Source organism: Mesorhizobium sp. Arg314 (assembly GCF_053714275.1).
Window position 1 is genome coordinate 79,901 of record NZ_JBSKBP010000011.1, and the last position, 109,308, is coordinate 189,208.

The following is a 109,308-nucleotide window of genomic DNA, read 5'->3' on the forward strand; positions in this document are numbered from 1 at the left end:
ACCCCCCCCATGCGCATCACACAGGCTCCCTCGGGGGCCTTTTTTATTGCCTGAAATCCAACTAAACGACCAGCAATCGCCAGACGGCGGACAGTACGGGACCAGACCGATGAACAATGGACAGAACGAGCGGCGCGAGATGACGGGCGCTGAAATGGTGGTGCAGGCGCTGAAGGACAATGGCGTCAAGCATATCTTCGGTTATCCGGGCGGCGCGGTTCTCCCGATTTACGATGAAATTTTTCAACAGGACGAGGTTGAGCACATTCTGGTCCGGCACGAGCAGGGCGCCGGCCACGCGGCCGAAGGCTATGCGCGCTCGACCGGCAAGGCCGGCGTGCTTCTGGTGACGTCCGGCCCCGGCGCCACCAATGCGGTGACGCCGCTGCAGGACGCGCTGATGGATTCGATCCCGCTGGTGTGCCTCACCGGCCAGGTGCCGACCTCGCTGATCGGCTCCGACGCCTTCCAGGAATGCGACACTGTCGGCATCACGCGGCCCTGCACCAAGCACAACTGGCTGGTGAAGGACGTCAACGAGCTCGCGGCCACCATCCATGAAGCCTTCCATGTCGCGACGACCGGCCGGCCCGGTCCGGTCGTGGTCGATATTCCGAAGGACGTTCAGTTCGCCAAGGGCATCTATGTGCCGCCGCAGACGGCGCCGCGCACCAGCTACCAGCCCAAGGTCCAGGGCGATTTGGAGAAGGTCAAGGCCGCGGTCGAATTGATGGCCGCAGCCAGGAAGCCGATCATCTACTCGGGCGGCGGCGTCATCAATTCGGGTCCGGAAGCCAGCCACCTGCTGCGCGAGCTGGTCGACCTCACCGGCTTCCCGATCACCTCGACATTGATGGGGCTTGGCGCCTATCCGGCATCGGGCAAGAACTGGCTCGGCATGCTCGGCATGCACGGCACCTACGAAGCCAACATGGCCATGCATGATTGCGATGTGATGATCTGCATCGGCGCGCGCTTCGACGACCGCATCACCGGGAGACTCACCGCGTTCTCGCCGAACTCGAAGAAGATCCACATCGACATCGACCCGTCGTCGATCAACAAGAACGTCCACACCGATGTGCCGATCATCGGCGATGTCGGCCGGGTGCTGGAGGATCTGGTGCGACTATGGCGGGCGACCGCCAAGACCGACAAGAAGGCGCTCTATCCGTGGTGGGAGCAGATCGCGAAATGGCGCGCCAGGGACTCGCTCGCCTACAAGATGAACAGCGACGTCATCATGCCGCAATATGCGATCCAGCGGCTCTACGCGCTGACCAAGGACATGGACACCTACATCACCACCGAGGTCGGCCAGCACCAGATGTGGGCGGCGCAGCACTATCATTTCGACAAGCCGAACCGCTGGATGACGTCGGGCGGATTGGGAACGATGGGCTACGGCTTGCCGGCGGCCCTCGGGGTGCAGATCGCGCATCCGGACGCACTGGTCATCGACATCGCCGGCGACGCGTCCGTGCAGATGACGATGCAGGAAATGAGCTCGGCGGTGCAGTATGAGGCGCCGATCAAGATCTTCATCTTGAACAACCAGTATATGGGCATGGTGCGGCAGTGGCAGCAGCTGCTGCACGGCAACCGGCTGTCGCATTCCTATACCGAAGCAATGCCCGACTTCGTCAAGCTGGCGGAAGCCTATGGCGGTCACGGCATCCGCTGCGACAAGCCGGACCAGCTCGACGACGCGATCCGCGAAATGATCTCGGTCAAGAAGCCGGTGCTGTTCGATTGCCGCGTGGCGACTTTGGCCAACTGCTTCCCGATGATCCCGTCCGGCAAGGCGCATAATGAAATGCTGTTGCCGGACGAGGCGACCGACGAGGCAGTGGCCAACGCCATCGACGCCAAGGGCAGGGAACTGGTGTAGGCAGCCACAAAGGCGGGGCTTGTCGCAAGAAGCCGTGCGCAAACAGAGAATTAGCTCAAGAATTTGAAATCGAGATTCACGTCATGAACGCACAGCACCTTCAACCGACCGGCTCCGCCTATTTCATCGCCAAGGAAACCGAGAAGCCGGAAACGCACACGCTTTCGGTGCTGGTCGACAACGAACCGGGCGTGCTTGCCCGCGTCATCGGACTGTTCTCCGGGCGCGGCTACAACATCGAAAGCCTGACCGTTTCCGAGACCGAGCATGAGAAGCACCTATCGCGCATCACCATCGTGACGCGCGGCACGCCGCATGTGATGGAGCAGATCAAGAATCAGCTCGAGCGCATCGTGCCGGTGCACCGGGTGGTCGACCTGACCGTGCGCTCGCATGAGCTTGGGCAGGAGCGGCCGCTGGAGCGCGAGCTGGCGCTGGTCAAGGTCGCCGGCACCGGCGATGCGCGTGTCGAGGCGCTTCGGCTCGCGGACGCGTTCCGCGCCTCGGTCATCGACGCCAACACCGAGCATTTCATCTTCGAGATCACCGGCAAGGGCTCCAAGCTCGACCAGTTCATCGCCATCATGAAGCCGCTCGGCCTGGTGGAGATCTGCCGCACCGGTGTCGCGGCGATGAATCGCGGCCCGCAGGGAATGTGATCGGGGGCGATCAGCCCGTTTTCAGCTTTTGGCCCGGCTGTTGCCCGCCTCTGTCTTTTGCGTGTTCGCTAAAAGGACAGCAAGTCTGACATATCTGGGAGGATATCATGTCGGCTGACGCGTTCCTTGCCCTTTTGGTCTACGCCCTCGTGACATCGATCACGCCGGGGCCGAACAATTTCATGCTGTTGGCGTCCGGCGTCAATTTCGGCATCGTCAGAACGATCCCGCACATGCTGGGCATCAGCATCGGCTTCTTCGTGCTGCTTTTGGCTGTGGGCTTCGGCCTTGGCGCTGTGCTCACGGCAGTGCCTTCACTGCATACAGCGTTGAAGGTCGCGGGTGCGGCCTATCTGCTCTACCTCGCCTGGAAGATCGCAATGTCGCGGTCGCTGAGCGGCAAGGGCGAGGCGGAGGCGAAGCCGATGCGCTTCATCGATGCGGCGGCCTTCCAGTGGGTCAACCCCAAGGCATGGGTGATGGCAATCACCGCCATGGCCGTCTACACCAACTCCGACCACCCGTTCATCTCGGTGATGCTGATCTCCGCCGCCTTCGCCATCGTCAACCTGCCCAGCGTGTCCGTCTGGGCCGGCTTCGGCACGGTGCTGCGCGGTTTCCTGTCGGAGCCGGTGCGGCTGAAATGGTTCAACATCGCCATGGGTGTGCTGCTCGCGGCAACGCTGTGGCCGATGCTCCGCTAGATGTGCTGAGATTCAGGTGAGGCCTGACCTGAATCTCAACACATCCGGGCAGCTTTTCGGATCGGCTGGAGAGCCGTGCGCGGCCACGTTAGCCGGCTGCCCAACTATTGTGCACTGCACATTAAATCTTCGTAATGCCGCGTTCTGGCCCTTTTCCGCCAAAGGCTTGTCCTATCTACTCCACGAAAATCGCGGCACGAGGCTGTGAATCGAGCTAGAATGGACCACCGGGATCGGCGTGTCGGGTAAAGGGCTATTGTCGATGCGCGGGAAAATTGCCTTTGCGATTGTAGCGCTTGCCTGCCTGGCGGGCGCCGGGCTTTATTTTTCGCCCACGACGTTAGCCAAGGTCCAGCAGTTGATTTCGGGCAAGCAGGCTGACGCGGCAGCCTCGGACAAGACAGCGAGCGGCGACAAGGCGGCGAGCGCCTCGGACAATGCGAAAGGCGGCGGTCCGCGTTCCGCCTCGATCGTTTCCGTCGCCGCGACAACCGCCGATTTCCCGATCCGCCGCTATGCCATCGGCTTCGTTTCCTCCCCGTCAGTGGTGAGCATCAATGCCCGGATTTCCAGCCAGATCGTTTCCATCGACGTCAAGGACGGTCAGATGGTGAAGGCAGGCGATGTCCTGCTTTCGCTCGATGATCGCGCGCTGAAGGCGCAACTGGCCAAGGATCGGGCGACGCTCGTCAAGGACCAGGCGATGCTGGTGAGCGCCCAGGCCGATTTGCAGCGCGCCAAGGATCTTGTCGCCAAGCAGGCCGGCACGCAGCAGACCTACGACCAGGCGCTGGCGGCGCAGAAAGCCGCGGCCGCGACCATCGACGCCGACAAGGCGACCATCGATGCCGATACCGTGCAATTGAGCTACGCGACCATCTCGGCGCCGATCGCGGGCCGGTTGGGCGCCGTCAACGTCTCGGTCGGCGACCTCGTCACCAGCAGCAACGGCAACTCAAGCAACACGACGCCGCTGGTCACCATCACGCAGATGGATCCGCTGCAGGTGAATTTCACGCTGCCGGAAAGCAACCTTGCCTTGTTGCACAAGGCGCTCGCCGACCCACAGCAAGGCGGCGTGACGCTGATCAAGGGCAGCGATCCCACGCCGATCGGCAAGGGCACGCTCGATTTCGTCGATTCAAGCGTCGATACGGCCTCCGGGACCATCGCCACGCGGGCGAGCATACCGAACCCGGATCTTTCGCTGTGGCCCGGACAGTATGTGAATGTCGTGCTCGAGGCCGGCACGATGCCGCAGATGACCTCGGTTCCGACGGTCGCGGTGCAGCCCAGCCAGAAGGGCCCGTTCGTCTATGTCGTCAAGCCGGACAACACCGTGGAGATGCGTCCGGTGCAGGTGGCGCTGACGGAGGGCCAAAACAGCGCCATCAGCGGCGGTCTGAAGAGCGGCGAGAAGGTGGTCGTCGAAGGCCAGACACGATTGAAGAACGGCGCGGCGGTGCATGAAGGCAAGGCAGCCGGATCCGGTGACCGGGCATCACCCAAGGTTGCGGCAGCCGACAAGGCCGGCGGGGCGAGCCGATGATCTCCGAATTCTGCATCCGCAAGCCAGTCGCCACCCTCCTGATGTCGTTCGCCCTCGTACTGGGCGGAATCTTTGCCTACAACTTCCTGCCGGTGGCGGCCCTGCCCAGCGCCGAATTTCCGGTGGTCAACGTCTCCGCGTCGTTGCCCGGTGCGTCGCCGGAGACGATGGCGACATCGGTGGCGACGCCGCTTATCAAGCAGTTCGCGACGATCGCCGGCATCGATTCGATCTCGACCACCAACTCGCTCGGCCAGACCTCGATCGCAATCCAGTTCGTGCTCAACCGCGATATCGACGCGGCGGCCGCCGACGTGCAGGCGGCGATCGCGCGCACGCAGAAATCGCTGCCGCCGCAGATGACGGCGCCGCCAAGCTATCGCAAGGTCAACCCGGCCGACGCGCCGATCCTTTTGATGTCGCTGGTCAGCGACACGGTTCCGCTGACCGATCTCGACGCTTTCGCTGAAAACGTGATCTCGCCGTCGCTCTCGACCATCGACGGCGTGGCGCAGGTCTCGATCTTCGGCCAGCAGAAATACGCGGTGCGCATCCAGATCGATCCGACAGCGCTTGCCGCGCGCGGCATCTCGATCGACCAGCTGCAGGCGGCCGTCGCTTCCGCCAACAGCAACACCCCGCTCGGCGTGCTGCAGAACAACAAGCAGCAACTGACCATCACCGCCAACACGCAGCTTACCGACGCCGCCGGATTCTCAAACCTCATCATCGCCACCAAGAACGGCCATCCGGTGCGGCTGGGGGAGGTGACCCGCGTGGTCGATTCCGTGCAGACCACGACAACGGCGAGCTGGTATGACGGGACGCGCGCGATCATCATGGCCGTGCAGCGCCAGCCCGACGCCAATACGGTCGACGTCGTCGACAAGGTCAAGGCAATGCTGCCGTCCTTCCAGGACCAGATGCCGGCGGCGGCCTCGATCAAGCTGCTCAACGACCGCTCGACCTCGATCCGCCAGGCCGTCGACGACGTTCAGTTCACGCTGCTGTTGACCATCGCGCTGGTGGTGATGGTGATCTTCGTGTTCCTGCGCAGGGTAACGGCGACGATCATCCCGGCGGTGGCGGTGCCGATCTCGCTGATCGCCACCCTCGGCGCGATGTTCCTGTTCGGCTTTTCCATCGATAACATCTCGCTGATGGGATTGACGCTCGCGGTCGGCCTCGTCGTCGACGATGCCATCGTCATGCTCGAAAACATCTTCCGCCACATGGAGGAGGATGGGCTGTCGGCCTTCGACGCCTCGCTGAAGGGCGCGCGCGAGATCGGCTTCACCATCATCTCGATCTCGATCTCGCTGGTGGCGGTGTTCATCCCCGTGCTTCTGATGGGGGGCGTCATCGGCCGCATCTTCAACGAATTCGCCGTCGTGGTCACCGTCGCCATCCTGGCCTCCATGTTCGTGTCGCTGACGCTGACGCCGATGCTCTGTTCGCGGCTGCTGTCGGTCACCAAGGCGGATCGCGAGGCGCATGGCGCTGGCTACAGGCACGACATCGTCACCCGTAGCTATGACTGGCTGCTGCGCTTCTGCCTGCGCCACACCTTCCTGATCTTCCTGGTCTTCGTCGCGACCGCCGCGGCGTCGGTGTGGGTGATACAGGTCTCGCCGAAGGGCTTCTTCCCGCAGGAAGATATCGGCCAGATATCGGTGACGACGATCGCGCGCCAGGACATCTCGTTCGACGCCATGGCCAAGCTGCAAGGGCAGGTGGCAAATGTGTTCTCGAAGTCGCCCTATGTCGACCATGTGGCCTGGTCGGCAGGCAGCGGCGGCAACGCGCTGAACCAGGGGCAACTCTTCGTTCAGCTCAAGGGCAAGGATCAGCGTCCCAACATCGAGAAGGTGCTGTCGGATCTGAGGCGCCAGCTGGCCGGCGTGGCGGGCATCGAGACCTATATGCAGCCGGTGCAGAACCTGCGGCTGGGTTCGCGGTCGTCGGCCAGCGCCTACCAGCTCGTGGTTCAGGGGCTCGACACCGGCCAGACCGATATCTGGGCGCAGAAGCTCAATGACGCGATGGCGGCGGACCATACCAACTTCACGGATGTCACCAGCGATCTGCAGAACAATTCCCTGCAGGCGTCGCTTGTGATCGACCGCGACAAGGCCGCCCATCTGGGCATCGACACCGACACGCTGCGTTCGGCCCTCTATGGCGGCTTCGGCACCGACCAGGTCTCGACGATCTTCGGTTCGGCCGACAGCTATGCGGTCATCACCGAACTCGATCCCAAGATCGAATGGTCGCCCGAGCGGATGCTCGCCATTCAGGTGCGGACGGCAAGCGGCAGCCTGGTGCCGCTCGGCGCCTTCGCCCGGGTCGATCGTACGGCCGGCGCCTTGACGGTCAACCAGCTTGGACAGCTGCCAGCGGTGACGATTTCCTACAATCTGCCGCAGGGCGTATCGCTCGGCGACACAGTGACCCGCATCGACCGGCTCAAAGAACAGATCGGCATGCCGACGGCGATCTCGACCAGCTTCGCCGGCACCGCCAAGACTTTCCAGGATTCGCTGGCCAACCAGGGCCTGCTGATCGGCGGCGCCATCCTGACGATCTATATCGTGCTCGGCATGCTCTATGAGAGCTTCATCCATCCGCTCACCATCCTAACCGGCCTGCCGTCGGCGGTGCTGGGCGCCGTGGTGGCGCTGCGTTTCGCGGGCATGGACCTTTCGGTGATCGCGGTGATCGGCATCCTGATGCTGATCGGCATCGTCAAGAAGAACGGCATCATGATGGTCGACGTCGCGCTGGAACTCAGGCGACAGGGCATGTCGGCGAAGGAGTCCATTCACAAAGCCTGCCTGATGCGTTTCCGGCCGATCATGATGACGACGCTTGCCGCGTTGATGGGCACGTTCCCGATCGCGCTGGGCACCGGCGCCAGCGCCGAATTGCGCCAGCCGCTCGGCGTCGCCGTGGTCGGCGGCCTGCTCGCCTCGCAGGCGCTGACGCTGTTCGTGACGCCGGTGATCTACGTCTATTTCGAAAACTTCTCCGGCTGGCTGCTCAGCTTCTCGTCGAAGAAGAGCCAGCCGACGCTGCATGTGGTGGACAGCAGCGAGCAACCCTCGCTGTTCGACGGCGAGGCCGAGCCGAAGAAAATGGCGGCCGAATAGGCGGCCGCGTCTGGCCCAAACCGTGGCGCTTGCGGCCAACCGCACGCGATCCTAGTCTGTGGCCATGTCCCACGACCATGACCACGACAACGAGCTCGACCCGTTCGCGGCGCGAGTGCGCGCGCTGGAGACGATCCTGACCCAAAAGGGCCTGATCGATCCTGCGGCCATCGACGTCATCGTCGACACCTATGAGACGAAGATCGGTCCGCGCAACGGCGCCAGGGTGGTGGCGAAGGCCTGGAACGATCCCGCTTATGCCGACTGGCTGAAGCGCGACGCGACGGCGGCGATCGAATCGCTCTCCTATTCCGGCCGCCAGGGCGAGCACATGCAGGCCGTGTTCAACACCAGGGAGACGCATAACCTTGTCGTCTGCACGCTCTGCTCCTGCTATCCGTGGTCGGTGCTCGGCCTGCCGCCGGTCTGGTACAAGGCGCCACCTTACAGGTCACGGGCGGTGATCGATCCGCGCGGCGTGCTGGAGGAGTTCGGGCTGACGCTGCCCGAGGACAAGAAAATCCGCGTCTGGGATTCCACCGCCGAGCTTCGCTACCTGGTGGTGCCGATGCGGCCGGAAGGCACCGAGGGCTGGAGCGAGGAACGGCTGGCTGAGTTGGTCAGCCGTGATGCGATGATCGGCACCGCATTGGCCAAAGAGCCGGAAGGGGAGCCGGCATGAACGGGCCGCAGGATCTCGGCGGGCAGATGGGTTTCGGGCCGGTCACGCCTGAGAAGGACGAACCTTATTTCCATGCCGCCTGGGAAAGGCGGGCGCTCGGCGTCACGCTGACGGCCGGCGCCATGGGCGCCTGGAACATCGACGAAAGCCGGCATGCGCGGGAATCGCTGCATCCGGCCGACTATTATTCATCGAGCTACTACCAGATCTGGATCAAGGCGCTGGAAACGCTGCTGAAGCGCCACGGTTTCGTCACCGAGCGCGACCTTGCCGCCGGCAAGGCGGTCGATGCGGCCGCGACGCCGAAAAGAGTGCTGAAGGCAGCGGACGTGCCGGCCGTGCTCGCCAAGGGCGGCCCGTGCGATCGGCCGGTCGCTACGCCGGCACGCTTCCGGGCGGGCGATCGCGTGCGCACGAAGAATTTCAACCCGACCGGACATACGCGGCTGCCGCGCTACGCGCGCGGCAAGACCGGGACGATCGAGGCGGTGCGGGACGGCTTCGTCTTCCCCGACAGCAACGCGCATGGCCGTGGCGAGAACCCGCAATGGGTCTACACGGTCTTGTTCGATGGGGCGGAAATCTGGGGCGAGGGCGCCGATCCGACGCTCAACGTCTCGATCGATGCCTGGGAGAGCTATCTTGAGCCGGCATGAAGGTGCGTTGCCGGCGGGTTTGGACGAGCCGGTCTTCGCCGAGCCGTGGCAGGCCGAAGCCTTCGCCCTGACGGTCGCGCTGCACGGCAAGGGCCTGTTTTCGTGGAGCGAATGGGCGGAGGCCTTGTCCCCCGAGGTGAAGCAGCCGGGCGCCGCGAGCGACGGGCGCGACTATTACGAACATTGGCTGGCGGCGCTGGAAAAATTGCTGTCGCGAAAAGGCGTTGCCGGCAAGGGCGAGGTGGATGAGCTTGCCGCCGCCTGGGAACGCGCCGCGCATGCCACGCCGCATGGCAAACCGATCCTGCTGGAGAACGACCCAGCCGCGGGCAGATAGATAACCACCAGGGTTTGTTCTCTTTACGTTCTCGTTTGTGGCTGATAGGCTGAGCTGTCGAAGGCGCTTCATGCGCGGCCGATGCCGTTGAGATGATGGCGGCCGTCTTGTCTTTCCCTTGCGAATCCGGTCTCTCGCGCTGATGGAATTCTCTCCCCAACAGGACGAGGCTCTGAAAGCGGTCGGGCGCTGGCTCAAGGAGGGCCGGCCGCAGGTCTTTCGCCTGTTCGGCTATGCCGGCACCGGCAAGACGACGCTGGCGCGCTATTTCGCCGAGCATGTCGACGGCCAGGTGCAGTTCGCCGCCTTCACCGGCAAGGCGGCGCAGGTGCTGCGCTCGAAGGGCGCGACCAACGCCCGCACCATCCATTCGCTGATCTACCGGCCGAAGGGCGAGGAATCGGTTGCCGACGAGGTGACCGGCAAAACCTCGATGTCGCCGACCTTTTCGCTCAACCGGCAGAGCCCGATCTCGCGGGCCAAGCTCGTCGTCATCGACGAATGCTCGATGGTCGACGAACAGCTCGGCCGCGACCTGCAGAGCTTCGGTACGCCGATCCTGGTGCTTGGCGATCCGGCGCAGCTGCCGCCGATCTCGGGCGGCGGCTTCTTCACCGAGCACGAACCGGACGTGCTGTTGACCGAGATCCATCGGCAGGCACGCGACAATCCCATCATCCGGCTGGCGCTCGACGTGCGCGAAGGCCGCGAATTCATGCATGGCGATTACGGCACGGCGCAGGTGATCGGCAGGGAAGGCGTCAACCAGGATCTGGTGCTCAAGGCCGACCAGGTGCTGGTCGGCACCAACCGCACGCGCCGGCGCTACAATCAAAGGCTGCGCGAGCTGAAGGGATTCAATGCCGACGTTCCGCAGGCGGGCGACAAGCTGGTCTGCCTGCGCAACGATCCGGCCAAGGGGCTGCTCAACGGCTCGCTGTGGAAGGTGATGACTTCGTCGCGCGAGACGGTGAAGCCCGGCATCAACCTGCTGGTTTCGCCGGAAGAGGACGATCCAGACCGCGGCGTCGCCAAGATCAAGCTGCTCAAGGCGGCTTTCGAGGATCCGGATGCCGAGGTCCCCTGGCAGCAGAAGAAGCGTTTCGACGATTTCGACTATGGTTATGCGCTGACCGTGCACAAGGCGCAGGGCTCGCAGTGGAACGACGTCGTGCTTTTCGACGAGAGCTGGGCGTTCAAGGAGACCCGGCAGCGCTGGCTCTATACCGCCATCACCCGCGCCGCCGAGCGGCTGACCATTGTGCGTTGACGGTTGCGGGCATCAGGCCGGCCTTGCGCCAAGCCATTGCCAGGCTGCATCTTCGTCGTCGGCGTCAAAGCGTTTGAATTCGAAAGGCAGGGCCTTCGGGAAGACGCCGGTGACGAGAGAAGCCCAATTCGGCTTGCCGATGACCGCGCAGCGCACGACGTGTTCCATCGCGTCGGCCATGCCCTGCTTGAGCGTATCTTGCGAAATGTTTGCCCAATCCACGCTCTCATGGTCGGTCAACCGCACCAGTACGTCGATCCTCGGATGGAGCGCATAGGCGGCCTCCAGCAGGCCGAACAGATTTTCCGCGTCGGCCGGTGAGACATCACCGACGACATCGATGGCGAAAAGCGCGTCGCGGTTGGTTTCGATGCGACGGATCGCCGGCACGGCTTCGAGGAAATTCACTGGCAAATCCTTGTGTTAGAGCAATTCCAGGAAAAGTGCGAAGCGGTTTTCCGTACGGAATTGCGTTAAAACAGAGAGCCTTGGCCACGATCCATCCTTTGGAACACTCGAAACCCTCTATCTGTTCCCTTTAAAGGCGGTATAGATGCCCGCCGACCCACTGGACCCTCCGTTCATGCCTGCGAAGCTTTCGGTCAATCTCAATGCCGTCGCGATGCTGCGCAACCGTCGCGACCTGCCATGGCCGAGCGTCACCGGGCTTGGCCGCATCGCGCTTGCCGCCGGCGCGCACGGGCTGACGGTGCATCCGAGGCCCGACGAGCGGCATACCAGGCACTCCGACCTGCCCGAGATCAGGGCGCTGATCGACGATGAGTTTCCCAAGGCGGAATTCAACATCGAGGGCTATCCGACCGAGGATTTCCTGGCGCTTGTCGAGAAGAGCCAGCCCGAGCAGGTGACGCTGGTGCCGGACGACCCGGCGCAGGCAACCTCGGACCATGGCTGGAACTTCGTCGCCCAGGCGGCGTTCCTGACACCGATCGTCAAGCGGTTGAAGAAGGATGGGTTCCGCGTGTCGCTGTTTTCCGACGCGGACCCTGCGGGTGTGAATGCGGCTCGCGATACCGGCGCCGACCGCATAGAGCTCTATACCGGCCCCTATGGCGGCTTCCATCTCGATTCCGAAAAGGCGGCGAAAGAACTGGAAAGATTGGGAAAAACCGCGGACGCCGCATTCGAGGCCGGGCTTGGTGTCAATGCCGGCCACGACCTGACCGTGAAGAACCTGCCGGCGCTGGCCAAACGCATTCCGGCATTGGCCGAAGTATCGATCGGACATGGGTTGACAGCGGATGCGCTGGAGTATGGCATGGCCGGCACGGTGAAGCGCTTTCTGAAAGCCTGCGGCTGGTAGCTCCGTGAGCTGCGCCTGTCAGGCATGGGAGCCATCACGTTGGGGCACTTGATATTGCATCGCAGCAAGCGTAGAGCACCGCGCGTTTATCGGAGTGTCGTTTATGGCCCTTACCAATAGTGGTAGTGAGGCAGATCCCGTCGACCAATCGAGCCATTCTGAAGTCGCGCAGCACAGCACCAAGGTGCTGATGCTTGGTGCGCTCGGTGTGGTCTACGGCGATATCGGGACCAGCCCGATCTATGCGTTGCGCGAGGCATTGCATGCCTCGTCCGGCGGCGACGTGGCCACACGTGGCGATATCCTCGGCGTGCTGTCGCTGATCATCTGGTCGCTGACTATAACCGTCACGATAAAGTACATCATGTTCGTGCTGCGCGCCGACAACCGCGGCGAGGGCGGCGTGCTGTCGCTGATGGCGCTGGCGCGCGGCAGCTTTCCGACGCGCTCGGCGATCATTCTCGGCATCGGCATCATAGGCGCCTCGCTGTTCTTCGGCGATGCGGTGATCACGCCGGCAATTTCGGTGCTTTCGGCGGTCGAAGGCATGAACGTCGTCACGCCCACCTTCCAGCCCTATGTAGTGCCGCTGACATTGGTCATTCTGGCGATACTGTTTGCGGTGCAGCGCTTCGGCACGGGCGGCGTCGGATTGGTGTTCGGCCCAGTGACCGCCGTGTGGTTCCTGGCCATCGGCCTGTCCGGCCTCAACCACATCATCGACGATCCGGAAATTCTTTGGGCAATCAGCCCGCACTATATCATCGCCTTCCTGATCAATTCGCCTGACGTCTCTTTTGTGACCATAGGCGCTGTCTTCCTGGCCGTCACCGGCGCCGAGGCGCTCTACGCCGATCTCGGCCATTTCGGCCGCAAGCCCATTGTGCTCGCCTGGCTGGCGATTGTGTTTCCCTGCTTGCTGCTCAATTACGCCGGGCAGGGCGCCTTCATACTGGCAAACAAGGGGGTGGTCGGCCATCCGTTCTTCGAGATGAACCAGGGCTGGGCGCTGATACCGATGGTCGTGCTGGCGACGGCGGCGACCGTCATCGCCAGTCAGGCGGTGATCTCCGGCGCCTTTTCGCTGACCCGACAGGCCGTGCAGCTCAACATGCTGCCGCGCCTGGAAATCCTGCACACGTCGGAAAGGCAGTCCGGCCAGATTTTCATGCCGCGCGTCAATCTGCTGCTGGCGCTGGTGGTGATGCTCCTGGTGGTCGGCTTCGGCGAATCCAGCAAACTGGCTTCGGCGTACGGCATTTCCGTCACCGGCAACATGCTGGTGACGACCACGCTGCTGTTCGTCGTGATGACACGGATTTGGAAATGGCAGCTCGGCGCTGCCCTGGGGTTGACGGCATTGTTCGCGCTCATCGACGTCGGCTTCTTCGCCTCCAACATCGTCAAGGTGTTCGAAGGCGGCTGGGCTTCGCTTGCGGTGGCCTTCGCCATCATCATGGCCATGTGGACCTGGGTGCGCGGCTGCCGCTACCTTTTCGACAAGACCCGCCGCAACGAGATCCCGCTCGACTTCCTCGCGGCGAACCTGCTGAAGAAGAAGCCGCAGCTCGTATCCGGCACGGCCGTGTTCCTGACCAGCGATCCGCTGAGCGCGCCGACGGCGCTGATGCACAGCCTGAAGCACTACAAGGTGCTGCACGAAAAGAACGTCATCCTGTCGGTGGTGACGGCGCCGCAGCCGGTGGTGCCGGACAGCGAGCGCGTCAGGATGGAGACGGTCAACGAGCTGTTCATGCGCGTGACGCTGACCTTCGGCTATATGGAGCAGCCCAACATTCCGCGCGCTTTGGCGATCTGCCGCAAGCAGGGCTGGAAGTTCGACATCATGACGACGTCCTTCTTCCTGTCGCGGCGCTCGCTGAAGGCCTCGCCCAATTCCGGCATGCCAATCTGGCAAGACAGGTTGTTCATCGGCCTTGCGAAAACGGCGGCGGATGCGACAGAGTACTTCCAGATCCCCACGGGGCGCGTCGTGGAGATCGGCACGCAGGTCGCCATTTGAGGGGCTGCAGCGCGTAAGGGTCGGGAGGCGGGCATGAGCGGCGAGTTGGTGCTTGTGACCGGCGGGTCCGGCTTCCTTGGCGCTCATTGCATCCTCGCGCTTTTGAACGCAGGCTACCGCGTGCGCACGACCGTCCGCTCGGCCAAGCGCGAAGCCGATGTTCTTGCCATGTTGAAGGTCGGCGGTGCCGAGCCCGGCGATGCGCTTTCCTTCGCCTATGCCGATCTCATGAGCGACAAAGGCTGGGCGGAAGCAGTCGGCGGGTGCCGATACGTTCTCCACGTCGCTTCGCCTTTTCCACCCGGCGTGCCGAAGCATGAGGACGACCTGATCGTCCCGGCCAGGGAAGGGGCGTTGCGCGTGCTGCGGGCCGCGCGCGATGCCGGCGTCGAACGTGTCGTCCTCACCTCGTCCTTTGCCGCCGTTGGCTACGGCCAGGCGCCGGTTGCCGGCGGTCCCTTCACGGAAGAGAACTGGACCAATCTATCGCAGAAGGTGGGCGCCTATGTGAAATCGAAGACGCTTGCCGAGCGGGCGGCTTGGGATTTCAATGCCGCCCAAGGCGGCGCGTTGGAACTGGCGGTCGTCAATCCGGTCGGCATCTTCGGACCGGTCCTGGGACCAGATCATTCGACGTCGACGGATTTCATCAGGCGTCTGATGGATGGCGAGATGCCGGGCCTGCCGCGCATGGTGTTCGGCGTGGTCGATGTGCGCGACGTGGCGGACCTGCACTTGCGCGCCATGACCAATCCCGCCGCCAGGGGCGAGCGGTTCCTAGCCATCAGCGGTGATTTCATGACGATGCTGGAGATCGCGCGGACGCTGAAAGCGCGGCTGGGCAGTGCGGCGTCGCGCATTACGACGAGAGTTCTGCCGGACTGGCTGGTCCGGATCGTCGGGCTGTTCGACGGGCAGGCCGCCCAGATCGTGACGGAACTGGGCAAGCCGAGGAACGCAACGAGCGCCAAGGCCATGCGCGTGCTCGGCTGGACGCCGCGATCGCGCGAGGAGGCGCTGGTTGCGACGGGCGAAAGCCTGATCCGGCTTGGATTGCTCAAGAAGCCGAAATAGCGCGCCCGGGGACAGGCCCCCGGGGCGCCACGGCATTTAGCCGAGCAGGGCGGCCTTGTTTGCTTCGAGGAACTGCCTCAGCGTCCGCGACTTGCGGCCGGAGAGCTTTTCGACCGTGTCGGTCACCTCGCCGATGCGGCCGGCGCGGGTGTTGGCGTCGAAGGAGACGATGATGCGGGCGAAATCCTCCGGGACGCCGTTCGCCTTGATGCCTTCGGTCAAGCCTTCGTCCGGAACCTGGACGACCTCGATCGGCTTGCCGGTCACGTCGCTGACGATCGCTGCGACCTCGCTTGTGGTGTAGGCCTGGGGGCCGGTCAGCGTGTAGATGTGGCTTTCCTTCGAGCGCGAAGCGAGGCTTGCGGCAATGGCGGCGGCCATGTCGTCACGCGCGCCATGGGCGACGCGGCCGTCGCCTGCGGACGTGTACCACTTGCCTGACGAAATCGCGTGCGGCAGCGCCATGAACAGGTTCTCCTGATACCAGCCGTTGCGAAAGATGGTGTAGGCAATCCCGCTCGCCTTGATCGCCTGCTCGGTGCCGTAGTGGTCGCCGGCAAACAGCACCGGCGAGCCGGGCTCCGGATTGGGCATCGAGGTGTAGAGCAGGTGCGAAACCCCTGCCGCCTTGGCCGCGGCCACCGCAGTCTCATGCTGCTTCAGGCGCCGGCCCGTCTTGAGGTCGAGGTCGCCGGTCGAGATGATCAGCACCCGGTCGGCGCCTTCGAATGCCTTCTCCAGCGAGGCTCTGTCGTTGAAATCGGCGGCCCTGACGTCGACGCCGCGCGCCGCGAGATCCGCAAGGTTTTCGGGATTGCGGGTGGCGGCGATGATGCTGGCCGGCGCAATTTTTTGCGCATCCAGCAAGTGGTTGATGACGGCGCGGCCAAGCTGGCCTGAGGCACCGGTGACGAGGAGGGTTTCGGTCATGGGAGGTTCCTGAATTGCGCCGATCGGCGGGTGCTGTTGGTGGTCTCGAAAAGAGACCAGCACTAAATTAGGAATTGACCCCCGGCCGTAAAGAAGGCAGTTTTTCGGGAGGTAGGCACAGGCAGGGAACCATGATGGACGGCAAGATCGTCAATGTGAAATCGAAGATCGAGATCTACAAAGCCATGACGGACGGCGCCAATTTCGCCGATTGCCCGGTTCGCGATGTCATCCATGGCATCAACGGCAAATGGAGCCCGCTGCTGGTCATGGCGCTTGCGGAGAAGCCCTACCGCTTTGGCGAGTTGCGGCGGCTGGTTCCCGACATCTCGCAGCGCATGCTGACCCAGACGCTGCATGAGCTGCAACGCGACGGCTATGTGCATCGCGAAGTGTTCCCGACCAAGCCGCCGAGTGTCGAATACAGCCTGACCGATCTCGGACGATCGATGTTCGTTCCGCTCTATCATCTCGTCCAATGGGCCGAGCTCAATCATGACGCGGTGCGCGACGCGCGGGCCGCGTTCGACGCCCGGATTTGAGCCTGGTCTCTTGCCGGCGGTAAGCGTTAACAGGCTGCTGAAAAACGTTTTTGGTCCGGCCGACTCGTGGCTTTGATTCTGTTTTGTTCGCTTTTCGATTCTCGTTTGGACTCCAATTCCGACTTCCTTGGCAGTCGGTGCACGACTTTTTCAGCAACCTGTTAAAGCGCCAAGTTGATTGGGCGCCACGTTGATTTGGCGCCGTCAATCAGGGATGGTGCTCGCCGGTCGGGTCTGGGCGGCAATGAGCAAGAATCTCGATATCGCGATTGCCGGCGCCGGTCCGGCCGGGCTGGCGGCAGCGCTCTATCTCAAGCGGGCAGGGCACCGCGTCACCATTTTCGAGCGCTTCGATGAGCCGAAGCCTGTCGGCTCCGGCCTCATCCTGCAGCCGACCGGACTGGCCGTGCTGGCCGATCTCGGCCTGCTCGACGACATTCTGGCGCTAGGCAGCCGCATCGAGCGGCTGCACGGCACCGATGCCAAGAGCGGACGCACCGTGCTCGAAGTCCGCTACGATGCGAGCCGTGGCCGCCGCTTCGGCCTCGCGGTACACCGGGCGGCGTTGTTCGGGGTGCTCTACCGCGCTGCCTCGCGCCAAGCGATCGCCATCGAAACCAATGTCGAGGTCGAGGCGCTGGAAACGGCTGAGCGGGCGACGCTCGTTTGCGGCAACGGCAGGCGCCTGGGACCATTCGACCTCATTGTCGATGCCAGCGGCGCGCGCTCAAAGCTGCGGCAATATCTCGGCGATCCCGCCATGCCGCGGCCGCTCGCCTATGGGGCATTCTGGGCGTCGCTCGGCTGGCGGGACGGCTTCGACAAAAGCGCGCTGCTGCAGCGCTACGACAAGGCAAGCATCATGATCGGCGTGCTGCCGATCGGCAGGCCGGAGCCTGGCGCGCAAGACATGGCGGCCTTCTTCTGGAGCCTCAAGCCGGCCGATGCCGAACAGATAAAGGCCAAGGGGCTCGATGCATGGAAGGCGAGGGTGGTTTCGGTGTGGCCGCAATGCGAGGCTTTCACCGGCCAGATCGACAGTTTCGAGCAGCTCTCTCTCGCCCGCTATGGCCACCACACGATGACGCTGCCGGCCGGCCGGCGGCTTGCCGTCATTGGCGACGCAGCGCATTCGACCAGTCCGCAACTCGGGCAAGGCGCGAACATGGCGCTGCTTGATGCGGCCGCGCTCAGCCATGCGCTGGCGCGGACGAACAGCATCGATGAAGCGCTGCAGACCTATGCGGGCGCACGCCGTTGGCATGTGCGCGTCTTCCAGGCACTGTCGCTGTCGCTGACGCCGTTCTACCAGTCGGACTCCACCACCTTGCCCTTCATCCGCGACCGATTGGTGGCAATCGCGGCGAGGATCCCGCCGGGGCCGCAATTCCTCGCCGCCATGGTCGCAGGAACGGTAATCGACCCGTTCAGGCGGATCGGGGTTGCGGAGTTGCAGTGGCCTGCAGCCGGATGATCCCGGACAGATAAGATTGCTTTGCCCGAAGAAAGGCATGCAGCCGCTGCGGATAGTCCGGGCCGACGGCTTCCTTGACCGATCGCCGTTCGCTCAAAGCCTCGTGCCAGGCCTGGACGAGCGGCTTGCCGTCGAGAATGCCGAAATCGCAGATGCGGTCGAAGGTGTCGAAATAGCGGAAGACCGGCCCGTAAACGGCGTCGACGAGCGAGAAGCGCTCGCCGGCGAACCACGGACCATTTTGCCTTGCCGGCAGTTCCGCCTCCACACGCGCAAACATCCCCGACAAGCCTCTGCTTTCATGGAGGAAAGCGGCTTCATCGGCAGCGGAATAGAGGCGGCCGATGGCATTGAGGACAGCCGAGCCGAATTCGATCCAGGCGCGATGCCTGGCCCGCGTCAGCGGATCGGCCGGATGCAAGGGGTTGGCCTCTGTCTCCTCGAGGAATTCGAGGATGACGGCGGATTCGAAAATGACTTCTTCCGCATTGCGGTGCCGGACGCGGAGCAACGGCACCTTGCCGAGCGGCGATATGGCCTTGAACCAGTCCGGCTTGTTGGAGAGGTCGACATCGACCCGTTCGAACGGCACGCCTTTCTCCGCAAGCGAGATCGCCGCGCGCTGGACGTAGGGGCACACGTGGTGGCTGACGAGGGTGAGCCTGGCAGGCATCTCATTCTCCCCAGACATAGTTGAGCGCGTCGTTCTCGACCCGGGTCGACAGGAACATCAGGCGCAAGCCCTTCGGCGCCGGGCCTTCGAGGTGCTCGCCGCTTTCCATGTCGAACTTCGCGCCGTGCCACTGGCAGACGAAAGCGCCGTCCTTGCAGTCCAGCGGTCCGCCGAAATGCAGGCAGACATTGGCCGCGGCGCGGATGCGCTCGCCACTGCGCCAGACATGCACCTCACGCCCGAAGAAGGGCGCGATCAGGCTGCCGGTTTGCGGGATATCGGCGATCTTGCAGATTTCATGTTTCATCGGGTTGCTCCACATCGATGCATCTGCATCTATATGGATGCAAATGCATCGATCGTCAAGCTTGATGCAATTGCATCTACCGCTTAAGCTGTCCCGATGACGAAAACATCGCCATCACCCGAAGCCGTCACCGCCTGGGCCCGCCTCATGCGCGTCTCGCGCCAACTGGTCGAAAGGACCGAGGGTGCGCTGAAAGCCGGTGGGCTGCCGCCGCTCGCATGGTACGACGTGCTGCACGAGCTTGCGGAGGCGGGCGAGGGAGGACTGCGGCCGTTCGAACTGGTCGATCGCGTTCTCTTGGCACAGTATGGCGTCTCAAGGCTGCTGGCGCGGCTCGAAGCGGATGGCCTGGTGGAAAAGCTGCCGGTCTCGGATGACGGCCGGGGTCAGACGGTGCGCATCACGTCAAGCGGTCGGGACATGCGCCGCCGTATCTGGGCTGTCTATGGCGCCTCGATCGCGGATCTGATGGGCGACAGGCTCTCAGCCGAAGAGCTCAAGGCGCTGGCGACACTACTCGGGCGGCTGCGGCATCCGCCAATCGGAAACTAGCCTCGCAGGCCTGCGCCAGCCCTGTCGGCTCGATTTTTCGATGCCGCCCCTTGCGCTGAAAACGGGAATGCGTCATAAGCCGAACCGTAACGTACGGTACGCATTTATTGAAGCGTATGCGGAATTGGGAACAGTCGTGTTGCAGCCGGCAGAGATCGACACTAGCGAAGCGCTCACCGAGCGGCAGCAGGCCGTTCTGGACGCGGCGCTCCGCCTGTTGGTCGAGGAGGGCGACAACCTGACCATGACGGCGGTGGCGCGGCGGGCAAGCTGTTCCAAGGAAACGCTCTACAAATGGTTCGGCGACCGCGACGGGCTGCTGACGGCGACGGTGCAATGGCAGGCCTCCAAGGTGCGCGTGGCGTCGGTCGATCGCAAAGGGCTCGACCTTGCTTCGCTGACAGCGAGCCTCGAACGCTTCGCATCCGACTGGCTCAAGGTGATTTCCAGCGACACCTCGATCGCGCTCAACCGCGTCGCGGTCAGTCATGCCGGTTCGGGCAAGGACGATCTTGGCGCCGTCGTGCTGCAGAACGGCCGCTTTGCCTTGGCGAAGCGCCTGAAGCCGGTGCTCGAAGCCGGACGGAAGGCCGGGCTGGTCGACTTCGAGGACGCCGAGACGGCGTTCCGGACCTTTTTCGGCCTGGTCGGCCGCGACGTGCAGATACGTCTGCTGCTCGGCGACCGGGTGGAATTGACTGGGGCGACGATCGGCGGCGATGCCCGCCGCGCGACGCAACAGTTTCTCGCTCTTTTCGGAGCAAAAACCGGGCCGCGAGGCCCTTAGAGCCGGATGGTTTCAGGTCAAGTGGATCTGAAATCTGAATCCGGTTCTAAATCAAAGAGATAGAGCATGATGCCGTCCGAAAACCGCTTAACACTTTTCGGCATCTGCTCTAGCTTCAAACGGGAAGGAACACCAAATGCGTGTCTATTACGATCGTGATGCCGATCTCAATCTGATCAAGGGCAAGAAGGTTGCCATTATCGGCTATGGCAGCCAGGGCCGCGCGCATGCGCTCAACCTCAAGGATTCCGGCGTCAAGGAAATCGCCATCGGTCTCAAGCCCGGTTCCGCCACCGCCAAGAAGGTCGAGGCCGACGGGCTCAAGGTGATGAGCGTGGCGGATGCCGCCAAATGGGCCGACCTGATGATGATGGCCACGCCCGACGAATTGCAGGCCGACATCTACAGATCAGAGATCGCGCCGAACATCCGTGACGGTGCCGCGATCGCTTTTGCGCATGGCCTCAACGTGCATTTCGGCTTGATCGAGCCGAAGGCTTCGGTCGACGTCGTCATGATCGCGCCGAAGGGTCCGGGCCACACGGTGCGCGGCGAATATCAGAAGGGCGGCGGCGTGCCGTGCCTGGTCGCCGTCAACCAGGACGCTTCGGGCAATGCGCTCGACCTCGCTCTGTCCTATGCCTGCGGCGTCGGCGGCGGCCGTTCGGGCATCATCGAGACCAACTTTCGCGAGGAATGCGAGACCGACCTTTTCGGCGAGCAGGTCGTTCTGTGCGGCGGCCTGGTCGAGCTGATCCGCGCCGGCTTCGAGACGCTGGTGGAAGCCGGCTACGCGCCGGAAATGGCCTATTTCGAGTGCCTGCACGAGGTGAAGCTGATCGTCGACCTGATCTATGAGGGCGGTATCGCCAACATGAACTACTCGATCTCGAACACCGCCGAATGGGGCGAATACGTCTCGGGTCCGCGCATCATCACCGCCGAGACCAAGGCCGAGATGAAGCGCATCCTGAAGGACATCCAGACCGGCAAGTTCACCTCGGAATGGATGCAGGAATATCGCGCCGGCCTGTCGCGCTTCAAGGGCATCCGCCGCAACAACGACAGCCACCAGATCGAGGAAGTGGGTGCCAAGCTGCGCGCCATGATGCCGTGGATCGCCAAGAACAAGCTGGTCGACAAGGCGAAGAACTAAGGCGATCCACGTTTTTCTTGCCTTGCGCGTCCTCGGGCTTCGCCCTGCGGTCGCGCGGGTGACCGCCAAGAACAAGCTTGTCGACAAGGCGAAGAACTAAGGCGATCCACGTTTTCTTGCCTTGCGCGTCCTCGGGCTTTGCCCTGCGGTCGCGCGGGTGACCGCCAAGAACAAGCTTGTCGACAAGGCGAAGAATTAGTTCTCGATTTCATCGTTGCATCCGACGGGGCCGGCGGAGCGATCCGCCGGCCTTATTTTGCCAGGCAGTCCGATCGGGTGCGGGTTTAGCCGTAGTGCCAGTGCGGCTTGGGCTCGGTGCCGGTGAACTCGACGCCGATGCGATCCTCGCGGCGCCAGCGCACCACTGCCCTGTAGCCTATGCCGTCGATCGGCACATAGAGCAGGAATTCGTCCGGCACGCGTGCGTCGATCGGCACTTTCAATTCGGCGCCCTTCGAATGCATGTTGCGCACCGTGCATCTCACCTCGGAATTGTTGATGCCGGTCAGGATTGCCGCGCCCTTCAGCACGCGCTGCCGATGCTGGATTCTGAGTTCGTTTTCGGCCATTGCAGGGTACGTCCTGGCGAATTTTTCGCAGCGAATCGGCATGTGGAGCCCCGGCATGGATGAATAGGCGCCGTTGATAAATTTAGGGTTATAGCGGTCGCGGGCACAGGGTTGCGGCAAAACAAAACGGCGCTGCGATGGGCGCCGTTTCGTTATTCCTGCCGGCCGGCTCAGATATAGGGCGAAATGCACTGCCTGCGCGGGCCGTAATTGGGCTGGAAGGTGTTGTCCCAAGCCCGATACGACCGATAGCGGTCGTAGCACCACCGAACATGCGACCTGGACAGCCGCTCGGTCCGGTAAATACGCCGCGGCTGGTAGTAGCGCGGATACGGATCGTAATAATAAGGATCGTAGTAGTTGTTGTAGGCCAGGCTGCCCAAGCCCAGCCCGAGCCCCAGCCCAAGAATGGCCGCGTCGCCACCATCGAAATCGCGATCATGGCGATGGTGCCGCCAGCGCCAATTGCCATCGCCGCCATTCCAATTACGGGAGAAATTGCGCTCGCGGAAATTGTCGTTGCGCCATCTTAAATCGCCGCCGCGCCAATCGCCGCCGCGCCGCCAGCGCCAGTCATACATAGTCTGCCGGTCGTTGCCGCCGGCCCAGCTGTCGCGGACGGGAATGATATTGGGCACTGCCGTAGCGGTCGCCGCCGAGAGGTCGGGCTGCAGGATCGGGCCGGCAATCGAAGGCACCGTCAGCCCAGCGACGAGACCCAAGGCCACAAGGCCGGATCCGAGGGAAGACAAGAGCGGTTTCATTTCACACTCCACGGAGTAAGGCCCCACGCCCAGAACACTCGGGAATGGGCCTATTGATGGGACTTTCCATCTGAACGGAAGATGAACAGAAAGGTTCCGTCAACCATGACGAGCATGCGCGGGCTCTTGTTTTCACTCTCGCTTGCGGGCAAAGGTCACCGCCATGTCGCTGCGTCTCGCCACCTTCAATGTCGAGAACCTGATGAACAGGTTCGATTTCTCGGGCTATCGCAACCAGCTCAATGAAGACCGCACGCTGGCGCTGTTCGACATCCAGAGCGAGGCCGAGTACCGGATTCTCGAGCAGGCCCGCACGATCGCCCAGTCCGACGACACCCGCCAGTTGACGGCACTCGCCATCGCAGCCACCCGCGCGGACATCATCTGCATGCAGGAGGTCGACAATATCGAGGCACTGAAGGCGTTCGAATATGGCTATCTGTTCAAGATGGTCGGGCAGGGCTACCGGCAGAAATACACCACCGCCGGCAACGATGCGCGCGGCATCGACGTCGCCCTGATGATGCGCAACGAGACCGCGCAAGGGCAGCCGATCGAGTTCGTGCGCATGACCAGCCATGCCTATGTCACCTTCGAACAATTCGGCCTGTTCACGCCGGAACTCGCCGCGCTCGGGTATCTCGCGAGTGAACGTATTTTTCGCCGCGACTGCCTGGAGATCGACGTGAAGGTCGGCAACGCGCCGCTCACGCTCTATCTCGTGCATTTCAAATCGATGGGTCCGCCGCGCAACGGCCTGGACGGCCGCGCGGCGACGATGGCGCTGCGCATTGCCGAGGCGCAGGCGGTGCGCCGCATCATCGAGGAAAGGTTCGGCAAGGACCATGCCGCCGACAAGCGCTGGGCGATCTGCGGCGACATGAACGATTACCGGCAGCGCGTGAAGATCGATGGCGAGGCCATCGATGGCTACCGGTTCGAGATCGTCGACGAAGCCCGGTCCTCGATCAATGCCCTGACCGCCGGCGGCTTTTGCGAGAACGTCGTAGAGCGGCGCCCGGAGATGGACCGCTGGACCTTCTACCACACGCGCGGCCCGGAGGAGCGGCATCTCTGCCAGCTCGACTATATCCTCCTGTCGAAGGCGCTGGCCGCGAAGAACGCCACCGCCGTTCCAGAGATCATTCGCAACGGCCAACCCTGGCGCACCATCTTTCCGCCGGGACAGGAGGTCGAGCGGTTTCCGCGCGCCGGCTGGGACAGGCCGAAAGCGTCGGACCATTGCCCGGTGGCGATCACACTGGACATGGCGTGACCCGCTTGAGTTTCGATCTGCCACGCAACGTCATCCTGGCGGTCGACGCGATCGACGTGCGGCTCGATCCCGGCCCGCATCCATTCGCGTTGAGCAACGCAGAAGCGATCGCCGAGAACTGGCGACAGGAAACAGCGGCCAATCCGGCGTTGTTCGACGGCACCGTGGTGCTGCTTTCCGAGCTTGCTTACCGGGACAACCGCCTCGTCGGCCGCTGCCACGCGGTGAAGTTTTCGACCTTCATGCTGTGGCGCAAGCGGCGCGAGAATTCCGGCGCCGAGCACGCCTACGCGCATGCCATGCTGGTCGCCGGGGACAACGCGCTGGTGGCGATCCGCATGGGCCCGCACACGGTCAATGCCGGCCGCGTTTATTTCGCCGCCGGCTCGTTCGAACCGATCGACTTCCGTGACGGCCTGGTCGATGCCGACTTCAACATGATCCGCGAGGTCAGCGAGGAGACCGGGCTCGACCTGTCGACGGCCGAACGCGGGCGCCGCTGGTATGCGCTATCGAGGGAAACCGGCACGGTGATCTTCCGCCGCTACCGGGTTGCCGAGCCGGCCGACGAGTTGGCGCGCCGCATCAGTGCCTTCGTCGCCACCGAGGCGGAGCCGGAGATCGAGGGGCCGGTCATCATCCGCCATGCCACCGATCTGCCCGACGGCTTGATGCCGCACATGAAGTCGCTGATCGAGTGGCATTTCGCGGGCACAGACAAGGTTTCGTGACCTGCGGCATCGATGCCGCCGTGGGCGCCCTATGGAAAAAGCGGTGGCAGCGCGTCGTCATGCGGCGCGGTTTCCCGGGGGGCGCCGTCATCCTTGTAGTAGTAGCTGTAACCGTTGATGGCCGGCGCGCCGCCGAGATGCGCATAGAGGATTCTCGAGCCTTCGGGGAAGAAGCCTTTCCTGGTCAAGTCGATCAGGCCCTGCATCGACTTTCCCTCGTAGACCGGATCGGTGATCATCGCCTCGGTACGGGCCGCCAGCCGGATCGCCTCATTCGTGGCGTCCGACGGAACGCCATAGGCCGGATAGGCATAGTCGGGATTGATCACGATTTCGTCCTCCCGCACGCCGCGGCCCAGCCCGACGAGAGCGGCGGTGTCGTCGACGATGCGGCGGACCTGCGCGCGGGTCCGGTCGAGTGTGCCGGAGGCATCGATGCCGATCACCCGGTCGGCGCGGTTTTGCGCGGCGAAGCCGACGATCATGCCGGCCTGCGTCGACCCGGTCACGACACAGACGATGATATAGTCGAAGGCAAAGCCGAGCTCGCTCTCCTGCCTTGCGACCTCCTCGGCAAAGCCAACATAGCCCAGACCGCCGAATTTGTGGACCGAGGCGCCGGCAGGAATAGGGTAGGGCCTGCCGCCGGCATCCTTCACCGACTGGATCGCATCCTGCCAGCTTTTGCGAATGCCGATGTCGAAGCCGTCGTCGACGAGCCGGCTGTCTGCGCCCATCAGGCGCGTCAGCAGGATGTTGCCGACCCGGTCGTAGACCGCATCAAAGTGCGGCACCCATTTCTCCTGGATGACCACGCATTTCATGCCGATCTTGGCCGCCGTCGCGGCGACCATGCGCGTGTGGTTCGACTGCACGCCGCCGATCGACACCAGCGTGTCGGCGCCGGACGCAATCGCATCGGGCACGATATATTCGAGCTTGCGCAATTTGTTGCCGCCCATTGCCAGCCCGGAATTGCAATCGTCACGCTTTGCGTAGACCTGCAGTTTTCCGCCGAGCGCCGCGCTGAGGCGCGGCAGATGCTCGATCGGCGTCGGGCCAAAGGTCAGCGGATACCGTTCAAACTTGTCGAGAAGTGACATCGACCTGCCTCTGCCGTGTTCGTTTTTCGATACGCAGAGAATAGACGAATTGGGGCGAAAGGTGCTCTCGAAGGGGCCTCGGGTTTTCTTGCATCCTTGCAAAGGAATGGACTACATTTAGCTTGATCGTTCAGCAAAGTCGGCACAAATGGAAGAGTCTTCCAACCAGACGTTCGACCGGATCGACATCAAGATCCTGCGGGCTCTTCAGGCCGAGGGGCGGCTGACCAATGCCGAGCTGGCAGCCCGCGTGAATGTCAGCGCCGCCACATGCCATCGGCGCACGCAACGCCTGTTCGAAGAGGGCTACATCACCGGGGTCAGGGCGGAGATCGCGCCAGCCGCGGTCGGGCTCGGCGCGCTGGTCATGGTCGGCGTCGTGCTCGACCGCTCGACACCTGAAAGCTTCGCCGCTTTCGAGGAGGCCGCCCTCAAGCTCAAGGAGGTCCTGGATTGCAATCTCGTGGCCGGCGACTTCGACTATCTGTTGAAGATACGCGTGCGCGACATGGCGGATTTCAACAAGCTGCACGGCCAGAAGCTGATCGCGCTGCCCGGCGTCCGGCAAACCAGGACTTTCTTTGTGATGAAGGAGGTCAAAGAGAACGCGCGGCTGCCGTTTTGACAGTCCCGCAAATCCGAAGGCGCGGCAAAGGCCGTGTACGCTCTACTCGTGCCGCAGCGCGTCGATCGGGTCGAGGCGTGCGCCGCGCAGCGCCGGGAAGAAGCCGAACACCATGCCGATCAGCGCCGAAAAGCCGACGGCAAGCAGCACGACGGCGGGACTTGGCGCGAAGGGTATCGTCAGCGCCATCGAGGCGAGGCCGGCCAGCGAAAGCCCGATCAAGATGCCGATGATGCCGCCAAGCAGCGACAGCACCGTCGCCTCGACCAGGAACTGGATGAGGATGTGTTTTTCATGCGCGCCGATGGCCAGCCTGATGCCGATCTCGCGCGTGCGCTCGGTGACCGAGACCAGCATGATGTTCATGATGCCGATGCCGCCGACCAGGAGGCTGACGCCGGCGACGGCGCCCAGCATGCCGGTCATGGTGGTGGTGGCGCTCGTCATCGCATCGGCGATCTGGGTCATGTCGCGGATGGCGAAATCGGCATCGCGGTCCGGCGTGATGCGGCGCGTGTCGCGCAAGATGTCCTCGACGCGCGGCTGCAGCTCGGTGGTCGGCGTGCGGTCGTCGGCGGCGATGTAGATGTTGTCGATGTCGCGGTTGCCGGCGATCCGCCGTTGATAGGCATGCAGCGGCATCAGCACGACATTGTCCTGGTCCTGGCCGAAGCCGGTATAGCCCTTGGGCTCGAGCAGGCCGATGATCTTGCAGGAGGTGCGGTTGACGCGGATGATCTCGCCCTCCGGATCGCCGGCGCCGAAGAATTGCTGGCGCACCGTTTCGCCGATCAGGCACACACCGGTGCCGGCGCGCGTTTCGGAATCGCTGAACGACCGTCCCGACACCAGTTTCCAGTCGCGGGCGTCGAGATAGGCGCTGTCGGTTCCGGTCACGCCCGAGGTCAGGCTTTCGGTGCCGAAGATGACGCGGACCTGTTTTTGCGAAGCGGGCGAAATCGCGCGCGCGCCGCTCAGATGCGCAACGAGCGCGGTGACATCTTTTTCGGCCAGCGGCCTCACCGCCTGGTCGAGGCCTCCCGGTCCGCCTGGCCCCGCCGGGCGGCCGGCGCGAACGACGAGCAGGTTGCTGCCGAGCTTGGAAATATCGGCCTTGACCTTCTCCGTGGTGCCGGAGCCGATGGTGAGCATGGCGATAACGGCCGCGACGCCGATGACGATGCCAAGCAGCGTCAGGAACGAACGCAATACGTTGCGGCGGATCGAGCGCAGCGAGAGGCGGACGGTCTCCCAGATCATGCCGCTTCCTCCGCTTTGAAGGTATCGGAAGCGACATGGCCGTCGAGGAAGCGGACGGTGCGGCCGGCATAGTCCGCGACGTCGGCCTCATGCGTGACCATGACGATGGAGAGCCCGAGATCGGCGTTGAGCCTGGTCAGCAACTCCATGATCTCGTGCGTGCGCGCCGTGTCGAGATTGCCGGTGGGTTCGTCGGCGACGAGCAGCATCGGCCTGGTGACGATGGCGCGGGCGATCGCCACGCGCTGCTGCTGGCCGCCCGAAAGCTCGGCAGGCGTGTGGTGCTCGCGCCCGACAAGGCCGACCTGGGCCAGCGCCTGCATGGCGAGATCGCGGCGCTCGCGCGCGGCAACGCCGCGATAGATCAGCGGCAGCTCGACATTTTCCGCCGCGGTCGTGCGCGGCAGAAGATTGTAGCCCTGGAAGACGAAGCCGACATAGAGGTTGCGCAAAAGCGCGCGGCGGTTGCGGTCGAGCCGGCCCGCGTCGAGACCCATGAAGCTGTAGGTTCCGGCCGTCGGGGTATCGAGGCAGCCGATGATGTTCATCGCGGTCGACTTGCCCGAGCCGGAGGGGCCCATGATGGCGACGAATTCACTTCTGCGGATGGCGAGATCGACGCCGGCCAGCGCATGCACGCGGGCTTCGCCTTCGCCGTAGCTTTTCCAGACCTTGTCGAATGTGATGAGCAGGGGAGCCGACACCGGTCAGCTCCGCTGCTGGGCGCCGGTGATGACTTGCGCGCCCTCGTCGAGGCCGGACGTGATCTCGGTCAACTCGCCGTCGGTCGAACCGATCTTGACGTTGACCGGATGCGGTTGGCCGTTCTCCAGCACATAAAGCGTGCGCGAGCCGTCGGTCGTCGCCTTCGTCACCTCGCGCTGCCGGTTGGGGCGGCCCATGCGGCCGGTGAAGAGGTCGCTCAGGCTCCAGCCGCGGTCCGCCCGTTGTGTCGGGCGATAGCGGAAGGCAGTGGAGGGAACGGTAAGCACGCCCTTGGCCTGCCGGGTGACGACTGAAACCGTTGCCGTCATTCCGGGCCTCAAGAGAAGCTCGCCATTGTCGACTTCGAGACGCGCATTGTAGGTCACGACGCCGTCTGTGGTGACCGAGGCATAAGAGATGTCGCGGATTTCGGCGTCGAAGGGGCGGTCCGGGAAAGCGTCGACGGTGAAGCGGGCATGCTGGCCGGGCTTCACCGCGCCGATATCGGCCTCGTCGACCGCGGCCTGCAATTCCATGTTCCGAAGGTCGGCGGCGATGATGAAGAGCACGGGCGCCTGTAGCGAGGACGCGACCGTCTGGCCGGGATCGACCGAGCGCGTCAGCACGATGCCGTCGATCGGCGCATAGATGGTGCTTTTCGCGAGATCGGTCTGCTGCGCCTTGAGATCGGCCTGGGCGATGGCCAGATTGGCCTCGGCGCTGTCGAGTGCCGCCTTCGAACGATCGCGTGTCGCGGTCGCCGCTTCGAGCGACTGGTCCGTCGCCATGCCGCGCTTGGTGAGCGCGTTGGCGCGCACCACCGCGTTCTCGTTTTCCTGCAAGGTCACCTTGGCGTTCTCGACGGCCGCCGCGGCCGCCTTGGCGGAGGCAGTGGCGCGTTCGATCTGGACCTCCAGCTTGGCGGTGTCGAGCGTCGCCAGCACGTCGCCCTTCTTGACCTGCTGGTTTTCACTGGCCGCGACCGAGCGGACGATGCCGGAAAGCTCGCTGGAGATGTCGACCTGGGTCAGCGGGTGCAGCGTGCCCGTTGCCGACACTTCGACGGTGAGGTCGGCCGTCGCGGCCGGGACGGTGGAATATTCAATCCTGGGCGGCGCGGCGGCATACCATTGATAGGAGGCAATGGCGGCCGCGACGATCGCTATCGCCAGCAGCGCGTAGGTCCAGAATCGGCGACGCTTGCGGCTTACGCCCTTGCGGTCGAGCCCGAGCGCGGCCTCTATGGAAGTATCCGATTCCGCGTTTGGCGGATTGACAAGCTGGTCCACGCCGGACCCCTATGCTGAAATCGATGTCCCTATCCCTGCACAAATCAGGCCTTAAGGTTCGAATTTCAAATTAAATTTCCCTCATGTTGGGATTCAGGCAGAAATTCGAGGCGAGGCGAAAGGTCTTCTCCATGGCGCGCAATTACTTGCTTTACGATGTGTTTACCACCGAAAGGCTGGCCGGAAATCCGCTTGCGGTGGTGCTCGACTGCGATGGGCTCGACACTGCCGGGATGCAGGCGATCGCGCGCGAGTTCAATCTTTCCGAGACGGTGTTCGTGCTGCCTGCCGACAATCCAAAGCACCGCAACCGTATCCGCATCTTCACGCCCGACTATGAAATGCCTTTCGCGGGGCATCCGACGGTGGGCTCGGCGATCGCGCTGGCCGAGCTCGCCGGCGAGGCGACCGGCATCTTCGTGCTGGAGGAGAATATCGGACCGGTGCGTTGCGCGGTGAGCAAGCATGACGGCTCGACCTTCGCCGAGTTCGATCTGGCGAAATTGCCGGAACAGCTGGAGCTCAAGGCCGACCCGGAAGCGATCGGCGCGGCGCTCGGCCTTGCCCCGCACGAGATCGGCTTCGAGAATCACCGTGTCGCCTTCTGGTCGGCCGGCGTGCCCTACGTCACCATTCCGGTTGCGGACCTTGAAGCGGCGGCCAAGATCAGGCTCGATAACCAGGCGTGGTCGGAATTGGCTCCCCGCAAGAGCGAATGGGCCATGGCCAGCCCGTATGTCTATTGCCGCGAGCGGGTCAACCACGACAGCGCCTTTCATGTGCGCATGATCGTGCCCGGCAATCCGTCCTACGAAGATCCCGCAACCGGTTCGGCCGCTGCGGCCTTCGCCGGCGCCATCATGCATTTCGACGCCCCGACCGACGGCACCGCGCAGCTCTGGCTCGAGCAAGGGCTGGAAATGGGCCGGCCGTCGCGCATCCGGCTCGAGCTCAACGTCGATGGCGGAAAACTGGCCTCCGCGCGCATCGGCGGCCACGCCATCAAGGTGGCTGAAGGCAGGTTGTTTGTCTGACGCCTGCGGGCTTTTTTGAGCGAGCATGATCCTTTCCGAAAACCGGAATCCACTTTTCGGGATCATGCCATGTCGATTTGTCGGGAAATGATCCGGCAGGGCTAGACATCACCGAAAGCGGCGGCTATATGCGCCGCCGACGCTGGGTTTTCCCGGCGGTGTGGGTGTGTAGCTCAGTTGGTAGAGCAGCTGACTCTTAATCAGCGGGTCCACAGTTCGATCCTGTGCACACCCACCATCTAGTCTCTTGTTTTTCCCAGTGTTTTTAGCCTACCGAAAAGACTCCTTCTTTTCCGGCCTTTAGTGGGTTGCTGCTCGGAAATACGGACGCTGAGACGGCCAACGCTGAGATAAGTGCGGCAATGTTTGCCTTTGGTCTCTGTCGACGCGTTTTTGGGTCCCGCACATTTCCTGGTAGATGGGAGACGATGGCGCGCTGATGGAAAGTGCCGGTCCGAATTTCGATGGTACGTCAGAAGCCAAGCAGAGTGCGTTGGTCGGTCCACGAATTCGGAAGCTCTGACAGCCGGGACAAACGCTTGCGTGTCAACTCGGTAGGCTGGCGGCCTTCGATGATTGCTTGGCAGATATCAGGAGCGGGGAAGGCAAATCGGAGGACGCGGCTCAGGTCGGAGACGTCCATCCGCTCGCGCTCTGCCAAATCTGCGATGGTCAGATCCGAGCCATCTGTTAGAGCTTCTAAAAGTTGGTGAGCCTGCCGCAGCAAATCCAAGAGCCCTGGATCGGTGGTGGATGCTTCGGCGGCACCTTTGCCATTTACGACCGGCCTGGTTTCGATGCCTCGGCGGCGTAGATCGATCGGAATGGCGATTGTGTGGTATGCGGACACTGTGTCGGTTTCATCGACCTTTAGGCCAAGCGTCTTGAGCAGTCCGACGATGCTGAGTTCGACCGTGACACAGTCGGCATTCAGGACGACCTTCTGGATCAAAGTGGTCACAAGCTCTTTTCGTCGATCGACAGATGCAGCTTGCAACTCGTCTGCTGTTGCCTGAGCCGCCTACGGCATGGCCGCCGATCTGTTCCAATATCGCCGTCAGGCGGGGCCGTTTCTACTTGAGATCCTCCGGGCGGCGCCCGGAGCCGTGCAGGTCAGTGATCTCGGCCGCTATTCCAGTCCAGGATCGGATGCAGCATCGCTGCGAAACAGCATTTTCGGGCTATTGGTTTCAGACCCATCGCCACGCCGTCCGCCTGGAAGATCCCACCGTCGCGGGCCGGGCACTCGCGATTAGCCGCCCAAGGATGTCGACCCCTCACGGAAGGAATGACTTGTTGGCAGAGCGCTCTCGGTTACAGCCCTTCGCACGATTGCATGGGCTTTTGTGCCGATGGATCTTGTGTTTCGAAGTGGGTTAGCTCGTTGTTGCCGCACCGTTCGCAATTTTGGAAGCCAACCGGGTCGACCTGACGTCCTCGAACATTGGCGGTCGATCACCAATCTGATGCTCGGTCGCCAAACCATCCACTGTGCGCTGTCGCTGGAAGCCAAGACCAACGCACTTACAGCGTGGAAAGCAATGGAACGAACAAACCCGATGCGCGACGTTGCTGAGCAATCCTGCCTATTCGACAGGGCGGGTTATGCTATCATGGCGGGCACCTGTGCCCGCCATGACTTTTGGCTGGAATGACAGGCAGCCTCTACTTCATTCCACCAAGCGCATTTACGTCCGCGCAGAATTCGGCATAGGGCTTGCTCATTGCTGCGTCCTGGCATTCCCTCATCATCATCTCGCGCTTGGCCTTTGGGACGGCCATAAACGTTGCCTTAAACTCAGGGATCGGCTTCAACGTTGTCATGCTTGCATCAGTATAGAATGGCCGGATGTTATCGACGACATCGAGTGCGCCGGCAAGTGCCACGCCCCCAAATGCGGAAAGAGCAATTGCTCCACCGAGGCAGATAGATTTGATGTTCATGACGAAGTCCTCTTCTTGATTGAGCAACCGTCCGCTTGACGACTGCAGTGATGGTTTCTTTTGTGAGCAGGTCGGATGTTCTCCGGGACAAGGTGTTATCAGGCGTAAAATGGGTTGGAGTATATTGCACGATGGTATCGTCGATACTTTGGTATCGAACATAGCAAAAACAAAAAAAGAATCTCAATGTAACGTCCTATTTATTCTTGACGGAAAATCGGCCCAAGGTTGGCAAGAAACTTCTGAGGTCGGGCGCGAAGCTGAGGGAGAGTTTCGGGACAAGCTTCTGCCGCGCCGGTTGGTAAGCGTCCCAGCAGGACGAGTTCGTCAGAGAAGGGATGGTGACGAACTGCCGTGTCCCGGAATTTCGTCGCGGTCGCGCCCGAAAGGACGGCCTGCAGGCGACGTTCTTGTCGGCATGAGCGCGAGCACGAAGCCTTTCGTGCCACCATAGACGCCGTTCAGCATTTGCGATGCGATGGTGGCAGCCGAGGATTAATGTCGATGCAGCGCCTTGCCCACCAATGCGGCCGTCCGTAGCGTCGATCTAGCAGACGAGCTGCTGGCCACCGTCGATGTCGTATGTAGCGCCTGTCAGCGCCGTGTTGCTCATGATGTGAACGGCCAGAGCGGCGACGTCGGCCGGGCCGACGACACGCCGGATGGGCAGCGTCGCCCGCAGCTCGTCGCGTCGCTTGTCGAGATCATCGCCGAGGATTGACGCCGAAAGCTGCGTATCGACGAAGCCTGCGGCGATTAGATTGACGCGGATAGGTGCAAGATCGAGGGCAAGGTTGGCAATGAGGGCAGGGAACGCGACCGTGGCGGTGGAGGCGATTGCGAGGCCGGCCCGCGGTCGGCGAGCGCCTGTTCCACCCATGAACACCAACGAGCCCGCCGGCCTGACTTTGCCGGCGGCGCCGCGTGCGACCTCGATCGCGAGCAACAGGTGCTCTGTGAGGCTGCGGCGTGCCTCCTCTGACGGCATCTTGAGGGGAGGCCCGTAGTGAGGAACGCCGGCGGTGACCATCACATGGTCGATCGGGACTGTCAGACCCTCGAAGAATGATTGGAGGGAGGTCGGGTCATTGGCATCGAAGGCTGCGGTGAGCTGTGGTTTGAGCTCGCGCGCTGCTTGTTTGAGGCGTTCCGGATTCCGTCCAACGAGAATAATGCCAGCACCCTCGGCGCGGGCTCGCCTGGCGGTTTCAAGGCCGATGCCCGCGCTGCCGCCAATGACGACGACGGTCTGCCCGAGCAGTGCCGGCTCGCGCAGGGTGAATTCAGCAGTGATTGCGGTGGCCATGGTTCTCCAATGGATGACGCGAGCAACCGGCCGCTGCTTCGAGACGGTCGCGGCCTTACTCGCAAATGCGCGTATAGTTGGTTCGACAATTTCAGGGGGCGGGCGTCGCCGTTCCGACCGCTCGCCTCATATCGACTGCCGCAGTGACTTGAATGCGGCCCTGAGTTCGCTGGAGAAGAGCGCCGGCTGCTCCCAGGCGGCGAAATGGCCGCCCTTGTCGACCTTATGGAAGTAAATCAGGTTGCGATATGCGCGGCGCGCCCATGTCTCCGGGGCTTGATAGCTTTCGCCCGGAAAGACGGTGATCGCGACCGGGAGTGATATCTCCGACGTTTTCTGCGCGGCGGCAAGGGCAGGGCTGCCCGGGCCTGCTTCCCAGTACAGCCGACCCGACGACGTCGCGGTGTTCGTGAGCCAATACAGCGTGATGTCGTCGAGTACCTCGTCCGGGGATTTTTCGGGATCAGTACTGTTATAGGTCCATTTCGTAAAGCCTGGGTGGCCGAGCATCCAGGCCGCGAGGCCGGCAGGAGACTCCGTTATCGCATAGCCAATGGTCTGTGGCCGTGCGCCCATCATCAGGGCATAGGAACGGTTGCCCATCTTGGCGGATGCGCCGAGCGCGTCGAAGGCCGCGCGTTCTTCCCCGGACAGTCCCGCTGGCGGCGGCCCGCCGGCGGCGAGCACCGCGGCCACGTCGGGTGGCACGATCGCCGGCAAATTGATATGGATGCCCAACAGGCCAGCCGGCGCCTGGCGCGCCATGGCGCCGGAGACAGGCGAGCCCCAGTCACCGCCTTGCGCCACGTAGCGGGCGTAGCCAAGGCGCTTCATCAGCTCGGTCCAGGCCCGTGCGATGCGGTCGGGTCCCCAACCTGTGTCGGTGGGCCTGCCGGAAAAGCCGTAGCCTGGCATCGAGGGAACGATCACATCGAACGCGTCCTCTGGGCGGCCGCCGTGCGCGACCGGATCCGTGAGCGGGCCGATGACCTTGAGCTGCTCGAGCACCGATCCTGGCCAGCCGTGGGTGATGACGACAGGCAGAGCATTGGCGAACTTCGAGCGCACGTGAATGAAATGAATGTCGACGCCATCGATCTTCGTGACGAACTGCGGCAAGGCATTCAGCTTGGCTTCCGCCTCCCGCCAGTCATAATCGGTGCCCCAATATTCGACGAGCGGCTTTAGCTTCGCGAGCCTGATGCCCTGCGACTGGTCATTGACCGTCTCGCGGTCGGGCCAGCGCGTCGCCGCGATGCGCTGGCGAAGGTCGGTGATCTCTTCCTGGGGGATATTGGCGGTGAAAGGCCTGATCGAAACGTCAGCGGCTACCACGGGTGTTCCATGAGACAAGCTGATGGCCCCGGCGGTGGCGAGCTGTGCGGGAGATGTCGAAGGCATGGATATTCTCCTTTTGTTGCGATTAATGATCGGCCAAGTCGCCTAGGAAGCTGGCAAGGTCCAGTTCCGCGTCTCGAGTCTGAAAACCGCGCTTCATCGCGCCCTCGATCCGGCTTTGAAATTCCGGGCCATGCATGCCCTCGACAAAAAGATTTGAGTCGCGTTTGAAGTCCTCGGCAGGTGCGAGCGCGATCGCGTTGACCCGCTCCTTGACCGCGATATGGCCTGCGGTCGGGAACTTGGCGATCCGATGAGCCAGCGATCTGACGAAATTGCCGATCGCTTCGGCAGGGAGCGCTCGATTGATCCACCCATACCGTTCGGCCAGTTCCGCGTCGTAGTCTTGCGCGCTCAACATGACCTCAAGCGCCCGTGCGCGGCCCATCAGGCGGACCAGATGTTGCACGCCACCGGCACCTGGGTTCACCCCGAAAGCCGGTTCGAACTGACCGAAGATCGCTGACTCGCGCGCCGCAAAGCGCATGTCGCATGCCAGCACGAACTCGCTGCCCACGCCCCGCACGCGACCTTCAATCTGCGCGATGCTGACGATGCGGCTTGCGCTCAAGTGGCGGAACAGGAGGCCGACCGATGGTTCGGCGCCCAGCTTCGTCATCGCCCCACCGAGCTCCGTCATCCGTGTTACGTCGACGTGGGAAATGAAATAGTCAGGATTGGCGCTCCTGAACACGATCACCTTCAAGGCGCTGTCGGCCTCAGCATGATGAACGAGGGTGACCAGATCGCGGACCAGTTCGGGCCCAAGAAGATTGATCGGCGGCGCGGCAATTTCGGCGAACAGAACAGCGCCTTCCTGATGCACGGTCAACGTTTCGAAGATCATCTTCGGATTCCTGGTTTTGTGGCCGGCTTCGCGTCTACCGGCGGAGAGTGGCGCAGGCGCCACTGTCTTGACTGCGGTGGACCGGGCCTATGCCCGGTCCACCTGGGAGGAGAGCGGAACGGCAAGCCGCTCCGCTCGCGTCAGCTTCAGATTTCTTGGCGCAACGACCGAAACGCCGCCCGAAGTTCTCCGGAGAAGAGCAATGGCTGCTCCCAAGCTGCGAAGTGACCGCCTTTGTCGACTTCGTTGTAGTAGATCAGCTTGGGATACGCCCGCTCTGTCCAACTCCGCGGAGCCTGATATTGCTCACCTGGAAAGACGGTTACCGCCACCGGGATTGTGACGCCCTTGGCATTGAAGAAGCCACCCTTGTATTCCCAATAGAGGCGAGACGCAGAGACCCCCGTATTCGTCAGCCAGTAAAGCGTAATGTTGTCGAGGATTTCGTCCCGCGTCAGTTCGCCCGTGGCGCTCGTGGTCCGGTTCAACGCCGAGGCGACCGCCGCCGCGGGCTGGCCACCACCGTCGCCGTGGTCAAGAAGCCAGGCTGCCAGGCCAACGGGCGAATCCGCGATGCTGTACAATGTTTGCGGGCGCGAACCCATAAACCTCGCATAGTCGACCTGCTTGAATGTCGTGATCAGCTGCTGGTAGGCGCGTCTTTCCTCGACTGAGAGACCGGATGGCGGGGGGCTGCCGAGCTGGAGTGCCTTGTCGACGTCGGCCGGGACGGTGCCAGGCATGTTGGTATGAATGCCGAGCAACCCTTCAGGCGCCTGCAGACCCATCTGATCAACCACGAACGCGCCCCAGTCGCCGCCTTGAGCGACGTAGCGGGTGTAGCCGAGACGTTTCATCAGTACCGCCCAGGCCCGACCCATACGCTCAGGACCCCAGCCGGTGCTCGTCGGCTTGCCTGAGAAACCGTAGCCCGGCATCGAGGGGATCACCACATCGAAAGCATCCGATGCGCTCGCTCCGTATGCCGTTGGATTGGTGAGCGGATCGATGATCTTCAATTGCTCGATGATCGAGCCGGGCCATCCATGCGTGACGATTAGCGGCAAGGCATTTGCATGTTTCGAACGGACATGAATGAAATGAATGTCGAGCCCGTCGATTTCGGTGATGAACTGTGGCAGCGCCTGCAGCCTCTTCTCCACCTTGTGCCAATCGTAATCTGTCGCCCAATAGGCCGCGAGTTTCTGAATTGTCGCGAGCTGTACGCCTTGGGATGTATCGGGCACGGTTTCCCGATCGGGCCAGCGCGTAGCGGCGATGCGCCGGCGAAGCTCGGTGATCTCCCTCTTGGCGAAGCTGACCGTGAACGGGCGGATCGCATCGACGCTTGTCGCCGCGTGCAGTGTGCGGGGGAGCATGCTGAGGGCGCCGGCGGCAGCCGTCGCCGCAAGCAGTTCGCGACGTGTGGGCGGCGGTAGTGATATTGCTGACATAGTATCCTCCTTCGTCTACCCGATCTGTTCGGATGCCAGATGAAGATCGACTTCTATATGCGGAAAATCTATTGCACGTAGGTATTGGCAATACTTTTGTATTGGTCCGCACTCCAGTAAATTCGTTTCAGCGCATGCGCAGGTTTCGCCGCGCAATTCGGCTTTCTGGAACGGGGCGAGCATTCCCCGAACGGAGACCGCAATTTAGCCCGCAAGCGCGCCGGCTCACAAAGATTTCATCCCGCGAGCCGGGCAGCCGGACGTCGAACCCTTCTGGCTAACACTGGCCAAGGGCCACGGCGCCGTCCATCCGGCACTCCGGCGAGCTCCTCCGTGTGTAACGGCTCGGATAGCTTCAATTTGCCTGTTCGGACGCTGAGGCGGCCTGAGTTCACTGTGTGCTCGGGTATCGAGGGTCGGTTGCACCGGCATGTCCGGGCGACTACGGAAAGCGGGTTCACCGGTAGAGCTTCACAGAAACGCGCTTCGCCACGTTCCTTGAAAAGCTCTCCGGAACGCGTCAATCCCCATGTCCGCCGAGGCGTCGAACCGGCCAACCGCCGGTTACTGCCGGCTGAAATTGGACGCCGCCTCGGCGGGAAGAACTTTCGCGATGTCGACGACCAATTGACGCTGGCTCATGGTCGCGTCTTGCCCGTGCGATACGTGTCCTTAGCCCCGCGGCAAAGCCGAAATGAGTTCGCTGGTTTTCAGGATCGAATGCGCATAGGTCGGACCGTTCAGCTCGTGTGCCGCATGCATCATGTCCTTGGTGAGCGCGGCGGTCGCGTCCCGCACCAGGGTGACGTGATAACCAAGTTCCATCGCGTAGCGCGAAGTGGATTCGACGCAGGTATTGGCAAGGAGCCCCACGACGATGACATGGGTAATGCCGTGCTGCCGCAGCTGCTGGTCGAGATCGGTGTTGGCAAAGCCGCTTTGCGCCCAGTGTTCCTTGATGACGATGTCGCCGGGCTTTGGAGCAAAGTCGGGATGCCAGTCACCACCCCATTCGCCGCGAGCAAACGAATGCATTGTCATGATGCTGATCTGCGTCGGATTAGGGTGACACCAGTCCTCATAATCGCCGGGTTCCCAGCGGCGGTGCGGGACTATGAACACTCTTATTCCCGCGCTTCGCACAGCCCGGTCGATGGTCTTGAGGTTGTCGATCAGCCCCACCTCTTCCGCGATCGGCTTGACGCGCGTCCAGGTCTTGCCGCCCTCGGAAAGGAAGTCGTTGTAGGGATCGATGAACAGGAGCGCGGTCGACTCCTTGTTGTAATTTGGCTGCGACATTCTTCACCTCCATCAGTGTTCGTTCGGGCTGTTTTACGGGTTAGTTCCTAAGGGCCGCCCGCTCGATGCTGGCGGCAAAGAGCGGTGTTTCTCCCTTGTTGTGAGCGATCGACATGGGCTGGCGTTGCGAGCGAAACACGTCAATGGGGATTCCTTGCCGCTCCAGGAAGGTCGCGAAATCCCTTGTCGCGGTTGAGCGGACGTGATTCGTGAATTCGCACTTGCTCGAGTCGACGGCCTTGACACTCATCTCCCACAGAATGTGGATCGTGGTCCGGCCCGCGGGGGTGAAGAGGTCCGAAACCGATTCAAGGATGAGATGGTCTTTGCGACCGAGCGTCTCGACGTAGTGCTGCACCATCAGGCTGCCGCCGATGACCTCGACATTGATCGACATGCGCCTGCCGTCCGCCGCCGTGGTGAAACCCGCTGCGACATGGGCTGGAGAGCAACCTTGATACTCGTGCTCGGCGAGCGTGAAGCACCATTGTGGAATATCAATCTTGTCGATCGGCGCATTGATGGTCGCCGTCACGCTCGAATCCACGATTTCTTGATCGCCCATAGCGCATCTCCTTTTCTGCTACAGCATAGACTTCGATTGCTCGCGGCAACAAATCTATTGGACGATGGTACCGGCAATACTTTGGGATTGGTCCGAGACGAGATGCCTTTCGTTCCCACAAACCAACACCAATGCACAATAGACGCTTGCGCGGGAGCACGTGACCTTCGCGCCTGCGCGGACATCGCGAAAGGATGGCAATGAAGATCTCGCCCATGTACTGGACGCGATACCGGGCATGGTGTGGGCTGTGCTGCCCGATGGGCAAGTAGACTTTGTCAATAAGCACTGGACCGACTACACGGGCCTCAGCCTGTAGGAAGCCCAATTCTGGGCGCGACGGGCCACCGCCATTCCTGCATTGGCGTGGTCGGCTCGTCCTGATGGCGCTGCGGAATTCTTCAACCAGCACTATTTGGATTGCATGGGTCTCTCGCAGAACAGGCGAACGGTTGAAAGTCGCGCGCCTTGAAACCGAGATGATCCCCTTGCTCGTCGATCCATACCAAGGTGTCGAGGACACCATGGTGCAATAGATTCACGACCCGATTGGTAGGTACGACATCTCGAAACGACCGCGATCACTGACATGAGGTCATCAGATGTCCAGGCTTAAAACCGCTATCATCATCGGTTCCACGCGCGATTCGCGCTTCGGGCCAAAGCCCGCCCAGTGGATTTTTGAACTCGCCAGGAAACGGGTACAGCTCGAGGTCGAATTGGTGGATCTGAAAGAGTTCCACCTGCCGTTCTTCAACGAAAAGGCAACCAACTTCTTGTTGCCGAGCGAGGAGCCAAGGGCCATTGCCTGGCAAAGGAAAATCAGCCAGTTCGACGCCTACATTGTGGTTACTCCAGAATACAATCGATCGATGCCCGCCTCGCTCAAGAATGCGTTCGATCAGGCGTACAACGAGTGGAACAGGAAGCCGATAGGGTTCATGGGCTACGGTTCCGTTGGTGGCGCGCGTGCAATTGAGCACGCCCGCGCCACCACAACCGAATTGCAGATGGTCAACTTGCGCTCGGCCGTGCATGTCGGAGGATCGGAGTTCTACAAGGTTCATCCCGACATTGGTAACCAACCGCTGTCGACCATCGAGGACGCCATATTGCCGTCCGCCAAGGACATGCTTGACCAACTGATTTGGTGGGGTGAAGCCACCAAGGGCAAACGAGCACAGACCGAGACGGCCTGAAGACAGATGCAGTCCGCAACACGGAAGGCAAGAGAGTTTTTAACGGACAGGCTCGATCCCGTGTGTCAGGCCCCCTTCAATGAGACATCGGGGGGATGACTTTCCGTGCGGCAGCCACTTGGTACAATCGGACCGGTTGGGCGTGTCACATTGTATACGCATCACGATTACCCTATCGTGGTACAAGCACAGCCGTGAGAGTTGCGCAGCGAGCTACTGGAGCCCATCTTGCCGGTCGAAGGCGTCTCTCATGACCTGATTGTGTCTTTCGGGTCGTTTCGTTTAAACCCCACCGAGAGATTGCTCATGAAGGGCGAGGAGCCCGTCGCAATCGGTGGGCGGGCGCTGGATATCCTCATCGTCCTCGTGGAACATGCCGGCGAGGTCCTGAGTAGGCGAGAGCTGATTGAACGGGTTTGGCCCGACGTGATCGTGGAAGAAGCCAGTCTCCGAGTACACCTCTTCAATCTTCGCAAGGCCTTGGGTGACCGACTTGATGGCGCTCGATATATCGCCAACGTCCCTGGTCGCGGTTACAGCTTCGTGCATCCGGTGCAACGTTCAACTCGTGCGCAGCCCGTTTCACCCACCTGCGTGGCGAATAGGCCGCGGAAGTTGCCTGCGCAACTGGACAGGATGATCGGCCGCGACGCAACGATCGACGCGCTATGCTCGCTGCTCACGAACCGCCGATTTGTCAGCGTTGTCGGCCCGGGCGGCATGGGTAAGACGACCGTCGCAGTGGCAGCAGCTCACACTCTGCGTGACAAGTTCTCCGATAAGATTTATTTCCTGGATCTTGGCGCCCTAGGAGACTCATCGCTTGTCACCGGCGCGGTGGCCGCAACGCTTGGGTTGATCGGACAGACTGCACAAGATCCCGTGCCTGGATTGGTCGCTTTCCTTGTCGATAAGCCGGTCCTTCTGGTTCTCGACAGCTGCGAGCACGTGATCGAGGCGGTCGCGGCGCTGACCGAGCGGCTCTTCGCTGAAACTCCGCTCGTTCATCTACTGACTACCAGTCGCGAGGCACTCCGAGTCGAAGGCGAGAACATCCACCTTCTGACGCCGCTTGAAGGTCCAACCGACGAAGCTGGATTGACAGCCGCTCAAGCGCTTGCCTCGCCCGCCGTGCAGCTTTTCATGGAGCGCGCCGCGGCCGCTGGACATGGGGCCGCTCTAAGCGATGCAGATGCGCCGGTCATGGCAGCGATATGCCGTCGTCTAGATGGGATCGCGCTCGCGATCGAACTCGCGGCGGGCCGCGTCGGCTCCTATGGAATCCGTGGAACCGCAGACCTGCTCGACAATCGCTTCAAGCTTCTTTGGCACGGCCGACGGAGCGCGATTCCGCGGCATCAAACGCTTCAGGCAATGCTCGACTGGAGCTACAATCTGCTCTCCCCATATGAACAGGCGATCCTGCGTCGGCTGTCTGTATTCGTGGGGGCTTTTACGCTCGAAGACGCATTGGCCGTCGTGGCGGAAGCCGAAGCTGATGCGCCGAAGCTGGCCGACGCGCTTGCAAGTTTGGTCGACAAGTCGCTTATCAGGATGTCCGAACTCGGGGGATCCACCTACCACCGACTTCTCGACACCACGCGGGCGTATGCGGCAACCAAGCTGGCGGAGGCCGGAGAGAAGGAAACGCTCTCTAGGAGACACGCGCTCCATTATGCCAATCGGTTCAAATCCGACGCGATGAGAGCGACCGTCTTCGGAAGCCGCGACGTATCGGCATACGAGCCACACATGGGCAATATCAGGGCAGCGCTTGATTGGAGTTTTTCTGAAGCTGGGGAGGCACAGATTGGTGTCGAACTTGCGGCTGCAACCGCGCCGCTGTTCCTGGGGTTCTCGCTCCTAGGTGAATGTGAGCAGTGGTGCGACCGGGGCTTAACCGCATTACCGGAGGCAGATCGCGGAACGACGCGCGAGTTGGGGCTTCAAGCGGCATTGGCGATCTCATCGATGTTCACACGCGGCAACAGTGACGGTGTAAGACGGGCGATCGAGCGAGGCATCGGTCTGGCGGAAGCGCTGCGAGACGAACAATACAAGTTGCACCTGCTGGCCGGGCTCAACATCTTTCTCACACGGGTCGGCGATTTTCGCGCGGCGCTCGCCTGTGCCGAGCGGAGCATGCTTGTTGCGACCGAGCTTGCGGAGCAGCCCGCGATAATCATTGCTGAGTGGATGCTCGGCGTATCGCATCACCTTGTCGGAAATCAGGCCGCGGCACAGCGTCACTGCGAGCGTGGGCTGGAACTGGAGGCAGCCTTGGGCGGTGTCCAGGTCGACTTCTTTGGCTTTGATCACAGGGTACGTGCGCTTATTGCGCTCGCGCGGGCTTCGTGGTTGCGGGGCATGCCCGAGAAAGCGCTCAGAAGGGCGGATCAGGCCGTCGAAGAGGCAACCAAGCGTGAGCATCCGGTCGCAGTTTGCATGTCGCTGGTCTACACGGTCCCGGTCTACCTGTGGAGCGGCAATCTCGAGCGTGCCGCTGAATGTATCGAACGTGTTCTGGCTCACGCGGCCAAATATTCCTTGGCGCCCTATCATGCCATCGGCCTCGCCCTGAAAGGCGAACTCATGATTTTGAGAGGGGAGCCGGTGGACGGCGTTCACCTCCTGCGTGAGGCGCTTGGGACGCTTAGTGCCGAGCGCTTCAATATACTTTCGACGGTTTTCTCTCGAGCTCTGGCAGAGGGCATGATGCGGTGCGGTCGGCTCGATGAAGCCACTGCAATGATTGACCGAGCCCTTGCCCTGGCAGAGCAAGCGGGCGAGACCTATGATCGACCGGATTTGTTGCGCGTATGGGCTGAGATTCGCTTGGCGCATTCCCACCCTGACGAAAGAGCAGCAGAGGACTCCCTACTTCAAGCGCTCTATTCGGCTAACAAGCAGTCCGCAACGGCGTGGGAATTGAGGGCAGCCATTCCGTTGGCCCGGCTTTGGAGGAAGCAAGGTCAGGCAGATCGAGCTCAGGATCTACTTGGCCGGATCCTTCAGCGGTTCACCGAGGGATTCCAGACAGCGGATGTGAGGACAGCGAGCGATCTCCTCGCCGAATTGACCGCCCCCTCCGCAAATACGCCGTTGCGCTAACTTCTGCGCTGGAAACATTGGCCTGCGCGATTGCCGGTGAGGTCCGCCGCACAATCCGCAGGCAACAAACATTAACAACCCATAACGAGCAATTTCCCCTGTTCTGAGCGACATTCCTCAAGCCAGCGGATGCCGATGTAAAGGCGCCGCAAATTTGGATGGGTCAGGGGATTCCTGACTCCGGAGGAGTAGCAGGGTCGCCAACAGACCTTCCGCCGTGTTTGGCGTGGGCTGAGCGTCACGCAACACTGCGCCAGTCTTGGGAGAAGCTCGCGATGTTTAGGAATCTAGGTGGGCCTTGCAACGCCACTACCCCGCCCGTGTCGCGAGAAACGCCTGTCGTTTTCGTAGTGGACGACGACATTTCCGTTCGTGAATCACTGGATTTGCTGATCCGCTCGGTTGGTTGGCTGCCGGAGACATTTGTATCCGCCCAGGCATTCCTTTCCCACCCTCGAGCGCTCGTTCCTCATTGCCTTATCCTGGACCTCAATCTTCCTGAACTCAACGGGCTCGATCTACAGAGATTAATTTCTGTCGAGCGAGCCGAAATGCCAATCATCTTCATCTCGGGCCATGGCGATGTGCCGACGGCTGTGAAAGCGATGAAGGCGGGGGCTGTGGAATTCCTGACAAAGCCGTTCAGCGACGACGCGCTGTTGCGCACTATAGATCAAGCACTCGAGCAGAGCAGGAACATGCTTGCGCTCTATTCGGAGGTTAAGATCGTGCGCGATTGCTATGCGTCGCTCAGCCACCGAGAGCAAGAGGTCATGGCGCTGGTGGTATCCGGTCTATTGAACAAGCAAGTTGGTTTCGAGCTTGGCATCAGCGAGATAACAGTGAAGGCGCACAGAGGCCAGGTGATGCGTAAAATGAAGGCCCGCTCGCTCCCTGACCTCGTGGGCATGGCCGCCAGGCTCGGCATCGCGGATTGACCCCTAAGCGCCGTGCCCAGGCACCGGAAAGACCCACATCGCCACGGACCTCGGCGTGCAGGCAAATCGCAAATCGGCTCGCCCACCATGTCCAGGCAGTCAGGCGAAGAGCCTGCTCAGAAAGAGGGGATCTGCGACGAAGAAAAGCCCATTGTGAAGATCAAATTCCTTGGCAAGAATATCCGACGCTTCCGGTCGCGAGTAGTGACTTCAAGAAAATCCTAGGGTCAATCGCACGAGCTAGCTATGGGGGCACGCGCATTCTCGCGCGCACGCCAATATCGCGAAAAGGACGGCAATGGAGTTCGATCTCAACCGCGTCTTGGACGTACTGCCGGTCATGGTATGGACTGCGCTGCCCGACGGGCACGTGGACTTTGTCAATCGGCGTTGGTCTGAACATACCGGCCTCAGCCTGGACGAAGCCTCGGGCTGTGAGTGGCAGGCCGTGGTCGAGCCGAGCGACTTACCCCAACTGCTGGAACGGTGGCGATCGATTCTGGCGTCTGGCCAGCCTGGCGAGATGGAGGCGCGAGTGCGACGCTTCGATGGGCAGTATCGTTGGTTCCTCGTTAAGTGCAGCCCGATGCGCGACGCTGCTGGAGGGACCATTAAATGGTGCGGGGTGTGCACCGATGTTGAAGATTTTCGGCGAGCCGAGAGGACCCGTCGACGGCGCGAATTTGATTTTCAGTCGGTCGTCGACAACATTCCGGTCCCGGTTGCAGTGACGACCCCGTCAGGTGAAGTCGAAGGCCTCAATCAGCGGATCCTCGATTATTTCGGCAAGACGTTCGAGGAGCTGAAAGGCTGGAAAGCCTCCGACGTCGTCCATCCGGATGACCTCGATCACACGATCGCCGCACAAATGGACGCGCACCAGAGAGGCGAAACATACAACGTCGAGAGCCGCCACCTTCGCGCCGACGGCGTCTACCGCTGGCACAACGTGCTTGGGCTGCCTTTGCGAGATCCACAAGGCAACATCCTCCGCTGGTTTCATTTGCTGACCGATATCGAGGATCGCAAGCGTGCCGACGAAGCGTTGAACGCAAGCGAAGCCTATTCGCGCCAGATGGTCGACAGCATGCCTGGGATGGTCGCGGTCTTTACGCCTGACGGCCAGGTCGAACGCGTCAACCGCCAAATCCTTGAGTATTTTGGTACGCCAGAAGAGGAGCATAAGTGCTGGGCTGCCAACGACTCTGTTCTGCCTGAGGATCTTCCACGCGCAATCGAGGTCTTCAGCAAATCGCTCGCGACCGGGGAGGCCTTTGAGGTCGAAGTCCGTGCTCGCCGTTTCGATGGCAGCTACAGGTGGCTTCAGTCGCGCGGATTGCCTCTTCGCGATGCGGATGGGCGCATCGTTCGATGGTACAACCTGCTAACCGACATCGATGAGAGAAAGCGCGCCGAAAAGGCGCTAGCCGCGAGCGAGCGCAATCTCAGGGTTATGATTGACACAGTCCCTGCGTATTCATGGTCCGCCGATACCGAAAGTAGGACTGAGTTCGTCAGCCGGCACTATCTCGACTATATCGGTCTCCCTGCAGACAGAGCTCAGGATTGGCGCTGGGCAGAATCTGTACATCCCGACGACCTTACCGGATTGACGGCCTGGTGGCAGAATATTCTCGCCTCCGGAAAATCTGGAGAGGCCGAAGCGCGAGTGCGCAGGTTTGATGGCGCGTATCGGTGGTTTCTGATCCGCGTTAAACCGCTAAGCGATGAGCGGGGAAATATCGTCAAATGGTATGGAGTTGACACGGATATCGATGATCGCAAACGGGCGGATGAGGCGCTACGAGCGAGTGAGCGACAATCGCGCCTGATCGTGAACACCATTCCAGGTATGGTCGCGGTCTTCACAGCCAGTGGCGAAGCTGAATACCTCAACGAGCAATTTCTGGAATATCTCGGCCGGACCTTTGAGGAATTTGCGAACTGGCCGACCAACGGCATGGTTCATCCCGACGATCTTCCACGCCACGTTGAGGCGCTGACGCTATCGCTCAAGTCCGGCAGCCTGATTGATTTCGAAACGCGGCTTAGGCGCTTCGATGGTGTGTATCGCTGGTTTCAACTTCGCGGGCATCCGGCGCGGGACACCGACGGACGCATTGTTCGCTGGTACTGCCTGATGACCGACGTCGACGACCGGAAACGTGCCAAGGAAGCGCAGGTCGAAAGCGAACGCAACCTAAAGGTCATCGTCGACACGATCCCTGCACTTGCATGGTCGGCCCGTATCGATGGTACCGCCGAATTCTTCAACCAGCACTATCTCGACTATATCGGCCTCTCTGCCGAGCAGGCGCATGGTTGGGGCTGGACAACTATGGTCCATCCCGAAGATCTGAATGGGCTGGCTGCCACATGGCAAACCATATTGGCTTCGGAAAGGAAGGGAGAGGCCGAAGCGCGGCTGCGTCGGCACGACGGAGAATACCGATGGTTCTTGTTCCGGGCCAACCCGTTGCGCGATCAATCGGGCAATATCGTCAAGTGGTATGGAGTTAACACCGACATCGAGGATCGCAAGCGGGCGGAGGAAGCTTTGCGCGAGAGCGAGCGCTATTCGCGCCTGATCGTGGACAGCATTCCCGCCACGATCTCGGCCCACACGCCCGAGGGCGAGATCGAATTCGTCAACCACCAACTCGTCGAGTACTTCGGTAAGACGTTGGAGGAGATAAAGCACTGGAAGACCGACGAGGTGACTCATCCCGAAGATATTGAACGCACCGTCGAGCTCTTCTCCCGGTCGATTGCCACAGGTGCTCCGTTCGACTTCGAAGTCCGCGCTCGACGCTTCGATGGCGTCTATCGCTGGCTTCAGACTCGCGGATTGCCGCTTCGAGATGCCGACGGGCGCATCATCCGCTGGTACAACCTGCTCATAGACATCGACGAAAGAAAGCGTGCAGAGGAGGCTCTGCGAGCAAGCGAGCGCAATCTCAACGAGATCATCAACACCATTCCTGCGTCGGCATGGTCGGCCCGTCCTGACGGAACCGCCGAATTCTTCAACCAGCACTATCTCGACTACGTAGGCCTCACTGCGGAGCAGGCACAGGATTGGGGCTGGACAGTCGTGGTTCATCCGGACGATCTGGCGGGGCTTACTGTGATTTGGCAGACTATCATGGCCTCCGGCAAAGCAGGAGAGACCGAAGCACGACTTCGCCGTGCTGACGGCGAATATCGGTGGTTGCTGTTTCGCGTGAACCCATTGCGCGACGAGAGCGGAACCATCGTCAAGTGGTACGGGGTCAACACCGATATCGAGGATCGCAAGCGCAGCGAAGAAAGCTTCCGCGCGATCGTGGAAACGTCGCCCGAATGCGTGCAGGTGATCGCCCGCGAGGGCACCGTGCTACGCATGAACGCGGCTGGAGCTGCGATGGCAGGCTTCGCATCGGCGGACATCGTGGTCGGGCGAAGCTTTTTCGACTTCGTCGCGTCCGAGCATCGTACGCAGTATCGCGAATTCCACGAAAGTGTTTGTGCCGGGCAGAAAGGCTTTCTTGAGTTCGACCTGATCAGCGGACAAGGCCTTCGCCGGCATATGGAAACCCATGCCGCTCCCATGCGCGGCGGCGACGGGGCTGTCGTGCAGCTTGGCGTGACGCGCGATATCACTGCGCGAAAACAGGCGGAGGAGAAATTGCGGCGCAGTGAGGCGTTCCTTGCCGAAGGTCAGCATCTCGCTCGCATGGGTAACCTTTCCTGGAATGTTACAAGCGGCGAGATCATCTGGTCGGAGCAACTCTATCGTATCTTCGGGTTTGAGCCAGGCACCGTCGTGACGCTCGATAAGATCGCCGCTCGAGTCTATCTCGAAGACATGCCGTTGATGACAGACATGATGGAACGGGCGCAGCGTGGTGAAAGCGATTTCGAGTACCAGCACCGGATCGTGCTACCTGACCAGTCGGTCAAACACTTGCATTTGATCGCTCATCGGGCTCGAGATCGTACCGACCAGATCGAATATATGGGGTCGGTCATCGATATCACGCAACGCCGGCTCTCTGAGGAGGCCATCGAGAAGCTGCGATCCGAATTTGCGCAGGTCACCCGCATCATGAGTCTCGGCGCCCTGACCGCCTCGATCGCGCACGAAGTCAATCAGCCACTGGCGGGCATCATCACCAACGCCGGCACCTGCCTTCGCATGCTGGCCGCCGATCCACCGAACATAGCCGTGGCGCAGGAGACCGCCCGTCGCACCATCCGCGACGGCAACCGCGCAGCCGATGTCATAGCGCGGCTGCGGGCGCTGTTCCGCAAAAGAACCATCACAATCGAACCCTTGGACCTCAACGAAGCCGTACGCGAGGTGGTGACGCTGGCCGGGAGCGACCTTCAGCGCAGCCGTGTAGTCCTGCGCACCCAACTCGCCGACGGAATTCCGATTGTCGGCGGCGATCAGATCCAGATCCAACAAGTGATCATGAATCTGTTGCGGAATGCTTCCGATGCAATGAGCAGCGTCAACGACCGCCCGAGGCGGTTGCTGATCAGGACTGAGTCGGACGAAGACAACCATGTGCGCCTTTCCGTGCAAGACGTCGGCATTGGTTTTGGACCTGAAGCTGCGGGCAGGCTCTTCGAAGCATTTTACACGACCAAGAGCGATGGTATGGGCATCGGGCTCTCCGTCAGCCGGTCTATCATCGAAAGCCATGGTGGGCGTCTGTGGGCGCGGGCAAATGACGGGCCGGGAGCTACCTTCTCCTTCTTGATTCCCGAGTTCCGCGGACACGATCTACCGGTTCCCGAGACTGCCGCAATTCAGCTACCCGGCGTCGGCAGTGCCCACAATTCGGCGGAGGTTGGTCAGGAACCGGAGATTGCGCCTCCAGGTCATCGCGCCCGCAGCAGGCGCGCGGTGACGGTTATGGGGCCGCAGATGCTGTTCGATAGCGTGCCGGCAAAGCGCTGAGGGAAAGGTTCGGGATGAGCTTCCGCCGCGCTGTCTCGTACGCGTGCCAACCGGTCGGGTCCTGCAGCGACGGAATGGTTACGAGCTCGCCTTGATCCAAGCCGGCAAGCGCGGCATCCACGAGATCATCCGACTGCATGACCATCTCCTCCGCCAGCCGCCCGGTCGTGCCTCCCGCTGCATCCCAGAAGTTGGTGGCGATCGCGCCGGGCAAGACTGCCTGAATGCGCAGGTTCTTTTCGGATAGCTCCTTGTGAAGCGACAGGCTGAGCGCAAGCACGAAGGCTTTCGTGGCGCCGTAGACGCCGTTCAGCATCTCCGGCGCAATGGCGACCGCCGAAGAGATGTTGATGATGGTGCCGCCGCCGCGCGCCACGAGAGCTGGGACCGCGGCGTACGTAAGCCTGGTGAGCGCCGTGACATTGAGTTCGATCATCTCCTCCATGGTGTCGACGTCCGACGCAAGCAGCGGCGCGATTGCGCCGACGCCTGCATTGTTGACCAGCAACGTGATGCCGGCCTTTGTGGCGAGCAGCGCCTCGACCTGCTTCAACTCCGCCTTGTCGTTGAGGTCGGCCGTGATGACGTCGACGACGCTGCCGGCCGCGCCGGCGACATGCTTAGCCACCTCGTCCAACCGCCTTCGACTGCGGGCCACCAGGATGAGGTCGTAGCCTCGGCGAGCCAGCCGATCGGCGTATACCGCACCGATCCCCGAGGAGGCGCCCGTTACCACCGCAATGCCCTTGGCGGACGTATTCATGGCCTTATCTCCAGTTCGATTCTGCCCCGGCAACGACGCGTGTCCGGACGCGGCGAACCGGGCATGTGTATCCCGGTCCGCGCGTCGGGAAGAGAGTGGGGGTGCCGGGGACTCCATTCGCTTCAGATCTGCTGGCGAAGCAGTCGGAACGCTGTCCTCAGCTCGGAACAGAAGACTTCGGGCTGTTCCCAGGCGGCGAAATGAGTGCCTTCTGCAAGTTTGTTGTAGTGGATAAGCTTGGGATAGGCCCGCTCCGTCCAGCTTTGCGGGGCTTGGTAGATCTCGTCGGGGAAGGCGCTTACAGCGACGGGGATCTGGACGCCCCTCACGTCGAAGAAGCCCCCTCCCGTCGAGACCTGCGTAGTGTCCCAGTAGAGACGCGCAGAAGAAATAGCGGTATTTGTGAGCCAGTAGAGCGTGACGTTGTCGAGGATGTCGTCCCGCGTCAGTCCTGCGGACTGACCGGCAAAGACCCGGGCGATCAGCTTCTCGCTTCGATCGTCGTGATCAATCATCCAGGCCGCGAGGCCAATCGGCGAGTCAACGATGGCGTAAAGTGTCTGCGGTCGGTTGGCCATCTCAAGGGCATAGCCCAGCCCTTTGTTGTAGAAGAGGCTCAACTGGTCCCAGGCGTTTCGCTCCTCGGCCGTCAGATCGGCTGGCGGGGCCTCGTGGAACGCCAGCGCCTTCGAGATGTTAGCCGGAACAGTGGCCGCCATGTTGGTGTGGATGCCGAGCAATCCCGGCGGCTCCTGCAGGGCCATTAGCTCCGAGACGGCGTTTCCCCAATCGCCGCCCTGCGCCACGTACTTGGTATAGCCGAGGCGTTGCATCAGCGTCGCCCATGCCGTGGCGATACGGCCTGGGTGCCAGCCAGGCTTCGTCGGTTTGCCTGAGAAGCCGTAGCCCGGCAGTGACGGGATCACCAGATGGAAGGCGTCCGACGCGCTCGCGCCATAGGCCGTGGGATTGGCAAGCGGATCGATGATCTTCAGCTGCTCGATAATCGAGCCCGGCCATCCATGCGTGACGATGAGCGGAATAGCATTTTGATGCTTCGAACGCACATGGATAAAATGTATGTCGAGCCCATCGATCTCCGTCACGAACTGCGGCAGGGCGTTCAGCTTTGCCTCGCACTTGCGCCAATCGTGCTCTGTCGCCCAATAGCGCGCGAGCTGCTGCATCGTGGCGAGCTGCACGCCTTGCGAGGTATCGGCAACGGTCTCCTGCTCCGGCCACTTGGTTGCGTTGATGCGCCCGCGCAGCTCGGCCAGCTCCGCGTCCGAGAAATTCACATGGAACGGATGGATCGCATCCTTGCCGGCTGGTTGCGCGGTGACTTTTGTTGCACTTGCCTGAGCCATGCTGTCCTCCTTTTGAATGGGGGCCGCACGCAGCGCTCCAGGGAGCAATCCCAAAGCTGCGACGGCTGCGGTGGCGGCGAGAACTTCACGCCGTGTGGTCGATAACGGGGTTACTGACATGACGTCCTCTTGTCTGTTCGGATACGGACACAGAGATCGACTGTCGGAGGTGGGAAATCCATTGCACGATGGTGTTGGCGATACTTTTGGATAGGTTTGAAGAGAGCGGTCCGACAACGCAAACCAATGCCAAAAGCATCCTGCCTGGTCTTGGATATCAGGGCGCCGCAGGAGAGCGCGTCACCCTCTCATCGGGGTCAGCGCCAAAGGTCGATTGTGTCGTGCACAGCCCCGAGAGACGGAACGGCCCAGATCCAAGCCTCAATCCGCCAGGCCCGCGCGAAATCGGATATCACTGGAAGTTATCCGGCAGTTGCCGCCGGCGGGACCGGTCGGCGCTCTCGATATTTTGGAGTATGTGGGAAACCGCTTCTCGCAAGGCGCCTCGCGATACGCGAGCAGGAGGGACGGCTGGGGCCATGTCGCTGGCCACCGGACCGGGCACATAGGCTCCGGTCGATCGCCCACGATTGGCATTCGATTGCACGTAACTGGCTTGGCGGTTCCTGCCATGGGCCACCATGCCGCTGAAGGCAACCCAAGCAGCGCCGAACGAGGCGGCCTCCGGTCGCCCCTCAGCGAAGCGGGCCTTTCCCTGGATCAGGCTGGCTGCCTGAGCAGATTGGTGTCGATCGGCATCTTGCGCAGGCGTTTGCCGGTGGCGGCGAAGATCGCATTCGCCACGGCAGGGACAATTGCCGAGGTCCCGGCTTCGCCCATTCCACCTGGCGCCTCGGCACTCGGGATGATGTAAACCTCGACTGACGGAGCCGCGTCTATCCGCAAGATTTCATACGTGTCGAAATTGGACTGCTCAACTCGGCCGTCCTTCAGGGTGATCTCGCCGTGAAGCGCAGCTGTGATCCCGAACATGACCGCACTCTGGATCTGTGCCTCGACCGTGTTGGGATTGACGACTGTCCCGCAATCGACTGCGCAAACGACGCGTCTAACGCGAACCTCACCGTCCTTCGAGACTTCGACTTCAGCGACCTGCGCAAGAAAGCTGGCGAAAGCGTTCTGGACCGAGACGCCGCGACCGACCCGAGGCGGCAGCTTCTCGCTCCAGCCAGTCTTTTCGGCTGCTAGTGCCAGGACCGCCTTGGCGCGAGGCGTCTTGTCAAGGAGCGCCAGCCGGTACGCCACCGGATCCTGTTTCGCTGCCGCAGCCAGTTCGTCGACAAAGCTCTCCGTCACAAAGACATTGTGGGAAGGCCCGACGCTGCGCCAGAAGGCCGTCGGAATGCCTGGCGGTTCCACCCGCTCATATTCGACATGCAGGTTGGGCAAATCATAGACAAGGCCGATCGCGCCTTCGGTTGTGTCGGGATCGAGACCGTCCTTGAATGCGGGGGGCAGCCATCTCGCGATCACCGACGAGCCGGCAAACCGATTCTTCCAGGCGACCGGCACTCCATTCGCATCGAGGCCGGCAGACAGCCGATCGAAGAACATCGGACGATACATATCGTGCTGGATATCCTCCTCGCGCGTCCACACGACCTTGACCGGTCCGTCGACGTGTTTGGCGATCTCGACCGCACGGGCGACGCCGTCGGCCTCGAGGCGGCGGCCGAAACCGCCGCCGATCAGGTGATTGTGCACCACGACCTGGTCCGCACGCAGGCCTGCGACCTTCGCGGCCGTGGCCTGGGCGCGCGCGAGCGCCTGGTTGCCGACCCAGATTTCGCAGCCGTCCTTGCGCACATGGACGGTGCAGTTCATGGGTTCCATCGTCGCATGCGCCAAGAACGGGACTTGATAAGTGGCCTCGACCTTGGTGGCCGCGCCAGATAGCGCGCGTTCCACGTCTCCAATATTTTGGGCGACAGCCCCAGGCTTAAGCGTCGCTTGCTCGAGCTCGGCTGCGATCGCATCGGTGGTCAGTGTGGCCTGCGGTCCGTTCTCCCATTCGATCGCTAGAGCTTCCAGCCCTTTCTTGGCTGCTCCCATGTGATCCGCCACCACGGCGACTGCATCATCGAGCTGTACAACCTGGCGAACGCCTTTGATGGCCTTTGCCTCTGTGTCGTCGACACGCTTTACGCGGCCGCCGAACACCGGGGACTGCGCCAGCGTCGCTATCTTCACTCCCGCCGGACGAGCGTCGATGCCAAAGATCGCCGTACCATTCACCTTGCCAGGCAGGTCGAGACGTTTGGCGGGGGTGCCGATGAGCTTGAAATCCTCAGCGGCCTTGAGTGTGACATCTGCCGGAACAGGCATCCGCGCCGCGTCTGCCGCGAGCGCCCCGTAGGCGACGCGTCGTCCCGTCGCGGCGTGGACTATTTCACCGCGTTCGGCATGGCAGGCCGTAGGATCGACATCCCAACGAACCGCCGCCGCCGAAACCAGCATTTCGCGCGCCGTTGCGCCAGCCTGGCGGAGCGGCTTCCAGGCTCCGCGGATCGCATTTGAATTTCCCGTCGCCTGCACCCCCAGCAGCGGGTTGACGTAGAGCTTGTCATCGGGCGGAGCATGTTCCAGCCGCACCTGGTTCAGGTCGACCTCCAGTTCTTCGGCGATCAGCATCGAGATCGACGTGTAGGTACCTTGCCCCATTTCGACATAAGGCATGGTCAACACGATCTGCCCGTCGCTTCCAATGGCGATGAAGGCATTGGGCGCGAACATCTCGGAACCCGCTGCCTCGGCTTCACCGTTTGCCGTTGGCAGGCCAAGACCGAGCATCAGGCCGCCGCCCGCCGCGGCTGTCACCTGCAGGAAACCGCGGCGCGAGAGAAACTTCGCCGAGGCCGGCTCCTCAGCATCCAAATTTCGGGAATTGTTGTGATCCATGATCATGATGCCCACCATTCAGCTTGCTGATGCCTGCTTGATCGCTTCGCGGATGCGCACATATGTTCCGCAGCGGCAAATGTTGCCGGACATCGCGTCGTTTATTTCGGCGTCCGTCGGGTGCGGATTGATTGATAGCAGCGCAGCGGCCGACATGATCTGGCCTGACTGGCAGTACCCACATTGTGGCACCTCATGATCGAGCCAAGCTTGCTGTATCCTGGCTCCCGCCACCGTTCCGCCGATTGCCTCGACGGTCGTGATCTCGGATGTGCCGATGGTGTCTATCGTGCTGATGCAGGAGCGGATGGGCTCGCCATCCACATGCACTGTGCACGCACCACACAGTGCAATGCCGCAGCCGAACTTTGTGCCCGTCATTCCAAGCACGTCGCGCAAGACCCAAAGCACCGGCGTGTCGCCGTCCACATCGACGCTGTGCGTTTGACCGTTGACTTTGATGGTGAAGGGCATGGGTTCCTCCCTGGGTATCCCTTGCGCCGTGACCAGAACGGCGCGCGCGGGTGAAATGCAAGGATGCAGGAGGAGCGGTCTCCGGATCGATTGTACGATGGTGTGGGCGATACCTTTGTATTAGGGAGCGACTGGCGGCCGTTCCGTGTCGATCCTTGTGACTGAGAGATCTTCGATCAGGCGCCAAGGACGTCCCGCCAATGGGATCGATCGGGCACGGCTCCCAACTGGACCGACGGGCCTGATAGTCCGGTTGGCTCGGACTCGGCGGTCGACGCGCCGCGCTTCAGGCGGTGATTGCCTGGCTGCGGGAGCGACCATCGCACCGCGTTGCCCAAGGTACCCGGCCATCCCCGTCCAATATGCCTTTTTGTCGTTGTAGCGCAGATCGGCATTTTGCTCGACTACACCGATACAAAGGCGTTCCCGACACCATGGTGCAATGGATTTGCCGCCGCGCTTGGTGATCTGTCTATCGCGTCCGATTGGACGCAAGAGACGGGGGAGGAATTTATGACCGTAATCTCACGATCGTTCGCATCACGCGACTTTATTCGTGGTGCGGCTGTCGCCGTCACGCATGCGGCGCGACCTTCAAAGGGCTCATCAGTGCCAGAGCGGAATGCGCCACGTGAGCGATTGGCCACCCGCGCCGCAGCGGCGTGCGATGATGAGATCGTTGATTGGAGCGCAACGGCAATCATCAACGCGCCGATCGGGAAGATCGATATAGCCAAATGGTTTTGCGCGCCTACCGAGCGCCATGGACACCTTGTCGCCGACCTTTTGGCCGGCTTGACGAGGGCTCCGGACGGCAAGCGCATGTCCATCAATGTCGAACTCATCGGGGGCAATCTGATGGTGCAATATTATGTCGAGGCGCACGCGAGCAACGACCACTTCGTGCTGGAATCCCATTCGGACCTCTTCACCCCCAAGGGGCCGACCGCCGTCCACATCCTGTGGGAATTGAGCGTCAAGTCCCTTGATGCCGAGATATCCGAACTCACCAACCACGTCCGGTCGCGGGCTTCGCAGGCATTCATATCGGTTCTCGAACGGGAGGGCATCACGATCGATACCTTCAGATCGCAACGCCTGCCAATCTTTGATGACATGCTCGATGCCGCCATTGGCGAGCGCCGTTGGGCCGGCATGGTGGAAACGTTGGGTCATTGAAAAACCAGCATGACCGGGCGCGTGCCAAACAGGAAGGAACCGGCCATGGGCCAGCACAAAAAAGCCTTCACGATCGAGAAGACCGTTCCGGCCTCCCGCACCGAGATTGCGCAAGAGTTGATCCTCCCAACTTCGCAGGCCCCGGCAGCGACTGCGGGCACGCTGGGCAAGGTTCGAAAGTGGCGGCTGCGCCGACTATTCGTCGCCGGCGCGGCTCTCGCCGCCATCATCGGCGGTGCCCATATCGGCTGGCAGTACTGGATTTTCGGTCGTTTCGTCGTCTCGACGGACGATGCCTATGTGAAAGCCGACAGCACGACCATCGCCCCGAAGGTTTCAGGCTATATCGCCGACGTTCTCGTCGATGACAACCAGGCGGTGAGGGCCGGGCAGGTCCTGGCGCGCATCGATAATCGCGACCTGGAGATCAGTCTCGGGCAGGCCAAGGCCGAGGTGCAGGCAGCCGAGGCGGCCATTGCCAACAAGCAGGCGGTTCTTGCCGCCCAGCAGTCTGAGATCGATGCCGGCCAGGCTACCATCGCCGTCGATCAGGCAAATGAGGTTTTCGCCGAGGAGGACGACAATCGCTACGCCGAGCTGGCAAAAAAGGGCTTCGGCACCGTTCAGCACGCTCAGCAGGCTGCCTCCCGAATCGCCGCGGCTCGGGCCACGGTCACGCGCGATAAGGCCGCGCTTGCCAACGCAAACAAGCATCTCGACGTGATCAAAGCCGAGCTTGCTCAGGCGGAAGCAGTGCTCGCCCGCGCAAAGGCGGCCCAGGAACAGGGCGAATTGAATCTGTCTTACTCAACTCTCTTCTCACCCATCGAGGGGAGAATTGGCAATCGCACTGTGCGCATCGGTCAATACGTCCAGGCTGGCACACAGCTTATGGCCGTGGTGCCGACCGAGGGCGCCTACATCATCGCCAACTACAAGGAAACCCAACTCACCAACGTGCATCCCGGACAATCCGTGGAGGTTGAGGTAGACACATTTCCCGGGCTGGTCCTCAGAGGGCACGTCGACAGCGTCTCACCGGCGAGCGGCCAGGAATTTGCGCTGCTGCCGCCCGACAATGCCACCGGCAACTTCACCAAGGTGGTGCAGCGCATTCCGGTCAAGATCGTGCTCGACCGGCAGAGCGCCCTCTCGGTCGCGCTACGCCCCGGTATGTCGGTCTACCCGAGCATCGACACCAAGTCTGGAAGGACCGAGATGGCCTTGGCATCCGAGCCGACCAACTAACGCGGCCGGACGCCGTTTCGCTTGCGAAAAACACGAGCAGAAGGTGTGACGCCCGCTATGACGCAAGCCGCCTCGATAGAGCCTCGCGACCGCACGGTTCACTCCGTGGTTTCCTCCGACAGCGCGAGCATCACCGCCTGGATCGCCGTGCTCGCCGGGATGATCGGTGCGTTCATGGCCATCCTCAACATCCAGATCACCAATGCCTCGTTGCTCGAGATCGAGGGCGGCGTCGGCACCGGCGTCGACAACGGCGCCTGGATTTCGACGTCCTATCTGATCGGCGAGATTGTGGTGATCCCGCTTACGGATTATCTGAGCCGGGTCTTCTCGTTTCGCCGCTATATGCTCGCAAACGCCCTGCTGTTTCCGCTCTTCTCGGCAGCGTGCGCCTTCGCCCATGACCTCGGCTCGATGATCGTGCTGCGCGGCTTGCAGGGTTTCGCCGGCGGCGTGCTAATTCCAATGGCCTTCACCATGGTGCTGACCAAGCTGCCCAGGTCGCAGCAACCGTTCGGACTCGCGCTCTTTGCACTGTCGGTCACCTTCGCGCCAGCCATCGGCCCGACCATCGGCGGCTATTTGACAGAAAATTATGGCTGGCAAGCCATCTTCTTCGTCAATACGCCACCGAGCATCGTCATGCTGGTAGCGTTGTTCTTCACACTCGAGCGGAATCCGATGCAGCTTTCGCTGCTAAGGGAAGGCGACTGGGCCGGTATCGTCACTATGGCTGTCGGGCTTTCCGCCCTGCAGACAGTGCTTGAGGAAGGTAACAAGAACGACTGGTTCCAATCGCCGTTTATCATCGAGCTCGGCCTTGCCGCAGCCATATTCCTGGCTGCCTTCGTTACCATCGAGCTCAGCGTGGCGAAGCCGCTCGTACAGTTGCGCCTCCTCAAAGAACGCAACTTCGGCGTCGGCATTCTCGTCACGGTGCTGGTCGGCGTAGCGTTGTTCGGCACCGTTTACATCTTGCCCCAGTTTCTCGGCCAGGTGCAGCGCTATAACGCCGAGCAGATCGGCCTGGTTCTGGCCTGGACGGGTCTGCCGCAGCTTCTTGTGATTCCGCTCGTGCCGCTTCTGATGCTGCGCTTTGACGCGCGTTACATCGGCTTCGTCGGCATCAGCATCTTCGCGGCCAGTTGCTTTATGAACAGCCGCCTGTCGCTCGATAGCGGCGCCGATCAATTCTTGCTGCCGAACCTCATACGCGCCATGGGTCAGGCGCTGGTACTAACGCCGATTACGGCCATTACCGTCGCAGGCATTGCTCCGAGTGAGGCTGGTGCTGCATCGGGCCTCTCAAACATGCTTCGCAACCTCGGCGGCGCGGTAGGCACTGCGACGCTGGCGACGGTGCTTACCAAGCGCGAGCAGTTCCACTCAAACGTCATCGGCCAGTCGGTCACCATCTACCGGGACGAAGTGCGCGACCGGATCGATCATCTCATTCAGTACTTCATGGCGCACGGAGCGAGCGATCCTGCACTTGCACAACACAAGGCCATAGCGGTGATCGGCGCGACGGTTCATCGCCAGGCCCTTATTCTGGGGTTCAGTGACACCTTCGGCGTGATTGGCGCAGTCCTCGCGGCTGCCGCGGTTGCAGTGCTCTTCACTAAAAAGATCCGAGTCAACGGCGAGGGCAGCAGCGCCCACTGAGTGAGCGGCTCAAGCTTTCCGAAGTTGTCGTCGACACCTTCGTGCAATTGATTGTTGCCCGATGGTCGCCAAAATTGTCTGACGTATCCAAACTAATCAGCCAAGTGGACACGATGTAAGATCATTATCTCTCACGCCAGCCGAACTTCTCAACGCCGCCGATATTTCTCGTCTATTTTGAGGGTCCCGCCGATAGGCGGCGATCTGTCGCTTTACCGTCGGAACGATTGTCAAATCTCGCCATGGGTGTCTGATTTATGCTGAATATTGCAAGTAAACGAATGGAGAATTTCTTGTGAAATACACAGTGCTCAAGGTGATTGTCGCAGGGTTGCTACTAATACCGGCGAATGCGTATGCGCAGGACATCGAGGCCGGCAGGACCGTCTTCAAGAAATGCGCCACCTGTCACAATGCGGAATCAGATGTCAACAAAATCGGCCCGACCCTCAAAGGCGTGGTCGGCCGAAGGGCTGGTAGCACCGCAGGCTCCAGTTTCTCCCAGGCACTAAAAGATGCCGGAGCGAATGGACTTGTCTGGGACGAGGCGTCGCTAGCCGAGTTTTTGGCCAGCCCAAAGACCAAGGTGCCAGGTAACAAGATGGCGTTTGCCGGGCTGAAGAACTCCGATGACGTGAAGAATGTCATCGCCTATCTAAAGGGGACAAAGTAAAAGCAGACACCCAGGTTCTCACTGCCTTCAAGGGCATCGTAAATGACGGCGCGCCGTAGCCAGACACGAGATGTACCTGTTGGTCGCGTCCACCGCCGGCGTGGTTGTTCAACGTACTCATCGCGCCGGCCCTTCAAGCGTTCTCGATGCCGGATCTCGCCGCGGTTCCCCTACCGCGAAAAGCACTGCCGGGCACCCCAAGAAAAGCGGCGGACTAAAGCCCGTCGCTTTGGCATTCCAGGGTGCGGAAATCAATTACCCCAGATGCCCTGGCCAACTTCCGGCCAGGATTGACCGGTGGGGAGTACGGCATTCCTAGGGTCGATGATGACGTGCTTTCCCATGTTGCGGTTGCGGATCGACGCGGTAAACGTCTTGTCGACGAAAGCGGCCCGTGGGTTGGCGTTCTCCGAGCCATAATGGTCGCTGCCGGCGAGGGCACTGCCGGCGGCAATGAGGAAAGCTGTGGCGGCGAGAGCAATCTTAGTCATTCAAGTATTCCTGTTCCTGTGTCCTGTCCGTCAAGTGGCGCGCTTTGGGAGGAAATTGCGTCGCTCGGACAACCCACAAGTGGGGTCAAGTTTTCGCAGTTTCCAATATACTAAGGTATTGCATCTGAATGCTTAATCAGGATCTCGACACTCTTGTCGGCGGGGACTTGTTCTATCTCTTCCCACTTTATCAGCAGCTTGGCAGGATAACTTGGCGCTGATCGCCTGGGGAATACCCGGTAAGGGTGGCTTGGCCACCAATAGACACCAAAGGACTATAGCCGTACGCATCCAACCGTGGTCCCCTCATGCAGGACGTTCGCTAACGTCAAGGTGCCGAACAAGGCGGATCTGGCGTCCAATTCGCGCATTGGGCGATTGGGCGTTCAGTCGGCGACAAGTCTTGCCATTGGTTTTGAATACGACAGCAAAGCGGCGGCCCCAATGGATGCTTCTTCTTCGACAAGACATCTTACCAGCGTGCTTGGAATCGAAGTTCCGATAATCCAGGCGCCGATGGCCGGTACTTCGACCCCAGAAATGGCCGCGGCCGTCTCGAACGCAGGGGGGTTGGGCTCGTTGGCTGTGGGTGCGATGATACCGTCAGCGGCTGAGGAGGCAATCAAGGCCTTTCGCACGCGCTCGGATCGGTCGCTGAACGTGAACGTTTTTTGCCACAGCCCTGCTTCGTCGGACCTCACGAAAGAAGCTGAATGGCTTGAGCGGCTACACCCCGAATTCGAACTGTTTGGCGCCAAGCCGCCTTCGTCCATTCGCGGGATCTACAAGAGTTTTGCCGATGACGATGCAATGCTTGCCACGATTCTCGCGGCAAGGCCGACAGTGGTGAGTTTCCATTTCGGATTGCCCCCGGAGAACCGTGTTGGTGCTCTGCTTGATGCCGGCATATTCCTACTCGGCACGGCGACGAGTGTCGAAGAAGGCCGGGCGCTCGTCAGGGCCGGCGTGCAGGCGGTCGTAGCCCAGGGGTACGAGGCTGGTGGGCACCGTGGAGTGTTTGATCCAGGCGCCCGCGACGATCAACTCGGTACATTTGCGTTGACGCGTCTTTTGGTCAGCGCGATCGATGTGCCGGTGATCGCGGCCGGCGGCATCATGGACGGATATGGTGTTGAAGCCGCACTCCGGCTCGGAGCAGGAGCAGCACAACTCGGCACCGCGTTCGTGGCAAGCCAGGAATCCGCAGCCGACGCGGCCCATCGCGCCGCTTTGTTCACCGATGCGGCTAATCACACGGTGATGACGCGCGCCATTTCCGGACGTCCCGCGCGCTGCCTCGCAAACCGGTTCACGAGGCTCGGCGCTCGGCTGAGCCCGGACATGGTTCCTTCCTACCCTATCGCCTATGATGCGGGAAAGGCACTCAATGCCGCCGCGAAAGCAGCCGGCGAGAACGGCTACGGCGCGCAATGGGCAGGGCAGGGCGCCCCCTTGGCGCGCTCCCTAGCCTGCGGCGAATTGATGGCGGCGCTCATTGCCGAAATGGCGAGCGCCCGATGCCCCGAGAGGCCAGCAAGAGCATCGCCCACTTGACCGATGTTCAAGACGACAAACGCAGGTGCCAATCCACGTTAATGGCTGGGGCCGGGGAGGAGGCTTCACGCCCGCCCGGCGTGCGTTTGCATTCTGCTGAGAAAGCATTTTGCCGAAGCACCCGGCCACTGGACTTGAGCTCCACTCCCGCCGCGTGCGCAGGGTCGAACTGCTTCTGCGCGATGTCTCGAATTAGAACGAGACTATCCGAATGTGAAGTCGTAGGCCCGTGCCCCCGCGTCGAGGAACTCGATCTCGAAAGTGCGGTCCACCACCGGCCCCGCCTGCCGAACGAGCTGGTACATGCGCGCGTCCTTCAAGGTCCCCCAGCCCTGCGTATCCACATCAAAGCCATGGTCAGGCCCAGGGGGAGCGCCATCGACGGTGACGCGGAATCGAATGGGATGGTCTTGAGACTGAGGAGCCAGGATGAGGTGAAGATCGCGTGCGTGAAAGCGAAAGGCAATCTTGCCAGAATTGTCATTCAAGGTCGCGAACTCGCGCCCGATCGTCCATCGCCCCACCAGGCCCCACCGATTGAGCGGCAGCGGCCCTGGGGCCTTATAGAGGCTTGGGACATCCTTCTTCACGCCGCCTGGAGAGGCAAAGGTTCTTCCAAGTCCATAGCCGACATAAGTTTCGAAGGAACGCAGGTTTGGCTTGTCCGCGGCCTTTTGCGGGCCTTCGCCTGGGACGACTGCGATATCGCCACTTATTTCAACGCCGTTGGCTTCGGATAGAAGCTGCTGGATCAGTTTTTCAGATTGGTCATAGCCGCCTTCTCCGATCACATGACGCCGCACTCGGCCATCAGTCCCGATAATATAGAGCGCCGGCCACGCATTATTGTTGAATGCCCGCCATATTCCGAAATCGTTATCAATGGCGACGGGGTAGCCGACGCCGAGCGCGGCCGACTCTCTTCGCACATTGGGGAGCTCTTTCTCAAAGGAGAACTCAGGCGAATGTACGCCAACGACGACCAGGCCGTTATCCGCGTATTTCCTTGCCCAGGCCCTGATATAGGGCAGTGCTCTCAAGCTATAGACGCACGTATAGGTCCAGAAATTCACCACCACGACCTTACCTCGGAGATGCTCGGAGCGGAGGGGTTTGGTGTTCAACCATTGTTGCGCGCCAACCAGCGCGCCTACCGGGCCAGATAACGTTGGGTACGGCGCGGCATGCGCGCCAAATCCGATGCCGAAGTTCGGCTCGTTCAGCATGGTGACCGTGAGGTCGTCTTCGAGAATGTCGGCAATTCCCCAATGCCAAGGGGTCAGAATATCCGAACTGAGCCCCAGCCAGATGGTTGCGGTGCCTACCACCAGCGCCACGCCGAGGGCATGGCGCAGGCCGTACCCTTGTCGCATCGACAGCTTGGCGGCGACTGTAGCGACCGCAAGCGTGCCGGCCAAATAGGCGAGTGCGAAGTGTGTCATGTCACACCTGTCGGAAATTGGAGGTGGTGGTCGAACGAGTCTTGAACACAGCGCGCGCGGTCCTTCAAAGACGCGTCACGCCGTATTGGTATTGGCTTCGGATTCGATCCCGCATGGAAAGCAGGGGATATGTGCGACAGTTTCGTCTGCATCATTTGCCGGGAGCGCTCATATAGCTCTCCGTCGGTGAGATCGGGGAGGGACGGAATGGTGATCCATTCTCCTTGGTCGAAGCCGGCCAAAGCCGCGTCGACCATCACTTCGGCCTTTGTCTCAACTTCGACGGATAGACACTCCAGCGGCATGCAGGCTGTTTCCCAGAGGTCGGTGGCGGTGGCGCCAGGAATAACTGTTTGAACGCGGATATTGCTTTCCGCGAGCTCCCTGTTAAGGGAAAGTCCCAGGGCAAGAACGAATGCCTTCGAGGCGCCGTAGACACTGTTCAGGATGTCCGGCGTGATTGCCAGAACCGAAGCGATGTTGATGATAGCTCCACCGCCCTTGTTCGCGAACGCCGGAGCCGCCGCGTAGGTCAACCGCATGTGCGATGACGTTGAGCGCGATCATCTCGTCCATTTTGTCGAGGTCTGATGCCAGACGCCGCCGCGCCGCCCCGACACCAGAATTGTTGACCAGCATCGTGATCCTGGCTTCGGTGCCCAGCATTGTTTCGATACAGCCGAGATCCTTTCGATCGTTGAGATCCGCTGTGACGACCTCGACCGCTCGTCCGGTCTCACCAGTGAGATGCCCAGCCAGTCCGTCAAGGCGCCTACCGCTGCGCGCCACAAGGATCAGGTCGTAGCCTCGCCGTGCCAGGCGGTCGGCATAGATCGCACCGATACCCGATGATGCGCCAGTCACAAGCGCTGTACCCTTCGCGGAAGTTGTCATAGTCGCCTTCCTTCTTGTTGCTGGCGCCAAAAGCTGCGCCTACATTCGAAGTAATACCGGCATGAAAGTGGGCGGCGTCGTTGGGCGAGCTGGCGCTGATCAATAGCCGTCGACATCCACTACGGCCTGGGCGAAAGCATGTGGTGCTTCCTGGGGCAGATTGTGACCGATGCCGCCCTCGATGGTCCGGTGCGCATATCTGCCTGAGAATTTCTTCGCGTAGGAGCCCGGCTCCGGGTGGGGGGCACCATTGGCGTCGCCTTCGAGGGTGATGGCCGGCACGGTGATGGCTGGCCCCTCGGCGAGCCGCTGCTCCAGATCGTCATATTTTGGCTCGCCGTCCGCTAGGCCGAGCCGCCATCGGTAATTGTGAATCACGATGGCGAGATGATCCGGATTGTCGAGCGACGCCGCGGTGCGATTGAACGTGGTCTCGTCGAAACCCCACTTCGGTGAAGCCGTCCGCCAGATCAGTTTCGCAAAGTCGTGCCGATATTTGTCGTAACCTGCCTGGCCGCGTTCCGTGGAAAAATAATACTGATACCACCATGCGAGCTCGGCCGCGGGCGGCAGCGGCATCTTGTTGGCTTCGCGATTGCCGATCAGGTAGCCGCTGACGGAAACCATGGCCTTGCAGCGCTCCGGCCAGAGCGCTGCAATGATGTTGGCCGTGCGCGCGCCCCAATCGCAACCGGCGACAATCGCCGTCTGGATCTTCAGCGCATCCATCAAGGCGATGATGTCGACCGCGAGGGCTGCCTGTTGCCCATTGCGAACTGTTTCTCCAGAGAGAAAGCGGGTCGTCCCATAGCCGCGAAATGAAGGGACGATTACCCGGTAGCCCTTTGACGCTAGCAGTGGCGCGACGTCGACATAGGTATGAATGTCGTAGGGCCAGCCATGCAGGAGAACGACTGGCGGGCCATCGACGGGACCGGCCTCCCCGTAACCGACGTTCAGCACGCCGGCATCCACCTGCTTGAGTGTGCCAAATGAAGTGATCGGGGCCAGAATGCCTCCTGCCGGAGCTGATTTGCTGCAGGCGTCCGTCGTGCCCGCCGAAACGAACTGGACGGCAGCCACGGTAGCGGCGGCGGTGCCGAAGAAACTGCGGCGACCATGATCGATCTCTTCTGGCGTCTTGATCGTGCTCATTTTCAGCTCCGCTGATCGCCTGGTTACCTTAGGCCTATCACCACATCGGCCATATCGATCGTGACTGGCGCAAAATCGCAAGCTCGCCACGCCGCTAGCATCAGAGCAGGCGCGCCTTTGCATTGGGTCGGGATCAAAACAACCTGAAGGATCGATGGGAATCTATTGAACGAAGGTATCGCCGGTACTTTCGGCTCGCTGCTGGGTGGGTCCTGGATGGTGAGATGCTCGCACGCTAGCTGGACAGGATGCATCCCCGTCGGTCCGGGCTCTTCATGCTCGTCGGTTCTTCGAGAGGCTTCAGCAGGGTCATAGTGATTGACCGGGGCATCGCGCTGGCGAAGACGATGACCTTGACATCGGGATCGGCGAGTTCGCGGACCTCGTCGGGGTCGACGATGAATTCCAGGATCGGTGCCGCACAGGAAGGATCGTGACCCAACCTGCTGCTGAGCCGAAGCCGGCAACCGAAACCATTGCATAATAGACGCTCGCCATCAAACGGCGCACCCTCGAGCATTCCGTGGAATGCCAGGAAGGGCAGGGATGGAGAACGGGCTCAACATTGTGTTTGTGGATGCCCTCCCCAGAGTGGTGTGCACGTTGCTAGGGCTCAGCATTGATGAGAACCTGGGTCGAGGCTGGCAGGGCACGGTCAACCCCGAGACCAAATTGTCGAAAGGCCGGCAATCCCGCAAGCCACGCGAGATGGAGGTGCGCCAAAGGCGCTTCAACGGGCAATATCGCTGCTTCGGGGTCCGCGCCGGCCCAATAACCGATGTATTGGGCCGGATAGGCCTTTCCGTAAGCCGCTCCATCACCGAGCCTCACAACTGGCGGATGTGGGCGCAGGCGAATGATGGCCCCGGAGTTACATTCTCCTTCTCCATCCCCCGGGCTTCGGGGTATGAGGAACCTGCATCCAATGTCGGCGTTACGCGAATGGACGCTGCCAGCAATGCCCAGAGCGCAACGGGGTTCCCCATGAAGGTCACCGCTCCTCTCGTGTCGGTCGTCGACGACGACGAATCCATACGCGAGTCTCTGCCCGACCTGATACAGGCGTTGGGCTTCAGTGTCGTTGCTTTCTCCTCGGCGGAGGAGTTTCTGTCGTCCGAAAGCGTCGACAAGACCAGATGCCTGATCCTCGACGTGGCCATGCCCGGGATGACGGGGCCCCAGTTGCAGAGCGAACTGAAACGGCACGGACACAGCATCCCGGTCGTCTTCATCACGGCGCTCAAGGACGACACGGTGCGGCAGCGCCTTATCGAACATGGCGCGGTAGAGTGTCTGTTCAAGCCGTTCAGCGATGCAGCCCTTCAGAATGCGTTGAGCTCGGCGCTGGGATCAGGGTGAGGGTCGTGCTCTGCCACGGCAGCTTCAGCGGCGAAAGCACGAATTGGGCCTGATCCTATAGAAAACCTCAAAAGGCCGATAACGCCAATAACCAATGCGACGATGGATCTGTCGTCAAGCATAATGCAAGTCAAGTCTGGTCAGTTATCTTAAGGGTAAAGCAGATCGCGTCAAGTGTTGTGGCTATTTAAAGAGGAGGCAGCGATAATAGCGAGCATGGTAGATCATTCGGTCTCGCAGACCATAACGTGTGAGACGCCAGTCGTATTTGTGGTGGACGACGACATTTCCGTGCGCGAATCGCTCGATCTGCTTGCCCGTGCCGTCGGTTGGATGCCGGAAACTTTCGTGTCCGCGCAGGACTTCCTCTCTCGCTCGCGGCCAAGTGTTCCCAACTGCCTGATCCTGGACTTCAACCTTCCCGATATCAACGGACTCGACTTGCAGGGGCTAGTCTCTGTCGAACGGACCGAAATGCCGATCATCTTCGTCACCGGCTATGCCGATCTGGCAACCGCAGTCCAGGCGATGAAAGCCGGGGCAGTCGAATTCCTTACCAAGCCGTTCAGCGACGAGTCGCTGTTGAGGGCTGTCGAGCGGGCGCTTGAGCGAAGCAGGAGTGCTCTTGCGGCAGCCTCACAGGTACAATCGGCTCGCGACCGCTACAAGTCGCTCAGCCGTCGCGAGCGGGAGGTGATGGCGCTGGTGGTTTCGGGCTTACTTAACAAGCAAATCGGCTTCGAACTCGGTATCAGCGAGATCACCGTGAAAGCACACCGCGGCCAAGTTATGCGGAAGATGGAGGCCCGGTCGCTGCCTGATCTGGTGAGAACCGCGGCGAGGCTGGAGAGCACGCATTAGGCACGGTGATTGAAGCGCGTTGCTGGTCTATGGCAGCATCGGTGATCCGCAGAGTGCGACAGCCAAGAGGCCTGACAACATGTTCATTGACCACGAACTTGGTGTCCCGGGTCGGTGGTTACGGATTGGAGCGGTAATCCCTGCGGTGCCATTGTTCAGTGTCGGTTCGATGTACCGAGGCGTCGATCGAACAGCAGTCGATGTGGCCGTCTCGGATTAGCGCTCGGACCATGACCTTCGATAACGCCCCGAGATCGATCTCCATCGTCCTTTCACGCGTGTAAGCGTGCCCGTCAGCCACACTGGTGACGGATTTCCGCTGTGTCTTTGTGCCGCCTTGGCGGTATCTCGAAGTCGACGGCTTTGCCGATACCAAAGTATCTCCGATACCATTGTGCAATAGTTCTGGCTTTGCGATCGGTCCATCTGTTGGGGTATCAAGTGGATTTAAAAGACTGGGGAGATTGCCATGCCCGAAGTATCGATAACGCCCACGCGCAGGGAAGTACTTGCCATGACGGCCGCTGCCGGAGCCGCGAGCGTGTTTGCCGCGCAGCCACAGGCAAAGGCCGGAGACGGTTTGGTCCGCCCGTTCCACATCGAGATTCCGGAAGAGGCGCTCACGGAACTTCGCCGGCGCATAGCGGCGACTCGGTGGCCCGACCACGAAACCGTCGGTGATCGTTCTCAGGGTGTTCAATTGGCAAAACTCCAGCCACTTATGGAATACTGGGGTGCCGAATACGATTGGCGCAAGATCGAGGCGAAGCTCAACAAGCTCCCCCAGTTCATCACCGAGATCGACGGGCTGGATATCCAATTCGCACATGTCCGCTCGCCGCATGATGGAGCCATGCCGCTACTCATGACTCACGGCTGGCCAGGCTCGATTGTCGAGCTCCAGAAGGTCATCGAACCGCTGACGAACCCGACGGCCCATGGCGGGCGCACCGAAGATGCTTTCCACCTCGTGCTTCCGACGATACCCGGTTACGGCTTCTCCGGGAAACCGACCAAAACCGGCTGGAACCCGGCCCACATAGCCAGCGCGTTCCACGAACTAATGCTCCGGCTTGACTATCCCAAATATGTGTCCCAGGGCGGCGACTGGGGGGCGATCATATCGCAACTGCTCGCGGTCCAGACCCCCAAGGGACTTCTGGGCATACACGTCAACATGCCCGGGACCGTGCCTCCGGACGTCCTTCGGCATTTGCGCAACTTTGACGCCGCGCCGGCGGAATTGTCCGAGCGCGAGAAGATCGCCTACGATCGGCTGCTGCACTTCTACCGCGACGGCTTCGGCTATGCAGCGCTGATGAATCAGAGCCCACAGACGATCGGCTATGCCCTCGCGGATTCCCCGGTGGCGATGGCGGCTTATTACTACGACAAGTTCTCGGAGTGGACCGACACCGGGGGGAATCCCGAAAATGAACTCACCTATGACGAGATGCTCGATGCCATCTCTCTCTACTGGCTAACCAACACCGGGGCATCATCGTCACGGTCTTACTGGGAAGGCGCGCAGGCCGGCGGCGGCCCGTTCAACGCCTTCGACATCCCGACGCTGCCGGTCGCGGTCACCGTGTTTCCGTCCGAGATCTACCGCGCGCCGCGCAGTTGGGGAGACAGGGCCTACGGCAACATCATCTACTGGAACGAGGTCGACAAGGGTGGGCATTTTGCTGCTTGGGAACAGCCTGACATCTTCGTCGCCGAGATTAGGGCAGCGTTCAAACCGCTCCGACAATCCATCTGAAGAGAGCGAGGCGGTCCCCGCTCCATTCCCTCCCCACCGCCTCCTTCAGAAGCGCGGCCGGGTTCCCCGGCCCGGCCGCGCCCATTTTGCTTCCCCGACTTCGCACCCCGGCGCTACCTCGCGGTGACACAGGCCAAGAGCGCCTTATTCGGCGAAATCCTCCACGACCAATCTTGAAAGGCTCGGCCATGACTGAACATGCCAAAACCGCCCACGGTGAGTTGACGGCGGAAACCGCAACCGCGACGCTTGGTGCAAGCGGCGTCGACATGAAGCTCGAGGTCGTTGTACTCCCCGTTTCGGACGTCGATCGCGCCAAGCGCTTCTACGACGGCCTGGGCTGGCGGCTCGACGCTGACATCGACTGGGGCGACGGTTCGCGAGTCGTGCAGTTCACGCCGCCGGGCTCGCCGTCCTCGATCCACTTTGGCAAGGGCATCACGGCCGCGGCCCCTGGCTCGGCACAGGGGCTCTATCTTATCGTGTCTGACCTTGAGGCGGCACGCGTTGAACTAATCGACCGCGGAGCTGAGGTTAGCGAACTGTTCCACCGCGCCGGTCGGAAAGGCATTCTTGACGGCCCGGATCCTGAACGGCGCAGCTACTCCTCGTTCGCATCGTTCAGCGACCCGGACGGCAACCGCTGGCTGCTCCAGGAGATCACAGTGCGTCTGCCCGGACGAGTTGAAGCAGGCACGACATACACTTCGTCCACCGATCTGGCGGCCGCGCTCCGGCGCGTTGCCGCCGCGCATGGCGAGCACGAGAAGCTTACCGGCCAGCACGATGTGAATTGGCCGGACTGGTATGCGAAATACCTGGTTCAGGAGCAGGCTGGCAAACCGCTCCCAACATAAGCGGCCGCTCTCTGATGGAGGAGCCGAATTTCGCGAGCCTCCCGCCTTTCCAAGAAGCGCGCCGTGCAGGAACGTGCCACAGCGAAACTCACATGAATCCAAAACTCGTCGCTTGCGCCAGAAATGATAATGAGAGGGCGCAGCGTCACTGCAATAAGCAAGCCATACGCTTAGTTCGCGCGGACGTGAATGTCTCAGCCGGTCACCTAAGATGGCGGCCAGGAGTCTGCGATGAGCCTTGCGTATCCTTTTTGGCCGTGCCCACAACCAGTATTTGGTGACCGGGGTGCTTCGATCCTAACAGGCCGTCGGCGTACAAGGCTGGCCGCCAGTTCCCGCGGGCGTCCTTAGCCGGGCCAGTCTTTTCCCAAATTCCGAAAATACAATTGGGCTGGAACGCTGACACTATCGCATAATAAATCTCGGCCATTCCAAGTCTGTACCGCAGCTGAAGTAATCATACTGACACGGAACGGCAGACCGCATGCCAGGAACATCGCTATCAACGGGACCGAATCTCTGGCCGCCGCAACCGCTGGCGCGTGCGGATACTGTTCATTCCGGCTACTCGGGAGCAACTCGTCGCATAACTGCGACATTCGGGACATACAGGTACGGGTCGGACTCTCTTTGGGTGAATTTTACTCAGCTTGAGCTTATCGAGAATGATCGTCCAAGAAGCGGCGGCAAATGCGGAACCGGCAACGACCCCGATGGAGCGTCGATCGTGCCGGAAAGCAGTATCCAGCAAGCACGGTGGATCCTAGTTCCATTGTTTTGGCTGTGGATCGTTGTTGGCGCAGCAAATATAATCTTATGATGAGAAATCGGTATGCGAGCTTCATCAGGAACAGAATGCAAAATCAAAATCGCAGGCTGTAAATATGCGATACCAAGATGGGATCGCCAATCGCGTCAACTGATACGAAGACTACGAGCATGCAACGGTATTCATTCAACAGTGCGATAGCGGTAATCCTTCCGCCGGGCAGGAACCAGACGAAAATGGCGAGCGCAACGGCTCGCCATCATTCGGAGGTGGAGGCTTGTCGGCGGGGGATCATGACCCGGCAAGGGCATTCAAATCAGCGCAGAATTCGGCATAAGGCTTTGTCATTCCGGCGTCTTGGCAGTCTCTCATCAGTGCCTTCCGCTTGGTCCTGGGCAGCGTCGCCAGGGCTAACTTGAACCTGTTTCGCATGATGGGATTGGTGGCAGTCGGTCTGGCGATGGAATTGGTGTAGAACGACCGTTCGTTGATGTTGTCGATGACGTCCAACGCGCCGCCAAATGCCACACCTCCTAAATTGGACAGAGAAAATACTAAGCAGATGGACATAGTTTTACTGTTCATTTTCGGATTCCTCCTTCGGAACCGTGTAACCGCCCGCCCTATGACTACGATGATTGACGGATCACACTCGCCTAAAGGTCTACGGGATAGCTGACATGTACCTAGAGACGAGAGAAACTCTACTGTACGATGGTATCGCCAATACGTTGGCATCGATTGGTGGGTACATCACTGAGCAGGCAAAAGCCGCTACAGTTTCGAAGTGAGCGGGAGTGCTTCTGGCTCCAGGCTTGTTCCTCGTTCGGGTTTTGCAGCAACTGGCCAACGAAGTTCGGCCAACCGCCATCGTCTAGCCCTGCGGTTGGCGATACCAACGTGCAATGGATATATCTCTGTCGAAAATGGATATTCTATCCATATCCGAAGGGACGAATGGCGCGGCTGGTCATGCCAACAAAAAGGCTATCGCAGACAGAGCGCGAATTACTTGCTGCGACAGCGATCGCCGGGGTTGTCGGGGCGCTTCCCGGGACGGTGGAGGCATGGGCCCGCGATGAGTCGATCAGCGCCCCTAGCTTGGATGGTTGGAAATGTGGTTCGGTCAAATCTAACGAGTTCGATATGGGCGATACCGTTGTGAGCGCCGAGACTGCAATCGAGACCTGAGAGCCTTGAACGGCGAGGGCTCATGAAGTCACGAGGTCCATACCGTTGGCATTCGACGCAATCGGGGATTTCCGCGCGCAGATGGCGCAGCGGAGGCAAGGAGAAGCGCTCACTCAATTTTTAAACAAGGGCACGCGAACTGCGGAGTCGCCAGCGAAGGCAGAAGAGCAAAGCTACCGCCACATTGGGGTCTGCCCCCAGGGGTATGGACGCTTTCGCTCGTGCGCAATATTGATGGGGATGTGGCCTGCCGTGGCGCTCACATTTTCGCTGCGTTGCGGAGGCAGACGACGAGACGTTCGTTCAATGATGCTGCGCCGGGCGAGTTGGCCTTTCGATTGACGCCGCCCTGCAAAGTATCGATTTCAGGGGAACTGGTCATGACCGACAGCAAGCCGGCCGCAGACGTCACCAAGGATTGGCAAGCAACGCAGAGCCAGAAGTCTGCCGCCACGCGCCTCCGCCTTTTCGCCGCGCTCTCGTGGATCGTCGCCATTGGCGGCGAGATTGCCGGGATCGTCTTGTTTTACCAGCACAAGTTCGACCAAGGGAACCTGCCGCTGCTGATCGGCATCCTGGTCGGAATCGCGATTTTCGCAATCGCCGGTAACTTGCTGTGGAAGGCAGCAAACCGTCACGACCCGGCCCGAGCATCCGACACGGCCAGCTTCTTCTTCCAAAACCAGCTCGGCGCGATCATCACGCTGATTGCCTTCCTCCCGCTGATCTTCCTTATCCTCACCGACAAGAACATGGATCCGCAGACCAAGAAGGTTGCCGGGGGCGTCGGTGCTGCGCTGGCCGTGCTTGCGACGGTAATGGGGGTCAGCTTCAAGCCCCCGTCGGTCGAGCAGTACACCCAGGACATGAACACGTGCGCGGCCCAGATCAGGGCCGGGCAGCCGACCACGGCCTGTTCGCCCGATGTCGCCGCCCAGGCTCAGGAGATCGCCACAGATACTTCTGCGGTGACCGCGGCGACGAAGGACGCGAGTCACCCTGCCGGTCGGGATGTCGTGTACTGGATCGCGCCGGAAAACGGTGCCGCGAAGTCCTCCGAACCGCATGTTTTCCACCTCTGCGCCGCCGTGAGTCCGCTGAAGGATAAGACCGTGAATAGCGGCTCCGTGACCGAGGCCTATGCGCAGAACGCCATCCGCATCACGAAGCAGATCGAGATGGAACAGAAGCAATGCGGGTTCGCCGCCTCGCAATAAACCTGCCCGCGCGATCGCTCGCGTCGCAACCGAGCGACATTGCCCCTTAACAGGCTGCTGAAAAACGTTTTTGGTCCGGCCGACTCGTGGCTTTGATTCTGTTTTGTTCGCTTTTCGATTCTCGTTTGGACTCCAATTCCGACTTGCTTGGCAGCCGGTGCACGACTTTTTCAGCAACCTGTTAAAGCTCGTCGCGCTGAAACGGATTCAGGCGACGCGCTTTAAGTCCTTGTTTTTATGCATGTCGTTGTCCCAGAACCGCGCACACTTCTGGGCGACACGCATCAGACCCTTCGAAGATTGACTGGGCGTTTCACCGTTTCGCGCAAACGGCGAAACGCCCCCCTCCCTATTCTACTTCTCCGAAACACCGGCCTCGGCGAAGCTTGCCATCCTCGCATGGCATTCGAGCGCAGAGCGCACGATGTTGACGGCAAGGCAAGCGCCGGAGCCTTCGCCGAGCCGCATGCCGAGGTCGAGCAGCGGCGGCAGGCCGAGCGCCTCGAGCAGGCGGCGGTGGCCGGCTTCGGCCGAGACATGGGCGGCGATGGTGTGGGCGAGGCCGGTCGGGTGGAGCCTGGCCAGCGGCGCCACGGCGGCGGTGCAGACGAAGCCGTCGAGCAGCACCGGCACGTTGTTGTGGCGCGCGGCAAGTGTGGCGCCGAAGATTGCCGCCAGCTCGCGCCCGCCAAGGGCCGCCGCGATCTTCAGCGGGTCGGACAGCGAATCGGCGTGGCGCTTGAGACCTGCCTCGATGGCAACGACCTTGCGCTGCAGCCCGGCATCGTCGACGCCGGTGCCGCGCCCGGTCCATTTTTCAGCGCCGCCGCCGAACAGCGCCGTCGAGATCGCGGCCGCCGGCGTGGTGTTGCCGATGCCCATCTCGCCAAAGCAGACGAGGTCGAGGTCACCGGTCACCGCATCATAGCCGGCCGAGACCGCGGCAAGGAAAGCCTTCTCGTCCATCGCCGGCGTTATCGTGAAATCGCCGGTCGGATGGTCGAGATCGAGCGGGATGACATCGAGCCTGGCGCCTGCAATACGCGCGAGCTGGTTGATGGCCGCACCGCCGCCGGCGAAGTTGGCCACCATCTGGACGGTGACTTCGGACGGATAGGCCGAGACGCCCTGCGCCGTGACGCCGTGATTGCCGGCAAAGACGAAAACTTTGACGGCATCGAGCTTCGGCATGTCGCGGCCCTGCCAGCGGCCCAGCCAGGCGGCGATGGTTTCCAGCCGGCCGAGGCTGCCCGGCGGCTTGGTCAGCGTGTCCTGCCGCTTCGCGACGGCGCTGGCGGCAGCGTCGCTGCCAGCCGGAAGGTCGAGGCAGGCGGCACGCAGGTCTTCGAGGGATTTGAAGGACTTTTTTTGGGGGGACATGGGGGCAAGGTCTCCGAAAGAGAGTCAGGAAAGGCAAACGGAAGCGACGAGAAGCACCGCGATCTCGCCGAGCTGCTGCAGCGCGCCGATCGTGTCGCCGGTCTGGCCACCGATCTGGCTGAGGCAAAGCGCGCGGAAAGCGGTGAAGAGCAGGCCGAGCAGGATGAGCGCCGCGATCGCGCCGCCGAGACCGAGCGCCAGCAGCGCCGCCGCGCCGAGCGCCGCACCGACGATTGCGGTTTCGCGGGCGACGGTGCCGGCACCCGCCGACAGTCCGTCGCTGCGGGCCGGCGGCAGAAGATGCATGAAGGCGCCGAACAGGCCGCGCGAGGCGGCATGGGCGGCAAGCAGCGCCAGGAAGACGTGGCCGGGGCCGGCGAGTTGCGAAAGCGCGCTCCAGCGGATGAGCAGCGAGATGCCGAGGGCTGCGGCGCCATAGGCGCCGATGCGGCTGTCGCGCATGATCTCCAGTTTCCTGTCGCGTGTCCTGCCGCCGCCGAAGCCGTCGGCGATGTCGGAAAATCCGTCCTCGTGCAGGCAGCCGGTGACGAGCATCGTCGCGGCGAGCGTGAGTGCTGCGGCCGGTCCCGTGGCGAGGCCGAGGACGGTGGCGATGGCATAGACGAGCGCGCCGATGATCGCCACCGCGAGACCGGCAAAGGGCGCGGCCCAGATCGCGTCGGCAAGGCTGCGGCCGCTGAAATCGCTCGATGGCAACCTCAGCCTAGTGAAGAAGACGAGGCTGAGGCCGATATCGTCGAGCACTTGCCGGGGTGCGGAAGGGCCGCTCATGCGCCCCTCGCTATGGCATGGAAGAAGGTGCCGCTGACATGGCCGCGCCGGTAGCCCGAGGCGCCGAGCGGGTTGCCCTGGCCATCGGCGAGGTCGGCCAGCGGCTCGTCATTGCCGGCAGCAAGCATCTGCGCATAGTGGAATTCATGGCCTCGGATCACCGTGCCCTCCGGCCCCAATGGGCAGGCGGCGCGCAACCGCGCCTCGCGATAGCCAAGGTTCATCTTGCGCCTCGCGAAGCTGGTCGAATGTCCGAGCAGGCCAAGCATCTTGTGGCTCTCACCGTCCGCGTCCTCCAGCACTTCGCCCAGCGCCATGAAGCCGCCGCACTCACCATGAACCGGCTTCGCCGCCGCAAAGCGCGCCATTCCTGCCTGGAAATTCGTCGCAGCCGCGAGTTTGCCGGCATGGAGTTCGGGATAGCCGCCGGGAAGCCAGCAGACATCGCAATTTTCCCCCGGCGCTTCGTCGGCGAGCGGCGAGAAAGGCACGATCTCGGCGCCGGCCTTGCGCCAATGCGTGGCGACATGAGGATAGAGGAAGGTGAAGGCGGCATCCTCGGCCAGCGCGATGCGCTGTCCAGGCGGCTGCAAGGCATCGCCAAAATCACCGGCCGCCGGCTCCAGCGGGGTCGCCAGCGCCAGGATGGCGTCGATGTCGAGCGACTTCTCGACCGTGTCGGCCAGCCGGTCGAGATGCGTCATCAGGTTCTCGTACTCGCCGGCCTGGACGAGGCCGAGATGCCGTTCCGGCAGGTTGAGCGTCGGATCGCGCAGGATGGCGCCGACCACCGGCAGGCCGATCGCTTCGATCGCGTCGCCCGACAGGCGCCGGTGGCGTTCGCTGCCAAGACGGTTGAGCACGACGCCTGCCATACGCACATCAGGATCATAGGTCGCGAAGCCCTTGGCCACTGCCGCCGCCGTGGTCGACTGCCCGGAAACGTCGAGCACCAGAAGCACCGGCAGGCCATAGAGCCGGGCGAGATCGGCGGCTGAGCCGGAGCGGCCCTCCGGCGCGGGGATGCCGTCGAACAGGCCCATCGCGCTTTCGAGGATGACGTATTCGGCATCATCCGTTGCCTGCAAGGCCAGCGCATTGAGCAGGGAAGGCGACATCGCCCAACTGTCCAGATTGACGCCGGAGAGGCCGGTGGCAGCGGTGTGAAAGCCCGGGTCGATATAGTCCGGTCCGGACTTCGCGCCGCGCACCTTCATTCCACGCCGGGCGAGCGCGCGCAACAGGCCGATGGTGACGCTGGTCTTGCCCGAGCCCGAACGCGGCGCGCCGATGATGATCGCGCGCGCCGTCATGTGCCGCCCACCAGTGCCGCGCGCATGGCGACGATGCCGCCGACCACGATCAATGCCGGCGAGGCGAGCCCGGCGGCCGCGGCCTCCTCGGCGATGGTCGCCAGCGTGGCGACGACGATGCGCTCCCGCGGCGTGGTCGCCGCGACGATCACCGCGGCGGGTGTCGACGGTGCTAGGCCGCCCTCGAGCAGCTTTGCTGCGATCACCGGCAGATTGGCCATGCCCATATAGACGACGACCGGCTGTCCGGTGCGGGCGATCGCCGCCCAGTCGATGTCGTCATCGGTGCCGGCGGCATGGCCGGTGGCGAGGATGACGGCCTTGTTGATGCCGCGCATGGTGGCGGGGATGCCTGTAGCTGCAAGCGCGCTGAGGCCCGAGGTCAGGCCGGAGAGCACCCGGAACGGTATGTTTTCGCCTGCGAGCGCCAAAGCCTCTTCGCCGCCGCGGCCGAAAATATAGGGATCGCCGCCCTTCAACCGCACGACGCGGCGGCCTTCGCGCGCCAGCCGCACCAGAAGGGCATTGATGTCATCCTGCTTCATCGAGGGCTGGCCGCCGCGTTTTCCAGCGTAGAAGAGCTCGGCGCCTTGGGCGACCGCCACGACATCGGGCGAGACAAGGGCGTCATAGACCAGCGCGTCGCACTGCCCGAGCGCGGCCAGCACCTCAAGCGTCAGGCAGCCGGGATCGCCGGGGCCGGCGCCGGCCAGCCAGACATGGCCGGGTTCCAGCTCGCGCGGCTTGAAGTTCAGCCGCGCCAGCGCCTGCTCCACCGTTGCCCGTCCGTTTGTATTGGCGCTGCCGTTCACAATCCGTCCCGTCCGCGAAAACGCCGCTGGTAGTGAGCGTCGTAAAGTGAGCTTTCGCCGAAATCCTGTGCGGCCAAGGCGCTGCCGACGAAGATGATCGCCGTGCGCTCCATCGGGTTCTCCGCCAGTTGCGCTTCGATGGTACCCAGCGTGCCGGTCAGGATGCGCTCGTCCGGCCAGGAGGCGCGGAAGACGACCGCGACCGGGCATTCGGCGCCGTAGAGCGGCGCCAAATCCGCAACGACGCGGTCGATGGCATGGATGGCAAGATGAATGGCGAGCGTGGCACCGGTACGGCCGAAGCCGGCCAGCGTCTCGCCGGGTGGCATTTTCGAAGCGCGGCCGGAGACGCGGGTCAGCACCAGGCTTTGCGCGAGTTCGGGAATGGTGAGTTCCCGACGCAGTGCGGCCGCCGCCGCGGCGAAGGAGGGCACGCCGGGCGTCAGCGTGTAGGGGATGGCGTGCTTTTCCAGGCGCCTGATCTGTTCGGCGACGGCGCTCCAAACGGAGAGGTCGCCCGAATGCAGGCGCGCGACATCCTGGCCGGCCTTGTGCGCGGCGACATATTCGGCCTCGATCTCGTCCAGCGACATCGGCGCGGTGTCGATCAGCTTCGTGCCGGGCGTGCAGTGTTCGAGCAGTTCCGGCGCGACGATCGAGCCGGCGTAGAGGCAGACAGGGCAGGCCCCCAGCAGGCGGCTGCCGCGTAAGGTGATGAGGTCGGCCGCACCCGGGCCGGCTCCGATGAAATGGACGGTCATGCGGCCCCTCCGCCGAGAGCGATGGCGCAGGTCACCCGCCCGAGCACGGTGCGCGGTCCAAGCAGTGTTGCGCCTTTTCCGGCCGCTGCCAGTGCCGAGGCTTCCGAGACCGAAGGCGTGCCTGCCTGGGTCTGTGACGCCTCGGATCGGCTGATCGTGCCGGACGAGACCGCCTGCAGCGCGGCATCGGAGATGACCAGCACGGGGAGGTCGAGGTCGCGACCGGCAAGGAAGATTGCCTGCTCGTCGCGCTTGATTTCGCCGGTCGCCAGCGCCGACAGCGCGGTCATCGCCAGTCCATGTGCCTCAAGCGCGGTCTCGACAGCAGCGCGCACGTCGCTTGACGTCACGCCTCTACGGCTGCCGATGCCCGCGACCATCATGGCTTCACCCAGCTCCACTGCGTGACCGGCATGGCCGGACGCCAAGCCTGCATGGAGCCGACGGGGGCCGCGCGCGACAGCGCAATCCGGGTTAGGTCGCCGCCGAGCCTGTTGTGCTGATCGAGCAGCAGCGCCTCCATCTCCAGGGTCACCGCATTGGCGACCAGCCGGCCCCCGGGACCGAGCGCCTTGATCGCCTTCTCCAGAACGCCGGCATCGCTGCCGCCGCCGCCGATGAAGATCGCATCCGGCGTCTCGAGTTTGACGAACGCCCTGGGCACGACGCCTTCGACCACGACAAGGCCGGGCACGCCGCAATGCGCGGCGTTGCGGGCGATGCGGGCGGCGCGTTCGCTGTTGGCCTCGATGGCGATGGCACGCAGCGAGGAATGAGCCAGCATCCATTCGATGCCGATCGAGCCGGAACCGGCGCCGACATCCCACAACAGCTCGCCGCGCTTTGGCGCCAGCGCCGCGAGCGTGATCGCACGAATCTCGCGCTTGGTGATCTGGCCGTCATGCTCGAACAGATGATCGGCAAGACCGACGGTCAAAGGCAGGATGCGCGCATCCGCCGTCGATTCAATTTCGAGCGCCAGCACGTTGAGCGGATTGATGTTTTTGAGATCGAAGGCATCGGCGCGGGAAGTTCGATGCGCTTCATCCGCACCGCCAAGTGCTTCGAGAACCGTCAGCCGCGAAGGGCCGAAGCCGAGTTCGTCAAGCAGACCGGCGATGGCCGCCGGTGCGTCGCCGTCCGATGTCAGGGCAAGGATACGAGCGCCCGGATGAAGCAACGGACGGATCAGATCGATCGAATGGCCGTGCAGCGAGATGGTCTCGATGTCCTGCAGCGCCCAGCCGAGGCGCGATGCCGCCAGCGACAGCGAGGAGGGCGCCGGCAAGACGAGCATCTGTTCCGGCTTGACCTTGCGCGCCAGCGTCACGCCGACGCCATGGAAGAACGGGTCGCCGGAGGCGAGCACGCAGATTTTTTTGCCTTTGAGCGCCAGCACGTCGCGCATTTCGGCATCGAACGGCGTCGGCCAAGTGCGCGCCTCGCCCTTGGCCAAGTTTGCGACGAGACCAAGATGCCGCTTGCCGCCGAAGACGACTTCCGCCTGCGCGATGTGCTGCTTGGCCTCGTCGCCGAGACCCGCTACACCGTCCTCGCCGAGGCCGACGATGGTGAGCCACCTTGAGCCGGCGGCGCGCGGACCCTTAGCAGGCATGATGACCCACCGTATCCTGATCCTCGGCGGAACGACGGAAGCCCGGCAACTGGCGGGGAAGCTCGCCGGCCGCGAGAATTCCTCGGTCGTGCTGTCGCTCGCCGGCCGCACCGAAAGCCCCGTCGCGCAAGGCGTGCCGGTGCGTGTCGGCGGCTTTGGCGGCGCGGACGGGTTGGCCGCCCATCTCCGCGAGGAGCGCGTCGATCTGCTGATCGACGCCACGCATCCATACGCCGCGCGTATCTCGGCCAACGCCGCTGATGCGGCGCGGCAATCCGGCGTACCGATCCTTGCGCTGCGGCGTCCCGGCTGGGAGCCTGTCGCGGGCGATCGCTGGACGCTGGTCGACAATGTCACCGAGGCGGCAAGCGCGCTTGGCACGCCGCCGCGCCGCGCTTTCCTCGCGATCGGCCGGCAGGAGGCCGGTGCCTTCGAGGCTGCCCCGCAGCACCGCTATCTGATCCGCAGCGTCGATCCCGTCGAGCCGAAGCTCGCGGTGCCGGATGCGCTTTACATCCTGGCGCGTGGGCCGTTTCCCGAAGCGGATGAACGGGCGCTGCTCGAAAAATACAGGATCGATGCTGTCGTTTCCAAAAATAGCGGTGGCGATGCAACTTACGGCAAGATCGCCGCGGCGCGGGCGCTCAGTATCGAGGTGGTCATGATCCGCCGACCGGCATTGCCGGACGTCGCTTCGGCCCAAACCGTCGATGCGCTGGCGCGAAAAGTCGATCATCTTTTCGACCCCGTTGCCGAACGCGGCGTGTAGACCAGCGCGGGCTTTTTGCCGCGCTTGATGATGCGGGTCTCGGGCGAGCCGATGATGATGCAGGTCGACATGTCGGCCTTTTCCGCATCGGCGTCCGCCAACAAAAACACCTCGATGCGCTCGTCGGGCCGGCCGGCGGCGCGGCCGAAGATCACCGGCGTGGTGCCGGGCAGGATTGCCTTCAGGCATTCGAAGGCGCGGCCGAGCTGCCAGGGGCGGGCTTTGCTGATCGGGTTGTAGAGCGCGATGACGAAGCCGGCTCCGGCCGCCGCCAGCAGGCGCAGCTCGATCAGGTCCCACGGCTTCAGATTGTCGGAGAGCGAGATGGCGCAGAAATCATGGCCGAGTGGCGCGCCGATGCGGGCGGCAACCGCGAGCATGGCGGTGACGCCGGGAACCACGGCAAGGTCGATTCCTCGCCACTCGGCGGGACCAGCTTCGATCGCCTCGCAAACGGCCGCGGCCATGGCAAAGACGCCGGGATCGCCGCCGGAAACGACGGCGACGCTATGGCCCTCGGCCGCCTTGGCCAACGCCTCGTTGGAACGGGCGAGCTCCTCGCGGTTATCGGAAGCGATGCGCATCTGGTCCGGCCGCAGCTCAAGCCGGTCGAGATAGGGTTTGTAGCCATAGAAGAACGAAGCCTCGGCCACCGCTTGACTGGCCTGCGGCGTGACCTGGTCGGCATTGCCGGGACCAAGGCCGATGACTGTAAGGCGGCCGCTCATGGCTTTGCCCCGTGGGCTCCGGGGCGGGCCGACCAGCCGGCGACCAGCACGATGGCGAAGTAGGGCGCCTTGTCGTCCACCTTTTCGGCAAGCCTCATCGAGACGCTGCCCGGCATGGTACCACGCTCGACATAGACGGCCTTTGCCAGCTTGCCCGTCGCTTCCAGCGCGCGCCGGATCTTTGGCAGGTTGCGGCCGACCTTCATGATGACGGCGGCATCGGTGTCGGCCAGCCGGCGGGTCAGCTCGAACTCGCTCATCGTACCCGGCAGCACGGTCAGCACGTCGTCGCCCTGCACGATCGGCAGGCCTGTCGTCGACCAGCAGCCGGACATGGCTGTGATGCCGGGGATGACTTCGGTCGGGAAGCGGTGCGCAAGGCGCACATGCAGATGCATGTAGGAGCCATAGAAGAGTGGATCGCCTTCCGAAAGCACGGCCACCATCCTGCCGGCGCCGAGATGTTCTGCGACCTGTTCGGCGGACTGCTCGTAGAAATCGGTGATCTGCGAGCGGTAGTCGTCGTGATCCTTGTCGATCTCGGTCGTCACCGGGTAGAGCAGCGGCACTTCGATCATGTCCGGCCGGAAGCGTGCCTCGACGATGGCGCGCGCATTGCTGTTGTTGCCGCGCTTGGCGAAATAGGCGACGACGTCGGCCTCGGCCAGCGCGCGCGCCGCCTTCAACGTCAAAAGCTCCGGATCGCCGGGACCGGTGCCGACGCCGACCAGGCGTCCCTTCGGGAGCGCGTTCACAGGCCCGGCCTCGCCAACGAATTAAGCGCGGCCGCCGTCATGGCGCTGCCGCCGAGCCTGCCGCGCACGATGGCGTAGGGCACGCCATAGGAATTCTCGGCCAGCGCATCCTTGGATTCGGCGGCACCGACGAAGCCGACAGGCATGCCGATGATCGCTGCAGGCTTCGGCGCGCCGTCGCGCAGTTTTTCCAGCAGATAGAAGAGCGCGGTCGGCGCGTTGCCGATGGCGACGACCGATCCGGCGATGCGCTCACCCCAAAGATCGATCGCCGCAGCCGAGCGGGTGTTGCCGATTTCCTTGGCGATCTCGTGCGTGCGCGGGTCGCGCAACGTGCAGATCACCTCGTTGCCGGCCGGCAGGCGGGCGCGGGTGACGCCGTGGGCGACCATCTCGGCATCGCAGAAGATGGGAGCGCCGGCGGCCAATGCGGTGCGCGCCGCATCGACGAAACCACTGGAGAACACGAAATGGCTGGCGGCTTCGACCTGGCCGCAGGCATGGATCATGCGGATCGCGACATCGGCCTCCGATTCGGAAAAGCGCGAGAGGTCCGCCTCGGCGCGGATTATAGCGAAAGAGCGCTCGTAGATCGCCATCCCGTCATGGATATAGTCGTAGGCGGCCATTCTTAGTTCCGTCGATAGAGTTCAGCGATGCCGGCAGCGCCAAGCCTTGCCAGGCAGGCAGCGGCGGTTTCGCCTTGATGTCGTTCACGGCGGATCGCCGTCGCAATGCCGGCGACCCCGCGCGCGGCGTCATAGCCCGGCCTGTATCCGGCAGGAAGGGCCTTTGCCGTCCCGTCCACGACAAGTCCGGCTCCGTTTTCGTCGCCGACCACGGTCAGAGCCGCCTTGCCCGGATGCGCGCAGCCCTTGGCGCAGCCGGAGACGTGCAGGGTGAGGGAGGTGTCGAGGAGGTCGGCGCATTCGGTTGCGATCGTCTCGGCGATGGCGCGGGTGGCGATGCGGCCGGAAGCGCAGGCCGGCGTGCCGGGGCAGGCGGCGATGCGGGTGCGCGGGTCGGCGGGGGAGGTGACAAAGCCGAAGGTCGCGGCGGCGGATTGTAGCGAGGCGCAGGCTGTGGGGGAGAGGCCGAGGAAGAGTAGGGCGCGGCCTGGGGCGAGGCGGATCTCGGGGGAGCCGAGGTTCAAGGCTTGTGTGGCGAGTTCGATAAGGTTTGGGGCCGGTATGCTGCCGAAGGGCAGGGCGATGCCGAGGGCGAGGGTGCTTGTAACATCAAAAAGCCCGATGGGACTTTTCGAAGGTTGACGTTCCTTCGCACCCCCCTCTGTCCTGCCGGACATCTCCCCCGCAAGGGGGGAGATTGACTTGTCGCGGCCGACTTCGCCAATCGCAAACGCTGCATCAGTTTCGGACAAGGGAGGAGTGCCGACGGCGGAGCTGCTAATCTCCCCCCTTGCGGGGGAGATGTCCGGCAGGACAGAGGGGGGTGTGACGGAGTGCCAGCCTGCGAGCGAGGCAAGCTGCCGCTCCGACAGATCCCGCGCGTGTGCCTCGCGGCCTTTTTCAGCGACCATCCGGAGAGCGGCAACAGTTATGTCCCGGGCAGCGTCCGCATCGACGGTCGCGAGCGGCCTTGAACCGCGCGCGTCACCGCTAACCGAAACGCTCCAAAGGACGCTTGCGCCGGCCCGCACCGCCTCCAACCTCACGTCAGCCGTCAGCGCATCCATCGTCAATTGGCCGCCGCCATCGACAACCACCGACACTTTCGGCCCCAGCCTTGCCGGCAACCCGGCTTCCTCAATCGCCGCCCTGATCCACTCCGCCAGCGGTCTAGGATCAGCGATCTCCTGCGGATCGATCCCTGCCAGCGGCCCTGTCTCGACCGGAACGCCGGTCCGCACTGCAATGCCCAGCGCATCCACCTCCGCCGCCAGCAACCGCGCGCTTTCCGCCGTCAGGCCGCGGATCTGCAGGCTGCCACGCGCGGTCACTTCCATGATGCCGTTGCCGTGGCGCAGAGCGGATACGCCAAGTCCGATCAGCGACTTGGGCGAAAGCCCTCCATCAACCGGATTGAGCCGCACCAGCAGCCCGTCGCCGGTCTGCATCGGCGCGCTGAGGGCAGGGCATGCGCCGCGGCGCGAAAACGCGTTCATGCCGCCACCCCGCTTGCCTGGGCCTCGGCGATCAAGGCGGCGAGATCGTCGTCGATGGAATTGCGCAACGGATGCCAGAGGCCACGCCGCCGCGCCGACAAGAAGCGCTCGGCGATAATCTTTGCCGCCGCCGGGTTCTCGCGCAAAAGGAAGGCGCGGACGTCCGCGTCGCCGACATAGGCGTCGTGCACCGCCTCGATCAGCGCGCCCGATATGGCATGCGTTGTCTCGGCAAAGCCGACCAGACGATCGACCGTTTCGGCGAATTCCGAGGCGCCGCGCGGGCCGTGGCGCATCTGGCCGGCGATGAAGCGCGGATTGACGGCGCGGGCCCGCACCACGCGCGATACAGCTTCGCTCACCGAACGCGGCTTCGGCTTCCAGGGGTCGGTCGTGTCGAGCACGATGACGTCGGCATTCCTGCCAAGAGCTGCAAGTGCGGCTGAAAACCCGCCGATAAAGGCGACATCGGCCGAACCTTCGAGGATGTCGCGGCCGGGGTCGTCTCCCGTATGGACGAGAAGATCGGCTTCGGCGATCCGGCCCTCGAAGGCGCCAGGCGCGGCAATCGCTTCGCCGTCGGCGCCGCCATAGGCGTGCGAAGTGGCGTCGAGATAGGCGCGGCCGATCTCCTCGCGCGCACCCCATTCGCCGCGCGACAGCAGATCCTCGACGCCTGCGCCGTAAGTGCCGGGCGAGGTGCCGAAAATGCGCGGGCTGACCTTGCCTTGAACGCGGGTCGCGGCCGCGAGCGGGTTTTCCGAATCGTCCTCGTCACGGCCGGCGACCGCGTTGGCGGCAGCATCGATCAGCGCGATCTGGGTCGGGAACATGTCGCGGAACAGGCCGGAAATGCGCCAGGTGACGTCGACGCGCGGGCGGCCGAGTGCTGCCGGCGGCAGCACCTCGACGCCGGTGACGCGGCCGCTGGCGGCATCCCATTGCGGTCGGCAACCCATCAGCGCCAGGCCTTGCGCGATCTCTTCGCCGCCGGTGCGCAGCGAGGCCGAGCCCCAGAGGTCGATGACCAGCGAGCGCGGCCAGTCGCCATGGCTCTGCATGTAGCTGCGCACGACTTCCTCCGCCGCCGCCTGGCCGAGATCATAGGCGGTCGGCGTCGGCATGGTGCGCGGATCGGAGGTGAAGAGGTTGCGGCCGGTGGGCAGCACGTCGGAGCGGCCGCGCGCCGGCGCGCCGGCCGGGCCTGCCTTGATATGGCGGCCGTCAAGCGCGGCGAGCAGGGCAGCCTTTTCGGCCGCGGCACTTTGCCGGCGCAGCGGATCGGCTTCGTCTTCCGGCGCGCGGCCGTAGACATGCAGCCCGTCCTTGACGGCGAAATCCTTGAGGTCGCAGAGCCAGGCGTCGATGCGGCGCAGCGCTTCGTCCGGCGCGTCGGTTCGGGCCACGCCGGCTTCAGAAGCGAGGCCAGTCTTCTGTGCCGTCTCGACGATGAGTTTGGCCAGCCGGTCGCGGCGGCGGCGGTCGAGGCCGTCGGCCTGGGCATACTCATCGACCAGCCGCTCGAGCCGCTGCTGAGCTTCGTCGAGCCCGGCGCCGGCCAGCGGCGGCGGCAGATGGCCGAGCGTCACGGCCGAGATGCGGCGCTTGGCTTGCGCAGCCTCGCCGGGATTGGAGACGATGAAGGGATAGATGACCGGCAGCGAGCCGGTGACGATCTCGGGGAAGCAGCTCTCGGAGAGCGCGACCGTCTTGCCCGGCAGCCACTCCAGCGTGCCGTGCGCGCCGATGTGGACGATGGCGTGCACGCCAAGGGATTTGCGCAGCCACAGGCCGAAGGCGATCAGTTCGTGGCGAGGGGGAAGGGTCGGGTCGTGGTAGTCGGCGCGGCGATCGGCGGAGCGGCCGCGATCGGGGGCGAGCGCCACCGCGACGTTGCCGAAGGTGGCGGCGCGGAAGGGGAAGCCCGCCGAGGTTGGCGCGTGAGCACCCCCCTCTGTCCTGCCGGACATCTCCCCCGCAAGGCGGGAGACAGAGGGGGGTGCCTCGCGCAACCTTATCTCGTCTTCTGCTTGGCCCCATGCGGCCTCAACCGCAACTATAGCGGCCGTCGGCAATTCGGTTGAAAAGGAGAGATAGTCGTCAAGCCCTATCGAATGGCCGGAAGCCTCCAGCGCATCAAGCAACCCACGCGGCGATTGCGGAATCCTGTCAACCGCATAGCCCTGTTCCTTCAGGTCATGCAGCATGGCAAGCACGCTCGACGGCACATCCAGCCCGACGGCATAGCCCGTACGCCCTGGCGCGCTCGGGTAATCCGGAATCAAGATCGCCAGCTTGCGCTTGGCTCGCTCCGTCCGCTGCAGGCTGATGAACGCCGCGATGCGCCTAGCGACTTGCTCGACGCGGTCCGCCTCCGGCCGGTTGGCGAAAGCGCGAAAAGCCAGCGCCGGATCGGTTTCGATTTCACCCTTGAACGAGATCGCGCCGGCCAGGATGCGGCCGTCGAGCTCGGGCAGGACCACATGCATGGCAAGGTCGGCGGGGGCGAGACCGCGCTGGTTCTTTTCCCAGACCTCGCGTCTCGTCGTGGCGACGATGACTTGGAAGACCGGCACGCCGGCGCGGTCGAACAGGGTTTCGGCGCCAGGCTCGGCGCCGGAGGCAAAGGCGGTGGCGGTGACGATGGCGACAGGGTTCAGTGAGGCGAGGGCGGTTTCGACGAAGGCGAGAGAAACCGGGTCCTTGAGGCTGGAGACGAAGATTGGGACGGGCGTTATGCCTTGCGAGCGCAGCGCTTCGGCCAGCGCGTCGACCGGTGCCACGTCGGCGGCTAGCAGCATCGAGCGGTAGAAGAGGATGGGGACGACGCCGAAATTGTTGGCGTCGAGTTTCGTCACACCCCCCTCTGTCCTGCCGGACATCTCCCCCGCAAGGGGGGAGATTGAGCTGTCATCGACGATTTCGCCAACCGCAGATGCTGCAGAACGTTCTACCGTTGAGTCAGCAGAAGAGGTGCCGGGGCCGGCGACGGCTGATCTCCCCCCTTGCGGGGGAGATGTCCGGCAGGACAGAGGGGGGTGCGAAGGAACGCCGGCGTTTGAAAGGTCCGGCTTCTCCACAACCCCCAGCCCAGACTGATAAAACCCCGCTTTCGGCACGCTGACCGGCTCGGCCACGGCCGCCTCAGCCCCGGCAAGCCGCGCCAGCCTGTGCACCAGCGCCACCATGTTCGCCGGGCCGCCTTCGCGGAAATAGCCGAGCAAGGCGTCCAATTCGGCGCGCGGCAGGGTCGAGCTTTCGATCAGGCGCTGGTCCTCGTCATGGCTTTCGCCGGGCAGCAGCGCCAGCTTTATGCCGCGCTCGCGTGCGACCGCGGCGAGTTGGTCGCAGCCGTAGCGCCACCAGTCATAGCCGCCGAGGATGCGGACAAGGACGACCTTGGCGTGGCGTGCGACGCTGTCGATCCACAGATCGACCGACATCGGGTGGCGAAGGTCGCGAAGGGCCGCAAGCCGCATTGACGGCAACCGCTCGGCGTCCGCCTTCCAGGCGGCGGCGAGGCCAGCGAGATCGCTGTCGGTAAAGGACAGCGCCACGACATCCGCAGGCGTCTGCCTGAGATCGATCGGCTCGGCGAGATCGTCGAGCGAAGCGGATGTGGTGGTGAGGATATGCATCGCTTGTCGTGTTGGCCTCAGCCGGCGAGGATACGCTCGATCGCGGGGCGGTTCAGCCCCTTGAGGCCGATGACGACGAGCCGCGAGCGGCGGTCGTCCTCAGCCGTCCAGGCGCGATCATAATAGTGGTTGACGCGAGGGCCGACGGCCTGGAGCAGGAGGCGCATCGGCTTGCCGCCGACCTCGACGAAGCCTTTGACGCGCAACACGTTTTCCTGCTCGGCGGCAAGGGCGACGCGCTTTGCCAGCTCGTCCGGGTTGGCGATCGAGGGAATGTCGACGATGAAGGTGTCGAAGTCGTCATGCTCGTGGTCGAAGGCGCCGTCATGATGCGACTTGCGGTTCTCGATGTCGTCCTCGACGGCGAGACCGAGGCCAAGCAGCACGGACGGGTCGACCTTGCCGTGCGATGTCGGCACGATTTTCACGGCGCGGGAGGAGTGCTCGTTGATGACGGTGTTGGCGCGGGCAGAGCCGGCGGTGTCCATCAGATCGCTCTTCGACAGGATGATCAGGTCGGCGCAGGCGATCTGGTCCTCGAACACCTCTTCGACCGGATCGTCATGGTCGAGCGTCACGTCCGCCGCGCGCTGCGCCTGCAGGGCATCCATGTCGGCGGCGACGCGGCCGTCGGCCAGCGCCGGGCCGTCGACCACCGCGATGACGCCGTCGACCGTCACGCGGCTTTTCACAGTCGGCCACTGAAAGGCCTGGACGAGCGGCTTCGGCAAAGCGAGGCCCGAAGTTTCGATCAGGATGTGATCGACCTTGGGCGTGCGCGACAGGATCTGGTCGAGCGCCGGAACGAAATCATCGGCGACGGTGCAGCAGATGCAGCCGTTGGCCAACTCGACAATGTTTTCCTCAGGACAGGTATCGATGCCGCAGCCTTTCAGGATTTCGCCGTCGATGCCGATGTCGCCGAATTCGTTGACGATGATCGCAATACGCTTGCCGCCAGCGTTTTCCAGGAGATGGCGGACCAGCGTCGTCTTGCCGGCGCCGAGAAAGCCGGTGACGACGGTGCAGGGAACACGGGAAACGGAAGCGTTCATGGTCAGTCCTTCAGCATGTCGAGGGGAGGGATGCGGGCAACGAGGCCGCGCTTGAGGGAATCGGGACGGCCACGCCAGGGGATCAGTCCATCGGTCGAAGTGGCGAAGAGTTTTGCGCCGGCAACGAGGTCTGCGCCGCTGGTCGTATTCAAGTCGCCGAAAACGTAACTCCAGCAACCGTCGCGCAGGAGCGCGGCGCTTAGGCGGCGCTTGCAATTGCCGAGGCATTCGACGGTGCGGATGCGGATTTTCTCGCCCGATGCGGCGCAGCGCGCATCTTCGGCCAGCAGCGCGCCGGCGCGCTGCTGCGCGTCCGAACCGGTTTCGTCGCGGCAGGATGAGCAGACGATGACGGTCACGCCAGCCAGTGCGTCGCCATCGCTGGACGCATTGTCCGCTGTGCCAGCCGAAAAACTGCCGTTGTGGTCCAAAAAACCATGCTCCTTGCCCGGAAACCCGCCGGGCGATCGGATTCAAAAAGTCTCAGACGGCAGGTCTCCTGGCTCGCGCTTCATCGCCCTGAATGCCGCCTTCCCGGGAACATCCCAGTGGTTTTCGGCCGAGGCTCGTCGCTTACAGTTGCGGGGACAGCCGCGGATTTGGGTTTTGACCCGCACCGCATTCCCTCTTGGCCCTTGCCGTTGCGGGCAAGAGACCGTCTGGGCCGGATTTAGGCTTTTGCAGGCGACAGTGTCAACGCACGGCTACGACACCGCGATGTCGGCCAGCGGCTGCCCCAGATCGCCGGCGGGCGTTACCTCGATGCGTTCCAGGCCTAGCCAGCCTTGCATCTGCTTCAGCTCTTCGAACAACCGGGCGGCCGTGTCGGGCGGAGCGCCGGGCTCGGCATAGGTGGCATGGACGCGCAGCACGCTGGCCGGACGGTCGGCCCTCAGATCGACGCGGGCGACGATCCGGTCGCCGAGCAGGAAGGGCAGCACGTAATAGCCGTATTGGCGCTTTTCGGCAGGCGTGTAGATTTCGATGCGGTAGCGGAAGTCGAACAGTTTTTCCGTCCGCGTGCGCTCAAAGACGACCGGATCGAAGGGGGCGAGCAGGGCGCGGGCCTCTATCCGGCGCGGGATACGGGCGTCCTTGTGAAGATAGGCGGTTTTTTCCCACCCCTCGACGCGCACCGGCAGCAATTCGCCCGTCTCGACCAGTTCCTCGATGCGGTCTTTCGTGTCGCCCGGCGCCAGGCGGAAATAGTCGCGCAGGTCGGCATAGGTGGCGATGCCGTGGGCGCGGGCGGAAATGCGCAGCAATTCGCGATGCGCGTCCTCGACCGAGGGCACTGGCAGGTCGAGCACGGCCTGCGGCAAAACGCGCTCGGGCAGGTCGTAATAGCGTTCGAAGCCGCGCCGGTAGGCTGTGGTGATACGGCCGGCCCAGAACAGCCACTCAAAAGCGTGCTTGGCCTCGCTCCAGCCCCACCAGCCGCCATTGCCCTTGTGGCCCTCGATGTCGGATGCGGCGATCGGACCGCGTTCGGCGACTTGCGCGTAGATCTCGTCGATCGTCGCTTTGCGTTCACGGCCCCATTTCGCCAGGCCGAGATACATCTCGTCGCCCTGTTCGGCGCGCTGCATGCGCCAGCGCATCAAAGGCCAGGTTTCGACGGGCAAGAACGAAGCCTCATGCGCCCAATATTCAAAGACGGTGCGCTTGCGGGTGACCGCGGCGTTATCGAGCAGCGCAAGCGGGTAGGGCCCGAGGCGCGAATAGAGCGGCATGTAGTGCGCGCGCACCACGGCGCTGACGGAATCGATCTGCAACAGGCCGGTCCGTGAAAGCACACGCGCAAGGTGCCGGCGATCCGGAACGCCACCGGGCCGAGGGTCGTTAAACCCCTGTGCTCCAAGCGCAATGCGCCTCGCCATGGCCAGCGAAATCTTGTCCTTCATCGAGGCGCCCTTGCCCGGATCATTTGCCGGATTTTTAGCCGGTGATTCCGGCCATGCTAGCAGGCAAATGGCGGGAGATGTGTCAGGAGACAAAAGTGGAGTAAAAAATGAAAGAAATCAAACAAGAGCGGATCGGACCGGTTTCTTCCGATATGGCGTCCAGGGCCGCGAATTGAACAAGGTTTGACTTGCGTCACCGAAACCGCTGCGCTAACCCTCGCCGCGTTGCAGCATGGGCCCTCTTAAAACGGTTCAGCGGTTAAACTGTCACGCTTCCGCATTAGAGTTCGTTGCTGTAATCAAAGTGAACTGCCCCGCCGAAGGAAGCCGCCGCATGAGCGCACTCCTGAGTTCGTATCTGCCCATCGTCCTGTTCATCGCCGTGGCGACGGTGGTCGGTCTGGCGCTGCTCGTCGCCCCCTTCCTGGTGGCCTACCGCAGTCCCGATCCGGAAAAGCTTTCCGCCTATGAATGCGGGTTCAACTCGTTCGACGACGCCCGCATGAAATTCGACATCCGCTTCTACCTGGTGTCGATCCTGTTCATCATCTTCGATCTCGAGGTCGCCTTCCTGTTTCCGTGGGCGGTGTCCTTCTCCAAGCTCGGCATGCTCGGCTTCTGGTCGATGATGGTGTTCCTGGCGGTGCTGACCATCGGCTTTGCCTATGAATGGAAAAAAGGAGCGCTGGAATGGGATTGAACGACAGTTCAGGCACCCTCGTCGCGCCGAAGCCCAAGGGCATCATCGATCCCAACACCGGCAGGCCGGTGGGGGAGGACGATCCCTTCTTCCTCGAAATCAACAATGAACTGGCCGACAAGGGCTTCCTTGTCACCTCGACCGAAGCGCTGATCACCTGGGCGCGCAGCGGCTCGCTGATGTTCATGACCTTCGGCCTCGCCTGCTGCGCGGTCGAGATGATCCACACCTCGATGCCGCGCTATGACTCGGAGCGTTTCGGCGTTGCGCCGCGCGCGTCACCGCGCCAGTCCGACATCATGATCGTCGCCGGCACGCTGACCAACAAGATGGCGCCGGCGCTGCGCAAGGTCTACGACCAGATGCCGGAGCCGCGCTACGTCATCTCGATGGGCTCCTGCGCCAATGGCGGCGGCTATTACCACTATTCCTATTCGGTGGTGCGCGGCTGCGACCGCGTCGTGCCGGTCGACATCTATGTGCCCGGCTGCCCGCCGAGCGCCGAAGCGCTGCTCTACGGCATTCTCCTTCTGCAAAAGAAGATCCGCCGTACCGGCACGATCGAACGGTGAGCCGATGACCCAGGCGTTGAACGATCTCTCCACCTATCTCGGCGAGAAGCTCTCCGGCCGCATCGGCGAAGCCGTGCTTGCCTATGGCGAATTGACGATTTCCGTCGACCCCGGCAATCTGATCGAGGTGGCGACCTTCCTGCGCGACGATCAGCGCTGCCAGTTCATCTCGATCATCGACATCTGCGGCGCCGACTATCCGTCGCGCGCCAGGCGCTTCGACGTCGTCTATCACCTTCTGTCGCCGAAGCAGAATGTCCGCATCCGCCTCAAGGTCCAGGCCGACGAGGAAACCCTGGTGCCGTCGCTGACCGGCGTCTATCCCGGTGCCGACTGGTTCGAGCGCGAGACCTACGACCTCTACGGCGTGCTGTTTTCGGGTCATCCAGACCTGCGTCGCATTCTCACCGACTATGGTTTCGAGGGCCATCCGCTGCGCAAGGACTTCCCGCTGACCGGCTTCGTCGAGGTTCGCTACGACGACGAGGCCAAGCGGGTGATCTACGAGCCGGTCGAACTCAAGCAAGAATTCCGCAATTTCGATTTTCTTTCTCCTTGGGAAGGGACGGACTACGTCCTGCCCGGGGACGAAAAAGCGAAACAGTGAGTAGGGAAGTAGTCGGTAGTCACTAGGGAAGGAATTGGGAAAGAGGATCGAATCTTACCGTGACTTGGTGGTGTGGCAATCAGCAATGGTACTTGCCGAAGATTGCTATCGCGTCACCAAAGGTTTTCCGAAAGACGAGATCTATGGGATGACCTCTCAGATGCGCCGCTCGGCGGTGTCTATCGCCGCGAATATCGCTGAAGGGTACGGTCGTGAGAATAGAGGTTCCTTCGTTCGATTTCTGCGTATGGCGCAGGGGTCGTTGAAAGAACTAGAAACGCACATATTGCTGGCATGCCGGGTCGGTATGCTGGAAAGAGACAACGAGACTGAACTGCCGCTGCGGTGCGAAGAGATTGGAAAAATGATGCGATCTCTGATCAGAACGGTGCAGGCCAAGCAGGCGGAATGAAGCAGGCATTGAGATTGATGGTCACTATTCACTACTCACTACTGACTCTTCGCCAGAGGCGCCACCATGGCTGAAACCTCCGTCCGCAACTTCAACATCAACTTTGGGCCGCAACACCCCGCGGCGCATGGCGTTTTGCGCCTGGTTCTCGAGCTGGACGGCGAAGTCGTCGACCGCGTCGATCCGCATATCGGGCTCTTGCATCGCGGCACCGAGAAGCTGATCGAGGCCAAGACCTACCTGCAGGCCGTGCCTTATCTCGACCGGCTCGACTATTGCGCGCCGATGAACCAGGAACATGCCTTCGCTTTGGCCGCCGAGCGCCTGCTCGGCATCGAGGTACCGAAGCGTGGCCAGCTGATCCGCGTGCTCTATTCCGAGATGGGCCGCATCATGTCGCACATCCTCAATGTGACGACGCAGGCGATGGATGTCGGCGCGCTGACGCCGCCGCTGTGGGGCTTCGTCGAGCGCGAAAAGCTGATGGTGTTCTATGAGCGGGCAAGCGGTTCGCGCATGCATGCGGCGTATTTCCGGCCGGGCGGCGTGCACCAGGACCTGCCGCAGAAGCTGGTCGAGGACATCGGCAAGTGGATCGATCCGTTCCTGAAGTCGATCGACGATCTCGACGCGCTGCTCACCGGCAACCGCATCTTCAAGCAGCGCAATGTCGATATTGGCACGGTGTCGCTTGCGGACGCCTGGGCCTGGGGCTTTTCGGGCGTGATGGTGCGCGGCTCGGGCGCTGCCTGGGACCTGCGCAAATCGCAGCCTTATGAATGCTATTCCGAGATGGATTTCGACATCCCGATCGGCAAGAACGGCGACTGCTACGACCGTTACCTGGTGCGCATGGAAGAGATGCGCCAGTCGGCCAAGATCATGCGCCAGTGCGTCGATCTCCTGCTTGGCAGGGAAAGCACCGGTCCGGTGTCGAACCTCGACGGCAAGGTGGTTCCGCCCAAGCGCCAGGCCATGAAGCGTTCGATGGAAGCGCTGATCCACCACTTCAAGCTCTATACCGAAGGCTATCGCGTGCCGGCAGGCGAGGTCTATGCGGCCGTCGAGGCGCCCAAGGGCGAGTTCGGCGTCTATCTCGTATCCGACGGCACCAACAAGCCCTACCGCTGCAAGCTGCGCGCGCCCGGCTTCGCCCATCTGCAAGCCATGGATTTCCTGTGCCGCGGCCACATGCTGGCCGACGTCACCGCCGTGCTTGGCTCTCTCGACATCGTGTTTGGTGAGGTCGATCGCTAAATGTCAGTCCGCCGTCTCGCAGATGCCAGCGTCCAGCCAGCCTCCTTCGCCTTCAACAAGGCGAATGCGGCGGCGGCGCAGCAGTGGATCGCCAAATATCCGAAGGGGCGCGAACAGTCGGCCATCATCCCGCTGTTGATGATTGCGCAGGAGCAGGAAGGATGGGTCACCAAGGCGGCGATCGAGACGATCTGCGATATGCTCCGCATGCCGCGCATCCGCGGCCTCGAAGTCGCGACCTTCTACACGCAATACCAGCTCAATCCGGTCGGCACCCGCGCGCATGTCCAAGTCTGTGGCACAACGCCCTGCATGCTGCGCGGCTCGGAAGCGTTGATGGACGTGTGCCGGTCGAAAATCCATCACGACCAGTTCCACACCAACGACAAGGGCACGCTGTCGTGGGAGGAGGTCGAATGCCTCGGCGCCTGCGTCAACGCGCCGATGGTCATGATCTTCAAGGACACTTTCGAGGATTTGACGCCTGAGCGGCTGGCCGAGATCATCGATCTCTACGATGCCGGCAAGGGCGCCGAGGTTAAGCCCGGCCCGCAGAACGGCCGTATCGGCTCCGAGCCGGCCGGTGGCCTGAAGACGCTGACCAGCGAAAAGGCGATCCTGAAGTCGACACGCGACAAGGAAGCCAAGGCTGCAGCGAAGGCGGCCAAGGATGCCGCCGCGGCGGCACCAGCTGCGGCTGCTGCCAGTGTCGTCTCGCAGGCGGCACCTGCTCCGGCCGCGCCAGCGGCTCCGGCACCCGCCGCGCCGCCGGCCTCCGGCCCGGTTGCGCCGTCCAAATCCAGCAGGCCGAAGACCCATGCTGCTGAAACCAGCCCGGCGCTTAACACGCCGTCGCCGGTCAAAGTTGCCCCGGCCACCGAGAACGGCGCCAGCGTCAGGGCGCCGCGCCATTCGGCTGCGAATGCCAACCAGGCCGATCCGGAAGTCGAGGCTGTTTCAAAGCCGCGCAGCGGGCCAAAAACGAAAACCGAACCGGCCACCGCCTTCAAGGCGCCGGAAACCAAGCAGCCTGTCGCCAAACCGACGAAACCTTCGCTCGAGGACAAGAACCGCCCGGCCGGCATCGAGCGTCCGGTAACGGTCGATGACCTCAAGCTGATCTCCGGCGTCGGGCCGAAGATAGAAGCCATCCTGCATTCGCTTGGCATTTACACTTTCGCCCAGGTAGCAGCCTGGAAGACGGCCGAGCGCGAATGGGTCGACGGCTATCTCAACTTCCGCGGCCGCATCGAGCGCGACGACTGGGTGAAGCAGGCCAAGGCGCTCGCCAAGGGCGGCGTCGAAGAATACATCCGCGTCTTCGGCAAGAAGCCGGTCTGAGGGACGAACGATGCTTCAGGACAAAGACCGCATCTTCACCAACATCTACGGCCTGTTCGACAAGTCGCTGGCCGGCGCGCAGTCGCGCGGCATTTGGGACGACACACCGGGCCTCGTCGCCAAGGGGCGCGACTGGATCGTCAACGAAATGAAGGCGTCCGGCTTGCGCGGCCGTGGCGGCGCCGGGTTCCCGACCGGTCTGAAATGGTCGTTCATGCCCAAGCAGAGCGACGGCCGGCCGAGCTACCTCGTCGTCAACGCCGACGAATCCGAGCCAGGCACCTGCAAGGACCGCGACATCCTGCGCAACGACCCGCACACGCTGGTCGAGGGCTGCCTGGTTGCCGGCTTCGCCATGGGCGCGGTCGCTGCCTACATCTATGTGCGCGGCGAGTTCATCCGCGAGCGCGAGGCGCTGCAGCGCGCCATCGACGAGGCCTACGCGGCCAAGCTCATCGGCAAGAACAACACGTCCGGCTACGACTTCGACGTCTATATGCATCACGGCGCCGGCGCCTATATCTGCGGCGAAGAGACCGCGCTGCTCGAAAGCCTCGAAGGCAAGAAGGGCCAGCCGCGGCTGAAGCCGCCGTTCCCGGCCAATGTTGGCCTCTATGGCTGCCCGACGACGGTCAACAACGTCGAGTCGATCGCCGTGGCGCCGACCATCCTGCGCCGAGGTGCGGCCTGGTTCTCGTCCTTCGGCCGGCCGAACAATGCCGGCACCAAGCTGTTCTGCGTGTCCGGCCACGTCAACAACCCGTGCACCTTCGAAGAATCGATGTCGATCCCGTTCCGCGAACTCATCGAGACGCATTGCGGCGGCATTCGCGGCGGTTGGGACAATCTGCTGGCGGTCATCCCGGGCGGCGCCTCGGTGCCGCTGGTCCCGGCCGCGCAGATCATGGACGCGCCGATGGATTTCGACGCGCTGCGCGATCTCAAATCCGGCCTCGGCACCGCGGCTGTCATCGTCATGGACAAGTCGACGGATATCGTGAAGGCGATCGCCAGGCTCTCCTACTTCTACAAGCATGAAAGCTGCGGCCAGTGCACGCCGTGCCGTGAAGGCACCGGCTGGATGTGGCGGGTGATGGAGCGGCTGGTACGCGGCGAGGCGCAGAAGCGCGAGATCGACATGCTGCTCGACGTCACCAAGCAGGTCGAGGGTCACACGATCTGCGCGCTGGGCGATGCCGCGGCCTGGCCGATCCAGGGCCTGATGCGGCATTTCCGCGGCGAGGTGGAACGCCGCATCGACGAGTTTTCGCGCAACGCGCACCGGGTCGAGCCGGTGATGGTGGCGGCGGAATAGGACTTTGAAATGCGGGCTTGGCCCGACGACTGAAAGCAGGGGCGGGGCATACGAGGAAACGACCAGGAGATCTCTATGGCGCTGTATTCGATACCCTATCCGTTCATGCCTGATTTGGACCAACTCGAGAAGATGAACCAGGACCTGACCAAGATGATGCCGAGGGAGATGGCCAGCGCCGTCAACCTTCTGGCGCATCCGGTCGCGGGTGCTGCGGCGATGTCGGCGCTCAGCATCGGTCTTGCCAACCATGCCGTCGGCATGTGGATGGGCGCGTTCACCGGCGCGCTGGAAGCTTCGCAGCGCATGTTCCAGCCTTTCCTCGACGACCTCGAGGCGCAGAGCGAAGCGGCAGCCAATTCGTCCAAGGCGCGCAAGGCAACCGAGACGCTGATCGTCAAGGCGCAGACCTTCGCCAAGGATGTGACCGACATTGCGGCGACCGCTACCGAGAAGGCGCTCGGCGCCGACGCTGTCGATGAACCGGCCGCAACCGGGCTGATGCCCGAGGATTTCAGGCAGCCGAAAGCCGTCGACAGGCCGGCGAAGCCGTCGGATCTGAAGGCGATTTCGGGTATCGGACCGAAGCTGGAGAAGGTGCTCAACGGCCTCGGCATCTGGACCTATGGCCAGATCGCCGCCTGGACGTCGCAAGAGATTGCCTGGGTGGAAGATTATCTGTCGCTCGCCGGCCGTATCGGCCGCGACGACTGGACCGCCCAGGCAGCGGCGCTCGCCGCGGCTAAGTGAATTGAAGTGCCGGGCGCGGCTTAAGTCGCGCCCGGAAATAAAGATTGCGGGACATCCGCGAGGGTTCGAGGCGAATGGCAAAGCTCAAGGTCGACGGGAAAGAGATCACGGTACCCGACCACTACACGCTGCTGCAGGCGGCCGAGGATGCCGGCGCGGAAGTGCCGCGCTTCTGCTTCCACGAGCGGCTGTCCATCGCCGGCAATTGCCGCATGTGCCTTATCGAGGTGAAGGGCGGCCCACCCAAGCCGCAGGCGTCCTGTGCCATGGGCGTGCGCGACCTGCGCCCCGGCCCGAATGGCGAGCCGCCGGAAATCTTCACCAACACGCCGATGGTCAAGAAGGCTCGCGAAGGCGTGATGGAATTCCTGCTGATCAACCACCCGTTGGATTGCCCGATCTGCGACCAGGGCGGCGAGTGCGACCTGCAGGACCAGGCGATGGCCTTCGGCGTCGATTCCTCGCGCTATCACGAGAACAAGCGCGCGGTCGAAGACAAGTATATCGGCCCGCTGGTCAAGACGGTGATGAACCGCTGCATCCACTGCACGCGCTGCGTCCGCTTCACCACCGAGGTCGCCGGCATCTCCGAGCTCGGCTTGATCGGCCGCGGCGAGGATGCCGAGATCACCACCTATCTCGAACAGGCGATGACGTCGGAGTTGCAGGGCAATGTCATCGATCTGTGCCCGGTCGGCGCGCTGACCTCCAAGCCGTTCGCCTTCCAGGCGCGGCCGTGGGAGTTGACCAAGACGGAATCGATCGACGTCATGGACGCCGTCGGCTCGGCGATCCGCGTCGACAGCCGCGGTCGTGAAGTGATGCGCATCCTGCCGCGCGTCAACGAGGCGGTGAACGAGGAGTGGATCTCCGACAAGACCCGCTTCATCTGGGACGGCCTGCGCACGCAGCGCCTCGATCGCCCGTATGTGCGCAAGAACGGCAAGCTGGCAGCAGCAAGCTGGGCGGAAGCCTTTGCGGCCATCAAGGACGAGGTGGGCAAGGCGGCGCCCGAGCGGATCGGCGCGATCGCCGGCGATCTCGCGGCCGTCGAGGAAATCTATGCGCTCAAGCTTCTGATGGCCGCTCTCGGTTCGAAAAACATCGACTGCCGCCAGGATGGTGCCGCGCTCGATCCGTCGCTCGGCCGCGCCAGCTACATCTTCAACCCGACCATCGAGGGCATCGAGCAGGCCGACGCGGTGCTGATCATCGGCGCCAATCCGCGCTTCGAGGCCTCGGTGCTAAACGCCCGCATCCGCAAGCGCTGGCGCGTCGGCAATCTGCCGGTCGGCGTGATCGGCGAGATCGGCGACACCCGCTACGATTACGATCTCATCGGCGCCGGCCCGGAATCGCTGAAGGACCTTGCCGACGGCAACGGCAGGTTCTTCGAGATGCTGAGCAAGGCCACGCATCCGTTGATCATCGTCGGCCAGGGCGCGCTGGCGCGCCCGGATGGCGCCGCCGTACTCGGCCAGGCAGCCAGGCTCGCGGCCGCCGTCAATGCGGTCACCGCCGACTGGAACGGTTTTGCGGTGCTGCACAACGCCGCGGCGAGGGTCGGTGGCCTCGATGTCGGCTTCGTGCCCGGCGAGGGCGGCAAGAATGTCGCCGGCATGCTGGGCGATACGGATGTGCTGTTCCTGCTCGGCGCCGACGAGATCGACATGGCCAAGACCGGCGGCGCCTTCGTCGTCTATATCGGCACGCATGGCGATGCCGGCGCGCATCGCGCCAATGTCATCCTGCCTGCGGCTGCCTACACGGAAAAGTCCGGCACCTATGTCAACACGGAAGGCCGCGTGCAGCAGACCAATCGCGCAGGTTTCGCTCCAGGCGAAGCGCGCGAGGACTGGGCAATCCTGCGGGCGCTCTCCGAGGTTCTCGGCAAGAAGCTGCCCTTCGATTCGCTGGCGCAGCTGCGCGCCAAGCTCTATGGCGAATTCCCGTATCTCGCCCGCATCGACCAGGTGCAGGCCGGCAGCGGCGACGATATCGCCAAGGTGGCGAAGCTCGGCGGCCGGCTGAACAAGGGCACTTTCACCTCTCCGGTGAAGGACTTCTATCTGACCAACCCGATCGCGCGGGCATCGGCCGTGATGGCTGAATGCTCGGCGCTGGCCAAGGGCGGCTTCAAGCAGGCGGCGGAATAAGCATGGACACCTTCTTCTCCTTCTACGTGCTGCCGGCGCTGCTGATCCTTCTGAAGTCGGTCGTGCTGATCGTCGTTCTTCTGATCTTCGTCGCTTACGTGCTCTATGCCGACCGCAAGATCTGGGCGGCGGTGCAATTGCGCCGCGGCCCGAACGTCGTCGGCCCGTGGGGAACGCTGCAGGCCTTCGCCGATCTGTTGAAGTTCGTCTTCAAGGAGCCGGTGATCCCGGCCGGCGCCAACAAGGGCGTCTTCCTGCTTGCGCCGTTGGTGTCGGCGGTGCTGGCGATCTCGGCCTGGGCCGTCATTCCGGTCAACGAGGGCTGGGCGATCGCCAATATCAATGTAGGCATCCTCTATGTCTTCGCCATCTCCTCGCTCGAGGTCTATGGCGTGATCATGGGCGGCTGGGCGTCAAACTCGAAATACCCGTTCCTCGGCGCGCTGCGTTCGGCCGCGCAGATGGTGTCCTACGAAGTTTCGATCGGCTTCGTCATCGTCACCGTGCTGCTCACCGTCGGCTCGCTCAACCTCTCCGACATCGTGCTGTCGCAGCAGGATGGCCTGGGCACGCGGCTCGGCCTGCCCAACACCTTCCTCGACTGGCACTGGCTGTCGCTGTTCCCGATGTTCATCGTGTTCTTCATCTCGGCGCTGGCCGAGACGAACCGTCCGCCGTTCGATCTGGTGGAGGCGGAATCGGAACTCGTCGCCGGCCACATGGTTGAATATTCGTCGACGCCATTCCTGCTCTTCTTCCTCGGCGAGTATGTCGCCGTCGTCCTGATGTGCGCGCTGGCGACCATCCTCTTCCTCGGCGGCTGGCTGCCACCGTTCAACTTCGCGCCCTTCACCTGGGTGCCGGGGCTGATCTGGTTCGTGCTCAAGGTCTGCCTGGTCTTCTTCATGTTCTCCATGGTGAAGGCCTTCGTGCCGCGCTACCGCTACGACCAGCTGATGCGGTTGGGCTGGAAAGTCTTCCTGCCGATCTCGCTGTTCATGGTCGTCGCCACCGCGGCGTTCCTCAAGATCACGGGGTTTGCGTGATGTCCGCTTTTGCCCAGGCCGCAAAGTCGCTGCTGCTGAAGGATTTCGTCAGCGCCTTCTTCCTGTCGATGCGCCAGTTCTTCGCACCGAAGGAGACCATCAACTATCCGCACGAGAAGGGGCCGATCAGCCCGCGCTTCCGTGGCGAGCATGCGCTGCGCCGTTATCCGAATGGCGAGGAACGTTGCATCGCCTGCAAACTCTGCGAGGCGATCTGCCCGGCGCAGGCAATCACCATCGAGGCCGGCCCGCGCCGCAACGACGGCACGCGCCGCACCGTGCGCTACGACATCGACATGGTGAAGTGCATCTATTGCGGCTTCTGCCAGGAAGCCTGCCCGGTCGACGCCATTGTCGAGGGGCCGAATTTCGAGTTCGCGACCGAAACGCGCGAGGAGCTTTACTACAACAAGGAAAAGCTGCTCGCCAACGGCGATCGCTGGGAGCGGGAACTGGCGCGCAACATCGCGCTGGACTCGCCTTATCGCTGACATTTGCCGCATGGACGGGGCGAGGGGCCTCGTCCAGAGGATGATCCCGAAAAGTTGCAGACTTTTCGGACCAGATCATCCTCCGGAGTAAAGAGAGTGGCGCATGTTTCTTTCGATCGGGTCTTTCAACCCGATCGGAACATGCGCTAGGAACACGCGGCTTCGGCACCGGAAGCGGTACCAGGCCACAGACAACGGAGAGGGCGAACGTCCGATCCGACAAGGAACCCGGGGGAACCCATGCTGAGTGGACTAGAGGCGGCCTTTTTCTACCTCTTCGCCTTTATCGCCGTGGCGTCGGCCTTCATGGTCATTTCGTCGCGCAATCCCGTGCATTCCGTGCTGTTCCTCATCCTCACCTTCTTCAATGCCGCCGGCCTTTTCATGCTCACCGGCGCCGAGTTCCTGGCGATGATCCTGCTCGTCGTCTATGTCGGCGCGGTGATGGTGCTGTTCCTGTTCGTCGTCATGATGCTCGACGTCGACTTCGCCGAGATGAAGCAGGGTGCGCTGCAATATGCGCCGATCGGCGCAATGGTCGGGTTGATCCTGGCGGCGGAACTGATCGTCGTGCTCGGCGGCTACACGTTCGCGCCGCAGCTGGCCTCGACGGTCGCGAAGGCGACACCGGATCTCGCCACGCGCTCCAACACGGCCGCGCTCGGCGACATCCTCTATACGGACTACCTCTATTATTTCCAGATTTCCGGGCTGGTGCTGCTGGTCGCCATGATCGGTGCCATCGTGCTGACGTTGCGCCACAAGGAAGGCATCAAGCGGCAGTCGATTGCCGCCCAGGTCGGCCGCACGCCGGCGACGGGCATGGAAATCCGCAAAGTCAAATCGGGCGAGGGCATCTGAGATGGTCGTCGGCATTGCACATTATCTGACCGTATCGGCGATCCTGTTCACGCTCGGCGTGTTCGGCATCTTCCTGAACCGCCGCAACATCATCGTCATCCTGATGTCGATCGAGCTCATCCTGCTTGCGGTCAACATCAACTTCGTCGCCTTCTCGGCGGCGCTGCATGACCTCGTCGGACAGGTCTTCGCCCTGTTCGTGCTGACGGTCGCGGCCGCTGAGGCCGCGATCGGTCTTGCCATTCTTGTCGTCTTCTTCCGCAACCGCGGCTCGATCGCGGTCGAAGACGTGAGCGCGATGAAGGGTTGACGGGAACCACCATGTATCAGGCTATCGTCTTCCTTCCGCTGCTTGGCTTCCTGATTGTCGGCCTGTTCGGCAATTCGCTCGGCGCCAAGGCTTCCGAATACATCACCTCCGGCTTCCTGGTGATCGCGGCGGTGCTGTCGTGGATCGCTTTCTTCACCGTCGGCTTCGGTCATGGCGAGGTGTTCACCGTGCCGGTGCTGCGCTGGATCCAGTCGGGCGGCATCGACGCCTCGTGGGCGCTGAGGATCGACACGCTGACGGTGGTGATGCTGGTCGTCGTCAACACGGTGTCGGCCCTGGTTCACATCTATTCGATCGGCTACATGCATCACGATCCGAACCGGCCGCGCTTCTTCGCCTATCTGTCGCTGTTCACCTTCGCGATGCTGATGCTGGTGACGGCCGACAATCTCATCCAGATGTTCTTCGGCTGGGAAGGCGTCGGTCTCGCCTCCTACCTGCTCATCGGCTTCTGGTACAAGAAGCCGTCGGCCAATGCGGCGGCCATCAAGGCTTTCGTCGTCAACCGCGTCGGCGATTTCGGCTTCGCGCTCGGCATCTTCGGCGTGTTCGTGCTGTTCGGCTCGGTCAATCTGGGCACCATCTTTGCCAATGCCGCGACGTTCATTCCGGCCGGCGGTGCTGCGCCAGGCGCAGCCGTGCTGACCTTTCTCGGCCACGCGCTCGACAAGCAGTCGGCGATGACCATCGTGTGCCTGCTGCTCTTCATGGGCGCCATGGGCAAGTCCGCGCAGGTGCCGCTGCACACCTGGCTGCCGGACGCCATGGAGGGCCCGACGCCGGTCTCCGCGCTGATCCACGCGGCGACCATGGTGACCGCCGGCGTGTTCATGCTGGCGAGGCTTTCGCCGCTGTTCGAGCTGTCGCATTCGGCGCTGACCGTCGTCACCTTCATCGGCGCCTTCACCGCCTTCTTCGCGGCGACCGTCGGCCTCGTCCAGAACGACATCAAGCGCGTCATCGCCTATTCGACCTGCTCGCAGCTCGGCTACATGTTCGTGGCGCTCGGCGTCGGCGCTTATGGCGCGGCGATCTTCCATTTGTTCACGCACGCTTTCTTCAAGGCGCTGCTCTTCCTCGGCTCGGGCTCGGTGATCCATGCGGTCTCCGACGAGCAGGACATGCGCAAGATGGGCGGGTTGAGGACGCTCATCCCCAAGACCTATTGGATGATGGTAATCGGCACCTTGGCGCTGACCGGCGTCGGCATCCCGGCAACGGTGATCGGCACCGCCGGCTTCTTCTCCAAGGACGCCATCATCGAGACGTCCTTTGCCAGCCACAACGCGGTCGCGGGCACTGCCTTCGTGCTGCTGGTCATCGCCGCCTGCTTCACCAGCTTCTATTCATGGCGGCTGATCTTCATGACCTTCCACGGCGAGCCGCGTGCCAGCCATGAGGTCATGCATCACGTGCATGAATCGCCGCCCGTAATGCTGGTGCCGCTTTATGTGCTCGCCGCCGGCGCGCTGTTTGCCGGCATCATCTTCCACGGCGCCTTCATCGGCGAGGGTTATGCCGAGTTCTGGAAGGCGTCGCTGTTCACGCTGCCGGAGAACCACATCCTGCACGAAATCCACGAGCTGCCGCTGTGGGTGGAACTGGCGCCGTTCATCGCCATGATCATCGGCTTTGCGATCGCCTGGAAGTTCTACATCCGCTCGCCGGAACTGCCCCGAAGCGTCGCCGCCAACCACCGCCTGCTCTACGGCTTCCTGCTCAACAAGTGGTACTTCGACGAGCTCTACGACTTCCTGTTCGTGCAGCCGGCCAAGCGCCTCGGCAGGTTCCTGTGGAAGACCGGCGACGGCACGATCATCGATGGGCTCGGACCCGACGGCATCTCGGCGCGCGTCGTCGACGTCACCAACCGGGTCGTCAAGCTGCAGACCGGCTATCTCTATCATTATGCCTTTGCCATGCTGATCGGCGTGGCCGCTCTCGTCACCTGGATGATGCTCTGATGACCGACTGGCCAATCCTCTCGCTGGTCACCTTCCTGCCGCTGGTTGGTGTTCTGCTCATTCTGCCGATCAGCGACGACAGCGAAAATGCGCGCCGCAACATCCGCGCGATCGCCTTCATCACGACGGCGTTCACCTTCGTCATCTCGCTGTTCATCTGGACGGGCTTCGACAATTCGCAGGCCGGCTTCCAGTTCGTGGAGAAGCACGCCTGGCTGGATTCGGGCATTTCCTACCACATGGGCGTCGACGGCATCTCGATGCTGTTCGTCATCCTGACGACCTTCCTGATGCCACTTTCCATCCTCGCTTCCTGGGAAGCGATCGAGAAGCGGGTCAAGGCCTATATGATCGCCTTCCTGATCCTCGAGACGCTGATGATCGGCGTGTTCTGCGCGCTCGACATCGTGCTGTTCTACGTCTTCTTCGAGGCCGGCCTGATTCCGATGTTCATCATCATCGGCGTGTGGGGCGGCAAGCGGCGCGTCTATGCGTCGTTCAAGTTCTTCCTCTATACGCTTGCCGGCTCGGTGCTGATGCTGCTCGCCATCATGGCGATGTTCTTCCAGTCGGGCACCACCGATATTCCGACGCTTTTGACGCATAGCTTCCCGGCCAACATGCAGACCTGGCTGTGGCTCGCCTTCTTTGCTTCCTTCGCGGTGAAGATGCCGATGTGGCCAGTGCACACCTGGCTGCCTGATGCCCATGTCGAGGCACCGACGGCGGGCTCGGTCATCCTGGCCGCCATCCTGCTGAAAATGGGCGGGTACGGCTTCCTGCGCTTCTCGTTGCCGATGTTCCCGGAGGCATCGGCGATGTTCGCGCCGCTGGTGTTCACGCTCTCCGTCGTCGCCATCATCTACACCTCGCTGGTGGCGCTGATGCAGGAGGACATGAAGAAGCTGATCGCCTATTCGTCGGTCGCCCATATGGGCTTCGTCACCATGGGCATCTTCGCCATGAACCAGGAGGGGGTGCAGGGCGCGATCTTCCAGATGCTCAGCCACGGCCTCGTCTCGGGCGCGCTGTTCCTGTGCGTCGGCGTCATCTATGACCGCATGCACACGCGCGAGATCGACGCCTATGGCGGTCTGGTCAACAACATGCCGAAATACGCCACCGTGTTCATGATCTTCACCATGGCCAATGTCGGCCTGCCGGGCACCAGCGGCTTCATCGGCGAATTCCTGACCATGCTCGGCGTGTTCAAGGTCAACACCTGGGTGGCGTTCTTCGCCGCCACCGGCGTCATCCTGTCGGCGGCTTACGCTCTTTGGCTCTACCGCCGGGTGATCTTCGGCGCGCTGACCAAGGATAGCCTGAAGAACCTGCTCGACCTTTCGCCGCGCGAGAAGGCGATCATCTACCCGCTGGTGGTGCTGGTCATCTTCTTCGGCGTCTACCCGGCGCCGGTATTCGACGCGACGGCCCAATCGGTCAAGACGCTCGTCACCAACGTCACCGCATCCATCAATTCCGCGCAGACCGCGGCGGCGAACTGACTGGGGATAAACCATGACGCCGGACCTTCTCTCCAGCCTTTCGCTCTCGACGCCGGAACTGATCCTCGCCGTCGGCGCGCTGGTGCTCCTGATGATCGGAGCTTATTCGCGCAGCAACAACACCATGACCGTGACCGGACTGGCCGTCATCGTGCTGGTGGTGTCCGGGCTCTGGCTTGCCTTCTCCGGCGGGCGGGGCGCTGCCTATGGCGGTGCCTTCGTCCAGGATTCCTTCGGCAACTTCATGAAGATGCTGGCGCTGATCGGCTCGGCGGTGACGCTGGTCATGTCGATGCGCTTTGCGCGTCAGGAACATTTCGACAAGTTCGAATATCCAGTGCTGATCCTGCTCTGCACGCTCGGCATGTTGCTGATGATCTCGGCCAACGGCATGATCGGGCTCTATCTCGGACTCGAGCTGCAGTCGCTGGCGATCTATGTGCTGGCGGCGATTAACCGCGACAATCTCCGCTCGACCGAGGCGGGTCTGAAGTATTTCGTCCTCGGCGCGCTGTCGTCGGGCATGCTGCTCTACGGCATCAGCCTCGTCTACGGCTACACCGGCAACACCGGCTTCCAGGAGATCGCGACGGCTCTGGGCAGCGGCGAGCGCCAGCTCGGCCTCGTCTTCGGGCTGGTGTTCGTGCTTGCCGGCCTGGCCTTCAAGATCTCGGCGGTGCCGTTCCACATGTGGACGCCGGACGTCTATGAGGGCGCGCCGACGCCGATCACCGCTTTCCTGGCAGCGGCGCCGAAGATGGCGGCTATGGCGCTGATCGTGCGCGTCACCATGAGTGCCTTCAGGCCGATCGCTTCGGATTGGCAACAGATCGTCGTCTTCATTTCGATCGCCTCGATGGCGCTCGGCGCTTTCGCGGCCATCGGCCAGACCAACATCAAGCGCCTGATGGCCTATTCCTCGATCGGCCATATGGGCTATGCGCTGGTCGGTCTTGCCGCCAACAGCCAGGCCGGCGTGCGCGGCGTCGCCATCTACATGCTGATCTATCTGGTGATGACGCTCGGCACCTTCGCCTTCATCCTGGCCATGCGGCGCAAGGAAGGCAATGTCGAGCAGATCAGCGATCTGTCCGGTCTCGTCTCGACCAACCCGATCATGGCGACCATCCTCACCATCCTGATGTTCTCGCTCGCCGGCATTCCGCCGCTCGCCGGCTTCTGGGGGAAGTGGTACGTGTTCCTCGCCGCCATCAACGCGCATCTCTACGCGCTGGCGATCATCGGCGTACTGGCCTCGGTGGTGGGCGCCTACTACTACCTGCGCATCATCAAGATCATGTGGTTCGACGAACCGGTCGGCGGCTTCGTGCCGATGGCCAGCGAACTGCGCCTCGTGCTCGGCGTCAGCGGCGCCTTCGTGCTGTTCTATGTGCTGATCGGCGGGCCGATCGGCAATTACGCCGAAGCCGCCGCGAAGACCTTCTTCTGACGGGATGGCGTTTCGACTGGCTCCAACCGCGGGGTCGGAGGGGTTCCGGCTCGAGGCGCATGACAGTGTCGGCTCAACCAACACCGTGGCGCTGGACCATGCGCGCGCCGGCGACCCCGGCAAGCTCTGGGTCGTCACCAAAAAGCAGGAAAGCGGCCGCGGCCGGCGTGGCCGTTCGTGGGCAACCCCAGAAGGCAACCTGGCGGCGACGCTGCTCCTGCTCCCCGGTGGAGAGCTTCGGCTTGCCGCGACCCTCGGGTTTGTCGCGGGCCTTGCGCTGGCCGATGCGCTCGAGGCCGTCGTGCCGAAAGGCCGGATCGCGGTCGCCGTCGACGGCGCGGGCCAGGGCCGCAACCGCTTCGAACTGAAATGGCCGAACGACGTGCTGACGTCGGGCGCCAAGCTTGCCGGCATCCTGCTGGAATCGGCGATGCTGGAGGGCGGCCGTTTCGCGGTTGCGATCGGTATCGGCGTCAATGTCGTAGCCTATCCGCAGGATTTGCCCTATCCGGCGACATCGCTGCGGGCACTGGGCGCCGCGTGCGACGCCGAAACGCTGTTCCTGGCGCTTTCGGATGCCTGGAGCGAGAATGCCAAGCTGTGGGATAACGGGCGCGGGCTCTCTGCCATCAGAAAGCGGTGGCTTGCCCGCGCAGCAGGCCTCGGCGGCGAGGTTGCTGTCAGAATTGACGGCAATGTGGTGCGCGGCGTCTTCGAAACCATTGACGAGGACTGCCGTTTCGTGATCCGCGACGATGAGGGATCGGTTCTGACGATCTCGGCCGGCGACGTCCATTTCGGCGCTGTCGCCTCGGCGCGGTTATAGTTTTTGTTTTTGCGCAACTCCGGACGGAAAACAGTGACACACTTTTTCTGGAATTGCTCGAACGGCTTGGCCGAAGCGGCCAGGAAGGAAAGAATGCATGGCGAATAAGGAAAACGCCGAACTCGTTTTCGCG

At 62.5% G+C, this 109,308-nt stretch carries 97 protein-coding genes, 1 tRNA gene, 1 pseudogene and 1 riboswitch; of the genes and pseudogenes, 56 read left to right on the top strand and 43 right to left on the bottom strand.

Annotation, left to right across the window (positions count from 1 at the left end):
• Positions 1-109: 109 nt before the first annotated feature.
• The 9 genes from ACWGS9_RS14240 (at position 110) to ACWGS9_RS14280 (ending at position 10,897) form a co-directional block, all read left to right on the top strand.
• Positions 110-1,891 carry an acetolactate synthase 3 large subunit gene (locus ACWGS9_RS14240; protein ID WP_454505852.1) on the top strand — a complete coding sequence of 594 codons (1,782 nt, stop codon included), beginning with the start codon at positions 110-112 and terminating at the stop codon, positions 1,889-1,891.
• Between the two features lie 83 nt (positions 1,892-1,974).
• Positions 1,975-2,550 carry an acetolactate synthase small subunit gene (gene ilvN / locus ACWGS9_RS14245; protein WP_126093159.1) on the top strand — a complete coding sequence of 192 codons (576 nt, stop codon included), beginning with the start codon at positions 1,975-1,977 and terminating at the stop codon, positions 2,548-2,550.
• 107 nt (positions 2,551-2,657) lie between these two features.
• Entirely contained in the window at positions 2,658-3,254 is a 597-nt protein-coding gene (locus tag ACWGS9_RS14250) for a LysE family translocator (RefSeq protein ID WP_454505853.1), read from the top strand.
• A 262-nt stretch (positions 3,255-3,516) separates the two neighbouring features.
• Positions 3,517-4,803, top strand: a complete 1,287-nt coding sequence (locus ACWGS9_RS14255) for an efflux RND transporter periplasmic adaptor subunit (protein ID WP_454505854.1) — start codon at positions 3,517-3,519, stop codon at positions 4,801-4,803.
• Positions 4,800-7,952: an efflux RND transporter permease subunit gene (locus tag ACWGS9_RS14260; protein ID WP_454505855.1), complete on the top strand. Its 3,153-nt coding sequence runs from the start codon at positions 4,800-4,802 to the stop codon at positions 7,950-7,952. The genes ACWGS9_RS14255 and ACWGS9_RS14260 overlap by 4 nt, the downstream gene beginning before the upstream one ends.
• A gap of 64 nt (positions 7,953-8,016) precedes the next feature.
• Positions 8,017-8,634 carry a nitrile hydratase subunit alpha gene (gene nthA, locus ACWGS9_RS14265; protein WP_454505856.1) on the top strand — a complete coding sequence of 206 codons (618 nt, stop codon included), beginning with the start codon at positions 8,017-8,019 and terminating at the stop codon, positions 8,632-8,634.
• On the top strand, positions 8,631-9,290 hold the full coding sequence (nthB, locus tag ACWGS9_RS14270) for a nitrile hydratase subunit beta (protein ID WP_454505857.1): 660 nt from the start codon (positions 8,631-8,633) through the stop codon (positions 9,288-9,290). The genes nthA and nthB overlap by 4 nt, the downstream gene beginning before the upstream one ends.
• A complete protein-coding gene (locus ACWGS9_RS14275) occupies positions 9,277-9,627 on the top strand; it encodes a nitrile hydratase accessory protein (RefSeq protein ID WP_454505858.1) in 351 nt (116 codons plus the stop codon). The genes nthB and ACWGS9_RS14275 overlap by 14 nt, the downstream gene beginning before the upstream one ends.
• 142 nt (positions 9,628-9,769) lie before the next feature.
• Positions 9,770-10,897, top strand: a complete 1,128-nt coding sequence (locus ACWGS9_RS14280) for an ATP-dependent DNA helicase (RefSeq protein ID WP_454505859.1) — start codon at positions 9,770-9,772, stop codon at positions 10,895-10,897.
• Between the two features lie 12 nt (positions 10,898-10,909).
• On the opposite strand, the gene ACWGS9_RS14285 is transcribed toward ACWGS9_RS14280, so the two are convergent.
• Positions 10,910-11,305 carry a SpoIIAA family protein gene (locus tag ACWGS9_RS14285; protein WP_454505860.1) on the bottom strand — a complete coding sequence of 132 codons (396 nt, stop codon included), beginning with the start codon at positions 11,303-11,305 and terminating at the stop codon, positions 10,910-10,912.
• A 175-nt stretch (positions 11,306-11,480) separates the two neighbouring features.
• Between ACWGS9_RS14285 and ACWGS9_RS14290 the strand changes: the two genes are divergently transcribed.
• The 3 genes from ACWGS9_RS14290 to ACWGS9_RS14300 all read left to right on the top strand — a co-directional run bounded on the left by ACWGS9_RS14290 (position 11,481) and on the right by ACWGS9_RS14300 (position 15,318).
• On the top strand, positions 11,481-12,221 hold the full coding sequence (locus ACWGS9_RS14290) for a pyridoxine 5'-phosphate synthase (RefSeq protein WP_454505861.1): 741 nt from the start codon (positions 11,481-11,483) through the stop codon (positions 12,219-12,221).
• 103 nt (positions 12,222-12,324) lie between these two features.
• Positions 12,325-14,244 (top strand): potassium transporter Kup, encoded by a 1,920-nt coding sequence (locus ACWGS9_RS14295; RefSeq protein ID WP_454505862.1) that lies wholly within the window; start codon positions 12,325-12,327, stop codon positions 14,242-14,244.
• 33 nt (positions 14,245-14,277) lie between these two features.
• Positions 14,278-15,318, top strand: a complete 1,041-nt coding sequence (locus tag ACWGS9_RS14300) for an SDR family oxidoreductase (protein ID WP_454505863.1) — start codon at positions 14,278-14,280, stop codon at positions 15,316-15,318.
• A 36-nt stretch (positions 15,319-15,354) separates the two neighbouring features.
• Here ACWGS9_RS14300 and ACWGS9_RS14305 read toward each other — a convergent pair whose 3' ends face one another.
• Positions 15,355-16,248 (bottom strand): SDR family oxidoreductase, encoded by an 894-nt coding sequence (locus ACWGS9_RS14305; protein ID WP_454505864.1) that lies wholly within the window; start codon positions 16,246-16,248, stop codon positions 15,355-15,357.
• 134 nt (positions 16,249-16,382) lie between these two features.
• On the opposite strand from ACWGS9_RS14305, the gene ACWGS9_RS14310 reads away from it, so the two are divergent.
• Positions 16,383-16,790, top strand: coding sequence for a winged helix-turn-helix transcriptional regulator (locus ACWGS9_RS14310; protein ID WP_454505954.1), 408 nt, complete (start codon positions 16,383-16,385; stop codon positions 16,788-16,790).
• Positions 16,791-17,034: 244 nt separating this feature from the next.
• Positions 17,035-18,264, top strand: coding sequence for an FAD-dependent oxidoreductase (locus ACWGS9_RS14315; RefSeq protein WP_454505865.1), 1,230 nt, complete (start codon positions 17,035-17,037; stop codon positions 18,262-18,264).
• Here the strand turns inward: ACWGS9_RS14315 and ACWGS9_RS14320 are convergent.
• Together ACWGS9_RS14320 and ACWGS9_RS14325 are read right to left on the bottom strand one after the other, a co-directional pair.
• On the bottom strand, positions 18,218-18,937 hold the full coding sequence (locus ACWGS9_RS14320) for a glutathione S-transferase family protein (RefSeq protein WP_454505866.1): 720 nt from the start codon (positions 18,935-18,937) through the stop codon (positions 18,218-18,220). The two genes, ACWGS9_RS14315 and ACWGS9_RS14320, sit on opposite strands and share 47 nt — an antisense overlap.
• Before the next feature lies 1 nt (position 18,938).
• Positions 18,939-19,244, bottom strand: a complete 306-nt coding sequence (locus ACWGS9_RS14325; protein ID WP_454505867.1) for a Rieske (2Fe-2S) protein — start codon at positions 19,242-19,244, stop codon at positions 18,939-18,941.
• Positions 19,245-19,340: 96 nt separating this feature from the next.
• On the opposite strand from ACWGS9_RS14325, the gene ACWGS9_RS14330 reads away from it, so the two are divergent.
• The 3 genes from ACWGS9_RS14330 (at position 19,341) to ilvC (ending at position 21,739) form a co-directional block, all read left to right on the top strand.
• On the top strand, positions 19,341-19,796 hold the full coding sequence (locus ACWGS9_RS14330) for a MarR family winged helix-turn-helix transcriptional regulator (protein WP_454505868.1): 456 nt from the start codon (positions 19,341-19,343) through the stop codon (positions 19,794-19,796).
• 136 nt (positions 19,797-19,932) lie between these two features.
• Entirely contained in the window at positions 19,933-20,583 is a 651-nt protein-coding gene (locus ACWGS9_RS14335) for a TetR/AcrR family transcriptional regulator (RefSeq protein WP_454505869.1), read from the top strand.
• Positions 20,584-20,719: 136 nt separating this feature from the next.
• On the top strand, positions 20,720-21,739 hold the full coding sequence (gene ilvC, locus ACWGS9_RS14340) for a ketol-acid reductoisomerase (RefSeq protein ID WP_454505870.1): 1,020 nt from the start codon (positions 20,720-20,722) through the stop codon (positions 21,737-21,739).
• 284 nt (positions 21,740-22,023) lie between these two features.
• On the opposite strand, the gene ACWGS9_RS14345 is transcribed toward ilvC, so the two are convergent.
• Both ACWGS9_RS14345 and ACWGS9_RS14350 read right to left on the bottom strand, forming a co-directional pair.
• Complete coding sequence (locus ACWGS9_RS14345) at positions 22,024-22,308, bottom strand: PilZ domain-containing protein (protein ID WP_454505871.1); 285 nt, start codon at positions 22,306-22,308, stop codon at positions 22,024-22,026.
• A 170-nt stretch (positions 22,309-22,478) separates the two neighbouring features.
• Complete coding sequence (locus ACWGS9_RS14350; RefSeq protein WP_454505872.1) at positions 22,479-23,072, bottom strand: BA14K family protein; 594 nt, start codon at positions 23,070-23,072, stop codon at positions 22,479-22,481.
• Positions 23,073-23,235: 163 nt separating this feature from the next.
• On the opposite strand from ACWGS9_RS14350, the gene ACWGS9_RS14355 reads away from it, so the two are divergent.
• Together ACWGS9_RS14355 and ACWGS9_RS14360 are read left to right on the top strand one after the other, a co-directional pair.
• Positions 23,236-24,348, top strand: coding sequence for an endonuclease/exonuclease/phosphatase family protein (locus ACWGS9_RS14355; protein ID WP_454505873.1), 1,113 nt, complete (start codon positions 23,236-23,238; stop codon positions 24,346-24,348).
• A 5-nt stretch (positions 24,349-24,353) separates the two neighbouring features.
• Positions 24,354-25,079: a hypothetical protein gene (locus tag ACWGS9_RS14360; RefSeq protein ID WP_454505955.1), complete on the top strand. Its 726-nt coding sequence runs from the start codon at positions 24,354-24,356 to the stop codon at positions 25,077-25,079.
• Positions 25,080-25,108: 29 nt separating this feature from the next.
• Here ACWGS9_RS14360 and ACWGS9_RS14365 read toward each other — a convergent pair whose 3' ends face one another.
• Positions 25,109-26,182, bottom strand: a complete 1,074-nt coding sequence (locus ACWGS9_RS14365) for a 1-aminocyclopropane-1-carboxylate deaminase (protein ID WP_454505874.1) — start codon at positions 26,180-26,182, stop codon at positions 25,109-25,111.
• A 148-nt stretch (positions 26,183-26,330) separates the two neighbouring features.
• Here ACWGS9_RS14365 and ACWGS9_RS14370 point away from each other — a divergent pair, with 148 nt between their 5' ends.
• Entirely contained in the window at positions 26,331-26,807 is a 477-nt protein-coding gene (locus ACWGS9_RS14370) for an Lrp/AsnC family transcriptional regulator (RefSeq protein ID WP_127228827.1), read from the top strand.
• A 42-nt stretch (positions 26,808-26,849) separates the two neighbouring features.
• Here ACWGS9_RS14370 and ACWGS9_RS14375 read toward each other — a convergent pair whose 3' ends face one another.
• The 3 genes from ACWGS9_RS14375 to ACWGS9_RS14385 are packed head-to-tail and all read right to left on the bottom strand — an operon-like array spanning position 26,850 to position 30,061.
• A complete protein-coding gene (locus tag ACWGS9_RS14375; RefSeq protein ID WP_454505875.1) occupies positions 26,850-28,067 on the bottom strand; it encodes an ABC transporter permease in 1,218 nt (405 codons plus the stop codon).
• Positions 28,064-28,771 (bottom strand): ABC transporter ATP-binding protein, encoded by a 708-nt coding sequence (locus ACWGS9_RS14380; RefSeq protein WP_454505876.1) that lies wholly within the window; start codon positions 28,769-28,771, stop codon positions 28,064-28,066. The genes ACWGS9_RS14375 and ACWGS9_RS14380 overlap by 4 nt, the downstream gene beginning before the upstream one ends.
• A gap of 3 nt (positions 28,772-28,774) precedes the next feature.
• Positions 28,775-30,061 carry an efflux RND transporter periplasmic adaptor subunit gene (locus tag ACWGS9_RS14385; RefSeq protein WP_454505877.1) on the bottom strand — a complete coding sequence of 429 codons (1,287 nt, stop codon included), beginning with the start codon at positions 30,059-30,061 and terminating at the stop codon, positions 28,775-28,777.
• Between the two features lie 131 nt (positions 30,062-30,192).
• Between ACWGS9_RS14385 and ACWGS9_RS14390 the strand changes: the two genes are divergently transcribed.
• Positions 30,193-31,095, top strand: coding sequence for a PhzF family phenazine biosynthesis protein (locus ACWGS9_RS14390; RefSeq protein WP_454505878.1), 903 nt, complete (start codon positions 30,193-30,195; stop codon positions 31,093-31,095).
• A gap of 162 nt (positions 31,096-31,257) precedes the next feature.
• A tRNA-Lys gene (locus ACWGS9_RS14395) sits at positions 31,258-31,333 on the top strand.
• Between the two features lie 234 nt (positions 31,334-31,567).
• On the opposite strand, the gene ACWGS9_RS14400 is transcribed toward ACWGS9_RS14395, so the two are convergent.
• The gene (locus ACWGS9_RS14400) at positions 31,568-32,056 is read right to left on the bottom strand and encodes a hypothetical protein (RefSeq protein WP_454505879.1); all 489 of its coding nucleotides are present in this window, start codon (positions 32,054-32,056) and stop codon (positions 31,568-31,570) included.
• A gap of 391 nt (positions 32,057-32,447) precedes the next feature.
• Between ACWGS9_RS14400 and ACWGS9_RS14405 the strand changes: the two genes are divergently transcribed.
• Complete coding sequence (locus ACWGS9_RS14405) at positions 32,448-32,750, top strand: hypothetical protein (protein ID WP_454505880.1); 303 nt, start codon at positions 32,448-32,450, stop codon at positions 32,748-32,750.
• 10 nt (positions 32,751-32,760) lie between these two features.
• Here the strand turns inward: ACWGS9_RS14405 and ACWGS9_RS14410 are convergent, their stop codons facing one another.
• The 7 genes from ACWGS9_RS14410 to ACWGS9_RS14440 form a co-directional block, all read right to left on the bottom strand.
• Positions 32,761-33,039 carry a hypothetical protein gene (locus ACWGS9_RS14410; RefSeq protein WP_454505881.1) on the bottom strand — a complete coding sequence of 93 codons (279 nt, stop codon included), beginning with the start codon at positions 33,037-33,039 and terminating at the stop codon, positions 32,761-32,763.
• Between the two features lie 547 nt (positions 33,040-33,586).
• The gene (locus tag ACWGS9_RS14415) at positions 33,587-34,345 is read right to left on the bottom strand and encodes an SDR family oxidoreductase (RefSeq protein ID WP_454505882.1); all 759 of its coding nucleotides are present in this window, start codon (positions 34,343-34,345) and stop codon (positions 33,587-33,589) included.
• A gap of 126 nt (positions 34,346-34,471) precedes the next feature.
• On the bottom strand, positions 34,472-35,746 hold the full coding sequence (locus tag ACWGS9_RS14420) for an epoxide hydrolase family protein (protein ID WP_454505883.1): 1,275 nt from the start codon (positions 35,744-35,746) through the stop codon (positions 34,472-34,474).
• A 22-nt stretch (positions 35,747-35,768) separates the two neighbouring features.
• Positions 35,769-36,590: an enoyl-CoA hydratase/isomerase family protein gene (locus ACWGS9_RS14425; RefSeq protein ID WP_454505884.1), complete on the bottom strand. Its 822-nt coding sequence runs from the start codon at positions 36,588-36,590 to the stop codon at positions 35,769-35,771.
• A gap of 146 nt (positions 36,591-36,736) precedes the next feature.
• Positions 36,737-38,044: an epoxide hydrolase family protein gene (locus ACWGS9_RS14430; RefSeq protein ID WP_454505885.1), complete on the bottom strand. Its 1,308-nt coding sequence runs from the start codon at positions 38,042-38,044 to the stop codon at positions 36,737-36,739.
• A 672-nt stretch (positions 38,045-38,716) separates the two neighbouring features.
• A complete protein-coding gene (locus ACWGS9_RS14435; protein WP_454505886.1) occupies positions 38,717-39,343 on the bottom strand; it encodes a cysteine hydrolase family protein in 627 nt (208 codons plus the stop codon).
• A gap of 40 nt (positions 39,344-39,383) precedes the next feature.
• Positions 39,384-39,908 carry a hypothetical protein gene (locus ACWGS9_RS14440; protein WP_454505887.1) on the bottom strand — a complete coding sequence of 175 codons (525 nt, stop codon included), beginning with the start codon at positions 39,906-39,908 and terminating at the stop codon, positions 39,384-39,386.
• Positions 39,909-40,510: 602 nt separating this feature from the next.
• On the opposite strand from ACWGS9_RS14440, the gene ACWGS9_RS14445 reads away from it, so the two are divergent.
• The 4 genes from ACWGS9_RS14445 to ACWGS9_RS14460 all read left to right on the top strand — a co-directional run bounded on the left by ACWGS9_RS14445 (position 40,511) and on the right by ACWGS9_RS14460 (position 50,104).
• On the top strand, positions 40,511-41,107 hold the full coding sequence (locus ACWGS9_RS14445) for an NADPH-dependent FMN reductase (protein ID WP_454505888.1): 597 nt from the start codon (positions 40,511-40,513) through the stop codon (positions 41,105-41,107).
• A gap of 228 nt (positions 41,108-41,335) precedes the next feature.
• On the top strand, positions 41,336-44,218 hold the full coding sequence (locus ACWGS9_RS14450; protein WP_454505889.1) for an ATP-binding protein: 2,883 nt from the start codon (positions 41,336-41,338) through the stop codon (positions 44,216-44,218).
• Between the two features lie 275 nt (positions 44,219-44,493).
• Positions 44,494-45,156, top strand: a complete 663-nt coding sequence (locus tag ACWGS9_RS14455; RefSeq protein ID WP_454505890.1) for a response regulator transcription factor — start codon at positions 44,494-44,496, stop codon at positions 45,154-45,156.
• Positions 45,157-45,454: 298 nt separating this feature from the next.
• Positions 45,455-50,104: a PAS domain-containing sensor histidine kinase gene (locus ACWGS9_RS14460; RefSeq protein ID WP_454505891.1), complete on the top strand. Its 4,650-nt coding sequence runs from the start codon at positions 45,455-45,457 to the stop codon at positions 50,102-50,104.
• On the opposite strand, the gene ACWGS9_RS14465 is transcribed toward ACWGS9_RS14460, so the two are convergent.
• From ACWGS9_RS14465 to ACWGS9_RS14480, 4 genes are all read right to left on the bottom strand, one after another.
• The gene (locus tag ACWGS9_RS14465) at positions 50,058-50,867 is read right to left on the bottom strand and encodes an SDR family NAD(P)-dependent oxidoreductase (protein ID WP_454505892.1); all 810 of its coding nucleotides are present in this window, start codon (positions 50,865-50,867) and stop codon (positions 50,058-50,060) included. The genes ACWGS9_RS14460 and ACWGS9_RS14465 overlap by 47 nt on opposite strands.
• A 122-nt stretch (positions 50,868-50,989) precedes the next feature.
• Positions 50,990-52,354 (bottom strand): epoxide hydrolase family protein, encoded by a 1,365-nt coding sequence (locus tag ACWGS9_RS14470; RefSeq protein ID WP_454505893.1) that lies wholly within the window; start codon positions 52,352-52,354, stop codon positions 50,990-50,992.
• Between the two features lie 600 nt (positions 52,355-52,954).
• Positions 52,955-55,153, bottom strand: a complete 2,199-nt coding sequence (locus ACWGS9_RS14475; protein ID WP_454505956.1) for a xanthine dehydrogenase family protein molybdopterin-binding subunit — start codon at positions 55,151-55,153, stop codon at positions 52,955-52,957.
• A gap of 18 nt (positions 55,154-55,171) precedes the next feature.
• The gene (locus ACWGS9_RS14480) at positions 55,172-55,627 is read right to left on the bottom strand and encodes a (2Fe-2S)-binding protein (protein WP_454505894.1); all 456 of its coding nucleotides are present in this window, start codon (positions 55,625-55,627) and stop codon (positions 55,172-55,174) included.
• A gap of 396 nt (positions 55,628-56,023) precedes the next feature.
• Here ACWGS9_RS14480 and ACWGS9_RS14485 point away from each other — a divergent pair, with 396 nt between their 5' ends.
• The 4 genes from ACWGS9_RS14485 to ACWGS9_RS14500 all read left to right on the top strand — a co-directional run bounded on the left by ACWGS9_RS14485 (position 56,024) and on the right by ACWGS9_RS14500 (position 60,392).
• Complete coding sequence (locus ACWGS9_RS14485; protein WP_454505895.1) at positions 56,024-56,806, top strand: hypothetical protein; 783 nt, start codon at positions 56,024-56,026, stop codon at positions 56,804-56,806.
• Positions 56,807-56,827: 21 nt separating this feature from the next.
• A complete protein-coding gene (locus ACWGS9_RS14490) occupies positions 56,828-58,054 on the top strand; it encodes an HlyD family secretion protein (RefSeq protein ID WP_454505957.1) in 1,227 nt (408 codons plus the stop codon).
• Positions 58,055-58,111: 57 nt separating this feature from the next.
• On the top strand, positions 58,112-59,719 hold the full coding sequence (locus ACWGS9_RS14495) for an MDR family MFS transporter (RefSeq protein WP_454505896.1): 1,608 nt from the start codon (positions 58,112-58,114) through the stop codon (positions 59,717-59,719).
• Between the two features lie 295 nt (positions 59,720-60,014).
• On the top strand, positions 60,015-60,392 hold the full coding sequence (locus ACWGS9_RS14500) for a c-type cytochrome (RefSeq protein WP_454505897.1): 378 nt from the start codon (positions 60,015-60,017) through the stop codon (positions 60,390-60,392).
• A 251-nt stretch (positions 60,393-60,643) separates the two neighbouring features.
• Here ACWGS9_RS14500 and ACWGS9_RS14505 read toward each other — a convergent pair whose 3' ends face one another.
• Positions 60,644-60,883 (bottom strand): DUF680 domain-containing protein, encoded by a 240-nt coding sequence (locus tag ACWGS9_RS14505; protein WP_454505898.1) that lies wholly within the window; start codon positions 60,881-60,883, stop codon positions 60,644-60,646.
• Positions 60,884-61,216: 333 nt separating this feature from the next.
• Here ACWGS9_RS14505 and ACWGS9_RS14510 point away from each other — a divergent pair, with 333 nt between their 5' ends.
• Positions 61,217-62,437, top strand: a complete 1,221-nt coding sequence (locus ACWGS9_RS14510; RefSeq protein WP_454505899.1) for an NAD(P)H-dependent flavin oxidoreductase — start codon at positions 61,217-61,219, stop codon at positions 62,435-62,437.
• A 203-nt stretch (positions 62,438-62,640) separates the two neighbouring features.
• On the opposite strand, the gene ACWGS9_RS14515 is transcribed toward ACWGS9_RS14510, so the two are convergent.
• The 4 genes and pseudogenes from ACWGS9_RS14515 to ACWGS9_RS14530 all read right to left on the bottom strand — a co-directional run bounded on the left by ACWGS9_RS14515 (position 62,641) and on the right by ACWGS9_RS14530 (position 66,448).
• Complete coding sequence (locus ACWGS9_RS14515; protein WP_454505900.1) at positions 62,641-63,879, bottom strand: redoxin domain-containing protein; 1,239 nt, start codon at positions 63,877-63,879, stop codon at positions 62,641-62,643.
• A pseudogene (locus ACWGS9_RS14520) lies at positions 63,876-64,773 on the bottom strand (SDR family NAD(P)-dependent oxidoreductase). The gene ACWGS9_RS14515 and the pseudogene ACWGS9_RS14520 overlap by 4 nt, the downstream one beginning before the upstream one ends.
• A 99-nt stretch (positions 64,774-64,872) precedes the next feature.
• On the bottom strand, positions 64,873-65,928 hold the full coding sequence (locus tag ACWGS9_RS14525) for an alpha/beta fold hydrolase (protein ID WP_454505901.1): 1,056 nt from the start codon (positions 65,926-65,928) through the stop codon (positions 64,873-64,875).
• A gap of 235 nt (positions 65,929-66,163) precedes the next feature.
• On the bottom strand, positions 66,164-66,448 hold the full coding sequence (locus ACWGS9_RS14530) for a hypothetical protein (RefSeq protein ID WP_454505902.1): 285 nt from the start codon (positions 66,446-66,448) through the stop codon (positions 66,164-66,166).
• A gap of 464 nt (positions 66,449-66,912) precedes the next feature.
• Between ACWGS9_RS14530 and ACWGS9_RS14535 the strand changes: the two genes are divergently transcribed.
• From ACWGS9_RS14535 to ACWGS9_RS14550, 4 genes are all read left to right on the top strand, one after another.
• Complete coding sequence (locus ACWGS9_RS14535; protein ID WP_454505958.1) at positions 66,913-67,287, top strand: response regulator transcription factor; 375 nt, start codon at positions 66,913-66,915, stop codon at positions 67,285-67,287.
• 216 nt (positions 67,288-67,503) lie between these two features.
• Complete coding sequence (locus ACWGS9_RS14540; protein ID WP_454505903.1) at positions 67,504-68,148, top strand: response regulator transcription factor; 645 nt, start codon at positions 67,504-67,506, stop codon at positions 68,146-68,148.
• Between the two features lie 469 nt (positions 68,149-68,617).
• Entirely contained in the window at positions 68,618-69,910 is a 1,293-nt protein-coding gene (locus tag ACWGS9_RS14545; protein ID WP_454505904.1) for an epoxide hydrolase family protein, read from the top strand.
• 269 nt (positions 69,911-70,179) lie between these two features.
• The gene (locus ACWGS9_RS14550) at positions 70,180-70,767 is read left to right on the top strand and encodes a VOC family protein (RefSeq protein ID WP_454505959.1); all 588 of its coding nucleotides are present in this window, start codon (positions 70,180-70,182) and stop codon (positions 70,765-70,767) included.
• A gap of 1,060 nt (positions 70,768-71,827) precedes the next feature.
• Here the strand turns inward: ACWGS9_RS14550 and ACWGS9_RS14555 are convergent.
• On the bottom strand, positions 71,828-72,121 hold the full coding sequence (locus ACWGS9_RS14555) for a hypothetical protein (protein WP_454505905.1): 294 nt from the start codon (positions 72,119-72,121) through the stop codon (positions 71,828-71,830).
• A 372-nt stretch (positions 72,122-72,493) separates the two neighbouring features.
• On the opposite strand from ACWGS9_RS14555, the gene ACWGS9_RS14560 reads away from it, so the two are divergent.
• Together ACWGS9_RS14560 and ACWGS9_RS14565 are read left to right on the top strand one after the other, a co-directional pair.
• Positions 72,494-72,727, top strand: a complete 234-nt coding sequence (locus ACWGS9_RS14560; protein ID WP_454505906.1) for a hypothetical protein — start codon at positions 72,494-72,496, stop codon at positions 72,725-72,727.
• Positions 72,728-73,107: 380 nt separating this feature from the next.
• The gene (locus ACWGS9_RS14565; RefSeq protein WP_454505907.1) at positions 73,108-73,944 is read left to right on the top strand and encodes a hypothetical protein; all 837 of its coding nucleotides are present in this window, start codon (positions 73,108-73,110) and stop codon (positions 73,942-73,944) included.
• A 354-nt stretch (positions 73,945-74,298) separates the two neighbouring features.
• Here the strand turns inward: ACWGS9_RS14565 and cobT are convergent, their stop codons facing one another.
• The 7 genes from cobT to cbiE are packed head-to-tail and all read right to left on the bottom strand — an operon-like array spanning position 74,299 to position 80,617.
• The gene (gene cobT, locus ACWGS9_RS14570; RefSeq protein WP_454505908.1) at positions 74,299-75,324 is read right to left on the bottom strand and encodes a nicotinate-nucleotide--dimethylbenzimidazole phosphoribosyltransferase; all 1,026 of its coding nucleotides are present in this window, start codon (positions 75,322-75,324) and stop codon (positions 74,299-74,301) included.
• A gap of 24 nt (positions 75,325-75,348) precedes the next feature.
• Positions 75,349-76,116 (bottom strand): adenosylcobinamide-GDP ribazoletransferase, encoded by a 768-nt coding sequence (gene cobS, locus ACWGS9_RS14575; protein WP_454505909.1) that lies wholly within the window; start codon positions 76,114-76,116, stop codon positions 75,349-75,351.
• The gene (locus ACWGS9_RS14580) at positions 76,113-77,429 is read right to left on the bottom strand and encodes a cobyrinate a,c-diamide synthase (protein WP_454505910.1); all 1,317 of its coding nucleotides are present in this window, start codon (positions 77,427-77,429) and stop codon (positions 76,113-76,115) included. The genes cobS and ACWGS9_RS14580 overlap by 4 nt, the downstream gene beginning before the upstream one ends.
• On the bottom strand, positions 77,426-78,241 hold the full coding sequence (gene cobA, locus ACWGS9_RS14585; RefSeq protein ID WP_454505911.1) for a uroporphyrinogen-III C-methyltransferase: 816 nt from the start codon (positions 78,239-78,241) through the stop codon (positions 77,426-77,428). The genes ACWGS9_RS14580 and cobA overlap by 4 nt, the downstream gene beginning before the upstream one ends.
• Complete coding sequence (gene cobM / locus ACWGS9_RS14590; RefSeq protein ID WP_454505912.1) at positions 78,238-79,002, bottom strand: precorrin-4 C(11)-methyltransferase; 765 nt, start codon at positions 79,000-79,002, stop codon at positions 78,238-78,240. Before cobM ends, cobA begins: the two co-directional genes overlap by 4 nt.
• Entirely contained in the window at positions 78,999-79,385 is a 387-nt protein-coding gene (locus ACWGS9_RS14595; RefSeq protein ID WP_454505913.1) for a cobalamin biosynthesis protein, read from the bottom strand. Before ACWGS9_RS14595 ends, cobM begins: the two co-directional genes overlap by 4 nt.
• Entirely contained in the window at positions 79,382-80,617 is a 1,236-nt protein-coding gene (gene cbiE / locus ACWGS9_RS14600; RefSeq protein ID WP_454505914.1) for a precorrin-6y C5,15-methyltransferase (decarboxylating) subunit CbiE, read from the bottom strand. Before cbiE ends, ACWGS9_RS14595 begins: the two co-directional genes overlap by 4 nt.
• A 1-nt stretch (position 80,618) precedes the next feature.
• Between cbiE and ACWGS9_RS14605 the strand changes: the two genes are divergently transcribed.
• Positions 80,619-81,386: a cobalt-precorrin-6A reductase gene (locus tag ACWGS9_RS14605; protein WP_454505915.1), complete on the top strand. Its 768-nt coding sequence runs from the start codon at positions 80,619-80,621 to the stop codon at positions 81,384-81,386.
• On the opposite strand, the gene ACWGS9_RS14610 is transcribed toward ACWGS9_RS14605, so the two are convergent.
• From ACWGS9_RS14610 to ACWGS9_RS14645, 8 genes are all read right to left on the bottom strand, one after another.
• Positions 81,350-82,114: a precorrin-3B C(17)-methyltransferase gene (locus ACWGS9_RS14610; protein WP_454505916.1), complete on the bottom strand. Its 765-nt coding sequence runs from the start codon at positions 82,112-82,114 to the stop codon at positions 81,350-81,352. The genes ACWGS9_RS14605 and ACWGS9_RS14610 overlap by 37 nt on opposite strands.
• A complete protein-coding gene (locus ACWGS9_RS14615; RefSeq protein WP_454505917.1) occupies positions 82,111-82,869 on the bottom strand; it encodes a precorrin-2 C(20)-methyltransferase in 759 nt (252 codons plus the stop codon). Before ACWGS9_RS14615 ends, ACWGS9_RS14610 begins: the two co-directional genes overlap by 4 nt.
• Entirely contained in the window at positions 82,866-83,498 is a 633-nt protein-coding gene (locus ACWGS9_RS14620; RefSeq protein WP_454505918.1) for a precorrin-8X methylmutase, read from the bottom strand. Before ACWGS9_RS14620 ends, ACWGS9_RS14615 begins: the two co-directional genes overlap by 4 nt.
• A 2-nt stretch (positions 83,499-83,500) precedes the next feature.
• On the bottom strand, positions 83,501-84,994 hold the full coding sequence (cobG, locus tag ACWGS9_RS14625; RefSeq protein WP_454505919.1) for a precorrin-3B synthase: 1,494 nt from the start codon (positions 84,992-84,994) through the stop codon (positions 83,501-83,503).
• Positions 84,991-88,632 carry a cobaltochelatase subunit CobN gene (cobN, locus tag ACWGS9_RS14630; protein WP_454505920.1) on the bottom strand — a complete coding sequence of 1,214 codons (3,642 nt, stop codon included), beginning with the start codon at positions 88,630-88,632 and terminating at the stop codon, positions 84,991-84,993. Before cobN ends, cobG begins: the two co-directional genes overlap by 4 nt.
• 17 nt (positions 88,633-88,649) lie before the next feature.
• Positions 88,650-89,687, bottom strand: coding sequence for a cobalamin biosynthesis protein CobW (cobW, locus tag ACWGS9_RS14635; protein WP_454505921.1), 1,038 nt, complete (start codon positions 89,685-89,687; stop codon positions 88,650-88,652).
• Positions 89,688-89,689: 2 nt separating this feature from the next.
• Positions 89,690-90,118, bottom strand: coding sequence for a DUF1636 family protein (locus tag ACWGS9_RS14640; RefSeq protein ID WP_454505922.1), 429 nt, complete (start codon positions 90,116-90,118; stop codon positions 89,690-89,692).
• A 41-nt stretch (positions 90,119-90,159) separates the two neighbouring features.
• Positions 90,160-90,362: riboswitch (cobalamin riboswitch) on the bottom strand.
• Positions 90,363-90,391: 29 nt separating this feature from the next.
• The gene (locus ACWGS9_RS14645) at positions 90,392-91,591 is read right to left on the bottom strand and encodes a winged helix-turn-helix domain-containing protein (protein ID WP_454505923.1); all 1,200 of its coding nucleotides are present in this window, start codon (positions 91,589-91,591) and stop codon (positions 90,392-90,394) included.
• Positions 91,592-91,925: 334 nt separating this feature from the next.
• Between ACWGS9_RS14645 and ACWGS9_RS14650 the strand changes: the two genes are divergently transcribed.
• The 17 genes from ACWGS9_RS14650 to ACWGS9_RS14730 all read left to right on the top strand — a co-directional run bounded on the left by ACWGS9_RS14650 (position 91,926) and on the right by ACWGS9_RS14730 (position 109,175).
• Positions 91,926-92,291, top strand: a complete 366-nt coding sequence (locus tag ACWGS9_RS14650; RefSeq protein ID WP_320213181.1) for an NADH-quinone oxidoreductase subunit A — start codon at positions 91,926-91,928, stop codon at positions 92,289-92,291.
• The gene (locus ACWGS9_RS14655; RefSeq protein ID WP_015317338.1) at positions 92,282-92,863 is read left to right on the top strand and encodes a NuoB/complex I 20 kDa subunit family protein; all 582 of its coding nucleotides are present in this window, start codon (positions 92,282-92,284) and stop codon (positions 92,861-92,863) included. Before ACWGS9_RS14650 ends, ACWGS9_RS14655 begins: the two co-directional genes overlap by 10 nt.
• 4 nt (positions 92,864-92,867) lie before the next feature.
• The gene (locus ACWGS9_RS14660) at positions 92,868-93,470 is read left to right on the top strand and encodes an NADH-quinone oxidoreductase subunit C (RefSeq protein ID WP_454505924.1); all 603 of its coding nucleotides are present in this window, start codon (positions 92,868-92,870) and stop codon (positions 93,468-93,470) included.
• 34 nt (positions 93,471-93,504) lie between these two features.
• Entirely contained in the window at positions 93,505-93,882 is a 378-nt protein-coding gene (locus tag ACWGS9_RS14665; RefSeq protein WP_454505925.1) for a four helix bundle protein, read from the top strand.
• A gap of 66 nt (positions 93,883-93,948) precedes the next feature.
• A complete protein-coding gene (locus ACWGS9_RS14670) occupies positions 93,949-95,139 on the top strand; it encodes an NADH-quinone oxidoreductase subunit D (protein WP_454505926.1) in 1,191 nt (396 codons plus the stop codon).
• Positions 95,140-96,480 (top strand): NADH-quinone oxidoreductase subunit E, encoded by a 1,341-nt coding sequence (locus tag ACWGS9_RS14675; protein ID WP_454505927.1) that lies wholly within the window; start codon positions 95,140-95,142, stop codon positions 96,478-96,480.
• A gap of 10 nt (positions 96,481-96,490) precedes the next feature.
• The gene (nuoF, locus tag ACWGS9_RS14680) at positions 96,491-97,795 is read left to right on the top strand and encodes an NADH-quinone oxidoreductase subunit NuoF (protein WP_454505928.1); all 1,305 of its coding nucleotides are present in this window, start codon (positions 96,491-96,493) and stop codon (positions 97,793-97,795) included.
• 75 nt (positions 97,796-97,870) lie between these two features.
• Positions 97,871-98,545 carry an NADH-ubiquinone dehydrogenase gene (locus ACWGS9_RS14685; RefSeq protein WP_454505929.1) on the top strand — a complete coding sequence of 225 codons (675 nt, stop codon included), beginning with the start codon at positions 97,871-97,873 and terminating at the stop codon, positions 98,543-98,545.
• A 74-nt stretch (positions 98,546-98,619) separates the two neighbouring features.
• Entirely contained in the window at positions 98,620-100,701 is a 2,082-nt protein-coding gene (gene nuoG / locus ACWGS9_RS14690) for an NADH-quinone oxidoreductase subunit NuoG (RefSeq protein ID WP_454505930.1), read from the top strand.
• A 2-nt stretch (positions 100,702-100,703) separates the two neighbouring features.
• The gene (nuoH, locus tag ACWGS9_RS14695) at positions 100,704-101,747 is read left to right on the top strand and encodes an NADH-quinone oxidoreductase subunit NuoH (RefSeq protein WP_454505931.1); all 1,044 of its coding nucleotides are present in this window, start codon (positions 100,704-100,706) and stop codon (positions 101,745-101,747) included.
• On the top strand, positions 101,747-102,238 hold the full coding sequence (gene nuoI, locus ACWGS9_RS14700; protein ID WP_454505932.1) for an NADH-quinone oxidoreductase subunit NuoI: 492 nt from the start codon (positions 101,747-101,749) through the stop codon (positions 102,236-102,238). The genes nuoH and nuoI overlap by 1 nt, the downstream gene beginning before the upstream one ends.
• Before the next feature lie 240 nt (positions 102,239-102,478).
• Positions 102,479-103,099, top strand: coding sequence for an NADH-quinone oxidoreductase subunit J (locus ACWGS9_RS14705; RefSeq protein ID WP_320213162.1), 621 nt, complete (start codon positions 102,479-102,481; stop codon positions 103,097-103,099).
• Between the two features lies 1 nt (position 103,100).
• A complete protein-coding gene (nuoK, locus tag ACWGS9_RS14710) occupies positions 103,101-103,409 on the top strand; it encodes an NADH-quinone oxidoreductase subunit NuoK (RefSeq protein WP_027168992.1) in 309 nt (102 codons plus the stop codon).
• Positions 103,410-103,420: 11 nt separating this feature from the next.
• Positions 103,421-105,394 carry an NADH-quinone oxidoreductase subunit L gene (gene nuoL, locus ACWGS9_RS14715; protein WP_454505933.1) on the top strand — a complete coding sequence of 658 codons (1,974 nt, stop codon included), beginning with the start codon at positions 103,421-103,423 and terminating at the stop codon, positions 105,392-105,394.
• Complete coding sequence (locus tag ACWGS9_RS14720) at positions 105,394-106,899, top strand: NADH-quinone oxidoreductase subunit M (RefSeq protein WP_320213159.1); 1,506 nt, start codon at positions 105,394-105,396, stop codon at positions 106,897-106,899. Before nuoL ends, ACWGS9_RS14720 begins: the two co-directional genes overlap by 1 nt.
• 13 nt (positions 106,900-106,912) lie before the next feature.
• A complete protein-coding gene (gene nuoN / locus ACWGS9_RS14725; RefSeq protein WP_454505934.1) occupies positions 106,913-108,349 on the top strand; it encodes an NADH-quinone oxidoreductase subunit NuoN in 1,437 nt (478 codons plus the stop codon).
• Positions 108,350-108,353: 4 nt separating this feature from the next.
• Entirely contained in the window at positions 108,354-109,175 is an 822-nt protein-coding gene (locus ACWGS9_RS14730; protein ID WP_454505935.1) for a biotin--[acetyl-CoA-carboxylase] ligase, read from the top strand.
• Positions 109,176-109,308: the final 133 nt, after the last annotated feature.

Excerpts from the sequence above, each read along its gene's own strand:
- cobS (WP_454505909.1), bottom strand. The coding sequence starts at position 76,116 with ATGAGCGGCCCTTCCGCACCCCGGCAAGTGCTCGACGATATCGGCCTC.
- ACWGS9_RS14330 (WP_454505868.1), top strand. The coding sequence starts at position 19,341 with ATGACGAAAACATCGCCATCACCCGAAGCCGTCACCGCCTGGGCCCGC.
- ACWGS9_RS14465 (WP_454505892.1), bottom strand. The coding sequence starts at position 50,867 with ATGAATACGTCCGCCAAGGGCATTGCGGTGGTAACGGGCGCCTCCTCG.
- cbiE (WP_454505914.1), bottom strand. The coding sequence starts at position 80,617 with ATGCCTGCTAAGGGTCCGCGCGCCGCCGGCTCAAGGTGGCTCACCATC.
- ACWGS9_RS14260 (WP_454505855.1), top strand. The coding sequence starts at position 4,800 with ATGATCTCCGAATTCTGCATCCGCAAGCCAGTCGCCACCCTCCTGATG.
- ACWGS9_RS14315 (WP_454505865.1), top strand. The coding sequence starts at position 17,035 with ATGAGCAAGAATCTCGATATCGCGATTGCCGGCGCCGGTCCGGCCGGG.
- nuoH (WP_454505931.1), top strand. The coding sequence starts at position 100,704 with ATGGACACCTTCTTCTCCTTCTACGTGCTGCCGGCGCTGCTGATCCTT.
- cobM (WP_454505912.1), bottom strand. The coding sequence starts at position 79,002 with ATGACCGTCCATTTCATCGGAGCCGGCCCGGGTGCGGCCGACCTCATC.
- ACWGS9_RS14480 (WP_454505894.1), bottom strand. The coding sequence starts at position 55,627 with ATGCCCTTCACCATCAAAGTCAACGGTCAAACGCACAGCGTCGATGTG.
- ACWGS9_RS14455 (WP_454505890.1), top strand. The coding sequence starts at position 44,494 with ATGTTTAGGAATCTAGGTGGGCCTTGCAACGCCACTACCCCGCCCGTG.
- ACWGS9_RS14660 (WP_454505924.1), top strand. The coding sequence starts at position 92,868 with ATGACCCAGGCGTTGAACGATCTCTCCACCTATCTCGGCGAGAAGCTC.
- ACWGS9_RS14645 (WP_454505923.1), bottom strand. The coding sequence starts at position 91,591 with ATGAAGGACAAGATTTCGCTGGCCATGGCGAGGCGCATTGCGCTTGGA.
- cobN (WP_454505920.1), bottom strand. The coding sequence starts at position 88,632 with ATGCATATCCTCACCACCACATCCGCTTCGCTCGACGATCTCGCCGAG.
- ACWGS9_RS14345 (WP_454505871.1), bottom strand. The coding sequence starts at position 22,308 with ATGGCCGAAAACGAACTCAGAATCCAGCATCGGCAGCGCGTGCTGAAG.
- ACWGS9_RS14525 (WP_454505901.1), bottom strand. The coding sequence starts at position 65,928 with ATGAGCACGATCAAGACGCCAGAAGAGATCGATCATGGTCGCCGCAGT.
- ACWGS9_RS14355 (WP_454505873.1), top strand. The coding sequence starts at position 23,236 with ATGTCGCTGCGTCTCGCCACCTTCAATGTCGAGAACCTGATGAACAGG.
- ACWGS9_RS14515 (WP_454505900.1), bottom strand. The coding sequence starts at position 63,879 with ATGACACACTTCGCACTCGCCTATTTGGCCGGCACGCTTGCGGTCGCT.
- cobW (WP_454505921.1), bottom strand. The coding sequence starts at position 89,687 with ATGAACGCTTCCGTTTCCCGTGTTCCCTGCACCGTCGTCACCGGCTTT.
- ACWGS9_RS14375 (WP_454505875.1), bottom strand. The coding sequence starts at position 28,067 with ATGATCTGGGAGACCGTCCGCCTCTCGCTGCGCTCGATCCGCCGCAAC.
- ACWGS9_RS14620 (WP_454505918.1), bottom strand. The coding sequence starts at position 83,498 with ATGGCCGCCTACGACTATATCCATGACGGGATGGCGATCTACGAGCGC.
- ACWGS9_RS14605 (WP_454505915.1), top strand. The coding sequence starts at position 80,619 with ATGACCCACCGTATCCTGATCCTCGGCGGAACGACGGAAGCCCGGCAA.
- ACWGS9_RS14425 (WP_454505884.1), bottom strand. The coding sequence starts at position 36,590 with ATGATCTTCGAAACGTTGACCGTGCATCAGGAAGGCGCTGTTCTGTTC.
- ACWGS9_RS14495 (WP_454505896.1), top strand. The coding sequence starts at position 58,112 with ATGACGCAAGCCGCCTCGATAGAGCCTCGCGACCGCACGGTTCACTCC.
- ACWGS9_RS14240 (WP_454505852.1), top strand. The coding sequence starts at position 110 with ATGAACAATGGACAGAACGAGCGGCGCGAGATGACGGGCGCTGAAATG.
- ilvN (WP_126093159.1), top strand. The coding sequence starts at position 1,975 with ATGAACGCACAGCACCTTCAACCGACCGGCTCCGCCTATTTCATCGCC.
- ACWGS9_RS14430 (WP_454505885.1), bottom strand. The coding sequence starts at position 38,044 with ATGTCAGCAATATCACTACCGCCGCCCACACGTCGCGAACTGCTTGCG.
- ACWGS9_RS14675 (WP_454505927.1), top strand. The coding sequence starts at position 95,140 with ATGTCAGTCCGCCGTCTCGCAGATGCCAGCGTCCAGCCAGCCTCCTTC.
- ACWGS9_RS14250 (WP_454505853.1), top strand. The coding sequence starts at position 2,658 with ATGTCGGCTGACGCGTTCCTTGCCCTTTTGGTCTACGCCCTCGTGACA.
- ACWGS9_RS14365 (WP_454505874.1), bottom strand. The coding sequence starts at position 26,182 with ATGTCACTTCTCGACAAGTTTGAACGGTATCCGCTGACCTTTGGCCCG.
- ACWGS9_RS14545 (WP_454505904.1), top strand. The coding sequence starts at position 68,618 with ATGCCCGAAGTATCGATAACGCCCACGCGCAGGGAAGTACTTGCCATG.
- ACWGS9_RS14415 (WP_454505882.1), bottom strand. The coding sequence starts at position 34,345 with ATGGCCACCGCAATCACTGCTGAATTCACCCTGCGCGAGCCGGCACTG.
- nthB (WP_454505857.1), top strand. The coding sequence starts at position 8,631 with ATGAACGGGCCGCAGGATCTCGGCGGGCAGATGGGTTTCGGGCCGGTC.
- nthA (WP_454505856.1), top strand. The coding sequence starts at position 8,017 with ATGTCCCACGACCATGACCACGACAACGAGCTCGACCCGTTCGCGGCG.
- ACWGS9_RS14305 (WP_454505864.1), bottom strand. The coding sequence starts at position 16,248 with ATGACCGAAACCCTCCTCGTCACCGGTGCCTCAGGCCAGCTTGGCCGC.
- ACWGS9_RS14460 (WP_454505891.1), top strand. The coding sequence starts at position 45,455 with ATGGAGTTCGATCTCAACCGCGTCTTGGACGTACTGCCGGTCATGGTA.
- ACWGS9_RS14310 (WP_454505954.1), top strand. The coding sequence starts at position 16,383 with ATGGACGGCAAGATCGTCAATGTGAAATCGAAGATCGAGATCTACAAA.
- ACWGS9_RS14535 (WP_454505958.1), top strand. The coding sequence starts at position 66,913 with ATGAAGGTCACCGCTCCTCTCGTGTCGGTCGTCGACGACGACGAATCC.
- nuoK (WP_027168992.1), top strand. The coding sequence starts at position 103,101 with ATGGTCGTCGGCATTGCACATTATCTGACCGTATCGGCGATCCTGTTC.
- ACWGS9_RS14290 (WP_454505861.1), top strand. The coding sequence starts at position 11,481 with ATGCCTGCGAAGCTTTCGGTCAATCTCAATGCCGTCGCGATGCTGCGC.
- ACWGS9_RS14610 (WP_454505916.1), bottom strand. The coding sequence starts at position 82,114 with ATGAGCGGCCGCCTTACAGTCATCGGCCTTGGTCCCGGCAATGCCGAC.
- ACWGS9_RS14550 (WP_454505959.1), top strand. The coding sequence starts at position 70,180 with ATGAAGCTCGAGGTCGTTGTACTCCCCGTTTCGGACGTCGATCGCGCC.
- ACWGS9_RS14405 (WP_454505880.1), top strand. The coding sequence starts at position 32,448 with ATGGATCTTGTGTTTCGAAGTGGGTTAGCTCGTTGTTGCCGCACCGTT.
- ACWGS9_RS14530 (WP_454505902.1), bottom strand. The coding sequence starts at position 66,448 with ATGCTCGAGGGTGCGCCGTTTGATGGCGAGCGTCTATTATGCAATGGT.
- ACWGS9_RS14470 (WP_454505893.1), bottom strand. The coding sequence starts at position 52,354 with ATGTCAGTAACCCCGTTATCGACCACACGGCGTGAAGTTCTCGCCGCC.
- ACWGS9_RS14730 (WP_454505935.1), top strand. The coding sequence starts at position 108,354 with ATGGCGTTTCGACTGGCTCCAACCGCGGGGTCGGAGGGGTTCCGGCTC.
- ACWGS9_RS14505 (WP_454505898.1), bottom strand. The coding sequence starts at position 60,883 with ATGACTAAGATTGCTCTCGCCGCCACAGCTTTCCTCATTGCCGCCGGC.
- ACWGS9_RS14410 (WP_454505881.1), bottom strand. The coding sequence starts at position 33,039 with ATGAACATCAAATCTATCTGCCTCGGTGGAGCAATTGCTCTTTCCGCA.
- ACWGS9_RS14320 (WP_454505866.1), bottom strand. The coding sequence starts at position 18,937 with ATGCCTGCCAGGCTCACCCTCGTCAGCCACCACGTGTGCCCCTACGTC.
- ACWGS9_RS14390 (WP_454505878.1), top strand. The coding sequence starts at position 30,193 with ATGGCGCGCAATTACTTGCTTTACGATGTGTTTACCACCGAAAGGCTG.
- ACWGS9_RS14595 (WP_454505913.1), bottom strand. The coding sequence starts at position 79,385 with ATGATGGTCGCGGGCATCGGCAGCCGTAGAGGCGTGACGTCAAGCGAC.
- ACWGS9_RS14295 (WP_454505862.1), top strand. The coding sequence starts at position 12,325 with ATGGCCCTTACCAATAGTGGTAGTGAGGCAGATCCCGTCGACCAATCG.
- ACWGS9_RS14705 (WP_320213162.1), top strand. The coding sequence starts at position 102,479 with ATGCTGAGTGGACTAGAGGCGGCCTTTTTCTACCTCTTCGCCTTTATC.
- ACWGS9_RS14720 (WP_320213159.1), top strand. The coding sequence starts at position 105,394 with ATGACCGACTGGCCAATCCTCTCGCTGGTCACCTTCCTGCCGCTGGTT.
- ACWGS9_RS14475 (WP_454505956.1), bottom strand. The coding sequence starts at position 55,153 with ATGGATCACAACAATTCCCGAAATTTGGATGCTGAGGAGCCGGCCTCG.
- cobG (WP_454505919.1), bottom strand. The coding sequence starts at position 84,994 with ATGAACGCGTTTTCGCGCCGCGGCGCATGCCCTGCCCTCAGCGCGCCG.
- ACWGS9_RS14325 (WP_454505867.1), bottom strand. The coding sequence starts at position 19,244 with ATGAAACATGAAATCTGCAAGATCGCCGATATCCCGCAAACCGGCAGC.
- nuoI (WP_454505932.1), top strand. The coding sequence starts at position 101,747 with ATGTCCGCTTTTGCCCAGGCCGCAAAGTCGCTGCTGCTGAAGGATTTC.
- nuoG (WP_454505930.1), top strand. The coding sequence starts at position 98,620 with ATGGCAAAGCTCAAGGTCGACGGGAAAGAGATCACGGTACCCGACCAC.
- ACWGS9_RS14255 (WP_454505854.1), top strand. The coding sequence starts at position 3,517 with ATGCGCGGGAAAATTGCCTTTGCGATTGTAGCGCTTGCCTGCCTGGCG.
- ACWGS9_RS14540 (WP_454505903.1), top strand. The coding sequence starts at position 67,504 with ATGGTAGATCATTCGGTCTCGCAGACCATAACGTGTGAGACGCCAGTC.
- ACWGS9_RS14580 (WP_454505910.1), bottom strand. The coding sequence starts at position 77,429 with ATGACGGCGCGCGCGATCATCATCGGCGCGCCGCGTTCGGGCTCGGGC.
- ACWGS9_RS14560 (WP_454505906.1), top strand. The coding sequence starts at position 72,494 with ATGGCGCGGCTGGTCATGCCAACAAAAAGGCTATCGCAGACAGAGCGC.
- nuoN (WP_454505934.1), top strand. The coding sequence starts at position 106,913 with ATGACGCCGGACCTTCTCTCCAGCCTTTCGCTCTCGACGCCGGAACTG.
- ACWGS9_RS14420 (WP_454505883.1), bottom strand. The coding sequence starts at position 35,746 with ATGCCTTCGACATCTCCCGCACAGCTCGCCACCGCCGGGGCCATCAGC.
- ACWGS9_RS14350 (WP_454505872.1), bottom strand. The coding sequence starts at position 23,072 with ATGAAACCGCTCTTGTCTTCCCTCGGATCCGGCCTTGTGGCCTTGGGT.
- cobT (WP_454505908.1), bottom strand. The coding sequence starts at position 75,324 with ATGTCCCCCCAAAAAAAGTCCTTCAAATCCCTCGAAGACCTGCGTGCC.
- ACWGS9_RS14440 (WP_454505887.1), bottom strand. The coding sequence starts at position 39,908 with ATGGGCGATCAAGAAATCGTGGATTCGAGCGTGACGGCGACCATCAAT.
- ACWGS9_RS14555 (WP_454505905.1), bottom strand. The coding sequence starts at position 72,121 with ATGAACAGTAAAACTATGTCCATCTGCTTAGTATTTTCTCTGTCCAAT.
- ACWGS9_RS14685 (WP_454505929.1), top strand. The coding sequence starts at position 97,871 with ATGGCGCTGTATTCGATACCCTATCCGTTCATGCCTGATTTGGACCAA.
- ACWGS9_RS14300 (WP_454505863.1), top strand. The coding sequence starts at position 14,278 with ATGAGCGGCGAGTTGGTGCTTGTGACCGGCGGGTCCGGCTTCCTTGGC.
- ACWGS9_RS14445 (WP_454505888.1), top strand. The coding sequence starts at position 40,511 with ATGTCCAGGCTTAAAACCGCTATCATCATCGGTTCCACGCGCGATTCG.
- nuoL (WP_454505933.1), top strand. The coding sequence starts at position 103,421 with ATGTATCAGGCTATCGTCTTCCTTCCGCTGCTTGGCTTCCTGATTGTC.
- ACWGS9_RS14435 (WP_454505886.1), bottom strand. The coding sequence starts at position 39,343 with ATGTCGCAGCCAAATTACAACAAGGAGTCGACCGCGCTCCTGTTCATC.
- ACWGS9_RS14650 (WP_320213181.1), top strand. The coding sequence starts at position 91,926 with ATGAGCGCACTCCTGAGTTCGTATCTGCCCATCGTCCTGTTCATCGCC.
- ACWGS9_RS14565 (WP_454505907.1), top strand. The coding sequence starts at position 73,108 with ATGACCGACAGCAAGCCGGCCGCAGACGTCACCAAGGATTGGCAAGCA.
- ACWGS9_RS14370 (WP_127228827.1), top strand. The coding sequence starts at position 26,331 with ATGGAAGAGTCTTCCAACCAGACGTTCGACCGGATCGACATCAAGATC.
- ilvC (WP_454505870.1), top strand. The coding sequence starts at position 20,720 with ATGCGTGTCTATTACGATCGTGATGCCGATCTCAATCTGATCAAGGGC.
- ACWGS9_RS14670 (WP_454505926.1), top strand. The coding sequence starts at position 93,949 with ATGGCTGAAACCTCCGTCCGCAACTTCAACATCAACTTTGGGCCGCAA.
- ACWGS9_RS14655 (WP_015317338.1), top strand. The coding sequence starts at position 92,282 with ATGGGATTGAACGACAGTTCAGGCACCCTCGTCGCGCCGAAGCCCAAG.
- nuoF (WP_454505928.1), top strand. The coding sequence starts at position 96,491 with ATGCTTCAGGACAAAGACCGCATCTTCACCAACATCTACGGCCTGTTC.
- ACWGS9_RS14280 (WP_454505859.1), top strand. The coding sequence starts at position 9,770 with ATGGAATTCTCTCCCCAACAGGACGAGGCTCTGAAAGCGGTCGGGCGC.